The following is a 97579-nucleotide window of genomic DNA, read 5'->3' as shown; positions in this document are numbered from 1 at the left end:
ACGGCAAGGTGTTCACGAAGTGGTACGGGGTGGACAAGGTCGGCGGTAAGAAGGGCTGGGTCTGGTTCGAGGTGTACCAGGGCGGTCACTGGAAGAAGTTCAACAAGTCCTGGGACGGCGAGGTCGTCGGCGCGTGGAGCGGCAAGGGTGTCAAGAAGGTCTACACCTTCACCTGCTGGGCCGGAAAGTTCGACAACTGCGGCAAGAAGTACCGCATCTACTGATCCGCCCGCACGAGGCCGGACCCCGGCGGCCTGACCAGTGCCAGCACGCTCAGCCCGAACATCAGCACACCCAGGGGAAGATGCACCGACGGCACGTGCGCGATGCCGAGCACGACCTGGGCGGAGGCGAGGGCGAGGAATCCGGCCGCGGGCCAGACCGGCCGGAGCGAGCCGCCGCCCGGCTTCCACGCCAGCACCGCGGCGAGCACGTACAGCAGCGACGACCCCCACATCACGCGAGCTCCGGCGCTGTGCAGCGTCTCCCCGTAGGGCGCGGTCAGCAGCAGCCCAGCGGAGACGGCCTGCAGGAAGATCGTCAGAGTCTGCAGCGCGATCGCGATCCGCAGGAGAGAGAAACGGCGCTGTGCCGTCGTGCGGGTGGCCATGTCAGGGTCCCCCTGTTCCGCCCCGTGGGGCCGTCGGTGGATAGGGTCTCACCTGCCTGACGACGTGGGCCCGCGAAAGGTAAGGCGACGGCATGGGGACGGCTGGGACCGGCGCCGACGAGACAGCCGACGAGCGGCGCCACCTGATCAACGTCGCCTACCGGCTGCTCGGTTCGGCGGCCGAGGCCGAGGACGCCGTGCAGGAGGCGTACACGCGCTGGTACGCCCTGCCACAGGAGCGGCGGCAGGAGATCACGAACCCCGGCGCCTGGCTGACGACGGTGACCAGCCGCATCTGCCTCGACGTGCTCGGCTCGGCGCGGGCCCGGCGGGAACGCTATGTCGGCGCGTGGCTGCCCGAGCCGCTGCCCGACCCCGCCGAGCGGGACCACGGCCACGGGGCCGACCCCGCCGACCAGCTGGTCATGAACGAATCGGTGACGACGGCCTTCCTCGTCGTCCTGGAGTCGATGACGCCCGCGGAACGGGTGGCGTTCGTGCTGCACGACGTCTTCCGTTACCCCTTCGCCGAGATCGCCGGCGTCCTCGGCCGCACCCCCGCCTCCTGCAAGCAACTGGCCTCCTCCGCCCGCAGACGGGTGGGCGTCACCAGGACCCCGGTGCCGCCGGCCACGCGGGCCGAGACGGTACGGCAGGTGAAGCGGGCCTGGGAGGCCAAGGACATCGCGGCCCTGGTCGACCTCCTCGACCCGGCCGCCGTGCTGACCGCCGACGGCGGCGGCCTGGCCGGCACGGTCCTGCACCCGGTCGAAGGCGGCACGCGCGTCGCCCGGTACCTGCTCGCCATCGCCGAGCGAAGTCCGGGCATCGAACTTCTGGAGCGATCCGTCAACGGCACGCCCGGCCTGGTGGCCCAGGTCGCCGGCACGGTCACGACCGTGGCCTCGTTCGACGTCGCCGACGGCCGCGTCACCCGCATCTGGGCCGTCCGCAACCCTGGCAAACTCCGCCCCTGGACTCGGCACGTAGCAGCCGGGGACGGGTGACAGGGCCGCCCGCTACCTCGAGGTGAGGTTGAGCGGGGTGGTGACGTGCAGGTTCCAGTCGAGGCCCGTCGGCTCGGCGTTGTGGTCGATCCAGGCGATCGCCGGATTCCCGTCGGCGTTGATCGTCATGGCCAGTCGTTCGCCGAAGCCGTTCCTGTTCTTGGCCACGGGGATGCTGGCGCAGCGGCTTCCGGTGCAGACGGCGAGCATGAGCCGCTGGTGCTCGCGGCTCTCGTACGCCACCAGCGGCCGCCCCGAGCGGTCCAGGGCCAGTGCCGGGATCGCGTGGTACTCGTCGCCGGCGCCCAGGGTGCGCACGTCGGCCTGGGCGCAGTCGGGGGTGCGGCAGTCGAGCAGCTTGTTCGCCTGGTCACGCGGGTCCCGGTAGGCGATGACCGGGCGGCCGTCCGGGCGCACCGCCAGGTCCAGGCCGAACGTCCAGGGCAGGTCGTCGAGGCTCGACGGCGCGGGTGGCACGGGCCTGGTCACGGTCGGCCGGTGGCAGGCGGCGTCCAGGCAGGAGATGACATGGATCTGGCCGTCGACGGCGTCGATCCGGGCGGCGACCGGACGGTCCCCCGGGCCGAGGGCGACGGCCAGGGTGTCGTGCGTGGCCGAATACAGGGTCGTCTCCAGCTGGGCGATCCGCCTGCGCTCCGGGTGCGCGCAGCTCGGGTCCGCGCAGAAGATGAAGGAGAGGACGTCGTGGGTCGGCCTGTCACCGCCCGCCGGATCCGCCTCGGCGTAGGCCACGACCGGGCCGCCGCCCTGCCGCACGGCCAGCGCCACCCCCACCCGCTCCGGCCGTGAGCGTGTCGTCGCGACGGCTCCGCTGCTCCGTACGCACCCGGTCGCCTCGCACGTGAGCAGTTCGAGCCTGGTGGAGGTCCAGGTGGTCAGCAGGAGGCGCCCGTCGGGCAGCCGGGTGCTGGCCGTGCCGGGCTCCCAGCGGGTGCCGGAACCGCGTGGTTCGGCCCACTCGAAACTCGTCCGCACGCACGAGGGGTCGGCGCAGGCCAGCAGGCTGGAGTCGTCCATGAAGCCGTCCATCACCACGATCAGGCCCGCGCCGCGTCCGGTGTGCAGGGCTTGCAGGTCGAAGGGGCGTAGCTCCGGCCGCCGCTCGTGGGCGAGGACGGGAAACTCCTGGGGTACCCAGGATTCCGTCACGTTCTTCTCGGCGAGCTCCGGCCACCCGAACGGGTTGATCAGGACGACTCCGCTGAACAGCAGCCCGGGGAGCAGCGCCATCGGCAGGAAGCCGAGCCTGACCGGGCTCGGGGGAGCGCCGTCGGGCAGGCCGTGCGTCAGGTCCGAGTCGTCCACCTCGGTACGCCAGGCCATGCAGTGCAGGAACTGGCGCGCGACCACGGCGGCCTGGAACGGCGTGACGGCCAGGGCTGACACGGTTCCGGCCAGGCCCCATCCGAGGGTCGTGAGCGGGCCGGGGAGCAGGGGGGGCCCGTGAGACAGGGCCCACGCCGCCGCGCCGGGAACGAGCACGACGCCGACGGCCAGCGTCGACGCGGTCCGCAGGAACCGCAGCCTGGTCAGCCGATACGCGCGGCCGATCGAGCTCAGCCCGCCGCAGCCGTGCAGCAGTACACCGGGTACGGCGAGCAGGCCGGGCAGCGCCGCGAACACGGCCACCACCAGCAGCACCTCGGCCTGCCACCGCCCATCGGTCGCCGTCAGCACGCCCGCCCTCGCCGCCCAGATCGCCCCGGACGCCAGGACGGCCACGCCGAGCAGCACGAGCAGGGACGGCAGCCGCCGCACCGTCGCCCGCAGCGCCTCGACCGGCGCCACCTGCCGGTCGAGCAGGTGACCCGCGGCGATGACCACCGTGGCGGGGAACACCACGAGCTGCCCCGCGAGCGCGACCACCGCCGCCACGACGATCCAGGTCGTCAGCGCGGCGTCGGAGGTTCCGACCAGCTGAAGCCGCTGGTCGGCCACCGTCGCCGAGCCGCCGGCCGTCGCCGTCAGCGCCAGCAGGGTCAGCGTGGCGAGCGGCACGTGCACCAGTACGCCGGGCAGCGCGAGCCGTACCAGGTGGCGTCCTGCGTCCAGGTAGCTCAGGAACGGTACGCGGTCGGCGCGTAACCGTTCGACGTGCTGCATCGAGGTCACCTGTTGAACGGTGACAGGGCATGTCGTGGGTTTTCTTGTCACTTGCCGGAAATGGTCTGGCCCGAGGTGGCCGCGCGACCGCCGATCACGTATGACCGACGTGCGTGCTCTACCGCAGCGTGAGCGGGGTGGTCACGACCAGGACCCACTCGTTCTCTCCGATGGCGTCGATCCAGCCGAGCACCGGCCGCTCGCGGTCGTCCAGTGCCATGGTCAGGCCGTGGTCGCCGTCGTGCCGGATCCGCGCGACCGGGGTCCGTGCGCAGCGCGTTCCCGTGCAGGTGGCGATGACGACCTGGGCGTGGTCGAGGTTCTGGTAGGCCACGAACGCGCGACCGTCCCGGCTCAGCGCCAGCGCCGGCTTCGAGTGGTGGTCGCCGGGTTCGGTGAGCGTCGCCGTGCCGGCCCGCGCGCAGGCGCGGTCGAGGCAGTCGAGCAGCTTCACGGCGTCGTTCTTCACGTCCCGGTAGACGATCAGCGGGCGGCCGTCGGCCCGGATCGCCAGGGCGGCGTGCGCCCGCTTCTCCCGGTCGGAGTAGCGGGGGAGCGACTCGTCCGGCAGCGGCCGGCCCGTCCTGGTACGGGTGCAGGCGGGGTCGTCGCAGGAGGTCACCACCATGGAACCGGTGTGGCGGTCGAAGGCGAGGACGACGGGCCGGTCGTCCGGGCCCACCGCGGCGACGAGTTGGCGCATGAATTCCGTCTCCTCGTTGCCGGGCAGCCGGGCGACCTCCTCGGTGCGCCGCCGGGCGCAGGCCGGATCGTCGCACGTGGTGACCGAGATCACCTCCGTGAAGCCGTCCTTCTCCTTCCACGTGGGGATCGGACGGAGCTGGGCGAGCAGCAGGCCGCCGCCGGGCCGGGCCGCCAGGGCGAGCACCCTGCTCCTGGCGGCCTGCGTCACCTTCGCGAGGGGCGGGTCGCCGGCCGCCGGGGCGCACGCCTCGGAGTCGCAGAGCATCAGCCTGAGCCGGGCGTTCCAGTTCTCGTCCCACACCCACTGGTACATGTCGTCGATCGCCCAGGTCGTCAGGGCGAGGCGGCCGTCCGCCAGCCGGGCGCCGGCCACCGGGTACTCGCCTTCCACGGCCTCCGGCTCGGCCCAGGTGAGCCGGGCCCGGGCGCAGCGGCTGTCCGCGCAGGTCAGCAGCTTCGCCGCTCGGGAGCCGTCCATGAGCATGACCATGCGCCCGCCCTGGCCGGCGTACATGGCGCGCAGTTCGGACCGTTCGAGCGTCGGTTTCGAGCGCCCGCCCTCCGTGGACACCGCGACGTCGGGCTCGCCCGACCTGCTCACGGTGATGACCGTCTCGGAGACCTCCAGCAGATCCAGCGGATTGACGAGTACGGCGCCGCCGTACAGCAGGCCGGGCAGCAGCAGCCCGGCGAGGAGCGGCACGGGCCTGATGGGGCGCGGCGCGCTCCCGGGCAGGCCGTCCACGATCGCGTCGAACTCGGCTGGCGCCCCCCTCTCGGTCAGGCGATGCAGGAACAGGCGGGCGATCACGGTCGCCTGGAACGGCACGCCGACGAGCGCCACGACGGAGGCCGCCCCGGCCCGCAGCAGCGGCGTGCCGGCCGCCGCCCAGCTCACCGCCTGCGTGGCCAGCACGGGGAAGAGCACGACGCCGAACGCCAGGGTGAACGCGGTCCCCCAGGTGGCGCCGCCCGCCAGCCGGTACGCGCGCAGGATCGGCCCCGTCGCGGACCGGCCCTCCAGCATCACGACCGCCACGGCCAGCAGGCACGGCATCGCCAGCAGGAACAGCACCGTCATCACGACGTAGGCCGCGATCTGCGCCCGCATCCCCACGAGGAGGGCGTACCAGACCGCCATGATCGCCGCGACCACGACCGCGCTCCGCAGGAGCAACGCCGCCATCGCGGGCAGGCGCCGGACCGTGATCCGCAACGCGTCCGAGGTGGAGACGTGCCTGCCGGTGAGCCGTCCGGCGGCGAGCAGCACCGTCGCGGGCAGCGCCACCACCAGCCCGGCCGTCGAGGCGACCAGCACCGCCGCCGACCACACCAGCACCGGCGGGCCTGGCGGGCCGATCAGGGCGAAACTGCCGTTGACCACCGCCGTCGAGGACTCGTCCACGACGAGGAGCAGCGCCGGCACCGCGAGCAGGACGAGCGGCGGAAAGATCAGCAGCACGGGTGGGAGCAGCCGCACCAGGTGCCGCGCGGCGGCGGCGTAGGCGAGCCAGAGCACGCCCAACCGCCGCATGTCGTACCGGGCGTCCTCGTGATCCGCCGTGACGGCGGGTCTCTCATCGGTCGGTCGGCTCATCGTCCCTCTCGGGCTGTTCGCCGGGATCACCGCGCGGCGCGCGACGATCGGGTCTGGTGGGGCCAGGGCAGGTTGAGCGGCACGGTGACGACCACTTCCGCGCCGGCGCTCTCGCCGGCGTCCGTCCACACGATCGCGGGCCGTCCCCGGGCGTCCAGCGTCATGGCCAGGGCGGGGCCGGGTCCGTGGCGCATGTTCCGTACCGGGGTGGTGACGCAGTCGAGTCCCGCACAGGTGGCGAGCATGAGGCGGCGGCCTTCGAGGTCCTGGTAGGCGATCAGCGCCCGCCCCGACCGGTCCAGGACCAGCGCGGGGGCGGCGTGCTCGGCTCCGGCGGGGGCGAGCGTGCGCGAGCCGGCCGCCGCGCAGTCCGGGGTACGGCAGTCCAGCAGCAGCACCGCGCCGTCGGCCGTACTGCGGTAGGCGATCAGCGGCCGGCCGTCCGCCCGTACGACCAGCGACGCCCCGGCCCGATCACCGTGCTCGCGGGACTCGTCGAAAAGCCGGTTGACCTCGCCCGGCTCCGCCGCGTCCAGGTCCGGCAGGATCGGGGGGACCGGCCGCCGCACCTGTACCCGCTCACAGGCCGGGTCCGCGCAGGAGATCACGTGCAGGGCGCCGGTCAGGCTGTCCAGGCGCGCGGCGACCGCGCGTCCGTCCGGCCCCATGGCGATGGCCAGGCTGTGCGGAGCCCGGACGAACGCCCGGGAATCCACCTGCGCGACCGCTTTCGTCCGTGGTCGCGTGCAGGCGACGTCGTCGCACACGACGAGCGAGAGCGTCTCCGTCGTCGACGGCCCGAGGTCGCCGGACGGCACCTCGGCGGCCTGGGCGAGCACCACGCCGCCGCCGGGGCGCGCGGCCAGGGCCAGGTTCAGGCGCGGGTACGGATCCCGCACCTGAGTGACGTACCGACCGCCCGGCGCCTCGGCGCAGCCGCGCCCGTCGCAGATCAGCAGCCGGGCCCGCCACCCGCGCCCGCGCACCGTCGGCTCCCACCGCACCAGCAGGAGCCGCCCGTCGGGCAGCCGGGTGGCGGCCGACGGCGGGCGGATGCCCTGGCGCAGCTCCTCATTCTGGCCGGTCCAGCGGTTCGACAGGCGCGTGCACCGGGCGTCGGAGCAGGTCAGCAGCTTGGATGCGGAGTCGAAACCGGAGTCGGTCAGCACCGTCACGCCCTCGCCGGGCCCGGCGAACGCGGCCCGCAGCTCCGTCGTGGACACGTGCGCCGAGCCTTCGTCGAAGTAGGCGGGATCGCGGGCGAGCACCTCCTGCGCGTACGTCTCGGCGACCTCCGGCCAGCCCAGCGGGTTGACCAGCACGGTGGCGCCGAACGCCAGCCCCGGCAGGAGCAGCGACGCCAGGACGGGCACGGGCCTGGCCGGACCGGGCGGCCCGGCGGGCAGCCGTTCGACGAGGTCGCCGAACGCGCCGGCGTCGCGGAGCGCGGCCAGGTGGTACAGGAACTGGCGGGCGACCAGCATGGCCTGGAACGGCACGATCAGCAGTGACAGGGCGAATCCCGCCGTACCGGACACGATCGTCAGGGCGGGACCGGTCAGACCGTCCACCCCCCGATCGAGCGCCCATGTGGCCAGCGCCGGCACCGCGACCGTGCCGATCAGCAGCGTGAACGCGGTCACGTGCATCCACCGGGCGCTCAGCCGGTACGCGCGCACGACGGCGGCCCAGGGCGAGCGGCCCTCCAGCACGACGCCCGGCACGGCCATCAGCGCGGGCATGGCGGCCAGGACCAGCACCGTCCCGGCGATCCCCATCCACACCGGCCCGAGCACCAGCAGCACCCCGAACGCGCCCGCAGCGACGGCCAGCACCAGGACGGCGAGCCCGGCCAGGGCGAGCAGGGCGGGCGCCCGCCGTGCCGCCGCCCGCAGCGCGGCCACCGGCGGCACCCGCCGGCCGAGCAGCCGTCCCGCGGCGATCATCACGACCGCGGGGAAGACCAGCACCGCCAGGACGAGCCAGGTGACCAGCACCACCGCCGCCCACACCGCCAGGGCGCCGGCGGGCACCGCCGTCAGCTCCGGCTCCTGGTCGACCACGATGACCTGGCCGTTCAGGGCGAGGATCAGGATCGGCGTGGCGAGCAGGCCCAGCGGCACGAGCACGAGCGCGCACGGCGCGAGCAGGGGCACCAGATGGCGGGCGGCGTCGCCGTAGCTCCGGCGCAGCACCCCGAAGCGCGCCAGCCGCTCCATGAGCTCGTCGCCTTCCACCCGCCCGACTGTGGCAGGGGTCCGATCAGGCCCGCCGTTCACCTGACGGAAAAGGTCTGGGCAGGATCCCGTACCGGCCGGCGCGTGCCGTGTGCCTAGCATGATTCACATGCATCGCAGTCGTGTGTACGCCTTCCTGATCGACACCCCCGCACCCGAGGCCGAGGCGGCCGCCGCCTTCTGGGCCGCGGCGCTGGGGGCCACCGCCCGCCCGCTGCCTTCGGAGGAGCAGTTCATCTCCCTGCACGGCGCCCTGCCCGAGGTCGCCCCGCACGTGGCCGTGCAGTCGGTCGACGACGCGCCCCGCATCCACGTGGACTTCGAGACCGACGACGTCGAGGCGGAGACCAGGCGCCTGATCGACCTGGGCGCGAGCGAGGTGGGGCGGTGGCAGGAGTGCCGCACGCTGCGCGCGCCCGGCGGCCATCTCCTGTGCGTGCTGCCCGTGGAGAGCGACGCCGCGCTGTTCGACGCGGAGGCCAGGACCTGGCCCTGAGCCCGTAGATCCGAGCCCACCGCGACGATCCGGACATTTCCCGCGAAGTGCCCGCTGAGTGTCCGGTTGCTGTCCTGGTTCGCTCGAAGATCGGCTCCCAGAATCATGCCGTGAACCTCCAGCGAACATTCCGCTTCTTATCCGTCATCACCCTCGCGTTGTCCCTGGCTGTCTCGTCGATCGTGCTCTGGGCGGGGGCGACCCCGGCCCAGGCGGTGCGGGGCGGGAGCCAGGTCGCCGACGGCACGTGGGGTTTCGTGGCGAAGGTGACCGTCGGTGAGTTGCACGGGTGCACCGGCGCCCTGGTCAGCTCGCAGTACGTGCTCACCGCCGCCAGCTGCCTCGCCGCCGCGGGGCAGTCCGTCTCGACCGGCGCGCCGACGCTGGCGACGACCGTGACGGTCGGCAGGACGGACCTGCTCGGCACGGGCGGGCGCGTGCTGCCCGTGGACTGGATCCACCCGCACCGCGACCGGGACGTGGCGCTGGTCCGGCTGGCCCTGCGGGTGATCGACGTCGCCCCGGTCAGGGTCAGCGCCACCGCCCCGGCCGAAGGGGACGCGTTGCAGGTCGCCGGCTTCGGCAGGACCGCGCAGGAGTGGGCGCCGCGCCGGCTGCACGCCGCGCCGGTCGTGGCCGGCACCGTGAGCGCCGGCTCGTTCGGCTGGACCGGCGCCGACGCGGGCGACGTGAGCGCGTGCCAGGGCGACGCGGGCGCGCCGGTCTTCCGTACCGGCGGCAGCGGCCCCGAGCTCGTCGGGCTCGGCATCGGCGCCGGGCAGGGCGGCTGCCTCGGCGCGGCCGAGGACGGGCCGCGCGGCGCCGACGCGGTGCGCGTGGACGACCTGGCGAACTGGGTCCGTCTGGTCGCGGGGGAGCCCACCGCGGATTTCGCCACGTACGGAGCCCAGGTGGAGGGCATCGGCGGCTATGACCTGAAAGACGCCCGGGATCAGGTGGTGGCCTTCGACTACGAGCACACGGGAAAGCTGGACCATCTGCTGCTGTACCGCCCGGGCGGGCAGCGCGTCTCCATCGTCAAGCGTGGCCCGGACGGCACCTACGTCCCGGTCCTCTCCTCGACCACGGGAATCGGCGGCTACGACCTGAAGAGCGCGGCCGACCGGATCATCGCCTTCGACTACGAGAGTTCCGGCAAGCTGGACCACCTGCTGCTGTACCGCCCTGGGGTCGGGACGGTGCACATACTCAAGCACGGCAGCGGGAACACGTTCACACCGGTCTACGCCTCGACCGACGCCGGGATCGGCGGCTACAACATGAAGGACGCCCGGGATCAGGTGGTGGCCTTCGACTACGAGCACACGGGAAAGCTCGACCATCTGCTGCTGTACCGTCCGGGCGCGGAGACGGTCTGGATCCTCAAGCACGGCGCGGGGAACTCGTTCAGCGCGGTGCTGAACAGGACGACCGGAATCGGCGGCTACGACCTGAAGAGCGCCGCCGACCGGATCATCGCCTACGACTACGACGGTTCGGGCAAGCCGGATCACCTGGTGGCCTACCGCCCGGGCACGGGAACCGTCTGGATCCTCAAGCACGGCACGGGGAACTCGTTCAGCGCGGTGTTCCACACCTCGGCCGGCATCGGCGGCTACAACCTGGAGGACGTGCGGGACCAGGTGGTCGCCTACGACTACGAGCACACGGGGAAGCTGGATCACCTGGTGCTGTACCGTCCGGGCGCGGCGACCGCCTGGATCCTCAAGCACGGCACGGGCAACGCGTTCAGCGCGGTGTTCCACAGCTCGGCCGGCATCGGCAGCTACGACCTGAAGAGCGCGGCCGACCGCATCATCGCCTGGGACCACCGCAGCTCCGGCGGGCAGGGCTTCCTGTTCCTCTACCGGCCGGGCAGCCAGATCGCGCAGGTGCTGGGCCGCTACTACGGGCCCGCGGTGCCGGCCAGGGTCACCATGCGGCCAGCCGTTCGCCCTGACTCCATCCTGGAGAAGTTCGCCTATCCCGTGACCTACCGGCACGAGTACGCCGGCACCTCCGGGCAGGCCGACTGGGGCACCCAGGCGGCCGAGGCGAAGAACTTCGAGCTGGTCTCCGGGAACGGCGGGATCATCTGGGTCTCGTGCACCGCGTCCCCGGAGAACGGGGTCGGCGTGATCAAGGTGTTCCCCGGCCTGCTGAACGGCGAGACCGAGATCGGCGAGCCGCATCTCGGCGTGACGGCGGTGTGCTTCAAGGTCCTCGCGCCCACGGGCTACGTGAAGATCCGCATCCCGAACGTCTACGAGGTCCAGGGCGACAGCCGTTCACCGGGAGCCGGTCACGACGTGGACGCGACCGTGGTGAACGTGGCCTCCGGCGCCGAGCGGACCAAGCGCGTCGAGCGGGACGAGAGCGAGCAGTTCGGACGTACGGATACGACCTGTGACGAGGGGCATCCCGACTATCCGGACAACTGCCGGGAGACCCTGCTGGAGCTGCGGGTCGTCAGCTGATCACCGGCCGGTCGGCTAGCCCGGCCGGCCTTTCCCTGCTCAAGCATCGACCGAAATGGTGGGAACGACGGCGATGAATGCGTTATGTAACAGGGCTCGCCGGCAGAAGGCCGGCGTCGTCGGAGTAGTGCTCTCGTTGCTCCTCATGGGCGCCCCGATCAGCGGGGTACGGGCCGCGACGACGGCGGACCCGCCGGCCTGCGAACGCCAGGTGGTCCTGGAGGCCTGGGTCACGGGCGGCGTGAACGTCCGCCCGGCCGCGGAGCAGGCGCTGCTCGGGGACGAGGCGGCGATCTGCGCCTTCCTCACCCAGTTGCCCCGTCTCGCGGCGCAGGACGAGCGCGAGCAGGCCGGCCGGATCAAGGCCCGCGGGGGACCCGAGGTGTCCGCCGCCGCCAACGCCGCGCTGATCGCGGACGCCCCCGATGCCGTGGCGAAGTTCCTGGACGGCGGCTGGGCCCGGGCCAGGGAGATCGACCTGCGCGCCAGCGTGAACGAGATGAAGGCGGCCGGTGGGCCGGAGGTCAAGGCCGCCGCGAACGCGGTGCTGCGCAACGGGTCCGCGGCGGAGCTCGGGACGTTCATCGAGTCGGGGTGGCGGGTGCCGTACCGGCTGGATCTGCGCGCGGTCGTCAACCGCGCGATGGCGGACGGCGGCCCCGAGGTGCAGGCCGCGGCGAACCGGGCGCTCCAGGACGGCAGCCAGGAGATGCAGGAGCGGTTCGTCGCCATCGACTGGGGGGTGGCCCAGGCCAGGGACAACGAGAACCAGACGCTGGACGACCTGCGGGCGAGCGCCGCTGAGGCGACGCGCCGGGCGGCCTTCGAGGCGATCTCCGCGGTGGCGCAGTCCGAGCGGGCGAAGGTGGAGTCCGAAGCGGCCCTGCGGGACGCGCAGGAGGCGCAGCGCCTCGCCGGGCTGGCCGGACGGGAGTCGGCGGAGGCCAGACGGCAGGCCCAGCGCGCCGCCGAGGCCGCCGACCGGGCCGCGGCGGCCTCCCGCGTCGCCGTACAGGCCGCGCGGGCGGCGGCCGACGCCGCACGGGCCGCCGCCGGGGCGGCGGGACGCGCGGCGACCGCGGCGGCGCGGGCGCACACGAAGTCCGACGAGGCGTGGGCGGCCGCGGCCCGGGCGGAGCTGAACGCGAACGCCGCCGACGAGGCCGCGGCGCACAACCGGACCATGCAGCAGATAGGCCCGCAGATCACCGCCTGGTTCTCGCCCATCAACCAGATCAACGACGTGACCCAGAAGGCGTACACCGCGATCGCCGCCGCCGACGCGGCGCGGGCCAACACCGAGGCCGCGGGGCGCGCGGCCGAGGCCGCCGGCCACTACGCGGGCGTGTCCAGCGCCGAGGCGCGGGCGGCGTTCGCCGCGGCCACGCGCGCGGGAGCGAGCGCGGAGCGGGCGAAGCGCGCGGTCGCGGAGACGGTCCGGCACGCGGACATCGCCAAGGACGCGGCCGGCAAGGCACGCGACGCCGCCACCCGCGCGGTGTCCTACGCCGAGCAGGCGGCCGCCGCCGCGGCGAGCGCGGCGAGTCACGCGGGCGGCGCCGTCAACGCGGCCCAACTGGCGACGGAGCACGCGAACAACGCCTACCGCGCGGCCGAGGACGCGTTACGGGCGGCCGAGACGGCGCAGGCCGTCTACACGGCGGCGCGCGCGGCCGACGACGAACGGCTCAAGAACGAGTACGAGCTCGAACTGTCCTTCGCCCGGCACATCGGCCAGCAGGCCGCCGAGGCCCGGCTGGGGGAGGCGCGCGGCTTCGGCGCGTCGATGCGGCGCTACCACACTCCCGAGATCGACGCCCTGATCGCCCAGGCCGCCGACCCTCAGGCCGATCCCGCCGTGGCGGCCGGCAAGGTACGGCAGGTGGCGCGCTACTTCGCGACCATCCCCGGCACGTGGACCAGCTCCGCCGCCCTGGCCGCGCTCGGTGCGGACGACCGCGTCCTCGCGATCGAGTTCGTCAGGAGCGGGCTCGCCGCCGCCGAGGAGCAGGACGACCGGACGACGCTGACCGGGCTCCTGGTCACCGGCAGCCCGGCCAGGAGAGCCGCCGGCCAGCGGGCGCTCGACGGCTCGTGGCAGGACGTCATCGCGTTCCTCGACGACCCGGCCTATCCCGAGCGGGCCGCTGAGGAACGCGAGGAGGTCGGCCGGATCCTGGCCGAGGCCCGCCGGGCCGGCCACGCGGAGACCGAGGCGGCGGCCAACCTCGCGCTGCGCTCCGACGACCCGGCCGACCTGACCAAGTTCCTGGAGGTCACGCACAACACCGCGTACGCGATCGACCTCAGGGCGCAGGTCACCGCGATAGCCGGGGACGACCAGTACGGGACCGAGGTCCGTAACGGCGCCCGGGTGGCCCTGGCCGGCCCGACGGCGATGCAGGCGGAGTTCCTGGAGGTGGACCGGCACCGCGCGGCGGAACGCGACCACGCGACCGCGACGCACAACTACATCGCCACGTCGCTGATGATCGAGACCTCGCAGATCGCGCAGCAGGCCGTCGAGTTCGCCCGCACCGCGCAGGCCGCGGCGGCGGAGGCGCGCGGCGCGGCGGAGGCGGCCGTCGGTTACGCGAACGACGCCGGCAAGGCGGCCGACCAGGCACGGACGTTCGCCACCCAGGCCGTCGCCCACGCCCGCGACGCCGCCGCGTCCGCGGAGAAGGCCGCGCAGGCGGTCCGCACCGCCGCCGCCGCGGCCAAGCAGGCGCAGCGGTCGGCCAGGGAGGCGTCTCTCTCGGCACGCTGGGCCCGCGCCTCGGCCGTCGCGGCGGCCAAGGACGCGAGCAGCGCCTTCGCCGCCTACGACGCCGCGTACGCCTCGGCGCTGCGGGCGAACAAGAGCGCGGCGGAAGCGGCCCAGATCGCCGCCGAGGTGTTCGAGCACTACCGCGATGAGGCGGAGAAGTATCTGAACTCGGTCAAGGGCGAGTGGTACGGCCACTGCAAGTGGGGCCCCGAGGACGGCCTGCCCGGCTACAACGACTGCAACGCGTACGTGGAGGAGATCCTCAACGACCCCAAGGGCCCGCTGCACGACCCGGAGGGTTACGCGAAGGAACGCGTCGAATACTGCAAGCGGCAGTTCGTCGGCAAGGCGCAGGACGCCTGCATGTCCCTCGTCCTCAGCCCGCTGTTCTACTTCGCCGCGCGGGGGATCGCCGACCAGGAGAGCGAGGCCCACCGGCTCGGCGAGGAGTACATGACCCTGACCGCGCTGGACCTGGTCAACGCCATGTCCCAGTACGGGACGGCCAGCGCGTGCAAGAACGGCTTCGGCAGCCACTGGAAGGGGACGGCCTGGAACTTCACGGACTGCTTCACCGGGATCATGGAGCTGACCGACGATCCCGACTGGAACCAGTACTCGCGCCAGTGGAAGGGGACCTTCGTCGAGTCCCTCGTCCCCGAGGAGCTCAGGTTCGCCGAGTACAACTCGATCCTGGGCCCGATGTACCTGCACGGGCACCTGTCCGACCGGACCATCCTGTCGGCCCTCTACGAGTCGAGCCTGGCGACGTCGCTGCGCCGGACGTTGCCGGTCGGCTGTGTCCTGGAGGGCGGGGAGTGCCCGTTCGCGGACACCGCGCAGCAGCTGCGGAACGTGAGCGAGTCGCTCAAGCAGACGAACAACCAGGGTTACATCGTCGACGGGTCGGGACGGCTGCTCGACGCGAGCGGCCTGCCCATCGCGAACCTGCCGCCGATCGACGACCTGGACAAGTGGGCGCGCTACACGGTCGAGAGCGGGCTGCACGACGACCTGGCGGCCCTGGAGAAGCGTCTCGCCCTGCTGTACGGGCAGGCGTTCGGGCTGCCGATCGCGCCCCCGGCCTGGCACCTTGAGACGCAGCTCGCCTACCGCGTCGCCACCCGGGAGGTGAAGCTGCGGGACGACACGCTCCGGCTCGTCATGAACAATCCGGGCGGATTCTGCGACGCGGTGCCGCCTGAGGGCACGGGGCCCGATCGGCAGCGGCAGGCCGTGGCCGGCTGCGTGCAGGCGGTCAAGATGTTGCTGCCGACCGGAACGACCATGACCATCTACTATCCCGACCCGGACAATCCGGCCGAACTCCTCGAAGTCACCGTGCGGGGCGTCGGCCGCTGGCTCGACTGAGTGGTCTCGCGCCACCGGCCGGAATCGTCAGGTTCCGGTCGGTGGCGCGCTCATCGCCGCCGCCAGGAACGTGATCGCCCACTGCTTGGCCGCCTCGCCCGCCACCGGTGGCAGCCCGGCCAGCCGGTTGTGCACCTCGACGCGGTCCACGGCCGTCACGGCGAGAATGCCCCGGATCCGGAACCACAACTCCTGCGGGGGCAGGTCGGGCAGGGCGCGGGTGAACGCCTCCAGGTAACGATCGCGGACCGCGTCCTCGGCCGGGCCGGTCCATGAGCGCACCTCCTCGGCCGGGTCGCTGAGGATCGTCACGATCAGCCGGGACGTCCGCGCGCCGCCCTCGTCCCCGGCCCGCATCTCGTCGTACATCGGCCCCACGAACGCCGCCACCAGCTCGGCGACCGGCGGGTCAGGGGTCCTGGCGAGCAGCCGGTCGAGCCCGGCGCACTGCGCGGCGTTGATCGGCTCGATCACGCGGCGGGCGACCGCGGCCAGCAGCTCCGCCTTCGAGCCGAAGTGGTAGGCGACGGCGGCCAGGTTCGCCCCGGCGAGATCGGTGATCGCGCGGACCGAGGTGCCGCGGTAGCCGCGTTCGGCGAAGAGGCGCTCGGCCGCGTCGAGAAGCTGGGTGCGGGTGTCGGGTGACGCCATGAGGACGTAGCATACAGTCGTTTGAATTAAACGAACGTTTGACTGAACCGCACGGAAGAGGGCCGCCATGAAACTGCTCGTCTACGGCGCCGGGGTCTGCGGCACCCTGCTCGCCGTCCGCATGCACGAGGCCGGGCACGACGTCGCGCTGCTCGCCAGGGGCGAACGCCTGGCCGACCTGCGCCGCCACGGCGTACGGATCGCCGAGCAGGACAGCCAGGACGTCAGGCGGGTGGAGGTGCCGGTGGTCGACCGCCCCGCCGGCGGCTACGACCTGATCGCCGTCGTCGTCCGCACCCACCAGGTGGACGCGGTGCTGGAGTCACTCGCGGACGTCGACGGCGACGTGCTGTTCATGCTCAACTGGGCGGCCGGCGCGCGGCCGCTGGGCGCGGTGATCGGCCACGAGCGGGTGCTGCTCGGCTTCCCCACCTCCGGCGGCACGATGGACGGCGACGTGGTCCGCTACCGAGCGGCCGGCCCGCTGACCCGCCTGGTCACGATGCCGATCGGCGAACCCGGCGGCCGGACCACCCCACGACTGGACCGGATCGTGCGCACGTTCCGCTCCGCCGGGGTCGGCGTCAAGGCCGAGCCGCGGATGGACGCCTGGCTGAAGACGCACGCCGCGTTCTCGGCGCCGCTCGGCCAGGCCGTGGACGCGGCGGGCGGCCCCCAGGCGCTGGCCGCCGATCCGGACGCGATCCGCGGCATGATCCGCCTCATGCGGCGGAACATGGCGGCCCTGCAGGGGCCGCCGGTGCCCCGCGCGATCGCCGCGTTGCTGACCCTGCCGGAAGGGCTGCTCGTGGCCGTGCTGCGGCGTTTCCTGCGCAGCCCGACGGCCGTGCACAGCGGGCTCAGCACCGCCTCGCCCGCGACGACCGCCGAACTCGACCGCCTGGCCGAGCAACTGCGGGCCGATGTCTGAGAGGGTGAGCCGGTGCGGATCGCGCTGCTCGGGCCGGTGCGCGTCCTCGACGACGACGCGCGCCGGGTCATGCTGGGCGGAGCGCGGTCGCGCGCGCTCGTGGCCCGGCTGGCGCTGGACGCCGGCCGGGCGGTGACCTCCGACGCGCTCATCGACGACCTGTGGGACGGCGCGCCGCCCGCCGACGCGGCCAACGCGCTGCAGGCCCTGGTGTCGCGGCTGCGCAAGGCATTGCGCGGGGTGGCCGTCGTGGAGTCGGTCCCCGGCGGCTACCGGCTGGCGGTCCTGGCGGCGGACGTGGACGCGCTCCGCTTCGAGGAACTGGCCGCGGGCGGCGGGCGCGAACTGGCGGCCGGGCGGGCGGAGGCCGCCGCCCGCCTGCTCGGCGAGGCGCTCGACCTGTGGTCGGGCCAGGCGCTGGCCGACCTGCCCGACCTGCCGTTCGCCGGCGCCGCCGCGCTGCGGCTGGCCGACCTGCGGATCCACGCCGCCGAGGACCGGTTCGACGCGGCACTGCGGCTGGGCCGGCACACCGAGGTCCTGGCCGAGCTGGAGGACGCGGGAACACGGCATCCGCTGCGGGAACGGCTGGCCGGCCTGCGGATGCGGGCCCTGTACGCGGCCGGCAGGCAGGCCGACGCGCTGGCCGCGTACGAGCGGACCCGGGCGGCGCTGGCCGAGGAACTGGGCGTCGACCCGTCGGCCGAGCTGCGGGAGACCCACCTCGCGATGCTCCGCGGCGAGTTCGCGGCGCCGGGGCGGGCGGCGCGCGGACGGCTGCCCGCGCGGCTGACCAGCTTCGTCGGGCGCGAAGAGGAGCTCGACCTGCTGGCCGGGCTGCTGGAGACGGCCCGGCTGGTCACCGTCGTCGGTCCCGGCGGGGCCGGCAAGACCCGGCTGGCCCTGGAGGCGGCGACCCGGCACCGGGCGCACGAGCGCGGCCGGGTCTGGTTCGTACCACTGGCCGGCGTGACGGCGCCGGAACGACGTCCCGGCGCGCCGGGCCGGGCGGCCGACGCAGTGCTCGGTGGGTCCGGGCGGCCGGTTGAGGCGGTGCTCGGTGGGTCCGAACGGTCGGCTGAGGCGGTGCTCGGCGCGTCAGAGCGGCCGGCCGACTCGGTGCACGGCGCGTCGGAGCGGCTGGCTGAGGCGGTGCTCGGCGCGGTCAGCTCCCGTGACTCCGGCCCGCCCGGGCAGCGGGCGGCCGGGCGGGCGGAGGATCCGGTGGAGCGGGTGGCCGACCTGCTCGGCGCGGGCGAGGCGGTGCTGGTGCTGGACAACTGCGAGCACCTGCTGGACGCCGCGGCCGGGTTCGGGCGGCGGCTGCTGGACCGCCTGCCGTACCTGACGATCCTGGCGACCAGCAGGGAGGCGCTGGCGGTCACCGGCGAGACGCTGTGCCGGCTGGCGCCGCTGGCGGAGCCGGCGGCGGTGCGGCTGTTCGTGGACCGGGCGAGGGCGGTGCGGCCCGACTTCGAGCTGGACGCGGACACGTCGGGGCCGGTGGCGGAGATCTGCCGCCGGCTGGACGGCCTGCCGCTCGCGCTGGAGCTGGCGGCGGCCAGGCTGCGCTCGATGCCGGTCGGGCAGATCGCTCGGCGGCTCGACGACCGCTTCCGGCTGCTCACGTCCGGCGACAGGGCCGCGTTGCCGCGCCAGCGCACGCTGGCCGCGGTGGTCGAATGGAGCTGGGAGCTGCTGAGCGAGCCGGAGCAGGCGCTGGCCCGGCGGATGTCGATCTTCCCGGACGAGGCCGGGGTCGCCGCCGTGGAAGCCGTCTGCGCCGACCCGGACGGCGACGGGCCGCTGCCGGCCGAGGACGTCGTCTACGTGCTCGGCTCGCTGGTCGAGAAGTCGATCGTGCAGGGCGACGGACGCTACCGGATGCTGGAGACGGTACGGGTCTTCGCGGCGGAACGGCTGCGCCAGGCCGGCGAGCGGGCGGCGACCTCCGCCCGGTTCGTCGCGTTCTTCCGGAACTTGATGGAGGAGCAGGAGCCGGTGCTGCTCACCGGCGCCCAGGTAGGCGCCAAGGACGTCATCGAGGGCGAATACGACAACCTGGTCTCCGCGCTGCGCGTGTCCATCGACGACGGCGACGCCGATTCCGCCTGGCGGCTGCTCGGCCCGCTCTGGCTCTACTGGAACGCCCGCTTCGACGCCCGCGCCGAGGCTTTCCTGGCCGAGGTGCTGGAGTTCGGCGACGCGCTGCCCGGCCAGGTCCTGGCCGCCTTCACCGCGATGCACCGGCTGGCCAACAACAGCGGGTCGCTGCCCGATCCGGCCGAGGCACGCGCGGTGATCGAGGACGTCCATCGCACAGGCGCGATCGACCGCTATCCGATGCTGGCCGTGATCGCGATCGCGCCCGCGTACTTCCTCGGCTTCGACGACCTGCTCGAACGCGAGCTGCCCCGGGCGATGCGGCACCCGCACCCGTGGGCCAGGGCGGCGGCCCACTGGGTGGACGCCTTCGTCCTGACCGACCGCGGCGACTGGCGCGGCGGAGCGGAGCGGCTGGCCGTCACGCTGGCCCTGTTCGAAGGCGTGGGCGACCGGTACGGGCTGGCGATGACGCTGATGAGCCTGGCGCGCGTGCACTCCGTCGAGGGCGACTACGGCACGGCCGTCGCCATGGCCGAGCGCGCCGTCGCCCTGGCCGCCGAGTTCAGCGCCGGCGAGGAGGTCATGTACCGCTCCTGGCTGGCCGGGCTGCGCATGCGGGGCGGTGACCAGGAGGGGGCGGCGGCGGACGTGGCGGCCGCGCGGCGGCGGGTGGTGCGGCGGGCGCAGCCGTACTCGGAGATCGAGTTGCTGCTGCGCCTGGCCGACCTGCACCGCCGCGGCGGCGAGGTGGACCGGGCCGAGCGGACGCTCGACCGGCTGGAGGCGTTCGCGCGGGAGATGTCGATCCCCGCGGAGGCCGCCGCGGGGCGGGTGGCCGCGGCCCGGCTGGCCGACCGGCTGGCGGACGGAGCGGCCGGGCGGGCCCGCGACCTGCTGCCCGCCGCGATCCTGGCGGCCTTCGCCGCACGGGACCCGGCGTCGGCGGCGGAGCACCTGGCCCGCCTGCTCCTGCTGGAGGGCGACCCGGCCGGCGCGGCGACCGCGCTCGGGACGAGCCAGGCCATTCGCGGCGTGTTCGACCGGGGCGAGCCGGAACTGCGCGACCTGGTGGCGGAGCTCACCGCGCGCGTCGGCGAGCAGGATTATCGTGCGGCGTATCGGAGGGGTGCGGAGATGCCCAGGCAGGAGGCGCTGAACCGGCTGGCCGAGCTGACCTGACAGCCGCGCGGGCGGCTCATCAGGTCGCTGTCAGGCTTCGCGGACATCGTGGGTGGCGTTCGGAAGAACCCTCACCCCCGGAAGGACCCCCATGTCCACCATGTCCGTCAACGTGAGCGCCCGGTCGCTGGCACCGGATCTCGCCCGCGGTTTCATGCTGCTGCTGATCGCGCTGGCGCACGCACCGGCCCTCGTCGCCGACTGGGACGCCGGGCCCGCCTGGCTGAACGGCGTCTTCAAGTTCGTCAAATCGCTGGTCGCCGACAACCAGGCGCGGGCGATGTTCGTCTTCCTGTTCGGCTACGGGCTGGGGCAGCTCGCCAGGCGGCAGACCGAGTGGAGCTCGTTCAAGGGGCTGCTGCGGCGCCGGGGGCTCTGGCTGACCGTCATCGGGTTCGCGAACACGGTCATCCTGGTGCCGATCGACATCGTCGCGGTGTACGGACTGACGCTGCTCGCCCTCGCGCCGATCGTCCGGGCCAGGGACTCGGTGCTGCTGTGGACGGCCGGCGCGACCCTGCTCCCGGCGACCCTGCTGCTGGCCTGGCAGAGCGCGAACGCGCTGATCGCGGCGGCGGCCGGCACGCCGGTCACCCTGGCCGCGTACATGGAGCCGAGCCTGGGCCTGCACCTGGTCGCCGCCATCCCGACCTGGCCGGTCGAGACCGCGGTGTCCACGATCATGGTGGTGCCTGGCATGCTGGCCGGCCTCTGGGCCGCCCGGCGCAGGATCCTCGACGAGCCGGAGCGGCACCTGACGCTGCTCCGCCGCGTCGCCCTGATCTGCCTGGGCGTCGCCGCCGCGGCCCGGATCCCCGCCGCGCTGATGCTGGCCGGGGCGTGGCCGGTCACCTCCGCCCCCGTGGCCTGGCTGGCCGCCTTCGCGCACGATCTGACCGGCTACGCCGGCGGCATCGGCCTGGCCGCCCTCGTCGGGCTCGTCGCGTACCGGATCGGCGGCGACCGCGGGCCCGTCACGCTGGCGCTGTCGGCGCTCGGGCAGCGGTCGCTGACCTTCTACCTCTTCCAGTCGGTGGTGTGGGTGGCGCTGTTCTACCCGTTCACGCTCGACCTGAGCGACGACCTGAGCCTGCCGGCCACCTTCGGCGTCGCGGTCGCGGTCTGGGGCGCGTCGATCCTGCTGGCCGACGTGATGCGCAGGACGGGCCATCGCGGGCCCGCCGAGATCCTGCTGCGCCGCCTCACCAACCGCTGATGTCCTTGACGGGTCACATCGGGAGGTGGCCACGGCGGACGCGCCAGTGGCGGCCGGCCTGCAGATGATCGACGATCGCGCGCTGGAGCACCGTACGGCGTGGCAGCTCGTCGAGCGGCGTGGTCAGCGTGCGGAACACGAACCGCTGCACCTCGATGTCGGCGTCGTTTCCCTCCTGCTCCTCGTCCGGCTCCAGCTCGAACCTGCGCTGGAACCTGACGATGTTGGAGTCCGCCGGCAGGTACTCCAGCAACTGCGGATCGAGCAGCCACGAGCCGCAGGAGAACGCCTGGTAGGGCCGGTCGGGGAAGTGGCGCGGGAAGAAGGCCCGCGCCTCGTCGAGCGAGGCGTCCACCGCCTCGGGGGTCATCGGCCCCGACTCGGGGATGTGCAGCTCGATGGCCTCGTCGTTGTGCTGGTGCTGCAGCCGGCCCAGCTCGTAGATGGTGCCGCGTGAGTGCAGGGTCAGCCAGCTCTGCATCACCGGCCAGCCCTCGCGGCGCATGCGCCGGTCGACCGCCAGGTTGCGGCCCAGATCCGCGAGGCTCGCCCACGACACGTCCGCGGCGATGCCGTGGTCGCGGTGGTATCTCAGGGCGTCGTCGACCAGGGCCAGGTACGCGTACACGTACAGATGCCGCCACGCGGGCCCCCGCTCACGGGGCAGCGACGGACCGGGCGACAGCCACTCATGACCGCCGACGTCGGCCCGGACCAGGGCGATCGACCGGTCGAGCAGCCAGCGCAGCTCGGGCGTCCACAGCGGGGAGCCCGGGCCGGGCCAGCCCTCCATGATCTCGGCCGCGTCGTCCGCCCGCACCGCCAGCCGTTCGAGCAGCGCCGGCGCATCGGCCTTGGCGGGCAACGGAGCCGACGGCCGGTCACCGGCGAGCCGGTGCACGCGCTCGACCTCTTCGACGGACACCCCGAGCCGGGCAGCGGTTTCGTGCAGATCCACGCGGTTGATCCTATTCGCCCCGATGCCACTCCGGACCTCCTGCCCCGCACCGTGAATGCTCTGTTCGTGATCTAGGTAAGGCATGCTGGGGCGCCTGGTCCAAGCGCGGTCGGGAGGCGGCGGTGGGGTGGCGTATCGCGGTTCTGGTCGGCCTTGGGCTGGCCGCGGTCCCGGCGCTGCCGGCGGCGGCGCCGGTCGGCGTGTCCTGCCTGATGACGGCGCCCTCCAGGGACAGGCTGGTCGACGCCTGGATCGCCGAGAACGCACCGACACCGACACCGACACCGACGCTGACGCCGACACCCACGCCTGAGATCACTCCCGAGTCCTGGGCCTACGGCGACGTGAAGGCGGGGGAGGGGCCGGCCCCCATAGGCGAGGAGCGCGTAACGACGGAAGACCTGGCGCGTTACCTGGTGCGGGTGAAGGGGTGCGGGTGAAGGGGTGCGACGACGCCTGACCCCACGACATCGTGCGAGCCTCGCGCGAATGTCGGAGCTCGCCGTTATCGTCGGCCGGCATGATCGACTCCCTGGACCCGGCGGCCGGCCCCGCCGCGCTTGAGGACGGCACCGTGATCGTCCCACCGGGCCGTGTCCGCCTGCTCGCCTGGACGATCGGCCGGCGCATCGCCTGGCCGGCCCACTGGGGCGACCTGACCGTCCACCCTGGCTAGGGTCCGTATTCCGTGGCGATGAGAGGTCCAAGCCCGTCGGCGGCCGACACCGGGCTATGGGGGCGGCTCACATTGACCGGCGTCCTGGGCCGGGTGAGCATGGCTCAACTTCAGCTTCGTGGGAGGTCTGATGGGACGGCGTTCGTGGACGCGGATGGTCGCGGCCCTCGCTTTATCGGCCGGTGCGCTGGTCACGACACCCGCGGCGGCGACCGCGACGGGATCGGTGACGCTGGAGGCCACCTACACCTCGGGCCTGGAGAACGGCTGGGCCCTCGTCGAGCGCTACAAGGACGATTCCACCGGGTTCCAGGCCGAGACGTACCCGTCCGACGGACGCGGCGATCAGAAGGGACAGACCAGGCGGCTCTTCGGCGACGTCGCCCGCCCGCACTCCTCGCGCTTCCTGCTGTACCACGCGCCGGGCTGGCAGACGGGCACCAAGACCACCCCCGTGCTGCTCGTGCACGGCGCCAACCAGACCGCCGACCTGGCCTGGGCCAACCCCAACGCGAGCGGCGCGTACGGCTGCGGCCAGGCCAGCTGCCCCACCACCGGCCTCATGCAGCACCTCGACGGCCGGGGCTACAAGGTCTTCGCGATCGGCTTCCCGCACATCACGGGGGACGGCCACTACTGGGCCGAGCAGATCCACGACGCCGTGGCCAGGATCCGGGCGAAGACCGGGGCCGCGCAGGTGGACGTGATCGGCTGGTCGAAGGGGGCGTTCAACGCGCGCATGTACGTCTCGTCGCTGCGCAAGTCCTGGGGCACGGCGTACGCGGGCGACGTCAGGAAGCTGATCCTCGTCGGCGGGCCGAACAAGGGCTTCGACTGGGGCTATCGGCACGGCTGGACCCACGATTTCGCGATATTTCCTGAATGCGGCGGCTCGCTGAACGCGCCCGCGCCGCACTCCCAGATGGTCTGCTACGCGCTGTGGCGCAACCACCCCGAGCTCAGCTACGAGGGCAACGCCTACCCCGGCTCCGACGACATGCTCTACCGCTGGGACGACGTCTACCCGCTGCCCGTCGCCGAGCAGGACTGGTACACCACCTACTACGGCGGCACCGGCTTCTACACGGCCGGCCGCGGCATCCAGTGGGCCATCGACCGGGGCTCCCTCGTCCAGCCCCTCATCAACGCGGGCACTGCGTCGAGCGTGCCGGTCTACCAGCTGTGCGGCAACATGCCGGACATGGCGCTGCTGCACAACGAGCACACGGGCCCGTCCGACGGCGCCGTCTTCGTGGCGAGCTGCACCGCGACCGACGGCATCGCCAACCGCGCCGCCACGGTGACCCTCCCGCTCAACCACCTCAAACTCGGCTGGTCCTCCAGCGCCATGTCCCAGCTCGCGACCTGGCTCGGCTGAACCTTTTCCACCCATCGCGCGACCGCGTGTCTGTTCACCCCTCCCGACCTCGTCATCACTGTGCCGGCCGCTCCTGCGGCCGGCACGATCACGAGGAGAGAAGATGGGCACGATCAGCGTTCTGGCGAACCTCAGCCTGGACGGCGTCATGCAGGGCCCGGGCCGGGCGGACGAGGACACCAGGGGCGGCTTCCGTCACGGCGGCTGGGGCATCGGGTACGCCGACGAGGTGATCGCCAAGTACGTCGGCGGCATGGACCCGGCCGCCGCGATGCTCTTCGGGCACCGCTCGTACGACGACATGCTCGGCCACCGGACCTCGGTGACCGACCCGAACCCGTTCACCGAGGCGCTGGTCAACGCGCCCCAGTACGTCACCTCCCGCCGGCCCGGCACCGACCTCGCCTACCTCTCCCTGCACGCGGCGGGCCTGGTGGACGAGTGCGTCCTGCTGATCCACCCGGCCGTGCTCGGCTCGGGCACGCGGTTGTTCGGCGCGGGAGAACGTACGGACCTGGCCTTGCAGGAGACGATCACCACCACGACCGGCGTGCTGATCGCGCGCTACCTGACCAGCTGAAGAGGAAGAATCCAGACATGCGGTACATGTTGTTGTTCCATTACGGCGAGGCCACCGAGGAGTCGATCGGGGCGGAGGCGATGGCCGAGGGCATGCGGGCCATGGCCGCCTACGCCGCCACCCTGGAGCAGGCCGAGATCCTGGTCAGCGGCCAGGTGCTGCAGCCGTCGTCCAGCTCGACCACGCTCACGCTGGTGGACGGGGAGCCGCGGATCCAGGACGGCCCGTTCGCCGACACGAAGGAGCAGCTCGGGGGCGTGATCGTCATCGACGTCCCGGACCTGGACACCGCCCTGGACTGGGCCCGCCAGGCCCCGCCACTGTCGTGGGGCACCGTCGAGATCCGCCCCGGCGCCGTACACACGGAGGCCGGGACCTGGGTTCCATCGTCATGATCGGCGGGAACGGGCTGTGCCCGAGGCCGTGTCGCCGCGACCCGGTAGACGTCATGACCGGTGAGACGTCATGACCGGTGAGGCGACATGACCGGTGAGAAGGCCGCACATCAGGTCGCCGAACGCACCGCCCGAGCCTCGTACGGCCGGCTGCTCGCCCTCCTGGCCGCGCCGACCGGCGACGTAGAACTCGCCGAGGACACCCTGGCGCACGCCTTCGAACAGGCCCTGACCACCTGGCCCCGCGACGGCGTACCGGACAATCCCGACGGCTGGCTGCTGACGGTGGCCCGCAACCGGCAGCGCGACCTGTGGAAATCCGCCGCCCACCGCCGCAACCAGCCACTGGAGGCGACCACCGGCGCCGTTCACCCACTGAACGACCTCGACCCGGACGGGATCCCGGACCGCCGCCTGGCCCTGCTGTTCGTCTGCGCCCACCCGGCCATCGCCGCCAACGTCCGCACCCCGCTGATGTTGCAGGCCGTGCTCGGGTTCGACTCCGCCCAGATCGCGCACGCCTTCGCCGTGCCCGCAGGGGCGATGTCGCAACGCCTGGTACGAGCCAAGCGCCGGATCAGGGACGCCAAGATCCCCTTCGTCGTCCCCGGCCGGCAGGCCATGCCCGAGCGACTGCCCCCGGTCCTCGAAGCTGTGTACGGCTGCTACGCCCTGGCCTTCCCCGAGAGAGGCGAGGCGGCATCACTCGCCGGCGAGGCCCGCTACCTGGCCGTCACGACCGCGACCCTGCTCGGCGACGAACCCGAGGCCTGGGCCCTGGCCGCACTCCTCACCCTCGCCTCGGCCCGCGCCACACCTCCCGGCGACCGCTACCTCCCCCTGCACGCCCAGAATCCCCACGAATGGGACCACCACCTCATAGCCGAGGGCGAGTCCTACCTCCGCCGAGCCGCCCGCCCCGGCCAAGCCCCCGGCCGCTTCCAACTGGAGGCCGCCATCCAGTCCGTCCACTGCGACCGCGCCCGCACCGGCACCACCGACGACAACGCCCTGTGCACCCTCTACACCGCCCTGGTGGCGATCGCACCGAGCCTGGGCAGCCGGGTGGCCCACGCCGCCGTCATCGGCCGCACCCGCGCACCCGGAACGGGCCTGTCACTCCTGGAGTCACTGCCCGTCGAACGCGAACGTTTCCAGCCCTACCACGCAGCCCGCGCCGACCTCTTGACCCGCCTCGGCCACCACCGGCAAGCAGCCACGGCCTACACCCGAGCCTCCGCCCTCACCACAGACCCAGCCGCCCGAGCCTTCCTCGAAGACCGCGCTCAGACGGAGATCGACTCTGGATGACGTGACCGCGCCTTCAGGAGATCCGGTAGGCAGCAGCGCCGTCGTGCAGGAACCGGGCGCGTCCGCGTCCGTCACAGCCCACCAGAGACAGGACCTGGTGGCCCCCGGATTTCGGCTCGGCGGTGATGATCGAGCTGTCGTTCAGGCGGACGACCTCGACACGCTTCCCAGGCCCGCCAAGAAGAGTCGCGGCGATGTCGTTGCGCGGGTGATGGCTGAGGAACGCGCGGTCGTGCTCGCTGGTGAGGGTGAAGTCGTACAACGTGGAGCGGTAGGTGCCGCACATCCGGTCCGCGTCGATCCGGGTCGGGTTCGAGGGCGGCACGGGCAGCGGCGCCGTCTCGACACCGGCGAGGTCCTTGAGCACCGAGGCCAAGATCTCGTACGCCAGCGGCTCGCCGCCCGAACTGTTGGTCAGTACGGCCACCGCCACGCCCGCCGACGGAACGACACGAAGGAAGGCCTTCTGCCCTTTGGAGACGCCGGTATGGCCGACCACCCCGTCCTGGTAGAGCATCCAGCCGAGCCCCCAGCCGATGACCCCGCCACCGAAGTCCGGAACGGAGCCGACCTGAGGTTCACGCAGCGCCGCCAGCGCGGGATCGGTGAGATGCAGGCGGACGAACTCCAGCAACTCGCGTGCGCTGATCGCGAAGTGGGAGCCGCTGGGAGCGGAATAGTAGGAAACCGCCCACGTCGTAGTGGGAACGACCCCTCCGCCCGTATGGACATGGCCGACGGCGGCGCGGTGCAGAATCGCCTCGTAGGCGTCGAAGGCGGCGGTGCCCAGGCCCAGTGGCATCACCAGACGTTCGCGGAGCACGTCATGGAAGGGCTTGCCGCGTAACACCTCCACGAGCCTGCCGAGGATCACGTACCCGCTGTTGGAGTAGGAGAGGATGGTGCCAGGCGGGAAGAGGTGGTCGGCCTCGGCGAGGGTGGCGACGAACCTCTCGATCGCGTCGTCGTTACGACCGGTGTCGATGAAGTGGTTGCCGTCGATCCCACCGGTGTGGGTGAGCAGGTGGCGGGCGGTCAGGGACGCGGTGGCGGCCGGATCGTTCAGCTGGAAGCCGGGCAGGTAGTCGCGAACGGGGCGGTCGAGATCCAGCACGCCATCGCCGGCCAGTTGCTGGATCAGCGTCGCCGTCCAGATCTTGGTGATCGAGCCGACCTTGAACACCGAGTCGGTCGTGACCTCGACCCGGGTACGCAGACTCAGCACACCCGCAGCCTCGTCGCGAATCTCCCCATCGGCCAGCACGGCGACCTGCGCACCCGGCACGTCGTACTTGTCGACAAGCTCACCCAAATCCCATCCCACCGCACCAGGCTAGTGCCGCCGATCGTCCGGAAGCCGTGTGATGGAGATCATGTCCTGCGCCGCGAACCCGCGGCGGTCGTACGGGCGAAAGCTGGCGAACCGCAACGCAGGGACGGGAGCGTGATGTGGCAGCCGAAGAATCCGGCAGGGCGGACGACGCCTTTTGATCCGGCGATCATCCCTGGAGCTGGCGGGTGATGGAGGGGTCGGTGATGGCGGTGTCGTTCGCCAGCAGGAACGCCTTGCTGAGGATGAGCGCCAGCCGCCCGTCCTCCTCGAACGGCAGGAACAACCCCGGCTGGGGGCCGCGGGCGGAGACGATGCACAGGTAGGCGTCGTTGGGCTCCATCAGGATGTTCGCCGACCCCAGATGGATCTTGTACGTGCGCAGATCACCCCGTACCACCAGATGTCGATCGGTGAGGGAGCACCGGTCGGCGATGGCCGTGCGCCCGATCAGGCGGGACAGCGCGTCCCTGCGCACCTCGGCGGAGGGCGGCAGGGGCGCGAACGGGCCGGCCTGCCAGTAGTCGCGCAGCCGGTCGGGCCCCTGGCCGGTCCACTCGGGATCGGTCGCGATCGAGGCCACGGCCACGAACAGATCGATGTCCCGCATGGCCTCGCTGAACACCAGCGGCGGCACCTCCGTCAGCGGCGCGTCGTGCCACGTCCCGCCGGCCATCCGCTGAAAGCGGGCGCGGCCGATCTCGGCGTAGTCGTCACCGGACAGATAGTGCTCCAGCGACGCCCGCCACCCTCCGCCCGCCATGACGCGGTGCGCGTCGCAGTCCTCCTCCCAGTGGCCCTGGAACTTGGACTGCCAGCCCCGGTCCTTGAACAGCGCCCGCAACCGGCGATAGTGCACCACGTGCCCCTCGAAGCGGCCGGACCAGTGGCCGGCCGCCTCCTCCGCGGGGGTGAGCAGGTAGATCTCGCGAAAGGCCTGCTTGAACGGCTGCCGCAGCTCCTTGCCCTGCACCACCTCCCGCCAGCCGCGTACGTCGGCCACGGACGCGCGGGCCGGATGCCACAGCCGCACCGGTAGGTCGGGCACGTTCAGCCCCAGCTCGGCGCGCCACACGCCGGGGGAGACCTCGAACTCCCAGATCAGCCGCTCAGTGACCGGATGGCCGTCGAGCCGCCGGTATGGCGCGGCCGTGTCGCCGGTGTAGCCGGCCTCCAGCGCCCGGCCGAGGGTCGCCTGCTGCTGCTGGGTCAGCTTGGCCAGCTCGCGCAGCCGCTTGACCTCGTCGGGGTACTCCCGCCTGACCGCAGCCGGGACCGATTTGAGCTTCTTGTCCCCGTGCCACCACGACAGCTCGACCCCGTCGTCGGTCGAGATCACCGCCGTGTGCTCGCCGAACGTCTCGCGTACCCGCCCGTCGGGGATCCTGAACGCCACCTCCAGCCGATCCGCCAGAGCCGGCTCCATGCGCTTGAACTTGCGGTCGAGCTGCATCGGCACCCCGCCGTGCCGGGTGATGCGGCGGGCGGTGCGCAGCGCGGAGATCGCCTCGGGCGTCGGATACTGCTCCGCCGCGCGGGCGATCTCGAACAGCAACGCCTGCGAGGGCAGGGTCTTGGCCTGAGTGGGGGCCACCGCGATCCCGCGTACGAGCTCGTCCAGCAGCTCGGGCAGCCAGGTCTCGTCGCGGAAGAGCGCCAGCCGCACTGCCCTGCCGAGCACCCGCTTCTCGCCGTCGTCGAACGCCTTCTCCGCGCGGTACGGGATCTCGCCCGCGTGGATCGCCGCGACGCGGTCGCGCGCCGTCTCCAGCGCCGTACGGGCGAAGCCCAGGTATCCGGGCAGCCCGGCGAGCCAGGCGGGCAGGCTGGGCACCGGCTCGGAAAAACGTTCGGCCTCACCGAACAGCGCCCTGAGCTCCACGTCCCAGCTGAGCAGCAGGTCCATCTCGGCGACCGCGATCGGCCCGCATCCCTCGGCGAGCACGGCGCGCACGTCGGCGTCCAGGCCCGCCAGCCCGGCCGCCACCAGCACGGGAAGACGGCCGTAGGCGTGTCTCCTGACCTCCTCCAGCAGGAATCCGACCAGCTCGCGGGCCGGCTCGACCAGCCGCTTCCTGGCCCGCTCGTCGAGCGCGTAGTACGAGGTGGGAGCCATGATCGCCCCGCTGCCCAGCCCGGCGAAGCCGACGCTCAGCCGGGAGGCCCCCGGCCAGTGCGTGGGATCGTTCGCGGTGCCGGTGATCAGGTGCAGCAGGCGCTGCGCGAGCGGGGACAGCACGTTGTCGAGCACGCTCATCTCAGCCACCGACCAGCGGGACGAGCTTGACGAACGACACGACGGGATCGGCGGCCAGATCGATCAGCACGTCCAGATCCTCGATCTGCCGGTCGCCGACCAGCAGCAGGAAGCCGTTGCGGGCGAACGCGGCCTCGGTGGCGTCGGCCTGCCGCTCCCAGTCGAGCCGGCGCGCGGTGCGTAAGCGGTAGCCGTTCAGCTCGGCCTCGGCGTCGGTCGGCTTGACCAGGCCCCGGAAGTGCGCCGTGGGGGAGGCGTTGTGCCGGGCCACCTCCTCGCGCACGCGCAGCCGTACCAGCTCCCTGGCCGAGATCAGGTCGGGCAGGCCGGGCACGGAGAACTCCTCCAACGCCCGCCCGGTCGCGGACTCGTCGCGAAACGTCACCGATGCCATCGGCCATCCTCTTGTCGTGGAGATCAGGTACCGGCCTCATCTATAGCAGCGGCGAACGACAGATCTCCGAGGACGAGCTCACCGGCGCACGCGGTAACGCAGGTGCAGCACCCGGTTCCCCTGGATCACCACGTGGGGGTCCTCCAGCAGGTGCTGCCCGCCGACCGAGCCGAAGTAGCGCTTGCCCGATCCGAACACCACGGGCACCACGTCCATGGCCACCTCGTCGACCAGCCCCGCGGCCAGCATCTGGCCGCCGACGTCCCCGGCGGCGACCTCGACCGTACGCTCGCCCGCGAGCTCCCGCGCCTTCGCCATGGCGGCCGCTACGCCGTCGGCGAAGTGGAACGGCGCCTCGGGGTCCCAGCCCTCGGGGCTCGGCCGGTGCGTCACCACGACCACGTGGGCGATCCCGCTCGGCGGCTGGCCGCCCCAGCCGTCCGTCAGGTCGAAGACGTGGCGGCCGGCGATCGTCACGCCGATCTCGTCCCAGTACGGGCGGGTGTAGTCGTACGACGCCTGAGACACCTTGGCCTGCCCGCTCTCGTCCAGCGGGACGTCACCGTTGGACAGCCACTCGAACAGCGGCCCGACCTGGTCGTTCCGGTCGGCGATGAAGCCGTCGACCGACACCGAGCTGTACATGACCACCTTGCCCACGAGCTCTCTCCTCTTCGTCGGGGAGTGCTCATCCTGGCCCGCCGGAGGGCGCCGGCTCTTGTAAGAAATCAATCGGCCGGCAGCGGCCAGCCCTCCAGCACGTGGCCGGGATGCTCACGCAGGAACCGCCGCCGGATCTCCAGGTACCGGGTCGGCGTGAGCCCCGTGAACGCCCGGAACTCGTGCCCGAAGTGCGCCTGGTCGAAGTAGCCCGCCCGCCCGGCGAGCTCGGACCAGTCGACCGCCCGCGCGGGATCGATCGAGAGCAGAGTGCTGGCGAAGCGGTAGGTGCGGGCCAGCCGCTTCGGCGTGACACCGACGAGAGCCTTGAACCGCTGTGCCAGATAGGTGCTGCTGACCCCGGCGGCCTCACTCAGATCCCCGATCGCCACCGTGCCTCCCGTCGCCACGATGACGCCGCTCACGTGCCGGACCAGCTCCAGCCCGCTGGTCTCGTCGAGCCGCCGCAGCGACAGCCCGCCGGTCGCGGTGAGCCGTAGCCCGCCGGTTCCGGTGAGCCGCCGCCGCAGCTCACTCTCCAGCAGCGTCAGCATCTCGCCCGGCCCGGCCGCCAGGGCCAGCCGCTCGCGCAGCTCGGCGACGGCGGCCCGCCCCCAGATCTGCTCCACCGTCACCGGCAGGTCCCGCAGCTCCGCCGCGGGCATCCCCAGGAACGGCGCCAGCCCCCACGGCTTGAAGTGCACCCCCACCGACCTGGTGCCCGGCGGGTAACCGAACTCGAAGGCGCGGGTGGGCATGGTGATCACGCAACCGTCGTCGTACCCGTCCGTCCCGGCGCCGGCGCGGATGCGGAACGGCGGCCCGAGGTTGAGCACGAACAACGCCGCCGGCATCGGCGGCAACCGCAGCCGGGGGTACGGCGGAGTGCCCTCCAGGTAGTAGAGGTCGTCGATCAGCCCGTCCAGCGGCGGCCGCGGCACCAGGGACACGTACTGCACACGCCCCAGCATCGCCGACCCACGCGCGAACGCACACCCTCCGACTCCTTGCGGCCACCGCCGCCCATGCGGGACGCTCCAGCCAACGCTCGCCGGAAGGAGGCCGCCCCGTGAGGCGACCATCCGCAGTCGTCGCCCTCCTCGTCGCGGTCGCGGGTACGACGGCCTGCACCCCGGACGCACCCGAGGCCACCCGGCCCGCACCGTGTCCCTCGGACAAGGCGTGCCATGCCGTCATCGGCACCGACCCGGCCATCGTCGTGTATCGCGGAGAGTTCTACTCCAACCTGATGCCGTTGACGGCGCGGCTGGAATGGCTGGAGGAGGAGCGATGCCTGGTGGTCACGAGGCAGGAAACCGATCGGCAGGACAGGACGCTGATTCCGCTGTGGCCCGAGGGCACGAAGCCGGCCCGGGCTGCGGACGGTCGGCGGGGCGTCGAGATTCCCCAGGTCGGAGGGGTTTTCGAGGGTACGTTGATCGAGGCGGGCGGCTCGAACTTTCCGCCCGTTCTGAAGCCGCCCATCCCCAGGATCTCCACGTTCACCGAGCCGCCCGGCGCGTGCACCGCCCACGACGGCTACTTCGTCGTCGACCCGTACGAGGTCGAACCCCAGGAGGGGTGAGTCGCGGTCCGGCGTGCTCAGGGAGGATCACGTCAGATCATCGCGAAACTGCCGGTAAGGCTCGCCTGGCATGTAGCGGCGCCACTCCTCTTCGGTCAGGTTCCGGGTCAGACGGGCCCGAGCCTGCTCGACGAGTGCTTCCGCGCTCACCTCCCACACCTTGACGAGGTTGTCCTCGCCGCAGCTCACCAGCCGCGCACCGTCGGGTGTGAAGGTCAGCGCCCGTACTGCTCCGTCGTGCTCGAAGCGGTGCATCTCATGTCCAGTGGCAAGATCCCATACGTGCACCGTGCGCTTGTCGCCGCCGCCGGCCAGGAGGGTGCCGTCAGGACTGTACGTGAGCACCCGAACCTGGCCGTCATGGGAAAGGCGGAGAATCTGCTGCTCGGTCGTCAGGTCCCAGATGCCCACCGTCCCGTCCGGGCTCGCCGTGGCCAGCCGGGTGCCGTGCGGTGCGAACGCCATGGCCCGCATCGGAGGCCAGTGCGCGAAACGATGCCCGACGTCACCAGTGGCCAGATCCCAGAGCCGCACGCCCTGCCTGTCGCCGGCCGCGGCCAGGGATTTGCCGTCCGTGGCCCAGGCCAGTGCCCACACCGAACCGTGGGAGAAGTGGTGCCTCACCTGCTGGGCGGCCACGTCCCAGACCCGTACGATCCGGTCCGCGCTGCCGCTGGCAAGGTAGGAGCCGTCCGGGGAGTAGGCCAGAACCCATACCGGGTGGTTGTGAGTGAGCCTGGTGACCTCCCGCTTCGTCTCCAGGTCCCACACCCGCACCGTCCTGTCGTCGCCGCCCGTGGCGAGGTGGGATCCGCCGGGCGCGTAGGACACCGCCCGGACGCTCCGGTGGGCGAAGCTGCCGATCTCCTTCCCGGTGAGCAGGTCCCATTGCCGTGCCGTCCCGTCGGCACCCGCGGTCGCCACACAGGCTCTCTCCGGCGCGGCCGCGACAGCACGTACGCCGACATGAGTGAAGCTGCGTGACACCTGCTGGACGCTCAGGTCCCACACCCGTACCCGTCCGTCGTCACCACCGCTCGTCAGCCGGGCGCCATCCAGTGACCAGCGGACCGTCCGCACCGTGTCATGGGTGAGACGGTGCAGCTCCCGTCCGGTCGCCAGCTGCCATACCCGTATCCTCCGGTCCGCGCCGGCAGCGGCCAGAGTCTCGCCGTCCGGTGAGTAGGCGACCGACAAGACGGCCGCGTCGTGTGGGTAGCGGTGAGTCACCCGCTCGGTTTCGAGATCCCAGACGAGTGCCGTGCCGTCGGCGCAGGCGGTGGCCAAGCTGTTGCCGTCCGGCGCGAACGCGACCGCCGACACCGCGTCGTCGTGCCCGAACCGGTGAATCAACCGGGTGCCGGCCACGCTCCAGACGCGTGCTTGCCCGTCTTCGCCTCCGCTGGCCACCCATGCCCCATCAGAGCTGTACGCGACGGTGCGGACCGCACGGTGGCTGAAGTGCCGGGTCACCCGGCGGGAGGTCAGATGCCAGATCCGCAGGGTCCCGTCGGCGCCGCCGGTCACCAGGCTTTCTCCGTCCGGCGCGTACGCGATCGTCCACACGGCGTCATCGTGAGTGAGGTGATGCAGCTCTCGTCCGGTCGTCGAGTCCCACACGCGGACCGTCTTGTCCGAGCCTGCGCCGGCCAGATGAACTCCGTCGGGCGAGAGGGCCAGCGCCCGCACGCCGTGATGCTCGAACGCGTGAAGCTCCCGCCTGGTGGCCACGTCCCAGACGCGGATCGTCCCGTCCTTGCCGCAGGTGGCCAGCATGGTCCCGTCCGGCGCGCAGGCCAGTGATCGGACGCCGGCAGGATGAGACAGCTGCGCGAGCAGGACTCTGGACCCGCTGATCCGTTCTTGCAGGGCTTGCTGGCCTTCAGGCGTGATCATCCGGCGTAATGAGCACATGCCGAGCAGGAGGCCGTCCACCGACGTCCTGGCGACATTCGCCCGGGCGGCCAGCTGGAGCGCCTCTGTCAGTCTGACCAACCTCCTGGCGCGTTCCTCCTCAGCCCGCTGCCGGCTGAGACTTTCGTCGATGAACGCGCGAAGCGGGCCGACATCGTCCGGATAGGACGCGATCATCTCCCCGGCACGGGCGAGCACCGGCCCGCGCAGCAGCATGCTGGGATCTTGCCCGGTGTCCAGCCAGGCCTGCTTGGCGAGGGCTGTGTTGTGCTTCCATTCGCGAAGGTCGCTGTCCTGTTCGAGCCAGTCCCTGAGTCGTCCCCAATCGCGCAGCAGCGCCTCGTGAGTGACCTGGACGGTCGGTTCTCCGGCGAGGTCACGGTGCGAGATCACCACCAAGCGGTCCTTCTCAAGCAGTCGCACCACCGGCCGGTCGCCCGGCCGCAGCTCGCTCCAGCTCGCGCTTCGCGCCACGTCGGGCGTGCCCGGCAGCACCAGACTGGTGAGGATGCGCCGGGCCGCGGCCCGTTCGGTGGGCGGTAGCAGCTCCACTCTGTCGTCGGCGTATCGCGTCAGAGCCCTGATGCCGCCTATCCGTTCATAGGACTCCAGCGACAGTTCACGATCGCGCTGCTGTTCCCACATTTGTGTCATCGCGAACTGCAGCAGCGGGAGCTCGGCCGGACGACCGCGGAAGTCGGCGCACAGCCGGTCGACGAGCGATCGCCTGATGGTGATGGGCGGCGCTACCGGCCCGGTGATGGCCTCGCGCAACTCCGCGTCCGACATCGAATGGAGAGTGCGGGCATGGTGCTGCAGATAGGGGCCGAGATCCCGATGCGAGGTGATGAGCTGGCCGAAGAAGTCGTCGCGGATGCTCATGGCGACCACCAGATCCGGCCGCCCGCCGTCGCCGGCCTCCGTCACCAGCTCGGCGAGCAGGTTGAGGAACTGCTCGTAGACGTGACGATCACGTGCTCGGGCATGCGTGATGAGCTGCTCGCCCTGGTCCATGACGACGACAAGACGCTCCAGCCCCAGGTCCTCGATCAGCCGCCGGCCGCAACGACGCAGCCCGCCCGAGCCCAGCAACCGCTCCCACTCCGCGAGCGGTGAGGAGGAGGAGGCGAACGCGCGGGCCAGCGCCCGCATCGGTTGCTCCCCTGGCGTCATGGTGACGGCCGTGATCCCGCCCTGGTCCTTCAGCCGGGGCACCAGTCCGGCCTCGATGACCGAGGACTTGCCGCTGCCTGAAGGTCCCATCACGACGACGAGAGGGAGACGCATGGCGTCGTCCACCAGCTCCTCGACGAACCTTCGGCGGCCGAAGAACAGCTCACGATCTTCTTCGCCGAACGCCCGCAGCCCTTTGTACGGGCATGGCGGCGGCCGGAACAACACCTCGGGCCAGGCCGCGACCAGGACCGCGGGGCTGAGAACGTACACGTCCTCACGCCCGACCGCCTGCAGCATGCCCAGGACCTGACCGGTCGCGCGGGACCAGACCGGTCCACCGCTGAATCCCGGCCGGATCGCGAAGACGCCCCGGATCTCCTGATCCACCTGATAGCGGGCGGCGTCCACCAGTCCCATGAGCCGTCCGGAGACGTGACCGTTCGTGGGCCGGTTCGGGGAGGGGCCCCATGCCTGCACCTCCTCCGCGTCGTCCCCCTCGTCAGCCAGAGTCATCGGTCCGGCGCCACCTGGCATCGCCTCGGCCAGCGTCAGCCCGCACACGTCGGTGTACTCGAAGCGTCCGCCCCGCTCGGGGTGCCAGGCGGTGACGTGAGCGAAGCGTACGGCCTCGCCATCGGCGAAGGGGTAGCGCAGCAGCACCCGTTTGTCGGGGCGGGAAGAGTCCTGTTCAGCTCTGCCCAGGGCGCTGTTCACCACGTGCGCGCAGGTCAGCACCTGCCGATCGCCGGCCAGGAAGCCAAGACCGACGGGAGTGTCGTCGTGCCGGCTGAGTATCTCCACGATGCCTCGTTCAGGGCGCATCGTCCCTCCACGTGGCCCTCACCGTGAAGGACGCCTCCGCCGTCCCTTTCGTGAAAAGCACGCCGAACTCGCCACCGAGTGTCAGCCCGAACTCGACCTCGATCTCATGAGGCGCCTTGAGCTGCGCGCGCAGTTTGCCCAGAATGACGTCGATGGCGGGCCCTATTCGATCGAACGCCTCAGCCAGCGTCCAGGGCGCCTCGGCCAATCTCCCCCCGCTCGATGCCAGAGTGATCCCCGGCCCGGGCTCGATCTCGGCCTCGATGAAGTGCTCCTGTCCATTCGCGGCGCCGATCGGTATACGCACCCGTAACGCGTCCATGGCTCGCCCTTCTGCCTCTTGCTGACGATAAGCCAGAAAGGGGCGCTCTGGCTCCCCCCGCTGAGCTCACTTGCCGCCGTCGGGCGGTGTCAGGAAGTCCTGCAGTTCGCGGTGCCGGAACTGGTACGTCGCCCCGCTGACCCGCAGCAGCCGGGCCTCGCAGGCCCAGTCGAGGAAGGCCCACAGGCGCAGCGGCAGCAGGTGCCGCATGGCCGCCACGACCAGGCCGATCATCGTGCGCGCCCAGGCGACCGCGCCGAAGGCCAGGCCGAACGTCACCCCGCCGACGAGCGCGCACACCAGTGACTCCACGACGCCGGTGTTCATGATGAACACCAGGAAGGCGGCGACCCCGCCGGTGAGGCCGAAGGCGAGGCCGATCAGGGGGTTGCGGTGCAGGGCCTCGCGCGGGTGGGCCAGCTCGGCGTCCCTGCTCCAGCCGCCTGTGGCGATCTTGAAGACGACCCCCAGCGCGAAGGCGAGGACGAAGGAGCCGGCCACCCCCGCCGCCAGCGGCAGCGGGCCCGCGTGGGCCAGCCGCAGGGGCGCGAGGCCGGTGAGGGCGCCGCACAGCCCGAAGCCGAGCAGGGTGAACGGCTCCGCGCGGACCACCTCGGAGACGGTCATCCGCTCCGCGCCCCTGCGCCCGGCCGCCGTCAGCCCGATGACCGCCCCGAGCACCAGCCCGCCGGTGCCGCCCGCGGTGACGGCGAAGCCGGGCCCGAAGGCCCTGCCGCCGGTGAGCATGAGCCCGGCCAGGCCGCCGAGCACCCCGACGGGCGTTCCGGCCAGGGCGCCGAGCAGGCCGCCGATCACCCGTCGCCGCCGGGGGACCTCGCTGCGCCCGCCGGCGGCGGCCGGCCAGGGCGACAGCGACAGGCCGGTGGCCAGGCTCACCCAGCTCACCATGAGGGTCAGGGTGAGCAACCGCTCGGCGCCGGTCCCGGCGACGCCGGCCGCCGACCCCGTCCAGAACGCCAGCATCGCGACGCACGCGAAGAGCACGCAGGCCAGGCAGTGCACGATCAGCACGATCCGCCGCCCACCGATCGGCCAGAGCAGGTGCGGGACGATGTCGATCGCCGTCAGTCCCGGCGGCGGCCGGTCCGCCTCGGCTCCCCGCGCGGCCTGCCGGCGCAGGTGCCCGGCCAGCAGCACGAGCCACGACCGCACCTGATCCGGCTGGTACGCGGCCCCCTGCGCGGTGCGGGGTGTGAGCACGGTCGCCGCCGGCACGTACGCCTCCAGCAGTCTCCTGACGATCCGCGCCGCCCCCTCACCGCTGTCGAGTCCCGGCTCTACCCGCAGCAGTTTGTCCGGATCGGCGCCGGACTCCACGGCGGTCACGGTCAGCACCAGCCGCCACGGCGTGGAGAGCGCGGCGTGCACCGCCTTGCCGGCCGGCCCGGACAGCGCCTCGTGCACGGCCTCGCGCTTCGAGGCGTGCGGGTGCCCGTCCGGCCAGCGGGCCCGCAGGTACGCGCCGATCTGCTGGTCTGTCAGGGCGTGCAGGTGGATCTGCGCGGCGTCGGCGAGCCCGGCCCCGGCTTCGCGCAGTTCGGCATGCCGGTCGGCGCGGCAGGTCACGACGACCGCGCCGGGACGCCGGCCGGACAGGTCGCTGTAGCGGTTGAGCTCGGCCAGCAGCCCGATCGCCCGGCGTGGCGGGCCCCAGCCCGGCTCGGGGTCCAACTCGTCCAGCCCGTCCACCACCGGCAGCACCCGGCGATCACGGACGAGCCGCTGCGCGTCCCCGGCCGCCAGCCCGAAGTCCTGCGCCAGTTGCTCGGCCAGCCAGGTCTCGAACGGCCTGCCGAGGGTCCAGCGGGCCGCGTTCAGCCGTACCGGAACCGGTTGCCCCTGGTCGAGGCGGCCGGCCAGGACGGGCTCCAGCAGTTGCAGCACCAGCTCGATCGCCAGCACCGTCTTGCCCGCCCCCGACTCGCCGACGACCAGCAGGCGGCGCGGACTGAGGCCGCCGAAGAACCGGCCGATCGTGTGCAGGTCATGGGTGGTCTCGGCGGGGTCGCCGTACCGGCTGAAGGAGAGCGCCGCGAGGTTGTAGCCGCCGAGCAGCCCCTTGCGGGCCCGGTCCTCCTCGCGGAGCACGCGGCGGATCAGCAGCTCCACCGCGGGGTCGGGCGTGGTGGCAGGCAGCTCAGGAGGCGGTACGACAGCGGGGGCGGACGGTTCGGCCAGGGCCGTTCTGGCCGCGCGCCAGCGTTCGAGCTCGCCGGGGATCAGCTCGGCCGGATAATCGCAGTAGCGGAAGCAGGCGGTGACGAAGGCCCGGACGAAGTCCCAGCGCGGCAGCCGGTCGGTCTGCCGCAGCACGTGCGAGACCGTGCTCTTCGGCAGCGTGTCGACCGTGGCCCCGTCGGCGGCCGTGGTCTGGCCGCCGAGCGCACGCAGCCTGCTCAGGGACGGCTCGCCCGCCCACTGCTTGAGCCGGACCAGCGCCCCGACGAAGTCCGCGGTGCCGCCCGCCCCGGTGGGGTCCGGCGGCCGGGGACGCTCCTCGATCATCCCTCTCCCGCCCGTACCAGAGACCAGACGAACTCGTTCCCGCGCCGGCCGTCGCGGCAGCGGCCCTCCAGTGTCTGCACGTGCCGCGACTCCATCAGGAAGTTGCGCGCCTCGTCGGCCTCCACCAGGTCACGGCCGACCGCGATGGGCACGAACCCGTGGCGCGGGATGTAGACCCAGCGGCCCCGGTCCCAGTCGTAGGGGTCGAACCAGCGGTGCCGGACCGTCCCGGACACGCTCACCTCCGGCCCGTCCCTGGTCAGCACGAACGACCCCTGCGAGCGCAGCAGGCTCATCCTGCTGACGTAGAACAGCTCCGTACCGATGAAGGCGTTGATCCGCGCGTCCCAGTAGTCGTGCAGCCAGCTCGACTCTCCCTCCCGGAGCTGCCGGGCGCTCCGGATGAGCTGGCCTTCGAAGCGGCGCTGGTTCTTGCGCTCGGCCTTCCTGATCACCTTGAACGAGCGCAGCCACCGCCGCGACATCGTCCGCGACGCGCCCGCGCCGTCCATGAAGTGCTCCAGGAAGTCGGACGCGATCGGATGGTAGTCGCGGCCGCCCTCGACGATCGAACGGAACAACGCGACCAGCTCCGGGACCGGCCTGCCTGTCCGCCGCCGTAAGCCTCGCAGGAACATCCTCGTCGTCTCCGTGGTCGGTTCAGGGTCGAGCTCAGGGGCACGTCTGGCGGTACTCCTCCTGGGGCACGAGATTCTCCCACTCCTCGCGGGTGAGGGAGCGGCCCGCGTTGGCGCACGCCGCGGCCACCAGGTCAGGAGGCGTGCGGACGTTCCACAGCCGCGCGGTCCTGTCTCCCGACGCCGTGGCGACGGTCGTCCCGTCGCGGCCGTAGGCGAGGTCGGTCACGCCTTTGTCGTGGCCGGTCATCGGGGAGCCGAGCCGCCGGTAGGTCAGCAGGTCCCAGAGCTGCACCTCGCCGTTGGTGAGCCCGGTGGCCAGGATCTTCCCGTCGGGGCTGAAGCCGAGCGCGGTCGCCATGCCCTCCTCGGCGATCAGGCCGATGCCGACCGCGCGCCGGCGCGGCACGTCCCACAGCCGCACGCTGCTGTCGTACGCCGTCACGGCCAGCCGCGTGCCGTCGGGGCTGAAGGCCAGGTCGTTGACGAATCCGCCGTGCGCCTTGAACGTCGGTCCGGGCCGCTCCGCACCGGTGGCGACGTCGAAGAAGCGGATCCGGTTGTCGAAGCCCGCGGTCGCCACGATCGTGCCGTCGGGGCTGAGCGCCATCGCGGTGATGACGTCGGTCGCGTCGCGTACGGTGATGCGCGGCCCGAAGTCCCTGCCGCTCGCGAGATCCCAGAACACGAGCGACTTGTCCCGCTGGGCGGCGACGAACCTGCCGTCGGAGCTGATCCTGGCGTGGTGCAGCGACTTCTCGTGCGCGATCTCGCGGCGGGTCTCGACGTCCCAGAGCCGGATCCCGTCCAGGCCCTCCGACAGGAGCTTGCGCCCGTCGGGGGTGAACGCGAGCTGGTACGCGGCCGACCTGCGCGCGGTCACGGGACGCAGCGGCGGGCCGAGGGGGCGCTGGCGGGCCGCGTCCCACAGCTGCAGGTCGGGGCTCTTCTCGTCGGCGACGCCGGTGACCAGGATCCGCCCGTCCGGGCTCAGCGCGACGGCCCCCGAGGCCGGCACCCGGGTCCCCTTCTGCTGGAGCGTCCGCGGGTCGGCCAGCCGGACCACGCCGTCGTCGCTGGCGGCGGCCAGCACCGTCCCGTCCGGGCTGAACGTGATGTCGTCCACCGCGGCGTAGTTGTCGGACAGCGCGAACAGCTGCTCCCTGGTGGCCGTGTCCCACAGCACGGTGCGCCCGCTGTCGCCGCCGGTGGCGATCCTGGTGCCGTCCGGGCTGAACGCGATCGAGTGGTAGCCGGCGGTGCGGTCCTTGAGCCGCCCCTTCTGCTCGCGCGTGGCCACGTCCCACACCCGGCCGGTACGGTCCCAGCTCACGGTGGCCAGCGTCGACCCGTCCGGGCTGATGGCGACATCCGTGAGAGCCTGCGTGTGCCCGGTGAAGGGCTTGCCGAGCTGCCGGGACGTGGCGGTGTCCCACAGCCGCGCGGTCTTGTCCTCCCCGGCGGTGGCCAGGATCTTCCCGTCCTTGCCGTACGTGATGCCGAAGACGGCCTTCCCGTGCGGCCGGCCCATGGGAGCCCCGTGCGGGCGGCGCGTGGCCACGTCCCACTGCTGGACCACGCCCTTGCTGTCGCCGGTCGCCAGCGTCCTGCCGTCCGGGTTGAACGCGATCGCGTTGACGACCCCGCCGGCCTTCAGTTCGGGGCCGAGCTCGCGGCGGGTGACCACGTCGTAGAACCGGACGGTGCTGAGGCACGCCGTGGCCAGCGTCCGGCCGTCATGGCTGAAGGCCAGCCGCACGCTCGAACAGTCGTACTTCGCCCGCGTGATCGGCGCGCCGAGCTGCCGCCGCGTCGCCGCGTCCCACAGCCGCGCCGTCCCGTCGTCGCTGCCCGTCGCGATGAGCGCGCCGTCCGGGCTGAACTCCACCGCATTGACGCCTCGCTCGTGCCCGGTCAGGGTCCCTCTGCCGGTACGGGTGGCCGCGGTCAGCACCCGGTTGCGGGCCTCATCGGTGGGCGCGATCCGCCACGCCGCCACGGCCATCATCGAGGCCAGGGCGGTGTCGCCGGTGACCTCGCTCAGCACCGCGAGCTGGCGGGAGCTGGCCAGGCCGCGCTGCCGGTTCGCGGTGTCCGCCGCGCTGACGGCGGCGCCGGCCGCGATCAGGGCGATCACCGACAGCGCCGCCAGGCCCGACATGACGAGCCGGCGGCGCCGGTGCACCCGCCGCGCCTCCCGCTCGGAGGCCGTGACGAAGCTGTCCACGGTGGCGCCGGGCGAGGGGAAGCTGTCGGGGTCGCGCTCCCAGCGGGGGCGGCTGTCCTGGACCGCCAGCAGCCGGGGGCCCCGGTAGAGGAAGGCGGGGTCGCGGTGGTTGTCCGCCCACTGCGCCGCGGCCTCCACGAGCCCGTCGTACACCGTCTGCGCGGCCAGGTCCGGTTCGAGCCACTGCCGGAGAGCCGGCCAGGCCGTCAGGAGGGCGTCGTGGGCGATCTCGGCGCTGTCCTCGTGCAGGGTGAGCAGGCGGCGGTCGGCGAACGCGGACAGCAGCGCCGCCGTGCGTTCCCTCGTGTCATGGACGGACGCGGCGGTGTGCAGCTCGGACAGCGTCGCGCGGCGCCGCGCCACCCGGCCGCCCGCGGTGATCGTGGTCATCCGGCGGAAGATCCGCAGCGCGGCCTTGCGGTCGTCCGGCCGCAGCGCGTCGAGGACCTCATCGGCCGTACGCCGTACGGAGTCGCGCACCCGGCCGGAGTCCTCGTACCCGCGGACCGTCAGCGTGTCCTTCTCGCGCCGTTCCCAGGTGTTGCGCAACGCCTGGGAGAGCAGGGGCAGGGCACCGGCCTCGTACCGGTCGCCGGCGCCCAGCTCCGCCAGAATGATCTCCACCAGCCCTGGTTCGAGCCGCAGGCCCGCCGTGGCCGCCGGGCCGGTGATGGCCAGCCGCAGGTCCGGCTCCGTCATCGGCTCGACGATGACCTGACCGTCCTGGATCGCCTCGGCGAACTGCGGGTAGGCGGCGCACCGGTCCCAGTAGTCGGCGCGCACCCCGACGATCACGGCGGCGCCGTCCCGGCCCCGCGCCAGGGCGTGCAGCGTCCGGACGAACGCCTGCCGCTCCCGCTCGTCGCTCACCAGGGTGAACAGCTCCTCGAACTGGTCCACCACCAGCACACACCGCCCGTTGAGCGCGTCGGCCGGAGCGTGGCGTAATCGCGAGGCCGTCGTCTCGGCCGTGCCGCCGAACTGCCGCACCCACGCGGCGGTGAGCGTGCCGAACGGATCCGCGCCCGGTGTCACCAGCAGCCGCGGCCAGTCCCGCGACCCGGGCAGCGGCGCCATCCCCTCCGCCAGCGCCGGCAGCAGCCCCGCGCGCAGCAGCGACGACTTGCCCACCCCCGAGGCGCCCGAGACGAGCAGGACGGACCCGTGCCGGCCCAGCCGGCCGGCCAGGCGCTCCAGGAGGCTCCGGGTCGCCCGCGTCCGTCCGAAGAACAGCTCCGCCTTCGTGCTCTCGAACGGGACCAGCCCTTGGTAGGGGCACACGTCATGAGATCGGCCGCCCCCGCCTCGCTCGCCCATGGCGCTCATTCTGGCCAATGACCCGCACACCCTCAATCATCTTTGCGCGCGATGCCTGGCTCGCCCCTCCCGTCCGATTCCGTCCAATGCCGTCCGAACGGTGGCCTGAACAGGCGGGACGCGGTTTCGATGGTCAGGAACGACGGGGGATACGTCGTGAGCCAGGCCGACGAGGAGAACGGGGGTGTCGGATCCATGTATCCCGGTGCCGGGATGTCGATGGGGGAACTGCTGCGCACGTGGCGACGGCGGGCGCTGCTGACGCAGGAACAACTCGCCGAACGGGCCGGTCTGAATGTCAGGACGGTGCGCCGGCTGGAGAACGACGGGCTGCTCCGGCCGCGGACCACCTCGGTCCTGCTGCTGGCCAAGGCCCTGGACCTGGACGGGGCCGAACGGGCGGCCCTGAACGCGGTCGCCCGGGACCGCCCGGCCGACCACGCTGCCCACCGCCCCGCCGGCCACGCTGCCGACGCACGCCCGTGGACCGTCCCGCGTCAGCTGCCCGCCGACGTCGCCGTGCCCGGCATACGGGAGCGCGAGGCGGCCTTCGTGGCGAGCCGCACCACTCAGGCGGTCGTCTTCGTCACCGGTATGGCCGGGACGGGCAAGACGGTGCTGGCCGTGCACGCCGCCCACCGCCTGGCCCCCCACTTCCCCGACGGCCAGCTCTTCGTGGACCTGCACGGCCACGCCCAGGCGACCGCGCCGGTGGATCCGGGCGACGCGCTCGCCCGCGTGCTCCGCACCCTGGGCGTCCCCGCCGAGCACATCCCGTGGCACCTGGACGACCGCGCCGCGCTGTACCGCAGCGTCCTGGCCGACCGCAGGCTGCTGATCGTCCTGGACGACGCCGCCGACGAACACCAGCTCCACCCGCTCCTGCCCGCGACGCCCGGCTGCCGGGTGATCGTGACCAGCCGCCACCGCCTGACCTGCCCCGGCGACGCCCGCGTCCTGTCCCTGGACACGTTGCCCCTGACCGAGGCGGTCGCCCTGTTCGCCCGCACCGCCGGCTGCGCCCTCGACGCCACCTCCGGCGGCGACCCGGCCGTCACTTCCGCCTGCGCCCCGGAGACGCCTCCTGACGTCCTGGCCGAGATCGTCCGCCGCTGCGGCCTGCTGCCCCTGGCGATCCGGCTCGCCGCCGCCCGCCTCCAGGCCCACCCCTCGTGGAACGCCCGCCACCTCCTCGACCGCCTGACCACCGACCGCCTCGCCGAACTGGCGGCCGGTCACCAGAGCGTCACCGGCGCACTCAACCGCTCCTACGAACGCCTGCCCCCCGACCAGCAGCGGGCCTACCGCCTCCTGGGCGCGGCCCCCCACTCGTCCTTCACCCTCGGCACCGCAGCCGTCCTGCTGAACACGACCCCGGCCCGGGCGAGCCGGCTGCTGGACCACCTCGTGCACGCCCACCTCCTCCAGGAGCCGGCCCCTGGCCGCTACCGGCTGCACGACCTGGTCCACGCGCACGCCTCGACCCTGCGGCCACCGCACGGCGCCAGACCCGCCGTCCGCGTCCGCTGCCGCACCGCCTCCCTGACGTAGCGGCCGGCTAGAACAGGTCGTGGGCGGGCCAGACGGAGACGGACCGGTAGACGTCCCACATCATCGCGTCCAGGTCGACGTTGGCGCCGTTGGCCGCGGCCGCCCAGCAGAACTCGTTCGCGGTACGTACGACGAGCGCCTCGGTGCCCGGGGTGTAGCGGCCGTTGTGCCACCAGTTGCCGGCGTTGTTGACGTTCCAGCCGAGCCCGTAAGAGGGACTGGCCGCCGACGGCGTGGTCATGGTGCTGACCGTGTCGCGGCGCAGCAGGTCGGGAACGGTGGGGAAGCCGTCGGCGCGCACCGCGAACCGGACGACGTCCACCGGCGAGCCCAGCCAGCCGCCGTGCGCGTCCGCGCGCCGCACCGGGAGGGCGTACGGGTCGCCGGAGCCGTAGTAGACGACCTCGTCGGGCCGCCGCTCGGCGAGCGTGTCGCCGGCGAGGTACATGTTGCCGCTCCCGACGGGCTTCAACACGTCCTGCCGGACCTGGTCGACGTAACTCTGCCCGGTCACCTGCTCGATGATCCGTCCGAGCAGGCAGTAGCCGAAGTTGGAGTACATGTGCCTGGTGCCGGGCGCGAACTGCAGCGGCCGCTTGTCCAGCACCCACGTGATCAGTTGTGCCTGGTTCATGGTGAGGTTGGTGAACATCGGGTCGGTGCCGTCGCTCGGCCAGCCTCCTGAGGTGTGCTCCAGCAGGTGCCGCAGCGTGATCGCCCGCAGGTCCGCGCGGTACGGCTGGGTGCCGTACCGCGTGCCCAGAAGGGCGCCGGGCCCGAAGACGTGCTGGTCGAGCGCCAGGCGGCCGGACTCGACGAGCCGCATGACCGCGACCGCCGTGATCGGCTTAGAGAGGCTGGCGATCCGCATGACGTGCCGTTCGGTGAGCTGTTCGCCGGTGTCCCGCCTGGCCAGGCCGTACCCCTTGGCGAAGACCAGCGCGCCGCGGCGCGCGATCGCCAGCGAGACGCCGGCGACGCCCGAGGCGGTCAGGTGCCGGTTGACGGCGGCGTCGACGCGGGAGAAGTCGTTGGTGCTCTCGCTCACCCAGATCGCGGCGAAGCGCGGCAGGCCGTACCCGCTCACCTTGACCGGCCGGTAGCCGCGGCGCACGTGATCGTCGTCGGCGGCCTGATAGGCGGCGGAGTCGAGATCGTGCCCGGCCGACCAGACGGGCCCGTCGCCCTGCTCGAAGATCGCCGCGAACAGCTCGGTGCCGCCCACCACGTATCCACTGACGTGAACCGGGCGGAAACCCTGGTTCGCGAGGCCGGTGAACTCGGCCTGGTACTGGGCGGCGGTGAGGTTGTGCCGTTCCACCCAGGCGGGCCCCTGCGTCTGCTCCCAGATCGCGGCGAAGCGCGCCCACCCGCCGACCTGGTACCCGTTCACGAGCACGAGCCGGTAGCCGAGGGCGAGCAGGCGGTCGAACTCGGCCTGGTATTCGGCCGAGGTGAGGTCGTGGCGGGCCACCCAGGGCGGGCCGCCGGTCTGCTCCCAGATCGCCGCGAAGTGCGGCTCCCCGCCGAGCTCGAACCCGCTCACCACGACCGGGCGATATCCCAGGGCGGTGACACGGGTGAACTCCGCCTTGTACCGCTCTGTGGTGAGCCCGTGCCTGGCGATCTGTGGCGGGCCGGGCGCCTGCTCCCAGATCCCCGCGTATCGGGCCCGGCCGCCGACGGTGTAGCCGTCGACGTGCGTGGGGCGGTAGCCCAGCCCCACCAGCCGGTCCCATTCCGCCTGGAACTGCTCGGCGGTCAGGTCGTGCCGCGCCACGCACGCGAACGGCCCCGCCGCCGCGGTCCGTACGCCGCGACCCAGCCCCGCCAGATCGAGACCGAGCAGCGCGCCGAGCCCGGCGGCCGCGTGCAGCACCTCGCGCCGGCTGCGGGGCACTAAGGGAGACGTCATGGTCGACCCCTCGAAAGGTGTTGGATAATCCAACGATGAGGTCGCCGACCAGGGCTGGGCAAGCCTGAGCAGACCATGACTGAACCGATCGTGCCCGCCCCGGACCACGAACCCCTCTCGGTCCAGAGTCACGGACAGAGCTGGCTCGCGTCCTGGCACCCCGCCGGCGACCCTCCGCCGGGCAGACCCCACGGATCCGCCGGAGTCTGCCTGACCGACGCCGATGAGCTGGTCCTGATCAGCCACGACGGCGAGCACTGGGGCTTCCCGGCAGGACGCCCGGAAGGGGAGGAGACCTACGAGGAGACGCTGCGCCGCGAGATGTGGGAGGAGGCGTGCGTCACGGTCACCGCGGCGCGGCTGCTCGGCTACGTCCGCAGCGAGTGCGTCCGCGGGCACGAGCGGGGACTGGTCCTGGTACGCGCGTTCTGGCGGGCGGCGACACTGCCGCACCCGTGGGAGCCGCGGTTCGAGATCAGGCACCGGCGCCTGGTCCCCGCCGCCGACGCCCGCCACCACGTCCGCGACCCCAACGTCGTGAACAGGCGGTTCGACCACCGGGCCCTCGCCGAGGCGGGCCTGCTGTGAGGGAGATCGCGATCAGCCGGCCACGGTGAGGACGAGCTTGCCCCGGGTACGGCCGGCCTCGCCCCGGGTGTGCGCCGCGCCGGCCTGGTCGAGCGGGAAGGTCTCCTCCACCTCGACGGCGACCTGACCTTCGTCGATCAGGCCGGCGATCGTGGCCAGCGCGGGGCCGTCCGGCTCGACCAGGAACGGGGTGACGCGCACGTCGGCCGTCCCGGCGGCCTGGGCCAGCTCGGAGGAGATCCCGCCGGGGACGGCGACCAGCAGGCCACCGGCACGCAGGGTCTGGAGCGAACGGGTGCCGGTCCGGTCCTGCCCGTCGCCCACCAGGTCGATGACGACGTCCACGTCCTCGACGGCCTGCTCGAAGGGGGTGGCCGTGTAGTCGATGACCTCCTCGGCGCCGAGCTCCTTGAGCCAGGGGTGACGGGCGGCACCGGCGGTGGCGATCACGTGGGCGCCCAGGTGCCGGGCGAACTGGACCGCGAAGTGACCCACCCCGCCGGCCGCGGCCGTGATCAGGACGCGCTGCCCGGCTTGTACGCGGGCGGTGTCGACCAGGGCCTGCCAGGCGGTCAGCGCCGCCAGCGGCACGGCGGCCGCGTGCACGTGGTCGAGGGTGGCCGGCTTGCGGGCCCACTGGCGGGCCGGCGCGGTCACGTACTCGGCGTAGGCGCCGGCGGCCCGCGGGAACCAGGGCATGGAGTAGACCTCGTCCCCGGGCGCGAGCGTGGTGACGCCGAAGCCGACCTCCTCGACGACGCCGGAGACGTCCCAGCCCAGGATCAGCGGGAACGTCTGCAGCCCCGCCATGCCGTGACCCACGCGGGTCTTCCAGTCCACCGGGTTGACCCCGGCGGCATGCACCCGTACCAGCACCTCGGTCGGCAGCGGCTCGGGGCGCGCGACGTCCTGCACGGTCAGCACGTCCGGCCCGCCGAACTCCTCAATGGTGACGGCTCGCATCATCTCATCTCACCTTTCTCCCGCCGGGACGTTCCTCGGTCCCGGCAGAAGCAAGACTGGCCTGCGTTCGTGGAGGCGGGTGAGTGGCCGGAGAGTCATCCATCGTACTATTCCAGCCATGCCGCATCGTGTCGCCGTACTCGCCCTCGACGGAGTCCTGCCGCTGGACCTGGGCATCCCGGCCCGGGTGTTCAACGAGGCCTGCGAACCGGACGGGACCCGGCTGTACTCCGTCACCACCTGCTCCCTCGGCGGCCGGCCGGTCCGCACGCACGAGGACTACCGCCTCGTCGTCGACCACGACGAGTCGGCGCTGGAGAGCGCCGACACCGTCGTCCTCGCCACCCAGGAGCCCGGCGAGCACCTGCTCGCGACCGGCGCGATCCCCGAGGAGGTCGCCGCGGCACTGGCCCGCATCGGGCCGCGCACCCGCATCGTCAGCCTGTGCACCTCCGCCTTCCTGCTCGCCGCGGCCGGTCTGCTGAACGGCCGGCGGGCCACCACGCACTGGGCGCTGTGCGACGCGCTGGCACGGCTGTTCCCCGAGGTCGAGGTCGATCCGGACGTGCTGTTCGTCGACAACGGACGCATCCTGACCTCCGCCGGCGGCGCGGCCGGCATCGACCTGTGCCTGCATCTGGTCCGCCTCGACCACGGCGCGGCGGTGGCCTCGGCCGCCGCGCGGCGCTGCGTGGTGGCGCCGTGGCGCGAGGGCGGGCAGGCGCAGTTCATCGAGCACCCGGTCCCGCCGGACACCGACCGCTCCACCTCGGCGACCCGGCAGTGGGCGCTGGACCGGCTGGCCGAGCCGATCACGCTGGAGGACATGGCCCGGCACGCGCACATGAGCGTGCGTACGTTCACCCGGCGCTTCCGCGGCGAGGTGGGCAGCAGCCCGCTGAAGTGGCTGGCGCGGCGGCGGCTGGCGCACGCGCGGCTGCTGCTGGAGTCCACCGACCTGCCCGTCGCCCGGATCGCCGCCGCCTGCGGCTTCGGCGACCCGGTCGCGCTGCGGAAGCACTTCTACACGTACGTGGGCCTGTCACCCCTGGCCTACCGCCGCGCCCACCACGCACCGGAGCCGGCGGGGGCACGGGCTTCGGAACCGCAGACGGCACGCGCGCCGGAGCCGATGACGGCACGTTGACCCCGTACCGTCATCGGCTTTCACCTGCTGTGAGCCGGCCTGCTACGGCCGGTAGGCGTCGTTGACGTCCACCGGGGCCGCGCCCGCGGCGGTACCCCCGCCGGGGATGTGGATCGTGCCGCCCACCGCGACGGCCGCGGTCCCGTGCCGGGGCACCGGCATCGGCGCCAGGCGCACCCACCGGTCACGCGCCGTGTCGTACGCCTCGGCCTCGGAGAACACCGTGTTCGGGTTCGTCCCGTCGTGCCGTCCCTCGCCGCCGAACGTGTAGATCCGGCCGCCCACGGCCGCGGCGGCGATCCCGCCCCGGGCCGTCGGCATCGGCGCCCGCTCCGACCAGCGGCGCGAGCGCAGGTCGAGCGCGTACACGGTGTCACGCACGTTGACCTGCCCCCGGTCGCGCCCGCCGAGCACGTAGAAGGTCGAGCCGACGACGGCGCCGCCGACGTGGTCGCGCGCCTGCGGCAGGCTCGGCAGGCTCTCCCACCGGCCGGTCACGACGTCGTACGACGACACGAGGTCCACCGTGTCCTGGAGACCCCCGGGGCCGGGCGTCAGTGTGCGCATGCCGCCCGCGAGATAGATCTTCGTCCCGCGTACGCCCATCGCGGCGCTGCCCCGCTCCAGACCGGCGGGCATCGGCGGCAGCGGCGTCCACCGGCCGGTACGCGGGTCGTACACGAAGCTGTCCCGCACCGCCTGCCACGACGCGCCGCCGGACAGCCCGCCGAGCACGTAGATCCGGCCGCCGACGGTCACCACGTTGGGATGGTTCATCACGACGGGCAGCGGGGCCGCCTCCGACCAGGTGTCGCGCCGGGTGTCGTACACCTCCACCCGCCCGGTCGTCACGACACCACCGGCCGGGTCGGGGACGATGCCGCCCAGCAGGTAGACCCGGTGACCGACCGCGGCGACACTGTGCTCCTGCCGCGGCCCGCCACCGATCGCCGCCCGCCGCGACCACCCCTTCCCGTAGACCGGATCGGCCGCCGCAGCGGTCGTCGCAGGGGTCGTCGCAGGGGTCGTCGTGGGCGTCGGATGGCTGGGATGCGCGTACGCGGGCAGACCGGGGCCCGCCACCAGTGCGGCACCGAGGAACAGGGCGATACCACGTCTCATGATTCTCCTCACCTTCGTCCGTACGGGATCTTCATCAGGGCACGAGCACGAGCTTCCCCGTGACCGCCCCGCCTTCGACGGCCTCGTGCGCCTTGGCCACCTCGGCCAGCGACCACACCTGATCGACGTGCACGGTGAGCCGCCCTTCCCCGGCCAGCGACGTCAGCCGGGCGAGATCAGGAGCGGACGAATGCACGACAAGGACGGCATGCCGGATGCCGAGCCCGGCGACCAGCTCCGGCGTGACCCCCGTGTCCTGCGGATAGGCGCTGACCAGCACCCCACCCGGGCGAACGACGCGTGCCGACCGGTCACCGTCCGAGCCGCCGACCAGATCGAGCACCACATCGACCGGCTCGACCTCGGTGAAGTCGCGGGCCCGATAATCGACCGGCTCGTCCACACCGAGCCGGCGCAGCAGCTCATGCCTCCCCGCGCTCGCCGTGGCGACGACATGAGCACCCCGGGCCTTGGCGATCTGTACGGCGAGATGCCCGACACCGCCGGCCGCACGATGCACCAGCACCCGCTGCCCTGGCTCGACCCGGGCCAGACCGACGAGACCCTGCCAGGCGGTGAGACCGGCCATCGGCAGCCCCGCCGCCTGCTCGACACTCAGCCCCGTGGGTCTGGCCACGATCTCGTTGACCGACGCGAGCACGTACTCGGCATAGGTGTTGCCCGCGCCCGGCATGGCGAGCAGTCCGAGCACCTCGTCGCCTTCGGAGAACGCGGACACGCCGGGGCCGACGGCCTCGACGACGCCGGCGACGTCCCAGCCGAGCGTGAACGGCGGCTCGCCGAGCAGCGGCAGGGCGCCCGAGCGTACGTGCACGTCGACCGGATTGACCCCGATCGCCCCGGTCGCGATGAGCACCTGCCCGAAGCCCGGCTCCGGCCGCTCGACCTCGGCGAGTTCGAGCACGCCCGGCCCGCCGAGCGCGCGCTGAATGATGACACGCATGAGGAGCCCTCCTGCTAGGGGTAACGGCTTCCCGTTCACGCTCGCCCGAAGTCCGCCCGCCCACCAGGGCTGAGCTCACCCAGGGGTCAGCACCCCCTGGCTACGACTTGCCGCCAGGAGTCACCATGGAAGGGTGAACCTCCCCGAACTGGCCGCGTTCCTGAAGACCCGCCGCGCCCGCGTCCGGCCGTCCGACGTCGGCCTGCCCACCGGCCCCCGGCGCCGGGTGCCCGGGCTGCGCCGCGAGGAGGTCGCCCAGCTCGCGAGCCTGTCGGCGGACTACTACACGGAGCTGGAACGCGGCCGCGGCGTCCAGCCCTCGGCCCAGACCCTGGCCGCACTCGCCCGCGCGCTACGCCTGGAGGGCGATGAACGCGACCACCTGTTCCACCTCGCGGGCCGCCCCGTCCCGGCGGCACACGGCCCGATCGCGCACGTCCAGCCGGCCATGCTCGCCATGCTCGACCGCCTCGCCACCACACCGGCGATGATCATCACCGACCTGCACGAGACCCTGGCCCAGAACGACCTGGCCGCCGCCCTGATCGGCCGCCACCCGATGCGGACCGGCCCGCAGGCCGGCTACGTCTACCGCTGGTTCACCGACCCCGCCGCCCGCACGCTCTACCCCCCGGACGAACACCCGCACCACTCCCGCGTCTTCGTCTCCGACCTGCGCGCGGTCGCCGCCCGCCGCGGCCGCGACCCCCACGTCCTGCGCCTGGTGGCCACCCTGCGACGCCGCAGCACCGAGTTCGCGACCCTGTGGGACGACCACCGGGTGGCCCTCCGCCGAGCCGACCACAAGCGCCTGGTGCACCCGACGCTGGGCATCATCGAGGTCGACTGCCACAGCCTCTTCAGCGAGGACGGCCGCCAACGCCTCCTGTGGTTCACCGCGCCGGCCGGCACCCGAGGGGCGGCCCAGCTGGAACTCCTGTCCGTCATCGGCACCCAGGACATGAGCCTCGACGCCAGTCGAGCCCTGGGACCCGCGGGCTCCTGACAACGTCTCACCGCAGGTCACTGCCCCGGCCGGTCCGTGCGTTGATTGTCCAGCGCCTCTCGCCCTCGCTGGACAACCAGTGGGCCTCCTACAACAGGAGACGTCACCCACCGACCTGACGCAGGAAGGACAGCCCATGCTTCCGACCTTCGCTGGAACTGCCGCGGATCGAAAAAGCTCTCGCCCGACGCGACGAAGCCCGCCCGGTGCAAGAAGAAGAACTGATCCTCAGGTCGTCGCCGTCAGCTCGGACCCAGGACGGGAACGATGGTGAGAGGGCACGTCGGAAGCGTGCTGAGGATCGTGTTCACCGCGGAGGATCTCGCGCTCACCCGCGTCGCTCCCCGGACCGACCTGATGTGGGAGATGGTGGGCAGCCTGCACCGCCTGCAGTCCCGCGACGGCGGGGCAGCGCTGACCTCCTGGCGGCGGCAGGCGCTGCCCCGGCTGACCGGGAGCGGCCTGCTGCCGTCCGTACGCACCACGCTGCTGCCGCTCGCTCCCCGGGGCCCGTACTTCCCCGACTTCCTCACCCCGATCCAGGCCCAGCTGGGAGACACGGCCGCGTTCCAGGCGCTGTCGGACACCCCTCGGCAACGTCTCCGGCGTGAGATGGACATCCTGCGCCGCAGCAGCGGCCTGCCCTCGGCGAACCTGGACGAGCTCGCCCGCGGCGACCCGGCAGCCATGCGCCGGTTCGTCCGGGTCGTCACCGATTACTGCCGCGCCGTACTCACCCCTCACTGGCCCGAAGTGGACCGCGCACTGGCCACCGAACGTGCCGTCATGCACCGCCACCTGCTCAGAGGCGGCGCCGAACAGCTGCTCGGCCACCTGACTCCGACGATGCGCTGGCGTCCTCCCGTGCTGGAGGTCGACTACCCGGCGGGAGCCGGCCGGGAGATCCACCTGCGCGGACGCGGGCTGACCCTCATCCCGTCGTACTTCTGCCGGGCGAACCCCGTCGCACTGGTGGACCCGGCCCTGCCGCCCGTACTCGCCTACCCCTCGCCCCGCCAGACCGTACAGAACACCACCGGAGGTGACGCTCTGGCGGCGCTGCTGGGCCGGAAACGAGCCGAGCTCCTGACCCTCGTCGACCGGATGCCAGGCTGCACCACCAGCGAACTGGCCGCCAGAACGGGCATCTCGATGTCGACGGCCAGCGAGCACGCGCACGTCCTGCGCCGGGCCGGCCTGATCGTCAGCATCCGGCGCGCCAACCTGATGCTGCACCACACCACCCGGCTGGGCGCCGACCTGCTCGCCGGCGCACCGGGTGCGAAGGCCGCGCATTCCCGCAGGCGGGAGCCGGACGTACGTTGACGTGCGTCTTTCGGTCCCCAACGAAACAGTCTTACCGCGATCACGGGCGCTGACTGATTCTGGCTGCGGCAGGACATCCCCTCGGCAGGACCTCAGAAGGAGGGCCATTGCGTACGAGCAGCGTGTCCGGCGGCATCGTGCTCATGGCCCTCACCGCCGTACTGGCAGCCCTGCCGACCGCCGGCTGCGGCCCCGCGCCCGTCACGGGACCGCAACCGGCGCGGCTGCTCGCCGTCTCCCACGGGGGCGCCGTGCTCTACGCACCCGAGACGGGGCTGCTCACCGGTTACGGCCGTTCGGGCACTCAGGTCTGGCAGGACCGCGACGCCGCCGCGTACGGGGTCGAGGTCACCTGCCTGGCCGAGTGCCCGGACGCCGTCGTCTCGCAGATCCCCACCGAGGAGGCGCCGCCGCTGCGGCCGTTCCTGCTCAGCGGGACGGGACGGGCGCCGTTCCCGGTCTCGCCGGCCGCGCACGCGCACGTGCTGTCCGCCCGATCCGCCGGGGACGCGGTGGTGGAGGAGACGGACGACGCGGGCCGCACCTGGATCCGGGTGGTGCGCCCGGACGGCTCCGAGCGGCTGCCGGTCACGCACCGGGGGTTCCGATGGGTCGAGTCCACGGACGGGACCGCCGCCTTCGCCTACCCGTGGAAGACCGGCGCGCCCCAGGACCACCTGCTCAGGTTCGCCCGCGACGCGAACGGCTGGCGGCGTACGGAACGGGGACCGTCCCTGGCGGAGACCTGCGTGGCCGTCGCCATCGCGCTCAAGGGCGAGTGCGTGACCGGCGGCCGGGCGGCGGCGGTCGTCACCCGGACGGCCACCATCGGAGGGCGCTTCCACACGACCGTGACCGGGCTGCGCGCGGACGGAGGAACGGCCTGGCGTCGTGACTTCGTCGCGGAGACGGGCGTCACCGCTCATCCGAGCGACGACGTCATCGGCTTCGCCGACGGGGGCACGTTCACGGCGCTCGACACCGCCGGCGACATCGCCTGGACGAAGGACGGCGTCCTGACCGCCCGCTTCACCGCAGGAGGGGAGCTGGTCACCCTGACCCAGAACGGCCGGGTCGAGTGGCACCCCGCCGGAACGAACTAAACCAACCGGAGGAGAACCACCATGAAGAGAATCATCGGCGGAATCGCGACCACCTCGCTCGTCGTGGCGACCACCATCCTGGCCACCACGACGGCGGCGCACGCGGCCAGCACCAGCGGCTCGTGCAGCGTGGGCAACGGCTGGAGCGCGAGCGGCGGCTTCAACTACACCAACTCGGGCACCAACCACAGCGTCTCCAGTTACTTCTGGAACATCAACGGTCAGTCGGGCTCGACCCAGAACGACGTCTACGGCGAGATCCGCCGGGACCAGACCGGGCCGGACTCGTCGCTGTGGTCCTTCTCGACGACCAACGCCCGCAACGGCTCCGGATCCGTGGGCGTCAACAGGACCTGGCCGACCAACTACGCGCTGTTCGCCCAGACCAGGATCGTCTTCGACCGGAACAACGCCAGCGACCCCTCCTGCACGGCCACCTCGGGCCGCGTCTGACCGGCCGACGAACCCCCCCGCGCGACGGAACCTCCCTCCCGCCGCGCGGGGACTTACTGCCGCTCGATCCACAGCCCCGCCCATCGCGGCTCGCCCTCCTGCCCACCGCCAGGGTGCAAACTCGTCTCCCTCCGAGCGAGTTGACGTACTATATATTGATTATAAGGAGCGTTAACTCAAAACAGCAGAGGAGTGCCGGCATGGAGTTCACCGTTCTGGGAGGGCTCGGCGGGATCGGGTTCGTGCTCGTAGGAGTCGTCATCAACGCCATCTACCTCCGCTCCGGCCTCCCCCTCCCGACCTCCGGCAAGGGTCTGGACGCGACCACCGACTCGTACAACGGAATCGCGGACGCCCTGAAGAAGCCGTCGGTGCTCGTGCCGCTGACCTGGCTGTGCCTCACGCTCTTCGCCGCCGGACTCCTCTCCGTGCTGTGGCGCGGAAACGGAGATCAGGGCGCGTGGGCGCTGGTGGGCTTCGCCGGCGTGCTGCTGCAGAACGCCACGTTCACCTGCGTCGAGGCACTGCGCTTCGGCATGGCAACGGCCGCCCGCCACGGACGCGGCGAGATGGCCGGCCTGTGGGGGATGAGCAACGTACTGTTCGGCTTCAACCAGGCATTCCTGGCCATGGCCCTGCTCGGCTTCACCGCCGCCGGGGTCAGCGCCGGCCTCGTCCCCGTCTGGCAGGCGGGCCTGGGATACGTCAGCGCCGCCCTGCTCCTGCTGTCCGCGCTCGCCGCCCCGTACAACGTCGAAGGCGGCAACCGTCTCGGGCTGGCCGGGCTGATCGGCTGGCTGGGCTGGATCACCTGGATCGTCGCCTACAGCGTCTCCCTGCTGCTGCGATAGCGTCACTCAGCATGAGCGCAGAGGGGACCCGTCGCCGCTACGACTCGCTGCGCCGTACGGCGCAGGCGATGGAGACCCGCGCCGAGATCGCCCAGGCCGCGCGCCGCCTCTTCGTCGCGCGCGGGTGGACGGCGACGACGGTACGCGACGTCGCACGCGAGGCGGGCGTCTCCGTGCCGACGGTCTACTCGGTGTACGGCAACAAGGCCGGCCTGACCCGGGCCCTGGCGGACGCCGTCGGCCTGTCCGCCGACCCCTCGCGCCAACTCGCCGAACTGGAGGCCCCGGGGGCCACGCCCGAGCAGCAGTTGGCCGTGATGGCGGCCTTCGACCGGCGGCTGTACGAAGACGCCGGAGACATCATCGTCCCGCTCCGCGAAGCCGCCCGTACGGAACCCGAACTGGCCGCCCTCTACCGCGACAGCCGCGCCCGCGCCGCCGAGACCCGCGTGGCGGTGTTCTCCTCGTGGTCGGCCGGCACCCTCCGCCCGGGCCTGGACGTGCCGACCGCCGCCGACATCTACGCGGCCATCTGCAACATCGACGTCTACACCACCCTCACCGCCGAACGCGGCTGGCCCCCGGACCGCGTCGAACGCTGGTGGGCCGAAGCCCTGCCCCGCGAACTCCTGAACCTCTGACGACGCGCCCCCGGCCTGCCCCCACTCGCGATTGAGCCGACGCCATGGCCGGGGCTTGACTCCTGGAGCCCCCGCCTTCATGATCGCATTGCATCGAACTCATGTTCCCATACGCACTTCCAGGAGGACACGTGCGCTTACCGAAACGCGGTGCCGGCTCATCAGTGACGCGCCGCCTGCTCGCCCTCAGCGGAGCCTTAGCCGTGGCGGCCGGCCTGCTCACCTCACTCGCGCCGGCCGCCTCAGCCGCCGACTCCACGACCGACCTCGGCGTGCTCATGCCGTCCGTCGCATCGCGAAGCGGTGTCGTAGCCGCTGGCGGCGGCAAGGTCTTCGTCTCCGCGAACACCCGGATCATCGTCGCGGACACCCGGGGCGTGCTCACCGGCAGCATCACCGGTCTGTCCGCCGCGGCCGGCCTGGCCCTGAGCCCCGAGGGCACCCGCCTGTACGCCGCGCTGGGCGGTTCGCACCAGGTGGCCGAAGTCGACACCGCCGACCTCACCATCATCCGGCGCATCGACCTGACCGCCTACCCGTGCCCGGTGAACCTGTCGCTGTCCGGCAGCCGGTTGTGGGTCGGCCACGGCTGCTACCGCGAGACCGGAGGCGGCGTCATCGGTCTCGACCTGTCAGCGCCGGTGCCGGTGCCCGTCCCCATCGACGCCGACACGTTCGACGCACCCCGGGTCGCCGTCGCAGGGGACACACTGGCGGTGGCCAACACCTCCGCCGAGTCGTCCGACCTGCTGATATACGACGTCAGCGACACCCCCGCCACCCTGCGCGGCACAATCGAGAGCCACCCGAACGACCAGGGTCTCCCGAACGGCCTCGCGCTGACGCCCGACGGCTCGACCGTCATCTCCGTGGCTGCCGACACCCACCAGCTCGCCGCCTGGGACACCACCAGCCTGGCCAAGGTCCGCGACTACGCCACGGAAGCGGCAGACTCCCCGGCGGCCGTCGCGATCAGCCCGGACGGCGCCCACATCGCAGGCGGCTGGAAGAGCGCCTTCACCCTGTACGGCACTCCCACGGCGACGACGCTGCACCAGACCACCCCACCGGCGGCCCATTCCCTCGGGAGTCTCGCCTTCTCCGGGGCCGACGTCTTCGGCGTGCTGCGGGGAAACAATGACAAGCGGCTCCGGCTGTGGCGGCTGCACGGGGTGACCCTCCCATCGTCCAAGCTGACCTTGACGGGGCCGTCCAGGGCGACCGCGTACGAGGAGTTCACCCTGACAGGACGCCTCACGCTGAGCGACGGTTCGGCCCCTGGCGTACAGACGCTCACCGTGACCCGTAGGTCGCCTATAAGCGGCAGTCCTGTGACACCACTTCCGGATGTGACGACCGCGGCAGATGGAACGTTCACCATCACAGACACACAACCGCCCACCAAGGTCACGTATGACGTGCTCTGGAACGGCAGCACAGATCACCGATGGAGCAAGGCCCACAGGACCATATCCATCACTCTGCCCCCTTCGTCGCTGACCCTGTCCGGCCCGTCAGAAGGGTCCGTCGGCGAACAACTCCAGTTCAGCGGCGTGCTGAAGGCCGGCGACCGGGTCTTCCCGTCGACCACCACGCTCAAGGTGCACCGCGCGCTCGCCCGCGCCGACCTGACCCAGCTGTTCGAGCTGACGCCCGCTCCTGACGGCTCTTTCAGCTTCACCGACACCCCCACCGGGCCGGGTGAGTACACCTACGCCGTCGAGTGGGAAGGCGACACCTCCCATCGGGGAACCTGGGTCGAACGCGACGTCACGGTCCTGGAGCAGCAGGAATAGCTGACGAGCTCCTGCGGTGGGTGGCCGGAGCGCTCAGACCGCACCGCGCCACCTGCCGCATCGCGTACGACGGCCTGCCCGGTCCCGGCCTCGGATCGCTGAGCCGATACGGTCACTCACCAGACTGCTTCAACCCGTGCTGAAAGGCCGCGCCGTGACCATTGTGACCGCAGACCTCTACGACGAGCGGGGCGAGCAGTTCGACTCCTGCGACCTCCAGCTCTCCCAGTACGGCGGCCGCCGCGCCTTCTCCGGCACGGTCGCCACCGTCCGCTGCCATGAGGACAACGTCCTGCTCAGGTCGGCTCTGGAGCAGCCCGGCGAGGGACGCGTCCTGGTGGTCGACGGCGGCGGCTCCCTGCACACCGCCCTCATGGGCGACGTCATCGCGGGCCTCGCCGTCACCAACGGCTGGGCGGGTGTGATCATCAACGGTGCGGTACGAGACGTCGCCGCCCTGCGTGAACTGGACCTGGGCATCAAGGCACTGGGCTCCAACCCCCGCAAGAGCGCCAAAACGGGAGCCGGCGAACGCGACGTCCCGGTCACTTTCGGCGGCGCCACCTTCCGCTCCGGAGCCGAACTGTTCAGCGACGACGACGGCATCCTCGTGACCCGCGCCTGACCATGACACAGGCGTACGAGAGGAAACCCATGACCCACGTCCTGCTCACCGGATTCGAGCCCTTCGACGGCGCCGGCGTCAACCCGTCGTGGCAGGCGGTGCAGCGCGTCGCGACCACCCCGCCGGACGGGTCATCGCTCACGACGGCGATGCTGCCGGTGGTCTTCCACGACGCCATCGCCCGGCTGCGCGCGGCCGTAGAGGAGTCCGGCGCCGACGTCGTCATCTGCGTCGGCCAGGCGGGTGGAAGGCCGGGCATCTCGGTCGAACGCATCGCCATCAACCTCGACGACGCCCGCATCCCCGACAACAAGGGCACCCAGCCCGTGGACGAGCCCGTCGTCGCGGACGGCCCGGCGGCGTACTTCTCCACCCTCCCGGTGAAGGCCTGCGTGGCGGCCGTCCGCGAGGCCGGCCTGCCGGCGTCCGTCTCGCACACGGCGGGCACGTTCGTCTGCAACCACGTCTTCTACGGCCTGATGCACCTCATCGCGTCCGGCCGGCCAGGGGTACGCGGAGGCTTCGTCCACGTCCCGTACCTGCCCGAACAGGTCCCGGACGGCGACAAGCCGTCGATGCCCGTCGGGTCGATAGCGCAGGCCCTGACCGCGATCGTGTCCGCGGCGGCCACCACGACCTCAGACCTGAAGGAAACCGGCGGCTCCCTCCACTGACCCGGCCTCCGTCCGGGCTGAGGTGTCCAGAGGTCGGCCAGATGAGTCGTGCACCCCAGCTCGACGTGAGCGGGGCGCCAGAGCAGGACGTTCACCCCGGCGTCCTCGGTTGGTTACCTCGGCCGCAGGACTACGGAGTGGAGTCGCCAGTGCTCCCGGGCCTGGTGTCGTCGTCATCGCCGGCCGGCTGTTCGTTGACCTGCTCGCCTTCGGAGTCGTCCTCGGCGAGGCCATCAGGTGGAGACGCGTCCGCAGGCTCGAAGAGGGCTTCCAGCGACCCGGGCGAGGCGGACGACTTGAACGGCGGGCTCCAGGCGGCGGTCGCCTCAGGGTCGGCGCCGGAGTCGTGCGCAGGCGAATCGGTTCCAGGACGAGGATCTTCCGCACCGGATGGCGCGCTGTCCTGTTTGTCGAGGGCGATGACGTTGTCGAGGGCTTCGAGAAGTTGCCGCGTCCACGGGTTCTCCTCCCCGGGAGCTCTGGCGGGGAGGGGAGCCGGAGCCGGAGGCACGGGTTCGACGTATTCCGGGGTGGCCAGGCGCGTCCGCCGGGACCTGGCGACGAGCACCGCGAGCCCGGCCAGCAGGGCGAGCAGGAGCAGCACAGCCGAGGTGACCGTCGTCGTGGTGGACAATCCCCACTGCTGACTGGACGCCGCGGTGTTGACGTGCGCGGGGACGGCGCTGGAAGTGGTGGTGCTGGACGCCGGCGGCGAGGCGGCGGCACCCTCGTCGGCTTCGACCTCCGGCGTGGCCGCCGTGCTCTCGTCGACTGCGGCCTCCGGCGCGGGCGAAGGAGAGGTGTCCTCTGCCACTGCTGAAGTGGAGGTGGCAGACGGCTCGGCTTCGTCGCCGGTCGAAGCGGCCGGTGACTCCGATGCCGTGGCGGTGTCCACTGGGGAGGGGGCTTCGGAGGCCGTAGCGGTCTCTGTCGGCGATGACGAGTCGGATGCCGTAGGAGTGGGTGAGGCTGACTCGGATGCCGTGGGGGTGGGAGTGGCTGAGGGGGACTCGGACGTCGTGGGGGTGGGGGAGGACGAGTCCGACGTCGTGGGGGTCGGGGTGGATGACGACGTCGCAGTGGGGGTCGGTGAGCCCGAAGTAGGTTGCGGCGTAGTCGTGCCGTCAGGTCCGTCCGACGTTGAGGTGGGAGTGGCCTCTGGCGTCTCGGACGGTGGCGTGCTTTCGGACGGCGGCGTGTCGTCCGAGCCATGAGTCGACCCTGGCACGGGCCGGGTCGCCACGGCCGACGGGTGGGCACCTCCTTGGTGGTGATGCGAGCCACCCTGATGAGACCCGTTCGGGTTCCCACCGCTCTGGCTGTCGCCGCCTCGATCCGGGGTCTGCGAGGTGTACGGCTCCTCCGGAGAGCCTTGGCCCAGCTCTTGAGACCCCGAGCCCCTCCCATGCGGGCTCTGGTAGCCGCCTTGAGCATCCTGGGAGTCGTTCGCATTGGTATGCGGCCCATCGTGAGGTCCGCCCGCCGGTGGGCCCGCATGGTCCTCATGGTCCTGCGAATCGCCGATCTCCGCATCGTCCTGATCGCCGGGAGGCCGGTGGCCCTGCTGATCCTTGGCAACGTACGGACTGGAGTGCGTCAGGGGCGTAAGGGCGCCAGGTTCTGCCTCGGCAGTCTGATGCCACGAGGTCAAGAAAAAGGCCGAGTCGATGAACTTCTGGATCTCTGGCGTCATGGAAGCGGGGGACCTCCCTGGACGAGGCCGGATTCAACCATGCAGACCATGACAAAAGTGACGATGAAGGACTGATAGGTCTAAACCGGAAGCCTGTGGGTGGAGCGAGCGTACCTGACGTCCTCGCAGGCCAAGTGCTCAAGCAGGCGTGATCGACAGCTCTGCCGGGAGTGAACCCCAAGCCAGAGAAGCGCTGCCGCTAACTCGGTCAGCGCGAACAATGGGAAAAGATCTACCAAAGCCGCCTCTGAGCAGCGGCCGGAATCCTACTTCGGCACGACTATGGAGCCCTTGCCGGGCTTGGTGGTGATCAGTTCCCGGCCCCTGAGGTCCTCCATCGCCTTGCGTACGGTGACGCGGGCGACGTCGAACTCCTCCTGAAGCTTCACCTCCGAGATCAAGGTGAGCGGCGGATAGGTGCCGTCGTCGATGCGTTCTGCGACGACGTTCGCTATCTGCTCCCACTTGTAGAGCCTGGGGTCCCACTCGATCACAGGACGACCATACGTGTTAGTGGACTTTCCGACATAGAACAGGCATGGCTAAGAAGTCTATAGACAGTATGGGACAGGTTAAGCTAGGTTGAGCGGTGTGGCGTTGGTGAGCGCCAGTCCCCAGCTCCTCCGGCTGCGGCTTGTGTGGTGCGCTCCAGGTCGCCGCCTATGGAGGCGCGCGAAGCGACTGAGATGGCTCCTCGCTCACCAACGCCTGTTCATCGATAGCGATCTTCGCGGGGCGCCGTGGGGATCGCTCGTCAGGAAGGACGGTGAGTTCCTGTGGCCGATGATGACGATGTCCACCGCACGCACCCCGCTCCGCCCGGTCCGGACGCTGTGCGGCTCCAGTGGAGGCCGGTCGAGCGTCGTCCGGATCCAGTTCATGTCCGGAGATGCACCTGCGAGTGCTTGCCGCTGGTCTTTGAGGACTGCCGGGCCGGAGGGACGGGGTTCATCCGGCGGTACGACCGGTCCGTCGAGCCGTGGGTCATCGAGGAGAGCCCGCGGGTGAAGGTCGGCGAGGCGGAAACGCTGTGGTGCCGGCTCATCAGCGGGCAAGTGAGATAAGCCGCCGCCACCGCTCCAGGCGGTCACCGAAAACCTCCCCTACTCCTGACGCCACGGCCCCCTGGCGCCAGGAGAGAAGCACTGTCCGGAAATACCTGCATACCCGCACAAGGAGGATCAGTTCGATGCTTACGAGCACCAGGCGAGACGACCAGTCGGCCCTCGACCTCATCACCCACTCCCCGGACGGAGAATCGCGCGGAACCCCCTTCCGGGCCGGCGACTTCTTCCCCATGTCGCCGACCAAGCACATCCTGTCGGCCGTCGGCACCCCGGCCGGTGAAGCGCGGCCGTGGGGCCTGCGTCACCTCGTCGCGCCGACACCGGTCGCCTCCGGGAACCACGGAGGCAACGGCAGCAACGAGTCCAGCGAGACGACCAGTGACGGGAACGGCCCCAACGAGGAGAAGGTCAAGGACTGACGTGACGCACACCGTCCTGATCATCACTGACGACGCCGACACCGCGGCCGAACGCGTCGCGGCCGAGCTGACCGGCCGCGGGGTTCCCGTCGTCACTCTGGACACCGCCGACTTCCCGGCACACGTCTCGATGGCGGCTCACATCGAGACGGGCCGCCGCGGTTGGTCAGGCATCGTCGGTACGGTACGCGGCGAGCTCGACCTGGCCTGCGTGGGCGCGATCTACAGCAGGCGTCCGACCCAGTTCCGGATGGACGAGCGGATGTCGTCCCCGGAACGCGCCTTCGCCTACGCGGAGGCGCGTTACGGGTTCGGCGGGGTGCTGGCCGCGCTGCGGCAGAGCGGCTGCCTGTGGGTCAACGATCCGATGGCCGCGATGCGGGCCGAGTACAAGCCGATCCAGCTGGTCACGGCGGCTCGCGTCGGGCTGAACGTACCGAAGACGATCATCACGAACGATCCTCAGGAAGCGCACGCGTGGGCGAAGGAGCTCGGCGAGCCGTTCGTCTACAAGGCGGTCGGTGGCATCTGGCACGCGGACGAGGGCCAGGTGCGGGTCATCTACACCAAGCCCCTCGATGACCCTGATGCGCTGCTCGATCCGGCCATGGCTCGTACCGCGCAACTGTTCCAGGAGTGGGTCGACAAGGCGTACGAGGTGCGGGCGCTCGTGATCGGCGCCCAGGTGCTCGCGGTGCGCATCGACAGTGCCAGCGAGCAGGGCACGATCGACTGGCGCAGCGACTACGACTCCCTCACGTACGAGCGCGTCGACCTTCCCACCGAGATCAGTGATCGGCTGGTGGAGCTGCACGACCAGCTGAACCTGGTGTACGGCGCCGCCGACCTGATCTGCGACCCGCAGGGCCGCTACCACTTCCTGGAGACCAACCAGAGCGGGGAGTGGGGCTGGCTCAACCAGCGGGCGGGCCTGCCCGTGCCGGAGGCGCTGGCGGACATCCTGCAACGGGGCCCGGCATGGGCACGGTGACGCCCCCGGACGGCCTCACGTTCGACGACCTGATCGCGAGACTGGCCGCCCACCTGCGCACCCGAGGCTCGCTGACGGACGAGAGCTGGGAGGACGCGCTTCGAGCGGTGCCCAGGCACCTGTTCGCTCCCGCCGCGGCGTGGTTCAACTCGAACCATGCCGGCGCGCCGCGGGGCAGGTTCGCCGTCGACGAGGACCCGATGGGCTGGTGGACGGCCGTGTACGCCGACACCTCCATCATCCTGCAGACCGACGACGGGGCCGGCGACCCGCTCAGCGGCAAGGGCCTCTTCTCGTCGTCGGTCTCGGCTCCCGGCATCGTGTTCCCCTTCCTGGAACTGCTGGCTCCGCAGAAGGGGGATCGCATCCTGGAGATCGGTACGGGCTCCGGCTGGACGGCAGGTCTGCTGTCGTGGGCTGCCGGAGCGAACGGTGTCGTCTCCATCGAGGTGGATCCTGAGGTGGCGGCTCGGGCCGCGGCCAATCTCGGCGAGGCCGGATTCGCCCCGCAGCTGGTGGTCGGCGACGGAACCGAAGGCCGGTCCGAGCGGGCCTCGTTCGATCGGGTGCACGTGACCGTGGGAGTGTCCGACATCCCGATGGCCTGGATCGAGCAGACCAGGCCGGGCGGCGTCATCGTGCTGCCCTGGCACGCCGGCGGCCTGGTCGGCCACCGACTACGCCTGAAGGTGCTGAACGAGACCACGGCGGTCGGCTGCTTCCACGGCACGGCCAGCTACATGATGCTGCGCGACCAGCGCTACAACACCAGATGGACCAGCCATCACCACGAGGCCGCACACCGTTCCACGACGAAGCTCCACCCTCGTACTTTCTGGAACATGGACCTGGGGGCGCAACTGCTGTGCCATGCCCTGGTCCCTCGTGTCGGCTGGCACGACGTCAGCGAGGACGGGGCGGACTCCCTGCTCCTGTACGAGCTGGACGACCACACCGGCGAAGGCGCTTGGGCGGCCTGCGACCGGAGGCCTGAGGCGGCTGAGGGGGAGGTGACGCAGTACGGTGAGCGGCGGCTCTGGGATGAGTTGTCGTCCGCCTATCGGCAGTGGGTCTCGCTCGGCAGTCCCGGTTACGACCGGTTCGGGCTGACGGTCGATCCGTCCGGTACCCATCTGTGGCTTGATCGCCCCAGCGCCCGGAAGTGGCGGGTGCGGACCTGACGAGCACCGAGGCCCGCGCTCCGGCTGACTGCCATGCCAGTTTGCGCCCCGGTACGCGGGCCGCTCTGTGGGTTCAGTACAGGCTGCGGTGGTACGTCAGGTATCGCCGATCGACCTGGTGACCGGGAACGGGCCGCAGGGTGCCCATCGTCTTGCCGGTGAGCTGGTTGATCAGATGTCCAGCCGGTGACCTGCGGACGGTGCCCGGGGAGCTGGGTCAGGCTGTTATGGCCGACAGACTGATGTCACGCTGCGTGCTGGATATCTAGAGTTCGATATATGGCAGATGGTCCCCGGATGACCTTGCAGACGATGCTGGTGCTGCAAGTACTGCTGTCCGATCCAGCCCAGCGTCGTTACGGCCTGGAGTTGTGTGAGAAGACCTGCCAGCATCCCGGTACGGTTTACCCGATCTTGGCCCGGTTGGAGCGCGAGTTCGGCTGGCTGGAGCGTCACGAGGAAGCTCCGGCCGATCACTTGGCTGAGGGACGCCGGGCTCGCCACTACTACCTGCTGACCGACGAAGGCGCGGTGAAGGCGCGTGCCGCTCTCGACCGAGCCGAGCGGTCACGCGCGCTCAGGTGATCCGGCTGGTGGGCTGGGTGGCCCTAGAAATCGCACGGAGAGCCCCGGCGATGCGGTCGTCGGCTTGATGACTGTGCCTCCCGTTCTCCACACCGGTGTCAGTTACGCCCGAGCGAACAACTGGATGCGCATTCAGAGACGCTGCCGCTGAAATCGGCGCCGCGCCTGCATGGCCGGTACGACGACGAGCAGCGCGACGTGCCACCAGAACAGTCCGTCGAGCACCACCTTCAACCAGTCGACGCTCTTCTCCAGCGCTGCTGGATCGGACCTGATCGCATCGATCGCGGCCATATTGTCGGCGGTGGCGTAACTGTCCAGCCATGCCCAGGGATAGCCCAGTCCGCGATGGTAGCCGTACATGCAGCACACGTCCTCGCGCACCACCAGCATGCTGAGGAACAGCCCGGCAAGCGTCAGCGCCGTGGTGGCCAGCCAGCTGATCCGGCCCACGCGGCGTGCGGTGACAGCGACCCACACCAGCAGCGCGCCGCCCAGGCAGAGCGCCGTGCCGAACGCGACGTAGTGGGGCTGCGCCCCGGATTGCAACAGTGCGGCAGCGCCGACGAGGACGCTTGCCACGCCGAAGAGACCCCATGCCCATAAGTGCATGCCGCTCAGCATGTCAGGCGGCGCGCCGCCCGTGGGTCGCTGATCCAGAAGTCAGCCGTACGCTGCCTGTCGCATGGCGCGGAGCCCTTCGGCGAGTGTGTCCAGGCCTGGTGGGAACGCGACTTGTGGCGCCCACGGGATGTCCGCCGTGTCCTGCCGGCAGGTCAGGATGCCTCCGATGATCGCGGCCACCGTGTCGGTGTCCCCGCCGAGGCCGACCGCGTACCGCATGGCTTCGATCGGTTCGTCGTGAAGGTGGAGTACGTGGAGGATCGCGCCCAGCGTGTCCGCGACGTCCAGGGAGACTCCGCCGGGCGGGGGCTGCCATGGCGTGGGGAAGGAGACACCGAAGTGATCCAGTTCCTCCCGGGCAACGGTGATCAGCTCCTCGCCGGGACAACCTTCGAGCGCCCACGATCCCATGGCCGCCACAGCGCAGGCGGCGGCGACGGCGCGGGGGTCGGCGTGGGTGGTCTTGGTCATGCGTACGGCCAGTTCGCGGCGGCGTTCGGCTTCGATGGCCGGCAGAGCCCAGCCGATGGGCAGCACCCGCATCATGGCGCCGTTGGTCGATCCGCCGTCGGCGACCGCGGAACCGGTGGTCGCGAACCGCTGCACGGCTCTGCGCGTGGTGGGGCCGGCTCCGCGCATCGTCGGGAGGGCCGCGGTCAGGGCCTGGAGGAAGGCCAGTTCTGAGCCGCCGGTGTCGATCAGGTTGCGGGCGAGCAGGATGAGTTGTTCGGTGTCGTCCGACGTACTGCCGAGCGGCCAGTCTCCTCGGGTGGTGAGCGTTTCGGTCAGGCGGATGTCCTGCGGACGCTTGCCCTCCCAGGGGACGCCGAAAGCGTCCCCGCAGCAGAAGCCGGTGAGGCCGTTGCGGATGCGACGTGCGGGTGGCGGGACCGCCTGGTCAGGGAACAGTTGGGTGAGGACGCCGAAGCCGCTCCGCGCGATGGCGCGGCGGCCGCGGTCGGCGTACCGGACGCGCTCGCGACCGTCCGTGAGGCGGGCCAGAGAGAGGCAGGCGGCGGCGACGTCGTACGGGGTGCCGTGGTGCTCGAACTCCCGCAACGCCTGGACGGTCAGCTGCCGGGCCTTCGTGTGGTCGCCGTCGGCCCGGTGGACGTCGGCTTCACTGTGGGTGATTCTCGCCGCGAGCAGGCCGTCGCCGAGGTCTCGGGCCATGCGGCCGGCCTCGGCCAGGGTTTGGACGGCTTCCTGGGTTTGGACGGCTTCCTGTTCCAGACCCAGACCGCATCGGGCCTTGCCGAGACCGTGAAGGGACTGGGCGATCCCGCGGGCGTCCTTTGCGGCTCTGCGGATGGCGAGGGCTTCTGTCTGGCTGGTCAGCGCGGTTTCCCAGGCTCCGGCGGCCTCGGCGATCAGTGCCGCGTCCTGGAACAGGCCGGCGTGCAGGGCCTGATCGCGCTGGTGGACGGGACGGGCGGCGACGTCGCTAAGCGCCTGACTGATCAGCGTGTCCGCGCGTTCCGTGTTGCCGGAGAAATACTCGATCTCGCCGAGGAGCTTGAGCCAGGGCGCCTGTTCGGTGGTGGTGTTCAGGCCCTCGGTGGCGTGCTCGCGACCTGCGGCGAAACGGCCCCGGTACAGCTCGATCTCGGCCAGGCGGAACAGGAAGTCCCCTCGGGCGTCCTCGTCCGTGAGCGCCAGCGCGGAGTGGGCCAGGTGCTCGGCGTGGTCGAAGTCGCCACTGCAGAAGGCGACCTCGGCACGTACGAGGACGGCGTACGGGGAGCTGAAGGGGAGACCCTCGATGAGGGCTTCGGCGTGGGCCCGGTTGCCGAGACCGAGATGGGCTCTGGCCACCCGGTACAGGCAGCGGCCCTTGCCCTCGTCGCTGTCGATGGGCAGGTCGTGGAGGAGGTTGGTCAGGGTGCGGCAGCGGTCGAAGCGGCCGGTGGCGAGGCTGCGGTCCATGAGCGCGATCCAGGCGGCCACGCCCTGGTCGGGGTCGAGGTGGCTCAGGTGGTACGCGGCCTCCAGCTCGGCGGTGAACTCCTGGCTTGCGGCGTAGTGCCTGGCCAGGACGTCGTGGGCCTGGCGTACCTCGTCCGGGCGGACGTGTTGCAGGGATCGGCGCAGGATGGGGTGCACGGTGTACGCGCCCGACCCGCCGGCCGTACCGCCTCGTAGCGGTGAGATGAAGGAGAAGGCCGTCAGCTTGTCGAAGGCGCTGCGGTCGCAGGGGAAGCCGAGCGCTTCGCCGAGGTGGTGGAACGTGTCGGCGGTGAAGGAACGGCAGGCGCTGACGGCCAGGATGCCGTATTCGGCTTCGGTGGGCAGCCTGCGGGCGAGGTCGTGTTCCCTGCTCTCGATCAGCGTTCCGAAGTCTCCGGGGCTGAGCCGGGGGCCGACGGCCAGCGCCACGTCCGCGCACAGGCCGAGGACGTAAGGATGCACCTCGTCCGGGGTGGTGGAGGCGTAGGTGACGAGTGCCGTCCGCATGGCTGGATCCGTGACGCCGGCCAGAGTGAGGTACTGGGTCGCATCGGCGGTGGTCAGGTGGCCGACCAGGCGGTGATCGACGTACTGCTCGGGGATGGGGAAGACCGGAGCGGACGGCCACGGCGGGCGGGTGCGGCCCGCCACGACGGCGACGATGCCGGCTCCCAGGTCGAGCTGGCCCAGCAGGCAGCGCAGCCACTCGTCGCGTATCGGCTTGTCGGCGTGGAACAGGTCGTCCGTGTCGCCGTAGAACGCATCGTGGGTGTCGAAGAGCAGCACGATCCGGTCGTGCTCGGCGGCGGCGTCGTTGAGGTCCTTGGCGAACAGCTGCGGCAGCTCATACAGAAGCTCAGGCTCAGGGACGAGGGCCAGAATGTGGTCGGCGTCTTCTTGGGAGAGACGGCGTCGCACTCGTCGGCGGGTGAAGGTCTCGTCCATGCGAGAGGTGAGCAGATGCTGGCCGCCGCGCAGGATCGGCAGGATCAGTAAGGCGTCGGCGATGTCGAGCGCGATGCCGACCTCGCTGCTCGGGAACAGCTCGCGGATCCGGTGGGTGAGATCAAAGCCCAGTTTGTGCAGGTACGTGATGGCGGCGAAGTCGAAGCGTGGGGTGGCGATGCCGTAGTGGGCAAGCTGGTGTTTCAGCATGAACAGCGCCGAGAACGCCTCCAGCGGCCGGTCATCACCCGCCGGCCGGGCACCGAAGTCGATCCTGGCCACGGGCACGCTGCGGCCGTGCTCGGCGAGACGGTCGAGCAGCTCGGCATCGGGGGTGTCGCTGATGTCCGGCCAGCGGTCCGTCCGGAGGCAGGCCCGGGTTTCCAGGTGGCGGAGGAGCAGGGACTTGCCGGTGCCGTCGGGGCCGTGGAGGTAGAGGATCCGGTCTGGGGGAGGGTCGTCGTTGATGAGGGTGACGATGTGGCGGGTCAGCTTGAAGCGGTTGACGAACCGGTCGAGCGAGCGGTCGTGCGTGACGACTGAACGGGGGGTGCCCTCTTGGGAGTTGGGCACGGTCAGCTCTGTACGGATGTGAGTAGCAATGTGGTGTCCCGCCTCAGGTAGACGAGTGATGCAACGGGGTTGCATGGCCCAGGTCTGATTACGCGAGCCGTTCCGAACTTTTTACACCGCGGTGCGGAACGTTTCCATCAGGTTGGCCCAATCCCTCGCCTGCATTCCAGGAACGCACACTACAAAGATCGATCAATCTGGTCAGTCTCATCCCTGAGAGGAATATGTCGCACATCGAAGGTTGGGGCGGAAACGCCTACGTCGGAGCCGTCGCAGCATATGTCCCTTTTGCCGATCAGGTATTACGCGGCCTCAGGCGTGCAGTTGTGTGCCTTCCCGTACCGGTCCCGAGCTATGTGAAGCAAGTCAGTGAGGTCCTTGACTACGTTCCGCTCCTTCGCGACCTGTGAAAGCGACGTGCCCATCCAAGGCTGATTCTTGCCGCACCGGAACAGTATGAAGGCGACGTATGGCTTGCTCCTGGGAATCCCTCCCGTGTACGCGATCAAACCCTTTCCGAGATCAGTAGGAAGCTCCGACAGCCGCGTTGATCCGAAATTCTTACGCGCGAGGCCGAGCGCTTCTTCTCCGCCGTTGATGGACCAGTTGAGCGAGAACCTGCTGTACTCGTTCCTCAGCGAACACCCACCATGTGAGGCCAGAGCACCCCACTTGCTCTCCTCCAGAGGCATGGTGAGACCGCTGATGGCGCGAACCCCTTGCTGCGGTATGACTTCGCACCAGTAAGGGGCGGCGTCGATGACAGGCGTCGCCTCGGGGCTCTTCTGAGGAGGGGCCGCGGCAGGCTCCGGCGTGCACCCTGCGCTGAGCGCCAACGTAAGGGTCATCCCGATGATGAGCAGAGCGCTTTTCGGCATGTCAGTAACCCCGAATGATGCCAAGATGGTCGTGGACGTCGAAGGCTGCGCTGTTGTCCATGTCCAGTCGGACCTTTTGGGTTCTCGACTCGATCTCGAAATGAAGTCGCGCCCACTCGATGAAGGCGTCATACGCCGCTGGATCAGCGATGATCTCGTCCAATGGCTTGAAGGCAGGTGGGTCATCGTCTGTAGCGAAGGGCGCGCCCTTCATCTCCGCGCGTGCCTGATCGCTCAACTTGCCGTGCGCCAGGGCAGCGCCAGCGATCATCTGTTCGATCATCCACATGGTCATCCCGCGCTCGGTGCTCGCCCGGTTGAGGGCCTCGTCCATGCTGAGGCCTCCTCTTATCAATTGTTCAGCCATCAGTGCCGACAGTTTCTCGAATGCCGCCGGTGTCAGCTTGTCGTGTGCTTTGTCGCCGAGGAACCCGAACCGCGTGGCGAGCTTGCCGACTGGCCCGGTCAATTCGCCCAGCACTCCGCTTACCATGCTCTTCACCTCCGCCCTGGCCTGCTCATCGCTCTTCGCCTGCGCCAGCAGAACCAGTCGTCGGGTTTCGAGCAGGTGTCCCATGAAACGTGCTTCAGGAGGGAGCAGATTTTCGATACTCCTGCCGCCGTCCCGCCTGTAGGACTCCTGGATCTTCACCATCATCCTCTGGGCTTCCGCTCCGATCAGCGCCTTCGACGCGCCTTCGTGGCGTGCTGCGAAGAGCAGCAGGCGGTCCATGTCGGCTCTGCTGATGTCCTTGATCTCGGGATGGCGATCATCGAAGACGCCGAAGATCTGATCGATGTGAGCAGCCATGACGACACCCACAGGACCGCTGAGGAAGGACAGCCGTTCCAGCTTCGCCGGATCCTTGACTTCGAGCCTGCCGTCCGCGCCTGCTGCGAAGACGCCGTCCAGTTCCTTCTTGAGGATGACGAGCGCATCATTCGTGTACTTGAGTGATTCCTTGTCCTTGCCGCTCAACGCCTTCTGCAACAGAGCGGCGAAGGGGGCGTGGTTCCCGGTCTTGTTGAAGCCGTCCAGTCGGTCGGTGAGCAGGTACTCCATGATGGACTTCTTCCAGCCCTTGGGGGTGTGGAAGAGCAACGCCTGCGCCGCCGGCAGAGAGTACTGCGCCGCCTGCGAAAGGTCATCGATGACGCTCGCCTTGATCGGCTCTCCTGGCTGCCCCATACGTGGTCCGCCGGGTTGCATGCTGTCACTGATTCCGAGGACGGTGGCCAGGTCCATGCTGTTGGCGTAGGGAGTTCGCGAATCGGACAGCTCCTTCTGGTGCACGACCGCATCTCTGCCGACCACTTCCATGAACCGTTCGGAGAAAGGCGGCTTGCCGTCGCCGGCCCTCCAGATCAGCGCCTGAGCCTGGTAGCCGACGTAGGTCACTTCGAGCGCCTTGTGCTCCGCCCGCCCTTCCTTGACCAACTGATCCAGGTAGGCCTCTCCCATGAAGGCCTCGTCCTGGGGATCGGTGCCCTTCGCCAGTGCGGTGGACAGCAGCTTCATGACCTGCTGGACCTGCTTCACCTGCTGGGGGTCACGTGTCGAAGTGACATTGGCGCGAACTTGCAGTCCCAGTGCAGCCGGGAGCTCGGTGATGCCCTTGGCTCCCAGCCCGGCGAGCAAGGCCTTGACGAAGTCCGGGTCATCGACCCTGCCCGCGTACCTCTGCAATTCCGCCATGGCCTTTGCGTCACCACGGCCGGCGGCGATCGCCGCCTTGGCGGCCAGCGCGCCGTCAAGCTGGCCCTGGGCCTGGCGGAGCGAGTCCGGCACCGCGATGAGGGATCCTGTCCCTATGGACGCTCCAAGGGTGATTTTGTGGCGTTCTATCTCGCGGACGATGCGTTGCCGTTTGCGGAGGTCTTCAGCTTCCTGGCCGACCTGGGCGGCGAGTTTTCTGATGCGCTCCGCGAGAGTGGTGTCGAGGCCCGCGCTCGTAAGCTCCCCGTGCAACTGGGCAGCGAGCTCTTCCATTTGCCTGGCGACCGCCGTGTGCCGGGCGACGAGGGTGTCGAACTCCGGCAGCTTGACCCCACTGAAGCTCATCTCGTCTTCACCAGTTCATCCCTGGCCAAGGCGACGGCCTGAGCGAGCAGCGCACGCAGCTCACGCTGGCAGTTGTGCACCGACTGCCCGAAGCGGTCGCCCGTCGGCCCCACCCATGCTTCGGCTTCCATGAGCTGGCAGGAGGCATGCAGAGCCCACCAGTTGTCGTCGGACAGCTTCTGGATGCGTTGCACCGCTGCCTGCATGAGCTCGCGATCAGGACCAGGCATGCCGATCTCCTCGTGCAACTGTCAAGGGCCCCAACTGACGATAACCTCACCCGAGCTGATTGCCCCGCCAACCAACCGATTCGCAATTCTTGCTGGGGAATCGATCCCAACAGCGGGTTCCGTGCGTACACCTACAAAGAGCTAAGCGACCGGCTGGAAGTCGGCCTCAAGAATGGCTCCAGCACCAGTTTGAGCGCAGCCTCGACTCTCTGGCCTGCGATCGCGGGAAATTCGGCCCCAGGTCTTCTCGATTTCGCGACGGCCCTTGATCATTTGACCGACTTTTCCGGTTTGACCACCAGCGCCACCGCGTCAGCTTCGAACGCGGGTCCGCGGTTCGGCCAGAGGAGACGCTAGTTTTATGGCTGCGCACGGCTACTGGCCTGATCTGTCCTAAACTGTCAGCAATGATCGCTACAGTACGGATCGCACCACCCTTCGCCCCCGTCCGCTACGTCGGCCGTCGTTCCGAAGGAGCGCTCCTGTGGCGTTGCGTTGTCTGTACCAGGGCAGTGCCGGTGAACTTGCCGAGGTCATCGCCCAAGGTCATCTGGTCGAGGAACTGCGCCGACGCTTCGTCGCGATGCACGGAGCCAGGCCGCGAGAGAGCGAGAGCGCCTCGTGGGGCGGCAGCATCCCTACCGTCGTCGACCTGCTGATCGGGGCCGGTCTGCGTGACGTGCAGGTGCTGGTCGAGTGGGCTCACTGCGGCTCCACTGCTTGAGCTCGATCACGACATAGGAGTCTTCGCCGGTTCGCGGATGCACGCTTAGGTTCTCGACAGACAGCCGCAGCGCTGTCACAGATGTCCCCCAAGGGCAGCACGAGAATACCCGTGCGGGTAGGGGCCTATCCGCTCCGGCCGGAGCCGTACGAATGCGGAAGCCCGTCGGGCCGCATCGCTTGGTCGCCCAAGGAGTAGCGGGGGGCGTCGTCTCTGGGGAACCGCAGTTAGTACACCAGCATGGTGCTCGTCATGCGGCACCTTGGCTGCAGGATCGTCCGGCACTCCGCGATCACCGGCACGCCAGACACATCCGGCTGGGCGACGTACCGTACGGACCGGCTCACAAAAAATTTTACCTAGCCTTCATTCCCAGTAACGTGCAGCCATTGCCCCAGCTTTATCCCTACTTGGGCTATTTCGCCCGCGCATCTCTGGGCGGAAGAACACACCCCGTGGAGGAAAACACGCCGAAGTTCGGGAGAGAAATTCACACCCGCCGTGGCTTGTGCGTCCGCACTCGTCCAGACGTATGTCACTGTGCTCATCAACAGGCCCGGCGTCGTCAAAAGGCCGACCCGGGATCCCCTATCTCACCTGGTAAGGGAAGGATGTGCGTGAACTCAGAAGCACGGTTCCTCGAGCTGATGCAACGCATCGGGACGCTTGAGACGAACACCCGCGCCGGCGCGGACACCACCGCGATCGGCTTCCTTCTGGTGCTGAACGAGCTCGCCGAACTCCGCGCCGAGATCGCCAACCAGCGCACCGAGGTGCGACAGGACTCCGCCGCCCTCGGCGATGAACTCGGCGGCCTCCGCTGGCACATGCATGACCATTTCACCGCTCTACATCGTGAAAACCTGAATTGGCTTATCACACTCCAACGACTCATCAACCTCGCCAGACAGGAAGCAACCCACAACTAAACACATAGGCCTGGTCTGAAACCGTTCAGACCAGGCCTTTCTGAAAGATCGCCCCTTTCATCGCCTGACGAACGACGGCCTTTGTCTGGTCGAGACCGGCCACGGCACCGACAGCATCTTCGCCTGGCGTTACGGCTACGTCCCGCCTGGGCGGCGCTCGGCCTGGGTCAGTCGGGTTGAGGCTCCTCGTAAGGGATGCGGTTCAGGTGCAGGATTTCGCCCAGCGTGCCCCACTCGTCACCGCCGAGCTTGGTTAGCGGCCGTAGCCGCCCGGCGTCGGGGCGGCCGTTGAGGAGGTACTCCTCGTGCACCGCCGCGAAAAAGACCCGGCCGAACACAAGGGTGGAGTTTCCCATGCGCAAGGTGGTGTGGGAACGGCATTCCAGGACGACGGGAGCGGCGGCCACACGGGAGGGCCGCACGCAGCGGCTGGGTTCCCGCTCGATGCCGGCGGTGTTGAACTCGCTGACGGTCCGGGGAAAGTCGGTGGCAGTGTCGCGGATCAGGTGCAGCATCGGCTCGGGGGAGAAGTTGACCACGAACTCGCCGGTGTCCTCGACGTTGCGCAGCGAGTCCTTGCGGCCGATCGACGTGAACTGCACGATCGGCGGGTCGGTACTGGCGATGCTGAAAAACGAATGCGGGGCGAGGTTCTCCACCGCTCCATCGGGGGTGATGGTGGAGACCCAGGCGATCGGGCGGGGAACAACGACCGATGTCAGGAACCGGTAGAAAGCCGTTGGGCCTACCGCTGCGGGATCGAAGTCGACGCGCATGGCATCCAGTATCCATGCGATCACTGTTCGTATCGGATCGGCGCGCAGGAAGACGGTCCGCGCGTGGGACAGCGCTATGGGCGACGGGTGCCCGCGCTGGGGCAGGGGCAGTGCCTGCGGTTCGCAATCCGGTGTTCGTGCAGATTCGTCCGGCGCGGTCCCGGCGGATGCAGACGGCATGACGGCATATCCGCCGGGACGGGTTGCTCAGGTCAGAAGTATTTCGAGGTGAGGTCGGTGGTGGGCCAGGAGGACACCTTCACCTTGTTCATGTCGTCGTCGATCGTGTCGTAGTCGAGCGTGCCGCTCTCCTCGCGCCGGTTGAACAGGACGGCGTAGCTGAAGCCGTTCTGGAGCCGGGCGAGGTAGGTGAACGTGCCCGGCATCGAGCCGTTGTGCCAGGTGTTGAGGTGGCCGGTCACCTGGCGGCACCACCAGCCGCCGCCGTACCAGGAGCCGTACTCGTTGACGCCGGTCTCCGGCTTGGCCACCAGTTTGGCGATCGAGGCCGAGCTGAGCACGGTGCCCGGCCGGTCGAAGGCGAGGGTCCAGCGGACCAGGTCCACGGCGGAGGCCAGCCAGCCGCCGTTGGCGTCCTGGTTGGGCATGTTGAAGCCGCCGTAGGGGTACGGGACGGTGGTGCCGGAAGTGTCCAGGACTGTCTTGTTCGTGTACTGGGACTCGTAGGCGACTTCGCCGGGTGCGGCGTCGCTCCTGAGGCTTGCGCCGAGTCGCATGCGGGTGATGCCGAGTGGTTTGAGCAGCTTGGTCTTGATGTACGTCTCGTAGGGCTGCCCCGAGGCCTTTTCGATGATGCGACCGAGCAGGAGGTAGCCGTAGTTGCTGTAGACCATCTTGGTGCCCGGGGCGTGGTCGAGGGGGCGGGCGGTGGCGTACCGGATGATGTCGTCGTGCCCGATCGGCAGCGGTACGTCGAGCGCGGCCGAGATGGTGTGGTCGAGCCAGAGCTGGTCCTTGGAGACGTCGCGGTCCCAGCCGCCGAGGTGCTGCATGAGGCGGAGTACGGTGACCTGCTCCATCCGGGCGTCGGCCGGGGTGAGGCCGAGCAGCTGGGTGACCTTGGCCGACAGACTCAGTTTGCCGTCCTGCACGAGGCGCATGATGGCGGCCGAGGTGATGTTCTTGCTCAGGCTGGCGATGCGGAACAGCGACGTCGGGGAGGGTACGACCGGCGCCCTGGAGTAGTCGTCGTAGGTGTAACCGCGTGCGAGCAGGATCTTGCCGCTCTTCATGATGGCCAGCTGGGCGGCCCTGATCCGGCGGTCCAGGACGAACTTCTTGACCGCGTTGTCGTATCCCGCCAGCTGCGTCGGTGCGGTGCCCGACGTGCGTACGACAGGGGTTGGTGGCGCCGCCTGGGCCGGTCGCGCGGCGATCAGCGTCGCCGGTGCTGCCGCGAGAAGGGCTCTGCGGGAAAGGCCGGTCACTTATGCCCCTTAGGTCACATCCGATACGTGGGTCACACATCTTACGGATGTCATGGTCTTGGGCGAAGCGGATCGGGGCGGGGTGGCAGGCGGCGTAGCGGGCAGTCGCACCCATGCTTCTGCGGGGTCTCCGGGGGCTTCGCTGCGGCTCGGGTCTCGCTGAGTCGTTTCGAGATAACCTGGTCAGAACGATGCCGTGGCGAATGTGACAGTAGTCGTTCGTCGGTCTGGCCGGATGCTGTGCTTCCGATACTGGATTCTCAGACCTGCGCTGTGGCCTGAATGTGACGGAGAGTTTCTCCTCGTTGTAGGTCGCGATGCCGGATCATGTCTTCTCGTGAAATCAAGGGATCAAACGGGCAGGCGACTCCATTCGGCATCGCCGAAGGCCACAACATCGCTACGGCAGCCCATCAGCGGCTTGGTTCTGCTTGTTACGTTGGGCGGTCTGCTCGGTTGTACTCCGACGGAGGAACGGCCGCCGAGCCTCCAGATGGCGGCCAGGAAACCGGTCGTGCACGCTGAGTTCTCAGTTTCTCCGGAAGACGCGGGGCCAAGAAATCCGCTCTACCGGACGTCTCGTATCGCCAGTACGAAGTGCGAGTTACCCCGTCTGCGGGATGACGATTGGGACTCGATGCGACGCTACATGAAGAGCATGAGTGGCTGCCTCGATCGGATATGGGCGAAGCAGTTCGCCAAGATGCGTAAGACCTACAAAGCGCCTGAGCGTCGATTTCTGAAGGCGCGGATCAGCGTCAAAGCCTGTGCTGGGAAGATGCCCGCACCAGGCGCACACGGCACCTACTGCCCGGCCAACAAGACGTATTACGTACTCGCCGAGCCCGACACCTGGGGTTCCTGGAACGGGATGTGGGCCGCGCATCTCGTCGCCCACGAGCACGCTCATTACATCCAGCACCTGGCCGGCATTCTGGAATACCTGAGTGAGGTCCAGGCCGATGCGGCGAACAAGGACGAGGAGGCGCTGGCCGAGAACAGGAACGAGGACCAGGCGGGCTGCTTCGCCGCGGTCGCGCTGCGAGCGACCCGCGCCACCTTGCCGTCATGGTCCGAATTCATGGTGATGTACAAGAGGGAGAAGGACCTCAAGGCGTACGGGGCGTGGCTGGATCGTGGGTTCGGTAGCGGGCGACTCGACTCCTGCAACACGTGGACTGCCCCGCGGAAGAGCATCGGATAGGCGACACCGGGCGCCTCGGCCCGCCACGGCGGGCCGTCGCGTGCGGCTGCTGGGTGCGGGGGCTCACCGTACGAGCTTGACTATCTTGCTCGAATACACCCCCACCGACCAGCGGGTCTGGCGGTTGGGGTGGCCTCCGCGCATCCGTACCTTGCCCGAGATGGTGATCTTCGTGCCCTTGGGGACCTTCTCGCTCCACAGCAGCGCGTTCGTGTCGTCCAGAGTCCGGTGACCGCAGACCCGTTCCCCTTGGGAGGGTTCGTCGCCGATCCGGTACGAGATGGAGAGCCGATCCGCCAGATCGCCCGTACAGAGGTGATCGATGCCGAAGTAGCCGCCCGGACTCGTGACCGTCAGCGCGAAGGACGACTTGCGCGGCCACACCCCCGACGCCTGGCCGGCCAGCTTGAGGGTCTCCCGTCTGGCGGGAAAGGCCTCGACCGGGTCCGGTTCGACCGGCCGGGCCGGCGGCGTGTACTCGTAGACCGCCAAGGGCCAGTCGGTGGGCTGTAAGAATGTGCGGGTCGGGCATGCTTCGTCCTTCTTAGGGACGCAGCCCCCATCGGTGATGTCGAACGTGATCGTGACCTGCTCGGCCCCCTTGGGCGCGCTGACCGAGCCCAGGACCATCCCCGTTCCCTGCCTGGTCAGGCACTGCTGGAACCCGTTGCTGGACGGCTCGCCGTTCACGATGACCCGCGGTCTCGCCAGGTCGGCGGGGTTGCCCTCTGGGCACAGCGCGGCCACCTCCAACGGCTTGCCCGAGACCGGGACCGTGAGCGACGCCTTCTTCTCTCCCTTCGACTTCGCCTTGAGCGTGGCCGAGGCCAGACGGCGGTAGGCGGAGCCGTCGCCCGAGGTGAACCGGGGCGGCAGCTCGGCCGCCGGCTGGACGGCCGTCGTCGTCTCGCGTGGCGGGACGGCCGAACCGGGAAGGAGGAACGCGGGGATGAGGACGCCGGCGGCGGTGAGCAGGGTCACCCCTGTCACAGCGAAGGCGCGGCGGCGGTTGTCGTCGCGGATGCGCCGTTCGAGCTGGGCGATGCGCCGATGGTTGTCCGGCACGTCGGCGCTCATGTCGTCGAACAGATCACGCAGCTTGCGCAGGGCCGGCGTCATCGCCGCTCTCCTTCCGTACGGGACGCCACCGCCGTCGGCGCGACCTCGGGGTCGATGCGCAACTTGGCCAGCGCCTTGCTGCTCTGGCTTTTGACAGTGCCGATGGAGCAGTTCAGGATCTCGGCCACGACGGATTCGGGCAGGTCCTCGAAGTAGCGCAGCACCAGGACCGCCCGCTGGCGGGGCGGCAGGCGGCCCAGCGCCGCCCAGAGCACCGCCCGCTCGTCGGTCATGCCGATCTCGTCGTCCGGTACGACGGTTTCCGGCGGCGCGTCTGTCGGCAGCTCGCGCCGCCATAACCGGCGCCGCCAGGACAAATGCGTGTTGACCAGGACCCGGGACACGTAGGCGTCCGGGTGCTCACCCACGCGGCCCCAGGCCCGCCACACGCGTACCAGCGCGGTCTGCAGCAGGTCCTCGGCCTGCGTCCAATCACGGCAGAGCAGGTACGCGGTTCGTAACAGCCGTGGCGAGCGCGCCTCGACAAATGCCACGAAATCCGCCTTGTCTCGCATCAGCCGTGCCCTTCCCGTCGTACCGGCTCCCGTTATGACCCGCTGGAGCCCGCCAACGGTTGCCCGGCAGGCGGTCAGACCTGTGCCTGGCCGCCGTCGACGAACCATTCGGCGCCGTTGACGAAGCTGGAAGCGTCCGAGGCGAGGAACGTCGCCACGGCGGCGATCTCGTCCGGGTTGGCGATTCTGCCGAGCGGCACCACCGAGGCGAGCCGGCGGTACTCCGGGCCTGCGGCTCCGGCCAGGCCAGGGGTTTCGGTCGGGCCGGGGCTCAGGACGTTCACCCGGAACTTCCGTTCCTGCGCGCTGAGTGCCCAGCTGCGCACCAGGTTGCGTACCGCCGCCTTCGACGCGCCGTAGATCTCCAGGCCAGGGCCGGCGCGCAGAGAGTTGGTGGATCCGATCACGACGATCGAGGCGCCGTCCGACAGCAGCGGCAGTGCCTTCTGGACGGTGAAGATCGTGCCTTTCACGTTCGTGCCGAAGGTGGCGTCGACGGCTTCCTCGGTGATCTCACCGAGGCGCTGCGGGACGGCGCTGCCGGCGTTGGCGATCAGCACGTCGATGCGGCCGGCCTGCTCGCGTACGACCGAGTAGAGGTGGTCGAGGTCGGTCTGTACGGAGACGTCGGCCCGCACACCGGTGGCCGCCGGTCCGATCTCGGCGACGGCCGCGTCGAGCGGCTCCTGGCGGCGGCCCGTCAGGAACACCCGCGCTCCCTCCGCGGCGAACTGCTTGGCGATGGCCAGCCCGATGCCGCTGTTGGCTCCGGTGACCACCGCTACCTTGCCGGCGAGTACGTCCGTCATGATGCCCCCGATGCTGAGTTCTTAACTGGTTCGTCCAGAACGCTAATCGTTCTGGACGAGTGAGTCAAGAATGGGTAGGCTGTGTTCATGGCGCGTCCCAGGAAGTTCGACGAGCAGCAGGTGCTGGACACCGCTCGGGAGCGGTTCTGGTCGGGCGGGTACGCCGCCACCCGCATGGACGACATCGCCGAGGCGACGGGGCTCGGCAAGGGCAGCCTGTACGGGGCGTTCGGCGGGAAGCAGGAGCTGTTCCACCGCGTGTTCGACGACTACTGCGGTGCCGTCGTCGACGGTGTGAGCAAGCAGTTGTGCGGCGGTGACGCGGACGCCTACGCGCGGCTGTCCGCCCACGTGCACGCGGTGGCGGCCGCGACCGCCGCGGACACCGCCCGCCGCGGCTGCCTGCTGGCCAAGGGCACCGCCGAACTGGCCGAACACGACGAAACAGTGGCACAGCGGGCACACACCACCATCGAGGCACTGCGGGCGTTGCTGGAGGACGACATCGCCGCCTGCCAGCGCAACGGCGACATCGACGCGGACGCGGATCCGGGAAGGCTGGCCGCGCTGGTGCTCGCCGTCCTGCGCGGCATCGAGGCGCTGGGCAAGGCGGGAGCGAGCGAGGAGACGCTGACCGGCATAGCCGCGACGGCCCTCGCCGTACTGCCCCGCCCGCCGGGCGCCGACCGCGGTTAGAAACCGCAGGTCAGGGGGACAGGGTCAACAGTGCCTCCGCTTCGGTGGCGAAGTGTCGCGCGATGATCCAGGTGGGCGAGGGTTGCAGTCATGCGGGGGTTGGCGGCGCTGGTGCGCGACCTGGCGGCACGTACGCCGGACAGCCGCGAGCCTCGATGGCCTCGCACCGCGCCTCCGGAGGTGACGGCGTCGGCTGGGTGCTGAAGCGGACCGACCGGCTGCTCCGGCCGGCGACCGCCCTGTTCCTGGTGCTGCCGCTGGTGTCACTGGCCGCGATGGCGGCCGGGGTGAACAGCCAACTGGTCGGGCTGACCGTGGTGGGCCCGTACCCGGTCGCCATGGTCGGGCACAACACGGCTCCGCCGACCCTGGCGCTCGCCATCACGCAGATCGCCTTGATCCTGGCTCTCACACCCGCGGCCAACCGGTGGCTTCGCCGGACCGGCCCGTGGCGCGTGGTCGTCGCAGTCAACGCGGTCATCCTGACCGTGTTCCTCTGGCACATGACGGCGGCGGCGATCGCGGCCGCACTGCTGTATCCGACCGGGGTGCTGCGGCAGCCGCCGCCGCAGTCCGCGGCGTGGGTGCTGTGGCGGGCGCCGTGGATAGCGGTTTGCATCCTCGCCCTCGTTGTCCTGGTCGCGCTCTTCGCGCGGATCGAACTGCGCGGGACAAGGCCGCGTTCCGTCGAACGCGATCTGTGGCGTGACGGCGCGACCGTAGGCGGATCGGTCGCCGTGGTGGCCGGGCTGCTCCTCGTCGCCGTGGCCGGCCCCGGCTACCACGGCCCGACCGGGCTCCCTTGGCGCGGGGGTGCTCTTGTACCTGTGCGGCGCCGCTGTGCTGCGCGTCGCACGACGTCGCTCATCGCCTGCGGCCAGGTGAACGGCACCCGTACCCCATCCAAGATCATCCCCACGGCGGCGCGGGACGGATCAGAGTAGTGTGAGGTGATGGATCGGCGCATCTTTGGCGTGGAGACCGAATACGGCGTCACCTGCACGTTCCGCGGCCAGCGCAGGCTGTCCCCGGACGAGGTGGCCCGATACCTGTTTCGTGGGGTCGTGTCCTGGGGCCGGTCGAGCAACGTGTTCCTGCGTAACGGCGCCCGCCTCTACCTGGACGTCGGCAGTCACCCCGAGTACGCCACCCCCGAGTGCGACAACCTGGTCGAGCTGGTCACGCACGACAAGGCGGGGGAACGCATCCTGGAGGGCCTGCGGGTGGACGCCGAGAGGCGGCTGCGCGAGGAGGGCATCTCCGGCGAGGTCTACCTGTTCAAGAACAACACCGACTCGGCCGGCAACTCGTACGGCTGCCACGAGAACTACTGTGTGGGCCGGCACGGCGAGTTCGGGGCGCTGGCCGACGTGCTGATCCCGTTCCTGGTCACCCGGCAGCTCATCTGCGGGGCGGGCAAGGTGCTGCAGACGCCGCGCGGCGCCGTCTACTGCGTGTCGCAGCGCGCCGAGCACATCTGGGAGAGCGTGTCGTCCGCGACCACCCGGTCCCGGCCGATCATCAACACCCGCGACGAGCCGCACGGCGACGCAGAACGGTTCCGCCGCCTGCACGTGATCGTCGGCGACGCGAACATGAGCGAGGCCACGATGCTGCTCAAGGTCGGCGCGACCGACCTGGTGCTGCGCATGGTCGAGGCCGGGGTCGTGATGCGCGACCTGAGCCTGGAGAACCCGATCCGGGCGATCCGTGAGGTCTCCCACGACATGACCGGGCGGCGGCGGGTCCGGCTGGCGAACGGACGGGAGGCGTCGGCCCTGGAGATCCAGCAGGACTACCTGGGCAAGGCGATGGACTTCGTGGACCGGCACGGCGGCGACCCGATCACCCACCGGGTGCTGGACCTGTGGGAACGCACTTTGCGCGCGGTGGAGACCGGTGACCTGGGGCTGGTGTCCCGCGAGATCGACTGGGTCATCAAGTACCAGCTGATCGAGCGTTATCGCAAGAAGTACGATCTGCCGCTGTCGTCTCCGCGAGTGTCGCAGCTCGACCTGGCCTACCATGACGTGCATCGCAATCGGGGGCTGTTCTACCTGCTGCAGCGGCGCGGGGCCGTGGAGCGGGTGGCCGCCGACATCAAGATCTTCGAGGCGAAGTCGGTGCCGCCGCAGACCACACGGGCGCGGCTGCGGGGAGAGTTCATCCGCAAGGCGCAGGAGAAGCGGCGCGACTTCACCGTGGACTGGGTCCACCTGAAGCTGAACGATCAGGCGCAGCGGACCGTGCTGTGCAAGGACCCGTTCCGGAGCGTGGACGAGCGGGTGGACAAGCTCATCGCGGACATGTGACCAGGCTGGCTATGAACGTGGGGAACGAGCACCAGTTCGTCACGTGTTCCAGTGTGCTGAGAAACACTCACCCATCAGGGCGGAAGAGAGAGTTCGGCAGTAGCGGGGGCGGATCGTCGCGGCGGACGCCGGCGGGCAATGCGTACTCCGCGGGCACGAGTCGCCGATCGTCGTGGCAGGCCAGGTACGTCCACACATCCGCGGCCAGCGGCACCACCGCGTCTGCGTCGCACGGCCACAGCTCACCGGCCAGCGGCACCACCGCGTCTGCGTCGCACGGCCACAGCTCACCGGTCTGCGGATGCCGTGGCACCAAGGCGATCTCCGCGGTTGCGGGCAGGCCGGGGCCCGGCGAGGCCGGCCGTCTCCAGGGTCCACCGCGTACGTCCCTGGCTCCAACAGACCGGAGAGCAGGTCATGGCCGTACTTCTGGCAGGCGTGATCGGGAAGCACCACCCGCGCAGTCACCACGGCACCGCACCCCGCACAAGCGAAGACGACCAAGCAACCTCCCTCGCCGGAACATTGCCATCATCGTGGCATAAATGTCGCTTCAGAGTTCGGCCCTGCTGAGGACCGCTGTGGCTCGGAACCGTCTCCACCCTTTGCGCAGATTGCCACAATTCCACCACGGTCCCCGATTTCACTACTTGTAGATAGGGCTCCCCAGGGCCATGAACCGAAGGAATGGCATTCGGCAGGTGCAGGTCCACGCGACCTATGCTCACGGAGCATCTCGTTCCCGATACTAAAACGATCTTTACTTTTAGCTTCTCCTTATGTGATGATCAAGCCGTTTTGGTACCTTCGTTCGAAGGGTTACGAATGAACAGAAGCCGATTAGCGCCCGGTTTATCCAACCGGGCGCGCCGCCGCGCTGCCCTGATCGCGGCTCTGACACTGCCGCTCTCGCTCATGAACGCTCCGGCGATCGCCCAGGGGCCTGCACCACTCCATGCCGTGGCAGCCGAGACGGTAGCCGGCACCACGGATCCGACACTCGAAGCGGCCTGGGACCAAGCGGCCAAGATCGGCAAGCCCGTCGAAGTGCCGTCCCGGTTCACCGAGACGATGAAGGTCTGGGCGAACCCGGATGGCAAGAACATGCGAGCCGAGATGCACACCCGGCCCGTCCAGCTCAAGAACCAGATCAACGGCGCCTGGGAACCCATCGACCCCCGCATCGTCACCCGCGACGGCAAGCTGCAGGCCGCCCGGGTCAAGACCCCGCTGACCTTCGGCGCTCGCGGCGCCAAGCACCTGGTCTCCGCTGCCGAGGAGCACGGCGAGATCGGCCTGGGGGTGACCCGGGCGTTGCCGGAGCCCAAGGTTTCCGGCAACGCGGTGACATACCCCGACGCCGTCGCGCCGGGCGCGGACCTGGTGGTGCTGGCTCAAGCCGACGGTTTCATCTCCCAGGTGGTCTTCCGGCAGCGGCCGACCGGCCCGGTCACCGTGCGGCTGCCGCTCACCCTGCCCGCGGGCACCGCCTTCGGCAAGACGCCGCAGGGGCTGCCGCAGCTCAAAGATGCCAAGGGTGCGGCCGAGGCCGCGCCGGTCGTGCTGACCGCGACGGACGCCAAGGTCGAGACCGCTCCTGAGCAGGGCCGTACCTCCTCCGTCAAAGCGCGGGTCGAGACCACCGGCAAGACCTCGGAGCTGGTGTTCACTCCGGACGAGACGTTCCTGGCCGACCCTGCGGTGACCTACCCGGTGACGGTCGCCGCTTCCTCCATCTGGTTCGGTGGCGGTGCCCCCGACGACGCCTGGGTCAGCAGGAACGATCCCGCCAACAACAACGCCGCCGCCGGGTACCTGCGCGCGGGCACCACCTCCACCAGCGCGGACGTCGCCCGCGTGTACCTGAAGTTCAACACCAGTGACCCGGCGCTGCAGGGCGCCACCGTCAACGACGCGGACCTGCGGATCTGGAACTACAAGTCCGGCGGCCCGAACGGGCAGCTGTGCGGGGAGAACGTGGGTGCCGGTATCCGGGCCTCACGGGTCACCTCCGCATGGACCCTCACAGGCTCCCCCTTCGAAACCCTGGACTGGACCAACCAGCCCACCAGCACCGCTCCCGAGACGGTGAACGAGGCCGGCTACAACTACGACGCCGACCCCGGCACCTGGTGCGCCAAGGACGAGGAACTCTTCTACGAAGTCACCGCCATGACCCGCGCCTGGATCGAACAAGGCGCGACCAACCACGGGATCGTGCTGAAGGCCGCCAGCGAGACCGCCGCGATCAACTGGCGCCAGTACTACTCCAGCCAGTTCGGCGGCGGCGAACCTTACCCCGGCTACCGCCACCCACCCGCCCTCATCATCGACTACGAACCCGGGCAGTTGGTGGAGACCGGCTTCGTCACGGACCGGACTCTACCTGACGACTTCACACCGTCGGATGTCGCCGCTGAGTTGGCCGACTCAGCCGCACCAGAGGTGGTCGACACCACGATAGAACGCGAGCGTGCCATAGCCAGAGAAACCCAGATCGGTGCGCTCAATGGGATCACCGAGCCGATGGAATACGCTCCGGACGGCATCGATCCCGCCGAGCCCGACCCGGGCACGCCCACGCCTCCGCCAACGCCGGCAGCGCCGGCGGCCACGAATCTGCGCGCCGAGCCGGTGACGGTCATCGATGGGGCCCCTGTCATCACCTCCCTCACCCCGAAGCTCCTGGCCCAGCCATTCGATGCAGAGGATCGTCCGTCGCAGGTCGATTTCGAGCTCGCACACGACCCGGCGCACGGCGCACAGGGAAGCGGAACCATCTGGTCTGCCCAGCACGACAACGTCGCCAACGGCGGACAGGCGCAGGTCGAGGTTCCGGCTGGGACGCTGACGGACGGCTGGTACGTGCAGGCCCGTGTCCGCGCGACAGCCGGTGGAGTGGTCGGCGGCTGGTCGGAGTGGCAGAACTTCCTGGTCGATCTCTCACCCACGACTCCGACGCCGAGCGAGGGCCTGGTGGCGTCCTATGGCCTGAACGAGGGCTCGGGCACGAGCGTGGCCGACTCCTCCGGGAACGACAACGCCGGCGCCGGCACTGGCACCGCCTGGGTCAACGGCAAGTACGGCAAGGCGCTGTCGTTCGACGGTTCGTCCAGCATGGTCACGGTCGCGGACGCCCCGTCGCTGCGGTTGACGACCGGGATGACGTTGTCGGCGTGGGTCAATCCGGTCACGGTGACCGGCACGCCGTGGAAGAGCGTGATCACCAAGGAGCTGAACGCCGACGGGGCCTCCTACGCGCTGTACGCCGCCAACGGTGACGCGGTTCCGTCCGGCTGGGTGCAGACCGATCCGGCGACCCCGTGGACGGCTGAGGGAACCTCGCCGTTGCCGGTGAACGCCTGGAGCCACCTGGCCCTCACCTACGACGGCACCACTCTGCGCTTGTTCGTCAACGGCCAGCAGGTCGGCCATACCGCAATGAGCGGCAGCCTGCACGACGACGGCCACCCGCTGCGCATCGGCGGCAACACCGTCTGGCGGGAGTACTTCAGCGGCCTGATCGACGAGGTGCGCGTCTACGACCGCGCCCAGAGCGCCGCCGAGATCCAGACCGACATGACCACCCCGATCGGCCAGGCGGCGCCGCCGGACACGCAGGCGCCGACCGCACCCGGCTCGCTCGCCGCTACCGGCGGCACCGGCAGCGCGCAGCTCACCTGGACGGCCTCGACCGACAACGTGGGCGTGACCGGCTACCGGATCCACCGCGCCACGACGCCGGGCTTCACCCCGTCGGACGCCAACCAGGTCGGCTCCGTGCCGGCCACCACGTTCACCGACGCGGGCCTGGCGGCCGGGACGTACTACTACCGGGTGCGCGCCACCGACGCGGCCGGCAATCTCGGCCCGTCCTCCACCGAGGTCTCGGCCACCGTCACCGTCCCACCGGCCAACCCGGGCCTGGTGGCCGCGTACGGCATGGAAGAGGGCACCGGCACGACCGTGGGCGACTCCTCCGGGCAGAGCAACACCGGAGCCGCCACCGACACCGCCTGGGCACCGGCAGGCAAGCACGGCAAGGCCCTGTCCTTCGACGGCGCCTCCAGCTGGGTCACCGTTCCGCACGCCCAGTCGCTGCGGCTGACGAACGCGCTGACACTCTCGGCGTGGGTCAACCCGGCGACAGCGGCCGGCTGGCGCACCGTGCTGATGAAGGAGAACGGCTCAGGCGCTTCCTACGGGCTGTACGCGGCCGCCGACGGTGGGCCCCTGGGCTGGCTGCAGAACGCCAGCGGCTCCAAGTCGGTGGTAGGCGATGATCCGCTGCCGCTCAATCAATGGAGCCACCTGGCCGTCACCTACAACGGCACGATTATCACCCTGTACCTGAACGGCACCCAGATCGACCAGACGCCCATGACGGGCAACCTCGCCGACAGCGGCGGTGTACTACGCCTCGGCGGCAACGACGTCTGGGAGGACGAGTTCTACAGCGGCCTGATCGACGAGGTACGCGTCTACAACCGCGTCCAGACCGCCGCCGAGATCCAGGCCGACATGAACACCCCCGTCGGGGCCGCCTCGACGAGCAGTGCGGTCCAGCGCCGGAGCGCCGCCGCCGGCCCCGCTGGGATCGCGAAGCTGACGGTCGACGACAGCCGCCCGGTGGCCGGCGTCACCGTCGCCTCCACCCTCACCCCACGGCTGACCACCTGGCTGCCCGCCAGGCGCGACGGCGAGGCGAAGGTGGACGTGGAGATCGCCCGCCCGCCCACCAAGTCCGGCAAGACAGCGAAGGTGACCACGGACAAGCTGCTGATCTGGTCAGGACAGACCACCGCGAAGCCTGGCGATTCCCGGGTCACCCTGCGTGTCCCCAAGGGCCGACTCCAGGCTGGAGAGAGAGTGAGATGGCGAGCCCGTGTCACCGGCACCGGTGACAGAGGCACTTGGAGCGGCTGGCAGTCGCTCTCCATCCAAGAGCGGGCTTCCGATGGGCACGAGCCGCAGGCTTCCGAGGCGCGGAAGCCGCAGGTCTCGGCGGCGCTGGACCCGTACACTCCCAACCCGATCCTCAACGTCAATGAGTGCATCAAATACCCGGCCAGCGGGTACGCCAACGAGTTTCTGGGAGAAGATCACAAACCATACGGATTCGTAAAGAACAGATTCACCTGGTGCAAGTGGGGTTGGGGATGGCGATACGCCGGACCGAGCCAAAGTGTGGTGACGGACAAGATGCGATTCAGGTACACCCTGATCGGGCAGACCTTCCAGGGCAGCCGAGACATCGCCATCCGGCTCAACATCGACGGCTGGCAAAACGTCCAGGGGTCGTACTTCGCCACGGCGGACGCCACGGCCAAGCTGCGTTTCGGCCTCAACTTCAAAGCTCCGTGCCAGAGCAAATACAACCCGGCAGCGATAGACCCGGTGTTTGGGCACAGCCAGACACACCTGTGGTGGAAGAACAACCCGGAGGTCTGGTTCTGGCTCACCGCTCCCAAGCCGGGGGCGTCGCCGACGAATCCTGATTTCCTCGGTACCTGCGAGATATCGCCCTGGATCCAGTACGAGACGCTTCCCGACCCTCGCGTTCGCGGGATCAGCAGGCCCTGGCGTCAGCCCTTGGTAGCGGCTCGGGACAGCAACGGTAAGGCTATCGCGTACGGGGTCAGGTGCGACACCGCGCGAAAGATGAAAGGCACGAGTGGGTGCGTGTTCTCTCGAGTCACCCCATGGCTTCAGTTCGCGAAGAGTGACGCGGCCGTATGGGTGAGTAAGGGCCCGCAATACCGATGGCTGCTGGAGTCATGGGAGCACTTCGACACGGCCGAGAAGAGACCGCACCTCACGATCCCGCACCATGACGGCAAGAGCTTCCCCGGTTTCTCCAAGAAACGACCACTGCATAGAATCGTCGATGACGCGAGGATCCGGGAACAGAGACAGGCCTCAACGACAATGTGCCGGTGGGGCTGGCCGAATCCAGACGACCGAGAAGGCCTCAGCTGCGACGAATACCCCTTCGCCTCGACCAAGGAAGGCGCACTGTCGGGCGGGCCCATATCTGTTGACATGATCCCCGTCGCGGACAACACCGGCTTCGGTCTGTACGTGCTAGGGCCGTGGTACGAGAAGGAGCGAATCATCTACGACGACGAGTTCTATCTGAAGATCGTCGAACAGGCTCCGCCCCGCGACTTCTGAGAAGTCCCCGACCCAAGATGAGATGACCGGGGCCGGCTGCGTCCGGCCCCGGTTTCTCCTGCTTCAACTGCCGTCGGGCCAGAACTGCAGGAGAAAGATCTCGGCGTCGTAGTCCTCGCTGCCCAACTCGAAGTACTCGACATCCTCAGGCTCCAACGCGATCTCACGAGCCGACAACCTGACCTGCCAGCACGCGTCGCGCGCGCCCAGGTCGATCTCGAGCGGGCTTGCCACTTGGTCGTCATCTTCGAGACGAACGACTCCTGAGGTCGTCCGGAACCGGACGATGATCTGTTTGTCCCAGACATCGGCGGCCGTGAGTGGCGGCTCGGCGGTCCAGACTTCGAAGACGAACCTGCCTCTGATCAGTTCCAGCACATCGTCGCGCCGCACGATCGTCTCTATGACCATCAGGTTCTGGGTGGTGGAGCACAGTTCTCCGCCCAGGAGTCGCGCGTCCTCTGTGTCGATGGTCGGGCCGTCGGCGTCGGTGAGGAGGTAGCGTCCGTAACTGCGCCGGAAGGTGTCTTCGACGGTGCGTAGTAACTCGGCCATAGAAATCTATGCTGTCATGCCATCCCTGGACGACCGCACGTTTCCAGGACGAGCCGGAGAGCACCGGACATCACCGTACTTCGACCGGCCACGACAAGCCGGCGACGTCCGGGACCGGTCGTGAGCGCTCAGGCCGGTGAAGGGATCGCCGGTCCCGGCCGCGATCGTCACCCATCTGGACCCATTGAGCTCCCGCTGAAGGCCCGAGGCGAGCAACGCATCTTCCGCCGGACGCGATATCTCGATGAGCAGAACCGGGGGAACGGCGCTCGTCCATGGGGAGGCAGGAGTGCGCATCCACTTCACCCGCGCTGATTTGGCGCGCACACACCTGGCGCACGGGGCAGACGTCATGTGGGAGGTGATCAACAGCCTGCAGGCGCTGCAGGGCACCTATGGCAGGAACGCCCTGACCGGATGGCGGCGCGCCGTCCGTCATGCCCTGCACCACGACGGCCTGGCCCGGCCTGTCCGCCAACGCCTGTTCCCGCTCGCGCCTGACGCCGCCTACTATCCCGATCTGCTCACGCCCCCTGAGGGCACGCTCGGCCTGAACGAGGCCGTCGAGGTGATCCTCAGTACGCCCCGGCGGCGGCTGCGCACCGAGTTCGCCCTGCTGGCAGGCCATGCCGGCGCCGGCGCGTGGCTGGTTGACCTGGGCATGGGCCGGACGGCCGCGTTGCGCGAGTTAGGAGACCTGCTGCACGCGTACCATCGTCTCTCGATCGCGCCGATCTGGTCGGTGATCCGGGCCTGCGCGGACAGCGACCTGGCGCTGCGCTGGCAAACCCTGCTCGACGGCGGCGTCGACGCCCTGCTCGGCGGCTTCCACCCGATGATGCGCTGGCAGCCGCCGGTGCTGCATGTCTTGTCCCACCCCTCGGACAGAGAAATCCACTTAGGGGGACGCGGCCTGACGCTGATCCCGTCCTACTTCTGCCGCAAGCACCCCGTGACCATCTTCGACTCCGCCCTGCCACAGGTCGTGGTTTATCCCATGAGCCACACGCCGGGACCGTCCCATCGTGGCCCTGGCTTGGAACGACTGCTAGGAGAGACCCGGGCCGCGGTGCTGCGAGCCGTGGGCGGTGGCGGCACCACGGGGAAACTGGCCAAGCGCGTCGGCGTCTCACCTGCCACGATCAGCCACCACACCGCGATCCTGCGCGACGCGGGTCTTGTCATCACCCGCCGTGAGGCCGCCACCGCCGTACACACCCTCACCCTGCTGGGCCTGGCCCTTCTGCCGAGCCAGGAGGTCAGTAGGGCGCGGTGCACATGATCAGCCACGGCGGCTCAGCCGACCACGAGGTCGACACGCACGCCTTGATCCGCACGCCCGCGTCGTCCCACTGCCAGCCCCAACTGTAGGGCCGGGAGCCGTACGGGATCTCCCGCGAGACCCCGCGCGTCTCCTCGTAGCCGTCGCTGTAGACCTGCTTCAGAGAGATGTAGTAGTTCTGCGTCTTGCCGCCGTAGATACGGCCCCAGACCGTGCGGCAGTACGGGCTGTAGCGCAGTTGCAGTGTCAGGCTGTGCGCGGAGTTGGCGACGGACTTAGGCGTGGTGGCGTCGTCCGCGCAGACCTGGTAGGGCGACACCGCGAACGAGGACGGGTCGGTCCCGTTACAGGTGCTGCCGCAGTACCAGGCCGTCCGGGGGATGTCTGGATCATCCGCCCAGGCAGCGGACGGCCAGACGATCAGGATCGTGAGCACGGGAGTCAGGATGGTGGCGAGCACCGCTCTCATGTACCGCATGGAGATACCTCCTCAGGCCGCCGGATGCGACGGGCCCACTCTCGCCGCCGGCCGCCGACCCGCCTAGAGGATTTCGACCGACGTCGAATTCCGCAGGTGATAGGCGTCCGCGAAGGTCCTCAGAACGCCAATGCCCACCACAACTGCAGCCGCGCTATCAGGAGGCGACAGGTGGCTTTTGACGTGTTCGTCAGGGCAGTGCTCTACTGCCTGCCATGACGACCCTGACGAACCTTCAGCCCGCCCCTGTCATAGACGAGACCGCCCGGCTGCTCACCGAGCACTACGTTTTCCCCGAGATAGCCGAACAAGTCGCCGACCTGCTGCGACGACGCCTCGCCGAGGGCGCCTACGACGTTGACGGCGCCGAGGAGCTCGCCCGTCTGGTCACCGCAGACCTGCAGTCCGTCAACGACGACAAACACCTGAGGCTGAAGTACCACGCCGACCCGGTGTCTCCCGGAGAGGGCGCGGCGACCTTGGAGTCCATCCGCCGGGATTTCGACACCTCGCTGGGTGGCGCGCCCCGGGTGGAGTTGCTCGACGGAGGGGTCGCCGTGGTGAAGCTGGCGCCGATGCTGTTCCCGCTGGACTGGACCGCCGAACCGCTGACCGCCGCGCTCACCCTAGACTCCCGCGCCCGGGCGCTGATCGTGGACCTTCGCGACAACCGGGGCGGCGACCCGGACACCGTCGCCTTCGTCTGCAGCCACCTCCTGGACGAGCGCACCCACCTCAACACCATGTACTGGCGCAGTGGCGACCGCACCGAGCAGTCCTGGAGCCTGCCCCACGTCCCCGGCGCACGTTTCGGTGGCAGTAAACCGTTGTACGTGCTGTCCAGCGACCGTACCTTCTCCGCCGCCGAGGAACTGGCCTACGACCTGCAGCAACTCGGCCGCGCCGTCGTCGTCGGCGAGCCCACCCGCGGCGGCGCGCACCCGTGCAAGGGCTGGACCGTGCACCCCCACCTGGAAGCCACCGTCCCCACCGGCCGCGCCATCAACCCCGTCTCGGGCACGAACTGGGAGGGCACCGGCGTGCAGCCGGACGTCCCTTGCCCGGCCGCGAAGTCCCTCGACCAGGCCCACGAACTGGCCCTCGCCCGACTGGTGGGCTGAAGCCGCTCGGCGGCTTCCGTCGAGGCCATGATCCAGGGCACTAGCCACGGCGCAGGATCGTTCTGCCACGCCCAGCCCGGCGGCGTCGTACGCGCTTCCTCATGCCTCGATCACGAGGTCCGGGCGACCGTTTCGGCCTGGGCATCAGGTGGGCGAGAGACCGCGTGATGGTGCTTCGCGGTCGCCGGCGACACAGAGCTATGACAGGTGGGCTCCGTGAGGTGCGGAGCCGTACAGTGCCTGGTCGACCAGGCGCTCCACGAGCGACTCGTCGAAGGGCACCCGCAACACCAGTAACCGGTGATAACAGGCCCCCCAGAGCTGATCCACGATGATGTCCAGGTCCGCGTCCTCCCGCAACTGCCCCTGCCGCACAGCAACGCGCAGCCGTTCCCGGGCGAGTGCGCGCCGCGGCAGCGCGTAACTCTCCGACCAGGCCCGGGCCAGGCCCGGGTCGAGCTGGGCCGCGCCGAGCAGTTCGCTGACGGGCTTCTCCGCGCCTTCCTCCTTCAGATAGCGGACGAACGCCGTGAGCTGGGCGATCAGATCGGCACGTATGTCACCGGTGTCGGGGAACTCCAGCGTCCGCCGGCTCAGGGCGAAGTACGCCTCGGCCGCGAGCACGCCCGGCGACGGCCACCACTTGTACAGGGTCGTCTTGCTCGAACCGGCCTCCACCGCGACCCGGTCGAACGTCACCGCCTGCATGCCGTCCTGCAGCAGGATGCGCCCGGCCGCCGCGAGCACCGCGGCGCGCACTTCAGCGGCCGGCCGGCGGCCCCGGCCGCGCCGAGCGGCAGTCTCCTCGGACATCCCCACCCCTTTTATGGACGACTTGTTCATTTCAGTGCTATCGTCGTATGTGGACGACTTGTTCATATCTTATCGGAGGAGACTCTGACATGGCGAACAACACAGAACGCGTCGCGCTGGTCACCGGCGGGTCCGGCGGCATCGGCAGGGCGAGCGCGGAACGGCTGGCCGCCGACGGTTTCGCCGTCGTCGTGCACTACGCGGGCGGCAGGGACCGCGCCGAGGAGACGGCGAAGGCGGTCACGCGCGCCGGGGGCCGCGCCGTCGTCGCGGGCGGGGACGTGGCGGACGAGACGGCGATGGCCGCCGTGTTCGACGTCGCGGAGCAGGAGTTCGGCGGGCTCGACGTGCTCGTTCACACCGCGGGCATCATGCCGCTCGCGCCCGTCGCGCAGATGGACCTCGACACCTTCGACCGCGTCCAGCGCACCAACGTCCGCGGGACGTTCGTCGTCGACCAGCTCGCCGCCCGGCGCCTGCGCGCAGGGGGAGCGATCATCAACTTCTCCACCTCGGTCACCCGGCTGCAGCTGCCGAACTACGGCGCCTACGCCGCGTCCAAGGGCGCCGCGGAGGCACTGACGCTGATCCTCGCCCGCGAGCTGCGCGGCCGGGACATCACGGTCAACGCCGTGGCGCCCGGTCCGACCGCGACGCCGCTGTTCTTCGAGGGCAAGAGCCAGGAGGTCATCGACCGTACCGCCGCGATGAACCCGATGGAACGGCTCGGCACCCCGGAGGACATCGCCGAGGTCGTCGCCTTCCTCGCCGGGCCCGGACGCTGGGTCAACGGCCAGGTCCTGTACGCCAACGGCGGAGCGGCGTGAGAGGGGAGCCTGACATGCCCATCGTGCTGATCACCGGCGCGGCCACCGGCATCGGGCGCCTGACGGCCGAGACCCTGGCCGCGGCGGGGCACACCGTCTACGCGACGATGCGCGACCCCGAGGGCCGCGACGCCGCCGCCGCGGCCGAGCTCGCGGCCCTCGCCCGCGACACCGGCCGGGACCTGCGGGTCGCCGCGCTCGACGTGACGTCGCAGGCCTCGGCCGATGATGCCGTACGGCACATCCTCGCGGACGCGGGCGGCCTGGACGCCGTCGTGCACAACGCCGGGCACCTGTACCTCGGCTACGTCGAGGCGTTCACCGACGACGACCTGGCCCGGCTCCTCGACGTCAACACGGTCGGGGCGCACCGGGTCAACCGGGCGGTGCTGCCGTACCTGCGCCAGAACCGTTCCGGCACCCTCGTCTACGTCGGCAGCACCATCCTCGTGACCACACCGCCCTTCCTCGGCCCCTACGTGGCCTCGAAGGCGGCGTTCGACGCGCTCGCCGTGGTGACGTCGTACGAGGTGTCGCAGTTCGGCATCGAGACCTCGATCGTGATGCCCGGCGCGATCACGCAGGGCACGCAGCACTTCGCGAACGCCTCGAAGGCCACGGACGAGCGCGTGGCCGCGCAGTACGCCGCACTCGACCCGCTCGTCGAACGGACCCACGACGCGCACGAGCAGCTCTTCGCGCCGGGGACGACCGCCGACCCGCGGGACGTGGCGGAGGAGATCCGGCGCATCCTGTCCCTCCCGGCCGGGGACAAACCGTTCCGTTCCGTGGTGGACGCCGCCCGTGCCGGGGCCGACCACGTCATGGCCTTCAGCGACCTGACGCGGGAGGCGTTCGTACGGCGCCTGGGCTTCGCCGAGACGCTGGAGCTCAAGCGATGAGCGGGCGCGCGTTACGGCGGGCGGCGTTGATAGGGGTCGCCCTCGCGCTCAGCGGATGTTCGGCCCCGGCGGCCGAGCCGCAGGCGGCGCCGTCACCCACAGCCACCCCGAGCGCCGGCGCGGTCGCGACCCTCGGCCGGCCGGTCGAGCTGGCCACCGAGCTGGAGGCGCCCTGGGGGCTCACCTTCCTCCCTGACGGCTCGGCGCTCGTCTCCGAGCGGATCTCCGGCGAGATCGTACGCGTCCCTGCTCAGGGCGGCACCCCGCGGACGGTCGGCGTCGTCCCCGGGGTGCACGTGAGCTCGGAGGGCGGGCTGCTCGGCATCGCCGCCTCCCCGGCATTCGCCGCCGACCGTACGGTCTTCGCCTTCGTCTCCGGGCAGGACGGCAACCGCATCGTCGCGCTCACCATCGCCGCCGACTTCGGCTCCCTCGCCGTCGGCCGGGTGCTGCTCGACGGCATCCAGACCGCCGACCGGCACCACGGCGGCCGCATCGCCGTCGGGCCGGACGGGCACCTGTGGATCGGCACGGGCGACGCCTTCGAGCCCGAGAACGCCGCCACCCCCGACTCGCTCAACGGCAAGATCCTGCGCATCGCGGTGGACGGCTCCGTCCCCGAGGACAATCCGGGATCGTCGGCCATCTACTCCAGCGGTCACCGCAACGTCCAGGGCATCACGTTCGGTCCCGACGGCACCCCCTACGCGTCGGAGCTCGGCCACCGGACGTGGGACGAGGTCAACGTCCTGCGCGCGGGCGCCGACTACGGCTGGCCGGCCACCGAGGGCACCGCCGGCTCGACGGGCGAGCCCCCGATCGCCACCATCCACCCGGACGAGGCCAGCCCGTCCGGCCTCGCGTACGCCGAGGGGTCGCTGTGGATCGGCGCCCTGGGCGGCCGGCGGCTCTGGCAACTTCCGGTCGAGCGCGGCACCGCGACGGGCGCCCCCATCGACCACTTCACCGGCGCGTACGGCCGGATCCGTACCGTCGAAGTGGCCCCCGACGGGGCCCTGTGGCTGATCACGT

General features: G+C 70.5%; 79 protein-coding genes and 1 pseudogene (1 of these 80 running past the window's edge). 44 read left to right on the top strand and 36 right to left on the bottom strand.

Going from position 1 to position 97579, the window contains the following annotated elements:
• Positions 1–224 (top strand): annotated as a pseudogene (locus B0I32_RS49805) (hypothetical protein); the annotation flags it as partial.
• On the opposite strand, the gene B0I32_RS49800 reads toward B0I32_RS49805, so the two are convergent.
• Positions 218–610, bottom strand: a complete 393-nt coding sequence (locus B0I32_RS49800) for a hypothetical protein (protein ID WP_106251780.1) — start codon at positions 608–610, stop codon at positions 218–220. The pseudogene B0I32_RS49805 and the gene B0I32_RS49800 overlap by 7 nt on opposite strands.
• Positions 611–702: 92 nt before the next feature.
• Here B0I32_RS49800 and sigJ point away from each other — a divergent pair, with 92 nt between their 5' ends.
• Complete coding sequence (gene sigJ, locus B0I32_RS49795; protein ID WP_106251779.1) at positions 703–1617, top strand: RNA polymerase sigma factor SigJ; 915 nt, start codon at positions 703–705, stop codon at positions 1615–1617.
• 12 nt (positions 1618–1629) lie between these two features.
• Here sigJ and B0I32_RS49790 read toward each other — a convergent pair whose 3' ends face one another.
• From B0I32_RS49790 to B0I32_RS49780, 3 genes are all read right to left on the bottom strand, one after another.
• On the bottom strand, positions 1630–3750 hold the full coding sequence (locus B0I32_RS49790; protein WP_106251777.1) for a hypothetical protein: 2121 nt from the start codon (positions 3748–3750) through the stop codon (positions 1630–1632).
• 109 nt (positions 3751–3859) lie between these two features.
• A complete protein-coding gene (locus B0I32_RS49785) occupies positions 3860–6043 on the bottom strand; it encodes a hypothetical protein (protein ID WP_106251775.1) in 2184 nt (727 codons plus the stop codon).
• A 26-nt stretch (positions 6044–6069) separates the two neighbouring features.
• Positions 6070–8280, bottom strand: coding sequence for a hypothetical protein (locus B0I32_RS49780; protein WP_106251773.1), 2211 nt, complete (start codon positions 8278–8280; stop codon positions 6070–6072).
• A 109-nt stretch (positions 8281–8389) separates the two neighbouring features.
• On the opposite strand from B0I32_RS49780, the gene B0I32_RS49775 reads away from it, so the two are divergent.
• From B0I32_RS49775 to B0I32_RS49765, 3 genes are all read left to right on the top strand, one after another.
• The gene (locus B0I32_RS49775; protein ID WP_106251771.1) at positions 8390–8776 is read left to right on the top strand and encodes a VOC family protein; all 387 of its coding nucleotides are present in this window, start codon (positions 8390–8392) and stop codon (positions 8774–8776) included.
• Between the two features lie 110 nt (positions 8777–8886).
• The gene (locus tag B0I32_RS49770) at positions 8887–11253 is read left to right on the top strand and encodes a S1 family peptidase (protein WP_181308663.1); all 2367 of its coding nucleotides are present in this window, start codon (positions 8887–8889) and stop codon (positions 11251–11253) included.
• A gap of 127 nt (positions 11254–11380) precedes the next feature.
• Positions 11381–15394 (top strand): DddA-like double-stranded DNA deaminase toxin, encoded by a 4014-nt coding sequence (locus B0I32_RS49765; RefSeq protein WP_181308661.1) that lies wholly within the window; start codon positions 11381–11383, stop codon positions 15392–15394.
• A gap of 27 nt (positions 15395–15421) precedes the next feature.
• Here B0I32_RS49765 and B0I32_RS49760 read toward each other — a convergent pair whose 3' ends face one another.
• Positions 15422–16045, bottom strand: a complete 624-nt coding sequence (locus tag B0I32_RS49760) for a TetR/AcrR family transcriptional regulator (RefSeq protein WP_106251767.1) — start codon at positions 16043–16045, stop codon at positions 15422–15424.
• A 67-nt stretch (positions 16046–16112) separates the two neighbouring features.
• Between B0I32_RS49760 and B0I32_RS49755 the strand changes: the two genes are divergently transcribed.
• From B0I32_RS49755 to B0I32_RS49745, 3 genes are all read left to right on the top strand, one after another.
• Positions 16113–16976 (top strand): ketopantoate reductase family protein, encoded by an 864-nt coding sequence (locus B0I32_RS49755; RefSeq protein WP_106251765.1) that lies wholly within the window; start codon positions 16113–16115, stop codon positions 16974–16976.
• 12 nt (positions 16977–16988) lie between these two features.
• Complete coding sequence (locus B0I32_RS60590; protein WP_106251764.1) at positions 16989–20261, top strand: ATP-binding protein; 3273 nt, start codon at positions 16989–16991, stop codon at positions 20259–20261.
• Between the two features lie 91 nt (positions 20262–20352).
• Entirely contained in the window at positions 20353–21477 is a 1125-nt protein-coding gene (locus B0I32_RS49745) for a DUF418 domain-containing protein (RefSeq protein WP_106251762.1), read from the top strand.
• Positions 21478–21490: 13 nt separating this feature from the next.
• Here the strand turns inward: B0I32_RS49745 and B0I32_RS49740 are convergent, their stop codons facing one another.
• Positions 21491–22435, bottom strand: a complete 945-nt coding sequence (locus tag B0I32_RS49740; protein ID WP_106251760.1) for an acyltransferase domain-containing protein — start codon at positions 22433–22435, stop codon at positions 21491–21493.
• Positions 22436–22557: 122 nt separating this feature from the next.
• Between B0I32_RS49740 and B0I32_RS49735 the strand changes: the two genes are divergently transcribed.
• The 6 genes from B0I32_RS49735 (at position 22558) to B0I32_RS49715 (ending at position 26775) form a co-directional block, all read left to right on the top strand.
• Complete coding sequence (locus B0I32_RS49735; RefSeq protein WP_106251758.1) at positions 22558–22875, top strand: hypothetical protein; 318 nt, start codon at positions 22558–22560, stop codon at positions 22873–22875.
• Between the two features lie 80 nt (positions 22876–22955).
• Entirely contained in the window at positions 22956–23111 is a 156-nt protein-coding gene (locus B0I32_RS58435; RefSeq protein WP_181308659.1) for a hypothetical protein, read from the top strand.
• 130 nt (positions 23112–23241) lie between these two features.
• A complete protein-coding gene (locus tag B0I32_RS49730; RefSeq protein WP_219912423.1) occupies positions 23242–24489 on the top strand; it encodes an esterase/lipase family protein in 1248 nt (415 codons plus the stop codon).
• A 103-nt stretch (positions 24490–24592) separates the two neighbouring features.
• A complete protein-coding gene (locus B0I32_RS49725) occupies positions 24593–25069 on the top strand; it encodes a dihydrofolate reductase family protein (protein WP_106251755.1) in 477 nt (158 codons plus the stop codon).
• Positions 25070–25086: 17 nt separating this feature from the next.
• The gene (locus tag B0I32_RS49720; protein ID WP_106251753.1) at positions 25087–25464 is read left to right on the top strand and encodes a YciI family protein; all 378 of its coding nucleotides are present in this window, start codon (positions 25087–25089) and stop codon (positions 25462–25464) included.
• 87 nt (positions 25465–25551) lie between these two features.
• The gene (locus B0I32_RS49715; protein WP_106251752.1) at positions 25552–26775 is read left to right on the top strand and encodes an RNA polymerase sigma factor; all 1224 of its coding nucleotides are present in this window, start codon (positions 25552–25554) and stop codon (positions 26773–26775) included.
• A gap of 13 nt (positions 26776–26788) precedes the next feature.
• On the opposite strand, the gene B0I32_RS49710 is transcribed toward B0I32_RS49715, so the two are convergent.
• From B0I32_RS49710 to B0I32_RS49690, 5 genes are all read right to left on the bottom strand, one after another.
• A complete protein-coding gene (locus B0I32_RS49710) occupies positions 26789–28087 on the bottom strand; it encodes a serine hydrolase domain-containing protein (RefSeq protein WP_219912422.1) in 1299 nt (432 codons plus the stop codon).
• A gap of 187 nt (positions 28088–28274) precedes the next feature.
• Positions 28275–30362 carry a DUF4132 domain-containing protein gene (locus tag B0I32_RS49705; RefSeq protein ID WP_106251748.1) on the bottom strand — a complete coding sequence of 696 codons (2088 nt, stop codon included), beginning with the start codon at positions 30360–30362 and terminating at the stop codon, positions 28275–28277.
• A gap of 1 nt (position 30363) precedes the next feature.
• Positions 30364–30756, bottom strand: coding sequence for a hypothetical protein (locus tag B0I32_RS49700; RefSeq protein WP_106251747.1), 393 nt, complete (start codon positions 30754–30756; stop codon positions 30364–30366).
• Between the two features lie 78 nt (positions 30757–30834).
• Positions 30835–31416, bottom strand: coding sequence for a dihydrofolate reductase family protein (locus B0I32_RS49695; protein WP_106251745.1), 582 nt, complete (start codon positions 31414–31416; stop codon positions 30835–30837).
• A gap of 68 nt (positions 31417–31484) precedes the next feature.
• The gene (locus B0I32_RS49690) at positions 31485–32375 is read right to left on the bottom strand and encodes a helix-turn-helix domain-containing protein (protein ID WP_219912421.1); all 891 of its coding nucleotides are present in this window, start codon (positions 32373–32375) and stop codon (positions 31485–31487) included.
• A 110-nt stretch (positions 32376–32485) separates the two neighbouring features.
• Between B0I32_RS49690 and B0I32_RS49685 the strand changes: the two genes are divergently transcribed.
• Complete coding sequence (locus tag B0I32_RS49685) at positions 32486–33001, top strand: hypothetical protein (RefSeq protein ID WP_106251739.1); 516 nt, start codon at positions 32486–32488, stop codon at positions 32999–33001.
• Between the two features lie 27 nt (positions 33002–33028).
• Here B0I32_RS49685 and B0I32_RS49680 read toward each other — a convergent pair whose 3' ends face one another.
• The 5 genes from B0I32_RS49680 to B0I32_RS49660 all read right to left on the bottom strand — a co-directional run bounded on the left by B0I32_RS49680 (position 33029) and on the right by B0I32_RS49660 (position 43943).
• On the bottom strand, positions 33029–36913 hold the full coding sequence (locus B0I32_RS49680) for an nSTAND1 domain-containing NTPase (protein ID WP_106251738.1): 3885 nt from the start codon (positions 36911–36913) through the stop codon (positions 33029–33031).
• Positions 36903–37235, bottom strand: coding sequence for a CU044_2847 family protein (locus tag B0I32_RS49675; RefSeq protein WP_106251736.1), 333 nt, complete (start codon positions 37233–37235; stop codon positions 36903–36905). The genes B0I32_RS49680 and B0I32_RS49675 overlap by 11 nt, the downstream gene beginning before the upstream one ends.
• 66 nt (positions 37236–37301) lie before the next feature.
• Entirely contained in the window at positions 37302–39761 is a 2460-nt protein-coding gene (locus tag B0I32_RS49670) for an NACHT domain-containing protein (RefSeq protein ID WP_106251734.1), read from the bottom strand.
• Positions 39758–40399, bottom strand: coding sequence for a hypothetical protein (locus B0I32_RS49665; RefSeq protein WP_106251733.1), 642 nt, complete (start codon positions 40397–40399; stop codon positions 39758–39760). The genes B0I32_RS49670 and B0I32_RS49665 overlap by 4 nt, the downstream gene beginning before the upstream one ends.
• Positions 40400–40433: 34 nt before the next feature.
• On the bottom strand, positions 40434–43943 hold the full coding sequence (locus B0I32_RS49660) for an nSTAND1 domain-containing NTPase (RefSeq protein WP_146178605.1): 3510 nt from the start codon (positions 43941–43943) through the stop codon (positions 40434–40436).
• 156 nt (positions 43944–44099) lie between these two features.
• On the opposite strand from B0I32_RS49660, the gene B0I32_RS49655 reads away from it, so the two are divergent.
• Positions 44100–45494, top strand: a complete 1395-nt coding sequence (locus tag B0I32_RS49655; protein ID WP_181308657.1) for an ATP-binding protein — start codon at positions 44100–44102, stop codon at positions 45492–45494.
• A 7-nt stretch (positions 45495–45501) separates the two neighbouring features.
• Here the strand turns inward: B0I32_RS49655 and B0I32_RS49650 are convergent, their stop codons facing one another.
• On the bottom strand, positions 45502–47409 hold the full coding sequence (locus tag B0I32_RS49650) for a serine hydrolase (protein WP_181308655.1): 1908 nt from the start codon (positions 47407–47409) through the stop codon (positions 45502–45504).
• A gap of 75 nt (positions 47410–47484) precedes the next feature.
• On the opposite strand from B0I32_RS49650, the gene B0I32_RS49645 reads away from it, so the two are divergent.
• Positions 47485–47997, top strand: coding sequence for an NUDIX hydrolase (locus B0I32_RS49645; RefSeq protein WP_106251728.1), 513 nt, complete (start codon positions 47485–47487; stop codon positions 47995–47997).
• Positions 47998–48009: 12 nt separating this feature from the next.
• On the opposite strand, the gene B0I32_RS49640 is transcribed toward B0I32_RS49645, so the two are convergent.
• Positions 48010–48963, bottom strand: a complete 954-nt coding sequence (locus tag B0I32_RS49640) for an NADP-dependent oxidoreductase (protein WP_342751846.1) — start codon at positions 48961–48963, stop codon at positions 48010–48012.
• A gap of 115 nt (positions 48964–49078) precedes the next feature.
• Here B0I32_RS49640 and B0I32_RS49635 point away from each other — a divergent pair, with 115 nt between their 5' ends.
• Positions 49079–50107, top strand: a complete 1029-nt coding sequence (locus B0I32_RS49635) for a GlxA family transcriptional regulator (protein ID WP_106251727.1) — start codon at positions 49079–49081, stop codon at positions 50105–50107.
• Between the two features lie 42 nt (positions 50108–50149).
• On the opposite strand, the gene B0I32_RS49630 is transcribed toward B0I32_RS49635, so the two are convergent.
• Both B0I32_RS49630 and B0I32_RS49625 read right to left on the bottom strand, forming a co-directional pair.
• Positions 50150–51229: a Kelch repeat-containing protein gene (locus tag B0I32_RS49630; protein WP_106251725.1), complete on the bottom strand. Its 1080-nt coding sequence runs from the start codon at positions 51227–51229 to the stop codon at positions 50150–50152.
• 34 nt (positions 51230–51263) lie between these two features.
• Entirely contained in the window at positions 51264–52193 is a 930-nt protein-coding gene (locus B0I32_RS49625; RefSeq protein WP_106251723.1) for an NADP-dependent oxidoreductase, read from the bottom strand.
• 133 nt (positions 52194–52326) lie between these two features.
• On the opposite strand from B0I32_RS49625, the gene B0I32_RS49620 reads away from it, so the two are divergent.
• The 9 genes from B0I32_RS49620 (at position 52327) to pcp (ending at position 60668) form a co-directional block, all read left to right on the top strand.
• Positions 52327–53199 carry a helix-turn-helix transcriptional regulator gene (locus B0I32_RS49620; RefSeq protein ID WP_106251722.1) on the top strand — a complete coding sequence of 291 codons (873 nt, stop codon included), beginning with the start codon at positions 52327–52329 and terminating at the stop codon, positions 53197–53199.
• A 291-nt stretch (positions 53200–53490) separates the two neighbouring features.
• Positions 53491–54525 (top strand): DUF5937 family protein, encoded by a 1035-nt coding sequence (locus B0I32_RS49615; RefSeq protein ID WP_245956640.1) that lies wholly within the window; start codon positions 53491–53493, stop codon positions 54523–54525.
• 107 nt (positions 54526–54632) lie between these two features.
• The gene (locus B0I32_RS49610; protein WP_146178604.1) at positions 54633–55628 is read left to right on the top strand and encodes a hypothetical protein; all 996 of its coding nucleotides are present in this window, start codon (positions 54633–54635) and stop codon (positions 55626–55628) included.
• Positions 55629–55649: 21 nt separating this feature from the next.
• Positions 55650–56081: a hypothetical protein gene (locus B0I32_RS49605; RefSeq protein WP_106251716.1), complete on the top strand. Its 432-nt coding sequence runs from the start codon at positions 55650–55652 to the stop codon at positions 56079–56081.
• Between the two features lie 200 nt (positions 56082–56281).
• Positions 56282–56932 (top strand): hypothetical protein, encoded by a 651-nt coding sequence (locus B0I32_RS49600; protein ID WP_106251715.1) that lies wholly within the window; start codon positions 56282–56284, stop codon positions 56930–56932.
• An 11-nt stretch (positions 56933–56943) separates the two neighbouring features.
• Positions 56944–57573, top strand: a complete 630-nt coding sequence (locus tag B0I32_RS49595; protein WP_106251713.1) for a TetR/AcrR family transcriptional regulator — start codon at positions 56944–56946, stop codon at positions 57571–57573.
• 131 nt (positions 57574–57704) lie between these two features.
• Positions 57705–59369, top strand: coding sequence for a YncE family protein (locus B0I32_RS49590; RefSeq protein ID WP_146178603.1), 1665 nt, complete (start codon positions 57705–57707; stop codon positions 59367–59369).
• A gap of 154 nt (positions 59370–59523) precedes the next feature.
• Positions 59524–59994 carry a ribonuclease E activity regulator RraA gene (gene rraA, locus B0I32_RS49585; RefSeq protein WP_106251789.1) on the top strand — a complete coding sequence of 157 codons (471 nt, stop codon included), beginning with the start codon at positions 59524–59526 and terminating at the stop codon, positions 59992–59994.
• A 29-nt stretch (positions 59995–60023) separates the two neighbouring features.
• A complete protein-coding gene (pcp, locus tag B0I32_RS49580) occupies positions 60024–60668 on the top strand; it encodes a pyroglutamyl-peptidase I (protein ID WP_106251710.1) in 645 nt (214 codons plus the stop codon).
• A 130-nt stretch (positions 60669–60798) separates the two neighbouring features.
• Here pcp and B0I32_RS49575 read toward each other — a convergent pair whose 3' ends face one another.
• Positions 60799–61482, bottom strand: a complete 684-nt coding sequence (locus B0I32_RS49575) for a hypothetical protein (RefSeq protein ID WP_106251708.1) — start codon at positions 61480–61482, stop codon at positions 60799–60801.
• On the opposite strand from B0I32_RS49575, the gene B0I32_RS49570 reads away from it, so the two are divergent.
• Positions 61469–61882: a hypothetical protein gene (locus B0I32_RS49570; protein ID WP_146178602.1), complete on the top strand. Its 414-nt coding sequence runs from the start codon at positions 61469–61471 to the stop codon at positions 61880–61882. The two genes, B0I32_RS49575 and B0I32_RS49570, sit on opposite strands and share 14 nt — an antisense overlap.
• 745 nt (positions 61883–62627) lie before the next feature.
• Here the strand turns inward: B0I32_RS49570 and B0I32_RS49565 are convergent.
• Positions 62628–62855, bottom strand: a complete 228-nt coding sequence (locus tag B0I32_RS49565; protein ID WP_106251705.1) for a GntR family transcriptional regulator — start codon at positions 62853–62855, stop codon at positions 62628–62630.
• A 695-nt stretch (positions 62856–63550) separates the two neighbouring features.
• Between B0I32_RS49565 and B0I32_RS49560 the strand changes: the two genes are divergently transcribed.
• The 4 genes from B0I32_RS49560 (at position 63551) to B0I32_RS49545 (ending at position 66604) form a co-directional block, all read left to right on the top strand.
• A complete protein-coding gene (locus B0I32_RS49560; RefSeq protein WP_106251703.1) occupies positions 63551–63847 on the top strand; it encodes a hypothetical protein in 297 nt (98 codons plus the stop codon).
• 1 nt (position 63848) lies between these two features.
• A complete protein-coding gene (tgmB, locus tag B0I32_RS49555) occupies positions 63849–64838 on the top strand; it encodes an ATP-grasp ribosomal peptide maturase (RefSeq protein WP_106251702.1) in 990 nt (329 codons plus the stop codon).
• Positions 64826–66019 (top strand): protein-L-isoaspartate O-methyltransferase family protein, encoded by a 1194-nt coding sequence (locus B0I32_RS49550; protein WP_106251700.1) that lies wholly within the window; start codon positions 64826–64828, stop codon positions 66017–66019. Before tgmB ends, B0I32_RS49550 begins: the two co-directional genes overlap by 13 nt.
• 297 nt (positions 66020–66316) lie before the next feature.
• On the top strand, positions 66317–66604 hold the full coding sequence (locus B0I32_RS49545; protein WP_106251698.1) for a PadR family transcriptional regulator: 288 nt from the start codon (positions 66317–66319) through the stop codon (positions 66602–66604).
• A 132-nt stretch (positions 66605–66736) separates the two neighbouring features.
• On the opposite strand, the gene B0I32_RS49540 is transcribed toward B0I32_RS49545, so the two are convergent.
• The 5 genes from B0I32_RS49540 to B0I32_RS49520 form a co-directional block, all read right to left on the bottom strand.
• Positions 66737–67216, bottom strand: coding sequence for a hypothetical protein (locus tag B0I32_RS49540; protein WP_181308653.1), 480 nt, complete (start codon positions 67214–67216; stop codon positions 66737–66739).
• Between the two features lie 51 nt (positions 67217–67267).
• Entirely contained in the window at positions 67268–70693 is a 3426-nt protein-coding gene (locus tag B0I32_RS49535; protein WP_106251695.1) for an ADP-ribosylglycohydrolase family protein, read from the bottom strand.
• A 302-nt stretch (positions 70694–70995) separates the two neighbouring features.
• Positions 70996–71571, bottom strand: a complete 576-nt coding sequence (locus B0I32_RS49530; RefSeq protein WP_106251693.1) for a hypothetical protein — start codon at positions 71569–71571, stop codon at positions 70996–70998.
• Position 71572: 1 nt separating this feature from the next.
• Entirely contained in the window at positions 71573–73633 is a 2061-nt protein-coding gene (locus tag B0I32_RS49525; RefSeq protein WP_106251691.1) for a hypothetical protein, read from the bottom strand.
• Positions 73630–73863 carry a hypothetical protein gene (locus B0I32_RS49520; protein ID WP_146178600.1) on the bottom strand — a complete coding sequence of 78 codons (234 nt, stop codon included), beginning with the start codon at positions 73861–73863 and terminating at the stop codon, positions 73630–73632. Before B0I32_RS49520 ends, B0I32_RS49525 begins: the two co-directional genes overlap by 4 nt.
• 484 nt (positions 73864–74347) lie before the next feature.
• On the opposite strand from B0I32_RS49520, the gene B0I32_RS49515 reads away from it, so the two are divergent.
• Together B0I32_RS49515 and B0I32_RS49510 are read left to right on the top strand one after the other, a co-directional pair.
• Complete coding sequence (locus tag B0I32_RS49515) at positions 74348–74587, top strand: hypothetical protein (protein ID WP_106251688.1); 240 nt, start codon at positions 74348–74350, stop codon at positions 74585–74587.
• A gap of 617 nt (positions 74588–75204) precedes the next feature.
• The gene (locus tag B0I32_RS49510) at positions 75205–75516 is read left to right on the top strand and encodes a hypothetical protein (protein ID WP_106251686.1); all 312 of its coding nucleotides are present in this window, start codon (positions 75205–75207) and stop codon (positions 75514–75516) included.
• 167 nt (positions 75517–75683) lie between these two features.
• Here B0I32_RS49510 and B0I32_RS49505 read toward each other — a convergent pair whose 3' ends face one another.
• The gene (locus tag B0I32_RS49505; protein WP_106251684.1) at positions 75684–76292 is read right to left on the bottom strand and encodes a flavin reductase family protein; all 609 of its coding nucleotides are present in this window, start codon (positions 76290–76292) and stop codon (positions 75684–75686) included.
• Positions 76293–76504: 212 nt separating this feature from the next.
• Positions 76505–77740, bottom strand: coding sequence for a serine hydrolase domain-containing protein (locus B0I32_RS49500; RefSeq protein WP_106251682.1), 1236 nt, complete (start codon positions 77738–77740; stop codon positions 76505–76507).
• Between the two features lie 637 nt (positions 77741–78377).
• Between B0I32_RS49500 and B0I32_RS58430 the strand changes: the two genes are divergently transcribed.
• On the top strand, positions 78378–78944 hold the full coding sequence (locus tag B0I32_RS58430) for a neutral zinc metallopeptidase (protein WP_181308651.1): 567 nt from the start codon (positions 78378–78380) through the stop codon (positions 78942–78944).
• A 63-nt stretch (positions 78945–79007) separates the two neighbouring features.
• On the opposite strand, the gene B0I32_RS49490 is transcribed toward B0I32_RS58430, so the two are convergent.
• The 3 genes from B0I32_RS49490 to B0I32_RS49480 form a co-directional block, all read right to left on the bottom strand.
• On the bottom strand, positions 79008–80063 hold the full coding sequence (locus tag B0I32_RS49490) for a hypothetical protein (protein ID WP_106251679.1): 1056 nt from the start codon (positions 80061–80063) through the stop codon (positions 79008–79010).
• On the bottom strand, positions 80060–80557 hold the full coding sequence (locus B0I32_RS49485) for a SigE family RNA polymerase sigma factor (protein ID WP_245956639.1): 498 nt from the start codon (positions 80555–80557) through the stop codon (positions 80060–80062). The genes B0I32_RS49490 and B0I32_RS49485 overlap by 4 nt, the downstream gene beginning before the upstream one ends.
• 95 nt (positions 80558–80652) lie before the next feature.
• Positions 80653–81387 (bottom strand): SDR family NAD(P)-dependent oxidoreductase, encoded by a 735-nt coding sequence (locus B0I32_RS49480; RefSeq protein WP_106251675.1) that lies wholly within the window; start codon positions 81385–81387, stop codon positions 80653–80655.
• Positions 81388–81474: 87 nt separating this feature from the next.
• On the opposite strand from B0I32_RS49480, the gene B0I32_RS49475 reads away from it, so the two are divergent.
• The 3 genes from B0I32_RS49475 (at position 81475) to pafA (ending at position 84395) form a co-directional block, all read left to right on the top strand.
• Positions 81475–82083, top strand: coding sequence for a TetR/AcrR family transcriptional regulator (locus B0I32_RS49475; RefSeq protein ID WP_106251788.1), 609 nt, complete (start codon positions 81475–81477; stop codon positions 82081–82083).
• A 155-nt stretch (positions 82084–82238) separates the two neighbouring features.
• Positions 82239–83027 (top strand): hypothetical protein, encoded by a 789-nt coding sequence (locus tag B0I32_RS49470; protein ID WP_106251673.1) that lies wholly within the window; start codon positions 82239–82241, stop codon positions 83025–83027.
• 9 nt (positions 83028–83036) lie between these two features.
• Positions 83037–84395, top strand: coding sequence for a Pup--protein ligase (gene pafA / locus B0I32_RS49465; protein ID WP_106251671.1), 1359 nt, complete (start codon positions 83037–83039; stop codon positions 84393–84395).
• Between the two features lie 67 nt (positions 84396–84462).
• Here pafA and B0I32_RS49460 read toward each other — a convergent pair whose 3' ends face one another.
• Complete coding sequence (locus B0I32_RS49460; RefSeq protein WP_106251669.1) at positions 84463–84711, bottom strand: hypothetical protein; 249 nt, start codon at positions 84709–84711, stop codon at positions 84463–84465.
• A 509-nt stretch (positions 84712–85220) separates the two neighbouring features.
• Here B0I32_RS49460 and B0I32_RS49455 point away from each other — a divergent pair.
• Entirely contained in the window at positions 85221–90569 is a 5349-nt protein-coding gene (locus B0I32_RS49455) for a LamG-like jellyroll fold domain-containing protein (RefSeq protein WP_181308648.1), read from the top strand.
• A gap of 63 nt (positions 90570–90632) precedes the next feature.
• Here B0I32_RS49455 and B0I32_RS49450 read toward each other — a convergent pair whose 3' ends face one another.
• Entirely contained in the window at positions 90633–91124 is a 492-nt protein-coding gene (locus tag B0I32_RS49450; protein WP_106251666.1) for a hypothetical protein, read from the bottom strand.
• Between the two features lie 244 nt (positions 91125–91368).
• On the opposite strand from B0I32_RS49450, the gene B0I32_RS49445 reads away from it, so the two are divergent.
• Positions 91369–92406 (top strand): ArsR/SmtB family transcription factor, encoded by a 1038-nt coding sequence (locus tag B0I32_RS49445; protein ID WP_106251664.1) that lies wholly within the window; start codon positions 91369–91371, stop codon positions 92404–92406.
• Here B0I32_RS49445 and B0I32_RS49440 read toward each other — a convergent pair.
• Positions 92384–92884 carry a DUF2690 domain-containing protein gene (locus B0I32_RS49440; protein WP_106251663.1) on the bottom strand — a complete coding sequence of 167 codons (501 nt, stop codon included), beginning with the start codon at positions 92882–92884 and terminating at the stop codon, positions 92384–92386. The genes B0I32_RS49445 and B0I32_RS49440 overlap by 23 nt on opposite strands.
• Before the next feature lie 215 nt (positions 92885–93099).
• Between B0I32_RS49440 and B0I32_RS49435 the strand changes: the two genes are divergently transcribed.
• Positions 93100–94005, top strand: a complete 906-nt coding sequence (locus B0I32_RS49435; protein ID WP_106251661.1) for a S41 family peptidase — start codon at positions 93100–93102, stop codon at positions 94003–94005.
• Between the two features lie 198 nt (positions 94006–94203).
• Here the strand turns inward: B0I32_RS49435 and B0I32_RS49430 are convergent, their stop codons facing one another.
• Positions 94204–94818, bottom strand: a complete 615-nt coding sequence (locus tag B0I32_RS49430) for a TetR/AcrR family transcriptional regulator (RefSeq protein WP_106251660.1) — start codon at positions 94816–94818, stop codon at positions 94204–94206.
• Positions 94819–94907: 89 nt separating this feature from the next.
• On the opposite strand from B0I32_RS49430, the gene B0I32_RS49425 reads away from it, so the two are divergent.
• The 3 genes in view from B0I32_RS49425 to B0I32_RS49415 are tightly spaced (at most 14 nt apart) and all read left to right on the top strand, a layout consistent with a single transcriptional unit that may run on beyond the window.
• Positions 94908–95645, top strand: coding sequence for an SDR family oxidoreductase (locus B0I32_RS49425; protein WP_106251658.1), 738 nt, complete (start codon positions 94908–94910; stop codon positions 95643–95645).
• A 14-nt stretch (positions 95646–95659) separates the two neighbouring features.
• On the top strand, positions 95660–96547 hold the full coding sequence (locus B0I32_RS49420) for an SDR family NAD(P)-dependent oxidoreductase (RefSeq protein ID WP_106251656.1): 888 nt from the start codon (positions 95660–95662) through the stop codon (positions 96545–96547).
• Positions 96544–97579: the 5' portion of a PQQ-dependent sugar dehydrogenase gene (locus tag B0I32_RS49415; protein WP_106251654.1), read on the top strand. Its footprint extends 86 nt past the window's final position; only the first 1036 of its 1122 coding nucleotides appear in the window; the start codon lies at positions 96544–96546; its stop codon lies beyond the right edge, outside the window. Before B0I32_RS49420 ends, B0I32_RS49415 begins: the two co-directional genes overlap by 4 nt.

Origin of the sequence: Nonomuraea fuscirosea (genome assembly GCF_003001935.1) — a bacterium.
In the GTDB taxonomy this organism is placed as follows: domain Bacteria; phylum Actinomycetota; class Actinomycetes; order Streptosporangiales; family Streptosporangiaceae; genus Nonomuraea; species Nonomuraea fuscirosea.
Note: the sequence above shows the minus strand (reverse complement) of the source record. Positions and strands in the feature narration are given on the sequence as shown.

Bases quoted from the DNA above. Each gene is read 5' to 3' on its own strand.
- B0I32_RS49490 (WP_106251679.1), bottom strand. From the start codon at position 80,063: ATGACGCCGGCCCTGCGCAAGCTGCGTGATCTGTTCGACGACATGAGC.
- B0I32_RS49785 (WP_106251775.1), bottom strand. From the start codon at position 6,043: ATGAGCCGACCGACCGATGAGAGACCCGCCGTCACGGCGGATCACGAG.
- B0I32_RS49475 (WP_106251788.1), top strand. From the start codon at position 81,475: ATGGCGCGTCCCAGGAAGTTCGACGAGCAGCAGGTGCTGGACACCGCT.
- B0I32_RS49435 (WP_106251661.1), top strand. From the start codon at position 93,100: ATGACGACCCTGACGAACCTTCAGCCCGCCCCTGTCATAGACGAGACC.
- B0I32_RS49525 (WP_106251691.1), bottom strand. From the start codon at position 73,633: ATGAGCTTCAGTGGGGTCAAGCTGCCGGAGTTCGACACCCTCGTCGCC.
- B0I32_RS49625 (WP_106251723.1), bottom strand. From the start codon at position 52,193: ATGCGTGTCATCATTCAGCGCGCGCTCGGCGGGCCGGGCGTGCTCGAA.
- B0I32_RS49545 (WP_106251698.1), top strand. From the start codon at position 66,317: ATGACCTTGCAGACGATGCTGGTGCTGCAAGTACTGCTGTCCGATCCA.
- B0I32_RS58435 (WP_181308659.1), top strand. From the start codon at position 22,956: ATGATCGACTCCCTGGACCCGGCGGCCGGCCCCGCCGCGCTTGAGGAC.
- B0I32_RS49630 (WP_106251725.1), bottom strand. From the start codon at position 51,229: ATGAGACGTGGTATCGCCCTGTTCCTCGGTGCCGCACTGGTGGCGGGC.
- B0I32_RS49680 (WP_106251738.1), bottom strand. From the start codon at position 36,913: ATGCGCCCTGAACGAGGCATCGTGGAGATACTCAGCCGGCACGACGAC.
- B0I32_RS49800 (WP_106251780.1), bottom strand. From the start codon at position 610: ATGGCCACCCGCACGACGGCACAGCGCCGTTTCTCTCTCCTGCGGATC.
- B0I32_RS49595 (WP_106251713.1), top strand. From the start codon at position 56,944: ATGAGCGCAGAGGGGACCCGTCGCCGCTACGACTCGCTGCGCCGTACG.
- B0I32_RS49445 (WP_106251664.1), top strand. From the start codon at position 91,369: ATGAGCAGAACCGGGGGAACGGCGCTCGTCCATGGGGAGGCAGGAGTG.
- B0I32_RS49745 (WP_106251762.1), top strand. From the start codon at position 20,353: ATGTCCACCATGTCCGTCAACGTGAGCGCCCGGTCGCTGGCACCGGAT.
- sigJ (WP_106251779.1), top strand. From the start codon at position 703: ATGGGGACGGCTGGGACCGGCGCCGACGAGACAGCCGACGAGCGGCGC.
- B0I32_RS49720 (WP_106251753.1), top strand. From the start codon at position 25,087: ATGCGGTACATGTTGTTGTTCCATTACGGCGAGGCCACCGAGGAGTCG.
- B0I32_RS49650 (WP_181308655.1), bottom strand. From the start codon at position 47,409: ATGACGTCTCCCTTAGTGCCCCGCAGCCGGCGCGAGGTGCTGCACGCG.
- B0I32_RS49455 (WP_181308648.1), top strand. From the start codon at position 85,221: ATGAACAGAAGCCGATTAGCGCCCGGTTTATCCAACCGGGCGCGCCGC.
- B0I32_RS49775 (WP_106251771.1), top strand. From the start codon at position 8,390: ATGCATCGCAGTCGTGTGTACGCCTTCCTGATCGACACCCCCGCACCC.
- B0I32_RS49560 (WP_106251703.1), top strand. From the start codon at position 63,551: ATGCTTACGAGCACCAGGCGAGACGACCAGTCGGCCCTCGACCTCATC.
- pcp (WP_106251710.1), top strand. From the start codon at position 60,024: ATGACCCACGTCCTGCTCACCGGATTCGAGCCCTTCGACGGCGCCGGC.
- B0I32_RS49700 (WP_106251747.1), bottom strand. From the start codon at position 30,756: ATGGCATCGGTGACGTTTCGCGACGAGTCCGCGACCGGGCGGGCGTTG.
- pafA (WP_106251671.1), top strand. From the start codon at position 83,037: ATGGATCGGCGCATCTTTGGCGTGGAGACCGAATACGGCGTCACCTGC.
- B0I32_RS49665 (WP_106251733.1), bottom strand. From the start codon at position 40,399: ATGTTCCTGCGAGGCTTACGGCGGCGGACAGGCAGGCCGGTCCCGGAG.
- B0I32_RS49725 (WP_106251755.1), top strand. From the start codon at position 24,593: ATGGGCACGATCAGCGTTCTGGCGAACCTCAGCCTGGACGGCGTCATG.
- B0I32_RS49715 (WP_106251752.1), top strand. From the start codon at position 25,552: ATGACCGGTGAGAAGGCCGCACATCAGGTCGCCGAACGCACCGCCCGA.
- B0I32_RS49540 (WP_181308653.1), bottom strand. From the start codon at position 67,216: ATGCACTTATGGGCATGGGGTCTCTTCGGCGTGGCAAGCGTCCTCGTC.
- B0I32_RS49505 (WP_106251684.1), bottom strand. From the start codon at position 76,292: ATGCGCGTCGACTTCGATCCCGCAGCGGTAGGCCCAACGGCTTTCTAC.
- B0I32_RS49425 (WP_106251658.1), top strand. From the start codon at position 94,908: ATGGCGAACAACACAGAACGCGTCGCGCTGGTCACCGGCGGGTCCGGC.
- B0I32_RS49645 (WP_106251728.1), top strand. From the start codon at position 47,485: ATGACTGAACCGATCGTGCCCGCCCCGGACCACGAACCCCTCTCGGTC.
- B0I32_RS49440 (WP_106251663.1), bottom strand. From the start codon at position 92,884: ATGCGGTACATGAGAGCGGTGCTCGCCACCATCCTGACTCCCGTGCTC.
- B0I32_RS49755 (WP_106251765.1), top strand. From the start codon at position 16,113: ATGAAACTGCTCGTCTACGGCGCCGGGGTCTGCGGCACCCTGCTCGCC.
- B0I32_RS49635 (WP_106251727.1), top strand. From the start codon at position 49,079: ATGCCGCATCGTGTCGCCGTACTCGCCCTCGACGGAGTCCTGCCGCTG.
- B0I32_RS49530 (WP_106251693.1), bottom strand. From the start codon at position 71,571: ATGCCGAAAAGCGCTCTGCTCATCATCGGGATGACCCTTACGTTGGCG.
- B0I32_RS49670 (WP_106251734.1), bottom strand. From the start codon at position 39,761: ATGATCGAGGAGCGTCCCCGGCCGCCGGACCCCACCGGGGCGGGCGGC.
- B0I32_RS49430 (WP_106251660.1), bottom strand. From the start codon at position 94,818: ATGTCCGAGGAGACTGCCGCTCGGCGCGGCCGGGGCCGCCGGCCGGCC.
- B0I32_RS49640 (WP_342751846.1), bottom strand. From the start codon at position 48,963: ATGATGCGAGCCGTCACCATTGAGGAGTTCGGCGGGCCGGACGTGCTG.
- B0I32_RS49605 (WP_106251716.1), top strand. From the start codon at position 55,650: ATGAAGAGAATCATCGGCGGAATCGCGACCACCTCGCTCGTCGTGGCG.
- B0I32_RS49480 (WP_106251675.1), bottom strand. From the start codon at position 81,387: ATGACGGACGTACTCGCCGGCAAGGTAGCGGTGGTCACCGGAGCCAAC.
- B0I32_RS58430 (WP_181308651.1), top strand. From the start codon at position 78,378: ATGCGACGCTACATGAAGAGCATGAGTGGCTGCCTCGATCGGATATGG.
- B0I32_RS49600 (WP_106251715.1), top strand. From the start codon at position 56,282: ATGGAGTTCACCGTTCTGGGAGGGCTCGGCGGGATCGGGTTCGTGCTC.
- B0I32_RS49675 (WP_106251736.1), bottom strand. From the start codon at position 37,235: ATGGACGCGTTACGGGTGCGTATACCGATCGGCGCCGCGAATGGACAG.
- B0I32_RS49470 (WP_106251673.1), top strand. From the start codon at position 82,239: ATGGCCTCGCACCGCGCCTCCGGAGGTGACGGCGTCGGCTGGGTGCTG.
- B0I32_RS49450 (WP_106251666.1), bottom strand. From the start codon at position 91,124: ATGGCCGAGTTACTACGCACCGTCGAAGACACCTTCCGGCGCAGTTAC.
- B0I32_RS49705 (WP_106251748.1), bottom strand. From the start codon at position 30,362: ATGAGCGTGCTCGACAACGTGCTGTCCCCGCTCGCGCAGCGCCTGCTG.
- B0I32_RS49420 (WP_106251656.1), top strand. From the start codon at position 95,660: ATGCCCATCGTGCTGATCACCGGCGCGGCCACCGGCATCGGGCGCCTG.
- B0I32_RS49520 (WP_146178600.1), bottom strand. From the start codon at position 73,863: ATGCCTGGTCCTGATCGCGAGCTCATGCAGGCAGCGGTGCAACGCATC.
- B0I32_RS49550 (WP_106251700.1), top strand. From the start codon at position 64,826: ATGGGCACGGTGACGCCCCCGGACGGCCTCACGTTCGACGACCTGATC.
- B0I32_RS49760 (WP_106251767.1), bottom strand. From the start codon at position 16,045: ATGGCGTCACCCGACACCCGCACCCAGCTTCTCGACGCGGCCGAGCGC.
- B0I32_RS49730 (WP_219912423.1), top strand. From the start codon at position 23,242: ATGGGACGGCGTTCGTGGACGCGGATGGTCGCGGCCCTCGCTTTATCG.
- B0I32_RS49660 (WP_146178605.1), bottom strand. From the start codon at position 43,943: ATGGGCGAGCGAGGCGGGGGCGGCCGATCTCATGACGTGTGCCCCTAC.